Annotated in this window: 102 protein-coding genes and 1 pseudogene (2 of these 103 cut by a window edge); 38 read left to right on the forward strand and 65 right to left on the reverse strand. The window is 65.0% G+C overall.

Going from position 1 to position 115343, the window contains the following annotated elements:
- Positions 1-63: the 3' portion of an AAA family ATPase gene (locus tag OKW43_RS23525; protein WP_429450176.1), read on the forward strand. 519 nt of this gene lie to the left of the window's left edge; 63 of the gene's 582 nt are visible here — the last part of the coding sequence; its start codon lies off the left edge, out of view; the stop codon is at positions 61-63.
- Between the two features lie 114 nt (positions 64-177).
- On the opposite strand, the gene OKW43_RS23530 is transcribed toward OKW43_RS23525, so the two are convergent.
- Together OKW43_RS23530 and OKW43_RS23535 are read right to left on the reverse strand one after the other, a co-directional pair.
- Positions 178-1275 carry a saccharopine dehydrogenase C-terminal domain-containing protein gene (locus OKW43_RS23530; RefSeq protein WP_429450178.1) on the reverse strand — a complete coding sequence of 366 codons (1098 nt, stop codon included), beginning with the start codon at positions 1273-1275 and terminating at the stop codon, positions 178-180.
- 266 nt (positions 1276-1541) lie between these two features.
- Positions 1542-2000: an Lrp/AsnC family transcriptional regulator gene (locus OKW43_RS23535; RefSeq protein WP_008922942.1), complete on the reverse strand. Its 459-nt coding sequence runs from the start codon at positions 1998-2000 to the stop codon at positions 1542-1544.
- A 338-nt stretch (positions 2001-2338) separates the two neighbouring features.
- Between OKW43_RS23535 and OKW43_RS23540 the strand changes: the two genes are divergently transcribed.
- Positions 2339-2860, forward strand: a complete 522-nt coding sequence (locus OKW43_RS23540) for a Spy/CpxP family protein refolding chaperone (protein WP_429450180.1) — start codon at positions 2339-2341, stop codon at positions 2858-2860.
- 262 nt (positions 2861-3122) lie between these two features.
- Positions 3123-3560, forward strand: coding sequence for a PGDYG domain-containing protein (locus tag OKW43_RS23545; protein ID WP_187636409.1), 438 nt, complete (start codon positions 3123-3125; stop codon positions 3558-3560).
- A 41-nt stretch (positions 3561-3601) separates the two neighbouring features.
- Here the strand turns inward: OKW43_RS23545 and OKW43_RS23550 are convergent, their stop codons facing one another.
- The 8 genes from OKW43_RS23550 to OKW43_RS23585 form a co-directional block, all read right to left on the reverse strand.
- The gene (locus OKW43_RS23550; protein WP_187636408.1) at positions 3602-3967 is read right to left on the reverse strand and encodes a DUF3022 domain-containing protein; all 366 of its coding nucleotides are present in this window, start codon (positions 3965-3967) and stop codon (positions 3602-3604) included.
- Positions 3968-4079: 112 nt separating this feature from the next.
- Positions 4080-4979 carry a YhfC family intramembrane metalloprotease gene (locus OKW43_RS23555; protein ID WP_429450182.1) on the reverse strand — a complete coding sequence of 300 codons (900 nt, stop codon included), beginning with the start codon at positions 4977-4979 and terminating at the stop codon, positions 4080-4082.
- A gap of 84 nt (positions 4980-5063) precedes the next feature.
- Complete coding sequence (locus OKW43_RS23560; protein WP_429450184.1) at positions 5064-6152, reverse strand: LacI family DNA-binding transcriptional regulator; 1089 nt, start codon at positions 6150-6152, stop codon at positions 5064-5066.
- Between the two features lie 65 nt (positions 6153-6217).
- A complete protein-coding gene (locus OKW43_RS23565; protein ID WP_429450186.1) occupies positions 6218-7183 on the reverse strand; it encodes a 2-hydroxyacid dehydrogenase in 966 nt (321 codons plus the stop codon).
- Positions 7183-8472: an MFS transporter gene (locus OKW43_RS23570; protein WP_429450188.1), complete on the reverse strand. Its 1290-nt coding sequence runs from the start codon at positions 8470-8472 to the stop codon at positions 7183-7185. The genes OKW43_RS23565 and OKW43_RS23570 overlap by 1 nt, the downstream gene beginning before the upstream one ends.
- Positions 8473-8594: 122 nt before the next feature.
- Positions 8595-9578, reverse strand: a complete 984-nt coding sequence (locus OKW43_RS23575) for a sugar kinase (protein ID WP_429450190.1) — start codon at positions 9576-9578, stop codon at positions 8595-8597.
- Positions 9579-9634: 56 nt separating this feature from the next.
- Positions 9635-10411, reverse strand: coding sequence for a sugar phosphate isomerase/epimerase family protein (locus OKW43_RS23580; RefSeq protein WP_429450192.1), 777 nt, complete (start codon positions 10409-10411; stop codon positions 9635-9637).
- 183 nt (positions 10412-10594) lie between these two features.
- Complete coding sequence (locus tag OKW43_RS23585) at positions 10595-11488, reverse strand: LysR family transcriptional regulator (protein WP_187636401.1); 894 nt, start codon at positions 11486-11488, stop codon at positions 10595-10597.
- A 110-nt stretch (positions 11489-11598) separates the two neighbouring features.
- Here OKW43_RS23585 and OKW43_RS23590 point away from each other — a divergent pair, with 110 nt between their 5' ends.
- From OKW43_RS23590 to OKW43_RS23615, 6 genes are all read left to right on the forward strand, one after another.
- Positions 11599-12678, forward strand: coding sequence for a YeiH family protein (locus OKW43_RS23590; RefSeq protein WP_429450194.1), 1080 nt, complete (start codon positions 11599-11601; stop codon positions 12676-12678).
- A 202-nt stretch (positions 12679-12880) separates the two neighbouring features.
- Positions 12881-13618: a glutathione S-transferase gene (locus tag OKW43_RS23595; RefSeq protein ID WP_429450196.1), complete on the forward strand. Its 738-nt coding sequence runs from the start codon at positions 12881-12883 to the stop codon at positions 13616-13618.
- Between the two features lie 112 nt (positions 13619-13730).
- A complete protein-coding gene (locus OKW43_RS23600; protein ID WP_187636398.1) occupies positions 13731-15464 on the forward strand; it encodes a ClcB-like voltage-gated chloride channel protein in 1734 nt (577 codons plus the stop codon).
- Positions 15465-15620: 156 nt separating this feature from the next.
- On the forward strand, positions 15621-16958 hold the full coding sequence (locus OKW43_RS23605) for a C45 family autoproteolytic acyltransferase/hydolase (RefSeq protein ID WP_187636397.1): 1338 nt from the start codon (positions 15621-15623) through the stop codon (positions 16956-16958).
- A 218-nt stretch (positions 16959-17176) separates the two neighbouring features.
- Complete coding sequence (locus tag OKW43_RS23610; RefSeq protein WP_187636396.1) at positions 17177-17431, forward strand: hypothetical protein; 255 nt, start codon at positions 17177-17179, stop codon at positions 17429-17431.
- Between the two features lie 148 nt (positions 17432-17579).
- Positions 17580-17810 (forward strand): DUF2795 domain-containing protein, encoded by a 231-nt coding sequence (locus tag OKW43_RS23615; protein ID WP_429450199.1) that lies wholly within the window; start codon positions 17580-17582, stop codon positions 17808-17810.
- Positions 17811-17855: 45 nt separating this feature from the next.
- On the opposite strand, the gene OKW43_RS23620 is transcribed toward OKW43_RS23615, so the two are convergent.
- The gene (locus OKW43_RS23620; protein ID WP_429450201.1) at positions 17856-18923 is read right to left on the reverse strand and encodes a LysR family transcriptional regulator; all 1068 of its coding nucleotides are present in this window, start codon (positions 18921-18923) and stop codon (positions 17856-17858) included.
- A 271-nt stretch (positions 18924-19194) separates the two neighbouring features.
- On the opposite strand from OKW43_RS23620, the gene OKW43_RS23625 reads away from it, so the two are divergent.
- Entirely contained in the window at positions 19195-19407 is a 213-nt protein-coding gene (locus OKW43_RS23625; RefSeq protein ID WP_187636393.1) for a hypothetical protein, read from the forward strand.
- A gap of 86 nt (positions 19408-19493) precedes the next feature.
- Here OKW43_RS23625 and OKW43_RS23630 read toward each other — a convergent pair whose 3' ends face one another.
- Complete coding sequence (locus tag OKW43_RS23630) at positions 19494-20111, reverse strand: TetR/AcrR family transcriptional regulator (protein WP_429450203.1); 618 nt, start codon at positions 20109-20111, stop codon at positions 19494-19496.
- A 218-nt stretch (positions 20112-20329) separates the two neighbouring features.
- Here OKW43_RS23630 and OKW43_RS23635 point away from each other — a divergent pair, with 218 nt between their 5' ends.
- The 3 genes from OKW43_RS23635 to OKW43_RS23645 are packed head-to-tail and all read left to right on the forward strand — an operon-like array spanning position 20330 to position 26183.
- The gene (locus OKW43_RS23635) at positions 20330-21478 is read left to right on the forward strand and encodes an efflux RND transporter periplasmic adaptor subunit (RefSeq protein ID WP_429450205.1); all 1149 of its coding nucleotides are present in this window, start codon (positions 20330-20332) and stop codon (positions 21476-21478) included.
- A complete protein-coding gene (locus OKW43_RS23640; RefSeq protein WP_429450207.1) occupies positions 21475-24603 on the forward strand; it encodes an efflux RND transporter permease subunit in 3129 nt (1042 codons plus the stop codon). The genes OKW43_RS23635 and OKW43_RS23640 overlap by 4 nt, the downstream gene beginning before the upstream one ends.
- Before the next feature lie 14 nt (positions 24604-24617).
- Positions 24618-26183: an efflux transporter outer membrane subunit gene (locus OKW43_RS23645; RefSeq protein WP_187636389.1), complete on the forward strand. Its 1566-nt coding sequence runs from the start codon at positions 24618-24620 to the stop codon at positions 26181-26183.
- A gap of 432 nt (positions 26184-26615) precedes the next feature.
- Here the strand turns inward: OKW43_RS23645 and OKW43_RS23650 are convergent, their stop codons facing one another.
- Positions 26616-29117 carry a penicillin-binding protein 1A gene (locus tag OKW43_RS23650; RefSeq protein WP_429450209.1) on the reverse strand — a complete coding sequence of 834 codons (2502 nt, stop codon included), beginning with the start codon at positions 29115-29117 and terminating at the stop codon, positions 26616-26618.
- 554 nt (positions 29118-29671) lie between these two features.
- Between OKW43_RS23650 and OKW43_RS23655 the strand changes: the two genes are divergently transcribed.
- From OKW43_RS23655 to OKW43_RS23670, 4 genes are all read left to right on the forward strand, one after another.
- Positions 29672-30325: a hypothetical protein gene (locus tag OKW43_RS23655; RefSeq protein ID WP_429450211.1), complete on the forward strand. Its 654-nt coding sequence runs from the start codon at positions 29672-29674 to the stop codon at positions 30323-30325.
- 458 nt (positions 30326-30783) lie between these two features.
- On the forward strand, positions 30784-31464 hold the full coding sequence (locus tag OKW43_RS23660) for a PspA/IM30 family protein (protein WP_429450213.1): 681 nt from the start codon (positions 30784-30786) through the stop codon (positions 31462-31464).
- A gap of 164 nt (positions 31465-31628) precedes the next feature.
- Positions 31629-32813, forward strand: coding sequence for a tetratricopeptide repeat protein (locus tag OKW43_RS23665; protein WP_429450215.1), 1185 nt, complete (start codon positions 31629-31631; stop codon positions 32811-32813).
- A gap of 189 nt (positions 32814-33002) precedes the next feature.
- Entirely contained in the window at positions 33003-34508 is a 1506-nt protein-coding gene (locus OKW43_RS23670; protein ID WP_429450217.1) for a flavin-containing monooxygenase, read from the forward strand.
- Positions 34509-34695: 187 nt separating this feature from the next.
- Here OKW43_RS23670 and OKW43_RS23675 read toward each other — a convergent pair whose 3' ends face one another.
- The 4 genes from OKW43_RS23675 to OKW43_RS23690 all read right to left on the reverse strand — a co-directional run bounded on the left by OKW43_RS23675 (position 34696) and on the right by OKW43_RS23690 (position 38797).
- The gene (locus tag OKW43_RS23675; protein ID WP_429450219.1) at positions 34696-35514 is read right to left on the reverse strand and encodes an ABC transporter permease subunit; all 819 of its coding nucleotides are present in this window, start codon (positions 35512-35514) and stop codon (positions 34696-34698) included.
- Positions 35514-36443 (reverse strand): ABC transporter permease subunit, encoded by a 930-nt coding sequence (locus OKW43_RS23680; RefSeq protein ID WP_429450221.1) that lies wholly within the window; start codon positions 36441-36443, stop codon positions 35514-35516. The genes OKW43_RS23675 and OKW43_RS23680 overlap by 1 nt, the downstream gene beginning before the upstream one ends.
- Positions 36440-37609 carry an ABC transporter ATP-binding protein gene (locus OKW43_RS23685; protein ID WP_187636381.1) on the reverse strand — a complete coding sequence of 390 codons (1170 nt, stop codon included), beginning with the start codon at positions 37607-37609 and terminating at the stop codon, positions 36440-36442. The genes OKW43_RS23680 and OKW43_RS23685 overlap by 4 nt, the downstream gene beginning before the upstream one ends.
- 87 nt (positions 37610-37696) lie before the next feature.
- Complete coding sequence (locus OKW43_RS23690) at positions 37697-38797, reverse strand: polyamine ABC transporter substrate-binding protein (RefSeq protein WP_429450223.1); 1101 nt, start codon at positions 38795-38797, stop codon at positions 37697-37699.
- Positions 38798-39330: 533 nt separating this feature from the next.
- On the opposite strand from OKW43_RS23690, the gene OKW43_RS23695 reads away from it, so the two are divergent.
- Positions 39331-40632: an Nramp family divalent metal transporter gene (locus OKW43_RS23695; RefSeq protein ID WP_187636379.1), complete on the forward strand. Its 1302-nt coding sequence runs from the start codon at positions 39331-39333 to the stop codon at positions 40630-40632.
- A 122-nt stretch (positions 40633-40754) separates the two neighbouring features.
- A complete protein-coding gene (locus OKW43_RS23700; RefSeq protein ID WP_187636378.1) occupies positions 40755-40958 on the forward strand; it encodes a DUF1289 domain-containing protein in 204 nt (67 codons plus the stop codon).
- A gap of 107 nt (positions 40959-41065) precedes the next feature.
- On the opposite strand, the gene OKW43_RS23705 is transcribed toward OKW43_RS23700, so the two are convergent.
- Positions 41066-42658, reverse strand: coding sequence for an ABC-F family ATPase (locus tag OKW43_RS23705; protein ID WP_429450226.1), 1593 nt, complete (start codon positions 42656-42658; stop codon positions 41066-41068).
- Between the two features lie 423 nt (positions 42659-43081).
- On the opposite strand from OKW43_RS23705, the gene OKW43_RS23710 reads away from it, so the two are divergent.
- Entirely contained in the window at positions 43082-43291 is a 210-nt protein-coding gene (locus OKW43_RS23710) for a dodecin (protein ID WP_187632957.1), read from the forward strand.
- Positions 43292-43396: 105 nt separating this feature from the next.
- Here OKW43_RS23710 and OKW43_RS23715 read toward each other — a convergent pair whose 3' ends face one another.
- From OKW43_RS23715 to OKW43_RS23730, 4 genes are all read right to left on the reverse strand, one after another.
- On the reverse strand, positions 43397-44491 hold the full coding sequence (locus OKW43_RS23715; protein ID WP_429450228.1) for a BMP family ABC transporter substrate-binding protein: 1095 nt from the start codon (positions 44489-44491) through the stop codon (positions 43397-43399).
- Positions 44492-44556: 65 nt separating this feature from the next.
- Positions 44557-45486, reverse strand: coding sequence for an ABC transporter permease (locus OKW43_RS23720; protein ID WP_429450230.1), 930 nt, complete (start codon positions 45484-45486; stop codon positions 44557-44559).
- A 39-nt stretch (positions 45487-45525) separates the two neighbouring features.
- Entirely contained in the window at positions 45526-46632 is a 1107-nt protein-coding gene (locus tag OKW43_RS23725; RefSeq protein WP_187632960.1) for an ABC transporter permease, read from the reverse strand.
- A 90-nt stretch (positions 46633-46722) separates the two neighbouring features.
- On the reverse strand, positions 46723-48321 hold the full coding sequence (locus tag OKW43_RS23730) for an ABC transporter ATP-binding protein (protein ID WP_429450232.1): 1599 nt from the start codon (positions 48319-48321) through the stop codon (positions 46723-46725).
- 271 nt (positions 48322-48592) lie between these two features.
- Here OKW43_RS23730 and OKW43_RS23735 point away from each other — a divergent pair, with 271 nt between their 5' ends.
- A complete protein-coding gene (locus tag OKW43_RS23735) occupies positions 48593-49525 on the forward strand; it encodes a LysR substrate-binding domain-containing protein (protein WP_429450234.1) in 933 nt (310 codons plus the stop codon).
- 94 nt (positions 49526-49619) lie between these two features.
- On the opposite strand, the gene OKW43_RS23740 is transcribed toward OKW43_RS23735, so the two are convergent.
- On the reverse strand, positions 49620-50969 hold the full coding sequence (locus OKW43_RS23740; protein WP_429451769.1) for an 8-oxoguanine deaminase: 1350 nt from the start codon (positions 50967-50969) through the stop codon (positions 49620-49622).
- Positions 50970-51433: 464 nt separating this feature from the next.
- Here OKW43_RS23740 and uraH point away from each other — a divergent pair, with 464 nt between their 5' ends.
- From uraH to OKW43_RS23760, 4 genes are all read left to right on the forward strand, one after another.
- Positions 51434-51787, forward strand: coding sequence for a hydroxyisourate hydrolase (gene uraH, locus OKW43_RS23745; RefSeq protein WP_429450236.1), 354 nt, complete (start codon positions 51434-51436; stop codon positions 51785-51787).
- A gap of 181 nt (positions 51788-51968) precedes the next feature.
- Positions 51969-53162 carry a urate hydroxylase PuuD gene (locus tag OKW43_RS23750; RefSeq protein ID WP_429450238.1) on the forward strand — a complete coding sequence of 398 codons (1194 nt, stop codon included), beginning with the start codon at positions 51969-51971 and terminating at the stop codon, positions 53160-53162.
- Positions 53163-53430: 268 nt separating this feature from the next.
- A complete protein-coding gene (locus OKW43_RS23755; RefSeq protein ID WP_187618420.1) occupies positions 53431-53697 on the forward strand; it encodes a helix-turn-helix domain-containing protein in 267 nt (88 codons plus the stop codon).
- The gene (locus tag OKW43_RS23760; RefSeq protein ID WP_429450240.1) at positions 53694-55040 is read left to right on the forward strand and encodes a type II toxin-antitoxin system HipA family toxin; all 1347 of its coding nucleotides are present in this window, start codon (positions 53694-53696) and stop codon (positions 55038-55040) included. Before OKW43_RS23755 ends, OKW43_RS23760 begins: the two co-directional genes overlap by 4 nt.
- 96 nt (positions 55041-55136) lie before the next feature.
- Here the strand turns inward: OKW43_RS23760 and OKW43_RS23765 are convergent, their stop codons facing one another.
- From OKW43_RS23765 to OKW43_RS23820, 12 genes are all read right to left on the reverse strand, one after another.
- Positions 55137-55649, reverse strand: a complete 513-nt coding sequence (locus tag OKW43_RS23765) for an ureidoglycolate lyase (protein WP_429450242.1) — start codon at positions 55647-55649, stop codon at positions 55137-55139.
- Entirely contained in the window at positions 55646-56656 is a 1011-nt protein-coding gene (gene alc / locus OKW43_RS23770; RefSeq protein ID WP_429450244.1) for an allantoicase, read from the reverse strand. Before alc ends, OKW43_RS23765 begins: the two co-directional genes overlap by 4 nt.
- 67 nt (positions 56657-56723) lie before the next feature.
- Positions 56724-57245, reverse strand: coding sequence for a 2-oxo-4-hydroxy-4-carboxy-5-ureidoimidazoline decarboxylase (gene uraD / locus OKW43_RS23775; RefSeq protein WP_187632968.1), 522 nt, complete (start codon positions 57243-57245; stop codon positions 56724-56726).
- Positions 57242-58192, reverse strand: a complete 951-nt coding sequence (gene puuE / locus OKW43_RS23780; protein WP_429450247.1) for an allantoinase PuuE — start codon at positions 58190-58192, stop codon at positions 57242-57244. Before puuE ends, uraD begins: the two co-directional genes overlap by 4 nt.
- Before the next feature lie 194 nt (positions 58193-58386).
- Positions 58387-59169, reverse strand: coding sequence for an aspartate/glutamate racemase family protein (locus OKW43_RS23785; protein WP_429450249.1), 783 nt, complete (start codon positions 59167-59169; stop codon positions 58387-58389).
- A 48-nt stretch (positions 59170-59217) separates the two neighbouring features.
- Positions 59218-60699, reverse strand: coding sequence for an NCS1 family nucleobase:cation symporter-1 (locus tag OKW43_RS23790; protein WP_429450251.1), 1482 nt, complete (start codon positions 60697-60699; stop codon positions 59218-59220).
- A 370-nt stretch (positions 60700-61069) separates the two neighbouring features.
- Positions 61070-61783 (reverse strand): GntR family transcriptional regulator, encoded by a 714-nt coding sequence (locus OKW43_RS23795; protein WP_429450253.1) that lies wholly within the window; start codon positions 61781-61783, stop codon positions 61070-61072.
- Between the two features lie 317 nt (positions 61784-62100).
- Complete coding sequence (ldcA, locus tag OKW43_RS23800; protein WP_429450255.1) at positions 62101-63027, reverse strand: muramoyltetrapeptide carboxypeptidase; 927 nt, start codon at positions 63025-63027, stop codon at positions 62101-62103.
- A gap of 26 nt (positions 63028-63053) precedes the next feature.
- Positions 63054-63602 carry a tRNA adenosine(34) deaminase TadA gene (gene tadA / locus OKW43_RS23805; RefSeq protein WP_376776323.1) on the reverse strand — a complete coding sequence of 183 codons (549 nt, stop codon included), beginning with the start codon at positions 63600-63602 and terminating at the stop codon, positions 63054-63056.
- A gap of 182 nt (positions 63603-63784) precedes the next feature.
- Positions 63785-64186, reverse strand: coding sequence for a DnaJ family domain-containing protein (locus OKW43_RS23810; protein WP_187632975.1), 402 nt, complete (start codon positions 64184-64186; stop codon positions 63785-63787).
- Between the two features lie 192 nt (positions 64187-64378).
- Complete coding sequence (locus tag OKW43_RS23815; RefSeq protein ID WP_187632976.1) at positions 64379-64990, reverse strand: 2'-5' RNA ligase family protein; 612 nt, start codon at positions 64988-64990, stop codon at positions 64379-64381.
- 119 nt (positions 64991-65109) lie between these two features.
- Positions 65110-66012 (reverse strand): LysR family transcriptional regulator, encoded by a 903-nt coding sequence (locus OKW43_RS23820; RefSeq protein ID WP_187632977.1) that lies wholly within the window; start codon positions 66010-66012, stop codon positions 65110-65112.
- Between the two features lie 164 nt (positions 66013-66176).
- On the opposite strand from OKW43_RS23820, the pseudogene OKW43_RS23825 reads away from it, so the two are divergent.
- Both OKW43_RS23825 and OKW43_RS23830 read left to right on the forward strand, forming a co-directional pair.
- Positions 66177-66398 (forward strand): annotated as a pseudogene (locus tag OKW43_RS23825) (MFS transporter); the annotation flags it as partial.
- A 145-nt stretch (positions 66399-66543) separates the two neighbouring features.
- The gene (locus OKW43_RS23830; protein ID WP_281393942.1) at positions 66544-67419 is read left to right on the forward strand and encodes an MFS transporter; all 876 of its coding nucleotides are present in this window, start codon (positions 66544-66546) and stop codon (positions 67417-67419) included.
- A gap of 102 nt (positions 67420-67521) precedes the next feature.
- On the opposite strand, the gene OKW43_RS23835 is transcribed toward OKW43_RS23830, so the two are convergent.
- Positions 67522-67698 (reverse strand): hypothetical protein, encoded by a 177-nt coding sequence (locus OKW43_RS23835; RefSeq protein ID WP_246529953.1) that lies wholly within the window; start codon positions 67696-67698, stop codon positions 67522-67524.
- 31 nt (positions 67699-67729) lie between these two features.
- Between OKW43_RS23835 and OKW43_RS23840 the strand changes: the two genes are divergently transcribed.
- The gene (locus tag OKW43_RS23840; protein WP_429450259.1) at positions 67730-68098 is read left to right on the forward strand and encodes an amidohydrolase family protein; all 369 of its coding nucleotides are present in this window, start codon (positions 67730-67732) and stop codon (positions 68096-68098) included.
- A gap of 194 nt (positions 68099-68292) precedes the next feature.
- On the opposite strand, the gene guaA is transcribed toward OKW43_RS23840, so the two are convergent.
- From guaA to guaB, 3 genes are all read right to left on the reverse strand, one after another.
- Positions 68293-69876, reverse strand: a complete 1584-nt coding sequence (guaA, locus tag OKW43_RS23845) for a glutamine-hydrolyzing GMP synthase (protein ID WP_429450261.1) — start codon at positions 69874-69876, stop codon at positions 68293-68295.
- 215 nt (positions 69877-70091) lie between these two features.
- Positions 70092-70823, reverse strand: coding sequence for a hypothetical protein (locus OKW43_RS23850; protein ID WP_187632979.1), 732 nt, complete (start codon positions 70821-70823; stop codon positions 70092-70094).
- 6 nt (positions 70824-70829) lie between these two features.
- Positions 70830-72290 (reverse strand): IMP dehydrogenase, encoded by a 1461-nt coding sequence (guaB, locus tag OKW43_RS23855; RefSeq protein ID WP_429450263.1) that lies wholly within the window; start codon positions 72288-72290, stop codon positions 70830-70832.
- A 305-nt stretch (positions 72291-72595) separates the two neighbouring features.
- Here guaB and OKW43_RS23860 point away from each other — a divergent pair, with 305 nt between their 5' ends.
- Positions 72596-73582 (forward strand): DMT family transporter, encoded by a 987-nt coding sequence (locus tag OKW43_RS23860; protein ID WP_187633208.1) that lies wholly within the window; start codon positions 72596-72598, stop codon positions 73580-73582.
- Between the two features lie 63 nt (positions 73583-73645).
- Here the strand turns inward: OKW43_RS23860 and OKW43_RS23865 are convergent, their stop codons facing one another.
- On the reverse strand, positions 73646-73978 hold the full coding sequence (locus OKW43_RS23865) for an RnfH family protein (protein ID WP_187632981.1): 333 nt from the start codon (positions 73976-73978) through the stop codon (positions 73646-73648).
- A complete protein-coding gene (locus tag OKW43_RS23870) occupies positions 73975-74412 on the reverse strand; it encodes a type II toxin-antitoxin system RatA family toxin (RefSeq protein WP_429450265.1) in 438 nt (145 codons plus the stop codon). Before OKW43_RS23870 ends, OKW43_RS23865 begins: the two co-directional genes overlap by 4 nt.
- Positions 74413-74512: 100 nt before the next feature.
- On the opposite strand from OKW43_RS23870, the gene smpB reads away from it, so the two are divergent.
- Positions 74513-74959, forward strand: a complete 447-nt coding sequence (smpB, locus tag OKW43_RS23875) for an SsrA-binding protein SmpB (RefSeq protein ID WP_013089686.1) — start codon at positions 74513-74515, stop codon at positions 74957-74959.
- A gap of 112 nt (positions 74960-75071) precedes the next feature.
- Here the strand turns inward: smpB and OKW43_RS23880 are convergent, their stop codons facing one another.
- The 3 genes from OKW43_RS23880 to ppsA form a co-directional block, all read right to left on the reverse strand.
- Positions 75072-76019 carry an SPFH domain-containing protein gene (locus OKW43_RS23880; protein ID WP_429450267.1) on the reverse strand — a complete coding sequence of 316 codons (948 nt, stop codon included), beginning with the start codon at positions 76017-76019 and terminating at the stop codon, positions 75072-75074.
- A 146-nt stretch (positions 76020-76165) separates the two neighbouring features.
- Positions 76166-76621: an NfeD family protein gene (locus tag OKW43_RS23885; RefSeq protein WP_429450269.1), complete on the reverse strand. Its 456-nt coding sequence runs from the start codon at positions 76619-76621 to the stop codon at positions 76166-76168.
- Between the two features lie 117 nt (positions 76622-76738).
- Positions 76739-79141 (reverse strand): phosphoenolpyruvate synthase, encoded by a 2403-nt coding sequence (ppsA, locus tag OKW43_RS23890; protein WP_187632984.1) that lies wholly within the window; start codon positions 79139-79141, stop codon positions 76739-76741.
- Positions 79142-79653: 512 nt separating this feature from the next.
- Between ppsA and ppsR the strand changes: the two genes are divergently transcribed.
- The gene (gene ppsR / locus OKW43_RS23895) at positions 79654-80469 is read left to right on the forward strand and encodes a posphoenolpyruvate synthetase regulatory kinase/phosphorylase PpsR (protein ID WP_187633209.1); all 816 of its coding nucleotides are present in this window, start codon (positions 79654-79656) and stop codon (positions 80467-80469) included.
- 58 nt (positions 80470-80527) lie between these two features.
- Here the strand turns inward: ppsR and OKW43_RS23900 are convergent, their stop codons facing one another.
- The 16 genes from OKW43_RS23900 to rpsB form a co-directional block, all read right to left on the reverse strand.
- Complete coding sequence (locus OKW43_RS23900) at positions 80528-81316, reverse strand: TrmH family RNA methyltransferase (RefSeq protein WP_429450272.1); 789 nt, start codon at positions 81314-81316, stop codon at positions 80528-80530.
- A 91-nt stretch (positions 81317-81407) separates the two neighbouring features.
- Positions 81408-82154: a ribonuclease HII gene (gene rnhB / locus OKW43_RS23905; RefSeq protein WP_187632986.1), complete on the reverse strand. Its 747-nt coding sequence runs from the start codon at positions 82152-82154 to the stop codon at positions 81408-81410.
- Positions 82151-83320: a lipid-A-disaccharide synthase gene (gene lpxB, locus OKW43_RS23910; protein WP_187632987.1), complete on the reverse strand. Its 1170-nt coding sequence runs from the start codon at positions 83318-83320 to the stop codon at positions 82151-82153. Before lpxB ends, rnhB begins: the two co-directional genes overlap by 4 nt.
- A 3-nt stretch (positions 83321-83323) precedes the next feature.
- A complete protein-coding gene (lpxA, locus tag OKW43_RS23915) occupies positions 83324-84112 on the reverse strand; it encodes an acyl-ACP--UDP-N-acetylglucosamine O-acyltransferase (protein ID WP_429450274.1) in 789 nt (262 codons plus the stop codon).
- Positions 84113-84212: 100 nt separating this feature from the next.
- Positions 84213-84677 (reverse strand): 3-hydroxyacyl-ACP dehydratase FabZ, encoded by a 465-nt coding sequence (gene fabZ / locus OKW43_RS23920; protein WP_187632989.1) that lies wholly within the window; start codon positions 84675-84677, stop codon positions 84213-84215.
- Positions 84678-84862: 185 nt separating this feature from the next.
- Positions 84863-85978 (reverse strand): UDP-3-O-(3-hydroxymyristoyl)glucosamine N-acyltransferase, encoded by a 1116-nt coding sequence (gene lpxD, locus OKW43_RS23925; RefSeq protein ID WP_429450276.1) that lies wholly within the window; start codon positions 85976-85978, stop codon positions 84863-84865.
- Positions 85979-86042: 64 nt separating this feature from the next.
- Positions 86043-86564, reverse strand: coding sequence for an OmpH family outer membrane protein (locus OKW43_RS23930; protein WP_026225318.1), 522 nt, complete (start codon positions 86562-86564; stop codon positions 86043-86045).
- A 73-nt stretch (positions 86565-86637) separates the two neighbouring features.
- A complete protein-coding gene (gene bamA, locus OKW43_RS23935) occupies positions 86638-88950 on the reverse strand; it encodes an outer membrane protein assembly factor BamA (RefSeq protein WP_187632991.1) in 2313 nt (770 codons plus the stop codon).
- 68 nt (positions 88951-89018) lie between these two features.
- Entirely contained in the window at positions 89019-90413 is a 1395-nt protein-coding gene (gene rseP / locus OKW43_RS23940; protein ID WP_187632992.1) for an RIP metalloprotease RseP, read from the reverse strand.
- Between the two features lie 7 nt (positions 90414-90420).
- On the reverse strand, positions 90421-91626 hold the full coding sequence (locus OKW43_RS23945; RefSeq protein ID WP_429450279.1) for a 1-deoxy-D-xylulose-5-phosphate reductoisomerase: 1206 nt from the start codon (positions 91624-91626) through the stop codon (positions 90421-90423).
- Between the two features lie 10 nt (positions 91627-91636).
- Positions 91637-92458: a phosphatidate cytidylyltransferase gene (locus OKW43_RS23950; RefSeq protein WP_187632994.1), complete on the reverse strand. Its 822-nt coding sequence runs from the start codon at positions 92456-92458 to the stop codon at positions 91637-91639.
- Positions 92452-93234: a polyprenyl diphosphate synthase gene (gene uppS, locus OKW43_RS23955; RefSeq protein WP_187632995.1), complete on the reverse strand. Its 783-nt coding sequence runs from the start codon at positions 93232-93234 to the stop codon at positions 92452-92454. Before uppS ends, OKW43_RS23950 begins: the two co-directional genes overlap by 7 nt.
- 62 nt (positions 93235-93296) lie before the next feature.
- Complete coding sequence (gene frr / locus OKW43_RS23960; protein WP_187632996.1) at positions 93297-93857, reverse strand: ribosome recycling factor; 561 nt, start codon at positions 93855-93857, stop codon at positions 93297-93299.
- 97 nt (positions 93858-93954) lie between these two features.
- Positions 93955-94668 (reverse strand): UMP kinase, encoded by a 714-nt coding sequence (gene pyrH / locus OKW43_RS23965; protein ID WP_149668280.1) that lies wholly within the window; start codon positions 94666-94668, stop codon positions 93955-93957.
- A gap of 221 nt (positions 94669-94889) precedes the next feature.
- Entirely contained in the window at positions 94890-95771 is an 882-nt protein-coding gene (gene tsf, locus OKW43_RS23970; protein ID WP_187632997.1) for a translation elongation factor Ts, read from the reverse strand.
- A gap of 218 nt (positions 95772-95989) precedes the next feature.
- Positions 95990-96742 (reverse strand): 30S ribosomal protein S2, encoded by a 753-nt coding sequence (rpsB, locus tag OKW43_RS23975; RefSeq protein ID WP_187632998.1) that lies wholly within the window; start codon positions 96740-96742, stop codon positions 95990-95992.
- Between the two features lie 547 nt (positions 96743-97289).
- Here rpsB and map point away from each other — a divergent pair.
- From map to OKW43_RS23990, 3 genes are read left to right on the forward strand one after another with little or no spacing between them, the layout of a single operon-like run.
- The gene (map, locus tag OKW43_RS23980) at positions 97290-98099 is read left to right on the forward strand and encodes a type I methionyl aminopeptidase (RefSeq protein WP_429450283.1); all 810 of its coding nucleotides are present in this window, start codon (positions 97290-97292) and stop codon (positions 98097-98099) included.
- Positions 98100-98128: 29 nt separating this feature from the next.
- Entirely contained in the window at positions 98129-100708 is a 2580-nt protein-coding gene (locus tag OKW43_RS23985; protein ID WP_429450285.1) for a [protein-PII] uridylyltransferase, read from the forward strand.
- 6 nt (positions 100709-100714) lie between these two features.
- On the forward strand, positions 100715-102745 hold the full coding sequence (locus OKW43_RS23990) for a pseudouridine synthase (RefSeq protein ID WP_429450287.1): 2031 nt from the start codon (positions 100715-100717) through the stop codon (positions 102743-102745).
- Between the two features lie 121 nt (positions 102746-102866).
- On the opposite strand, the gene def is transcribed toward OKW43_RS23990, so the two are convergent.
- From def to OKW43_RS24015, 5 genes are all read right to left on the reverse strand, one after another.
- The gene (gene def, locus OKW43_RS23995) at positions 102867-103400 is read right to left on the reverse strand and encodes a peptide deformylase (protein WP_429450289.1); all 534 of its coding nucleotides are present in this window, start codon (positions 103398-103400) and stop codon (positions 102867-102869) included.
- Complete coding sequence (ligA, locus tag OKW43_RS24000) at positions 103400-105463, reverse strand: NAD-dependent DNA ligase LigA (protein WP_429450291.1); 2064 nt, start codon at positions 105461-105463, stop codon at positions 103400-103402. The genes def and ligA overlap by 1 nt, the downstream gene beginning before the upstream one ends.
- A 166-nt stretch (positions 105464-105629) precedes the next feature.
- A complete protein-coding gene (locus OKW43_RS24005) occupies positions 105630-106943 on the reverse strand; it encodes a cell division protein ZipA C-terminal FtsZ-binding domain-containing protein (RefSeq protein ID WP_187633004.1) in 1314 nt (437 codons plus the stop codon).
- Between the two features lie 113 nt (positions 106944-107056).
- Positions 107057-110575 carry a chromosome segregation protein SMC gene (gene smc / locus OKW43_RS24010; protein WP_429450293.1) on the reverse strand — a complete coding sequence of 1173 codons (3519 nt, stop codon included), beginning with the start codon at positions 110573-110575 and terminating at the stop codon, positions 107057-107059.
- A 182-nt stretch (positions 110576-110757) separates the two neighbouring features.
- Positions 110758-111795 carry a DMT family transporter gene (locus OKW43_RS24015; RefSeq protein WP_187633006.1) on the reverse strand — a complete coding sequence of 346 codons (1038 nt, stop codon included), beginning with the start codon at positions 111793-111795 and terminating at the stop codon, positions 110758-110760.
- A 325-nt stretch (positions 111796-112120) separates the two neighbouring features.
- Between OKW43_RS24015 and dapC the strand changes: the two genes are divergently transcribed.
- From dapC to dapE, 4 genes are all read left to right on the forward strand, one after another.
- The gene (gene dapC / locus OKW43_RS24020) at positions 112121-113341 is read left to right on the forward strand and encodes a succinyldiaminopimelate transaminase (protein WP_429450295.1); all 1221 of its coding nucleotides are present in this window, start codon (positions 112121-112123) and stop codon (positions 113339-113341) included.
- Between the two features lie 73 nt (positions 113342-113414).
- A complete protein-coding gene (gene dapD, locus OKW43_RS24025; protein WP_429450297.1) occupies positions 113415-114242 on the forward strand; it encodes a 2,3,4,5-tetrahydropyridine-2,6-dicarboxylate N-succinyltransferase in 828 nt (275 codons plus the stop codon).
- Positions 114242-114607, forward strand: coding sequence for an ArsC family reductase (locus tag OKW43_RS24030; RefSeq protein ID WP_429450299.1), 366 nt, complete (start codon positions 114242-114244; stop codon positions 114605-114607). The genes dapD and OKW43_RS24030 overlap by 1 nt, the downstream gene beginning before the upstream one ends.
- Positions 114608-114748: 141 nt before the next feature.
- Positions 114749-115343 carry the 5' portion of a succinyl-diaminopimelate desuccinylase gene (gene dapE, locus OKW43_RS24035; RefSeq protein ID WP_187633010.1) on the forward strand. 545 nt of this gene lie beyond the right edge of the window, so the window shows 595 of its 1140 coding nt (coding positions 1-595); it begins with the start codon at positions 114749-114751; its stop codon lies off the right edge, out of view.

Here is a 115343-nt window from a genome sequence, read left to right on the forward strand (position 1 = left end):
GACAATACCGCGCCGGAGTCGGCGGACTACGAAGCGCTCGTTGCGCGGATCATGGCTGGCTGACGGCCGCCGTCACCCGCAAAGCGCAGCGCAGGCCCGGTGATGGGCTGAATAACGAAAAATCCCCGTCCGTCATCGACGTATGGGGATTTTTATTTGTCGCGAGCTATTGCAGCATCAAACCGTCGCCATCGCCTCCAGCGACTGCCCTTCGTACAGCTTGCCGAAGCGGTTCGACAGAAAATCGCCTAGCGACACCTGCTCCTGCCGCACGAAGCCTTTTTGCGGCAGCTTGCGCTCGCGGAACAGATCGAGCACCGCGCACATCGCGCCGGCGGTCGTGATCTGGATCGCGCTCATCGGCACGCCGCAGACGGTCTTCGCGAAGATCTTGCGCGTGAACACCTCCTGCACGAGCTGACCGTCGCGCATGCCGCTCACGGTGATGAACACCAGCACGACGTCCTGCGCGGTCGACGGCACCGAGCGGCGCATGATGGCTTTCAGCGTATCGCGGTCGCTCGACAGACGCAGGTCCTCCAGCAGGAACTGCATCAGGTTGCGATGACCTGGATAGCGCACCGACTTGTAGTCGAGCGATTCGACGCGTCCCGACAGCGTTTCGCACAGCGTGCCCAGGCCGCCCGACGTGTTGAACGCTTCGTACTCGGTGCCGTCGAGCGAGAAATGCTCGAGGCCTTCGAGCGGCTGCACCCACTGCGTGCGGCCGTCGCGGATCGCTTCGCACGGCTGGCAGTATTCGTTGATCAGACCGTCGACGCTCCACGTCAGGTTGTATTTCAGCGCATTGGTCGGAAACTCGGGCAGCGCGCCGACGCGCATCTTCACATCGCGGATTTCCGTGAAGCGGTTCGCGAGCTCATGCGCGGCAATGCCGATGAAACCCGGTGCGAGACCGCACTGCGGCATGAACGCGTGATCGGCATCCTCGGCAATCGCTCGGATCGCGTGCGTCGCGCGCACGTCCTCGGTCAGGTCGAAGTAATGGACACCCGCGCCCTTCGCGGCCGATGCGACGTTGACCGCGAGGTAGTACGGCAGCGCGTTGATCAGCACGTCGAAGCCCTGGATCGCGGCGCGCAGCACGGCGGCGTCGGCGGAATCGATGCGGCACGTCGGAATGCCCTGGGCCGCGAGCTTGTCGAGCGCGTGCTGATCGCGGTCGAACGCGACGACTTCGTAGTCGCCCGTCTCGCGCAGCATATGGGCAATGGTGTGACCGATCAGACCTGCGCCAACGATAGCTACTTTCATCTGCTTCTCCTTGTTATCCATGTGTCTTCGAGCTTGGAAAGGGCGCCGCGCGTTGCGCGCGGCGCCTGCGGACCGAATCCTTGAATGACAGTGTAGGAAGAAGCAAAAACAGTTCATACGCGCAAAATGCTGCGGTATGACCATCAGGTTCGACGTTCTGACGAACGCGTAAAACGATTCGTCGAAATGTCGTAGAAAAAGGCGCTAACAACGGGCTCGCGAAGGATTCGCGAAGCGCTCGCGAAAAGGTCACGCCGCGCGCTGGCTCAAACCGTGCCGCGGTCGATCTTGCGCGCGAGAATGATCGACGTCGTGGTCCGCTCGACGCCTTCGAGGCCGCCGATCTGATCGAGCAGATCGTTGAGCCGCTCCGGTGAATCGGCGCGCAGCCATGCCACGTAGTCGAACTCGCCGCTCACCGCGCACAGCAGCTGCACTTCGGGCATTTTGCCGAGGCGCTTCTGCACGGCCGGCCCGTGCTTCGGCGCGATGATGATGCCGACGTACGCGACGATGCTCGAATCGAGCACGTCCTGACCAAGCCGCACGCTGTAGCCGGCGATCACGTTGCTGCGCTCGAGCCGCGCAATGCGCGCGATCACGGTCGTGCGCGCGACGCCGAGCTGCCGCGCAAGGTTCGCGACGCTCTCGCGCGCGTTGGCTTGAAGCAGTGCAACGAGGTTGCGGTCGAGGTCGTCGAGCTGGTCGAGGCGCGGAGGTCTCATCGAAAGGGCGAGGAAGTTGGTGTGGAATGTCGCGGATTATCGCGCGTCTGCACGCGGCGGCACCATGTCACGCTATCCGGTCACAGATGCACGGCAGATTGTGGGGCGGCCTCGGCGCAGTGTGTCGGCGCGACTGCCGCTCAGGCGCGAGCCGTTTCGCGTTCGTTTCGGTTGTAAGCGTTTGTCGCACACACACCGTATGCCAGGGTTAACGTGTTACTAATAGCGGCGACGGGCGACTGCGGCAGCCGCTTGGCGGACGCCGCATTCGCCGCTGGCGCGGGTAAGACGCTCGCCGCGCGCCGTGTCTCAATAACGAACAGACATCAGGAGTTTCGATGAAAAAAGCACTGGTTATGCTGGCTACGGCCGTTTCGATGGGCGGCGCGTTCGCCCAAACCGCCGCGCCGGCCGCGGCGCCGGACACCACAGCATCGGCCTCCGCGGCCAAGGCCGGCCACGAACGCAACGTCGAAGACCGCATCGCTTATCTGCACTCGCAACTGAAGATCACGCCCGCGCAGGAAACGCAATGGAAGGCGTTCGCCGACGTCATGCGCAGCAACGGCGAAACGATGGGCCAGCTGTTCGAGCAGCGCAAGTCAGCCACCAACGTGAGCGCGCTCGACGACATGAAACAGTACGCAACGATCGCGCAGGCGCATGCGGACGGCATGAAGAAGCTCGTCGATGCGTTCGATCCGCTGTATAGCAGCCTGTCGCCGGAGCAAAAGAAGCTCGCGGACGCGACGTTTCACCGGGGCGGCCCCGAAGGTGGCCGCCATCACGGCCATCACGGCAAGGGCACGAGCGGCAAGCCCGCGGCCGAAGCCGCGAGCGACGCGACCGTGAAGCCGTAATCAAAGGGCGCCCGCGGCGGGGGTTGCCGCGTTGCGGGCGCGGATCCGTTCGGACGCATTTGACTTGAGCCATTCCCGTTGCGCCCGAAAAGCGGCTTGCTCACCTCCCCTCCGCCTTTCAGAATGCCCCGCCCGGCCCATGCATCTGGCATGATTCGGTGCGCGACGTCCGGGCCGGCCATCCGTCCCAGCGACCGACACACGACCGCCGCAAAGCGGCAAATCTCACCGCAACACCTACTCCTAATCTCCCGCCCGCTTCATGACCGAACTCAGAAATCTCGATCTGCGTGACGATCCGCACGCCCAACGCGTCGTCAAGGACGAAACGGTCAGCGTCGAATTCGCCGCCGCCGAAGGCCAGTTGATGAGCCTCGAAGGCCCGAACCGCTATGTGCGCGGCGACGCGCTGATCACCGGCTCGACCGGCGACCGCTGGGTCGTGTCGCGCGAGCGCTTCGACGCGAAGTACCTGCCCGCCGATACCGCGCTCGCGCACGGCCAGGCCGGCGCCTATCGCAACCGCCCGGCGGTCGTGCTTGCCCGTCGGATGGACGAGGCCTTCTCGCTCGCGCGCTCGGCCAGCGGCGGCGACGTGCTGCACGGCGCGGCCGGCGACTGGGTCATGCAATATGCGCCCGGCGACTACGGTGTCGTGCAGGCCGCGCGTTTCGCGAAGGTCTATCGGCTCGCGGACTGAGACAAGTTCATCCGCGCTTTCATCCGCGCTTCATCCGCGCTTCACGCGAACTCGTCGCCGAGATCCACCGTGACTTCGCGCGGAACCGCCTCTCGGTTCGCGTACATTTCTTCGAGGGAGCCGAGGCTCGCTTCGACGTACGCGCGCAATACCGCGAAGCTGCGGCCGCGCAGCCGCGCCGGCATCGCGCGATAACGCGCGAGCGCCGCCGGCGCGATCGCGACCGTCATCACGATACGGCGCGCGGTCGAACCGAAGCGCATCGCTACCCAGTGGATCGTCAGCGTGGGCGCGCCGTCGTCGGCCGCACGCTCGATGAACTGCGTCTGCTCGGGAAACAGATCGCTGATGACGCGCGCGAGCTCGTCGAACTCGGGATGCGCGCAGTCGTATTGGTAAGCTTCCATGAAGGCTGCCGGGAAAAGAGGATACTGAAACGTAGGCGCATTTTAGAGAAACGCCGAGGGGATAGCGAGGCGCGTGGCGCCGGCCACCCGGGCGCCGATTCGCTTCATTCGCTCACACCACGACCGGCCGCCGGTAACTCCGTATCAGCAAACCCGCGACGAACAGCGCCGCCACCGCATAGATCGTATCGACCGCCGCGAGCGGCAGCAGCCGCGCCTGCGACATCGCCGCGGGCACGTCGATCAGCGCGTGCACCACGATTGCGAGCGGCAGGATGACGCGCGAGCCGGCCCGCACGCCACGCCACATCAGCACCGACAGACCGATCTGAAACACCAGCGCCGCGATGCGTTCAAGCGCGAAAATCCCGGCCAGTTGCGGCGACAGGCTCGCGAGAATCAGATGCACGCGCATCACCGCTTCGGCCGGCAGATTGCCGAGATAGTCGCCGAGCCGGCCGCGGTTTTCGAGGACCGCGAACACGAGCCACTGGCACTGCACGAGCACGCCAACCATCCACGCTTCCGCTCCGCCGTGGCCGAGGCCGTAGCTGAGCGCGACGCCATCGTCAGCGCGCAATGCGGCGGTCCGCGGGTCGGCAGTCGTGCTGGCGGGGGTGCTGGTGCCCGCGCTTGCTTCGACGCCGACGTTCGCGTCGAGGTTCGCCATTCGGCGCGCGACCGGCCGCGCCGCCGCGCGCTTCACGAGCAGCCGCATGCCGAAGAACCGCCCCACTTCCTCGCAAACGCCCGCGGCCAGCGCACCGTAGACGACGAACGCAATCGGCTGCGCAAGGAACGCCGCGGTCGCGTCGTTGCCGCGCAGCAGATAGTCGTTCAGCGCACGCTCGATCACCATCGCGAACAGCGCGAACACCGCGACGCCGGCGATCGCGTCGCGCGGTCTGAGCCCGAGCGGCCGGCGCAACTGCCGGTAAATCAGAAACGGTAAAGCGGCGATGACGAGCGTGGCGAGCGCGAGGCTCGCGAGGGTAAGCGGTGGCACGACCATGTGTATCCTTGCGGGGTTCGTTGCAATCCCCGGCGCGCAACCGCTGCGCGCCGCAGCCCCGAATGATCGCAGATTGATCGGAACTCAGCGCGCGGTCGACGCGCGCACGATCAGCTCACCGGGCAGCAGGCAATCGCGCGCGCCCATCTGCGCGCCTTCGATGCGCTCGTGCAGGAATTCGACCGCGCGATAGCCGATGTCGTAGGTCGGCTGACGGATCGTCGTGATGCCGGCGAGCTCGGCCCAATCCGGATCGTCGATAGAAAGCAGCGCGACGCGGCTCTGCCAGTGCGCGCCGAAACGCGCGTTCAGATGCAGCGCGACACACAACGCGACCGGTGCGTTGGCCGCGAACAGCGCGACGCGTGCGGTGGCGCCGGCGGGCTGGGCAGCGTCGCCGACCAGCGAGTCGATCGCACGATCCAGCGCCGCGAGGCCGCGCTCGAGCGCGGCCGCATCGGCGAGATCGAGCACCAGCGTGTGACCGCGTGCGCGGCCATCGTCGCGCATCGCGCGATCGAACGCTGCGACGCGCAGTTGCCGCGAGCTGACCTGCTCGAATGGCTGCACGATGAACCAGATATGCTCGAAGCCCCGTTCGAGCAAATGCCGCGTGCCGAGCCCGGCGGCCGCGCCATTGTCGAGACCGACCATGTCGGCGACCAGCCCCTCGACGCGCCGATCGACCAGCACCGCCGGAATCCCGCCGTCGCCGACCGGCCGCAACGTCTCTTCACGCACGCCGAGCGCGTTGACGATCACGCCTTCCACGCGATACGTGGTCAGCAGTTGCAGATAACGCCGCTCCATCTCGACCTCGTTCGCCGCGTGGCAGATCAGCGGCATCAGACCGAGCGCGTGACACGCGGCCTCGACGCCTTGCAGCACTTCGACGGAGTACGGATTGGTCAGGTCGGCGACCAGCATGCCGATCAGCCGGTTGCGGCCGCGCTTCAGGCCGCGCGCCATCTGGTTCGGCTGATAGTCGAGCCGCGCGATCGCGGCTTCGATGCGCGCTCGCAGCTCGGGCGACAGCGCGCTGATCTCACCGTTGAGATACCGCGAGATGCTGGTCTTGCCGGTGCCGGCTTCGCGCGCGACATCGGTGATGGTCGCGCGGCGCGTCGCCGCGCGCGGACTTCCGGGTGGCGGGCTGGGCGGGGTCGTGCTCATTTCGTGCTCATTCGCTGATCGCTCGTGTCGGACCGCGGGCGGACGCTGACGCGCCGCCCCGCGATTCATCTGGCCAGTACGTCACGATTGACGATGTTCGTCGTCAACGTGCCATCGAGCGCGGCGACCAGGTTCTGCGCCGCGTTGAGCGCCATCGCATGACGGGTTTCGTGCGTCGCCGAGCCGATATGCGGCAGCGCGACCACGTTCGGCATGGAAAGCAACGGCGAGTCCGCCGGCAACGGTTCGGTGTCGAACACGTCGAGGCCCGCGCCGTGAATCGTGCCGTTGCGCAGCGCCTCGATCAGCGCCGGTTCGTCGACGGTCGCGCCGCGCGACGCGTTGATCAGGATCGCGCTCTTCTTCATCGCGCGCAATTCGGCCGCGCCGATCAGATGCCGCGTCTCTCGCGTGAGCGGCACCTGCAGACAGACGAAGTCGGACTGCGCGAGCAATTCGGCCAGCTCGACGCGCCGCGCGCCATACGCCTGCTCCGCTTGGTGGTTCGCGCTGCGGTTCGTATACAACACCTTCATGTTGAAGCCGAGCGCCGCGCGTCGCGCGACCGCGCCGCCGATCCGCCCCAGGCCGACGATGCCGATCGTCTTGCCCTGCACGTCGAGGCCGAACTGCGCGGGCCCGATGCTGGTGCGCCACTGCCCCGCCCTGACCCAATCGGCCAGCTCGACGACGCGCCGCGCGCACGCGAGGATCAGCGAGAACACGGTATCGGCGGTCGATTCGGTCAGCACGTCCGGCGTGTGCGCGAGCACGATGCCGCGACGCGTGAGGTCGTCGACGTCGAACTGGTCGTAGCCGACCGAGATCGTCGACAGCGCCTTCAGCCGGTTCGCGCCTTCGAGCATCGCCGGCGTGATCTGCGCGCTCGCGCCGATGCCGCCTTCGGCATCGCGCAGCGCGGCGACGAACGCATCATGCTGCGACGGATCGACCTGCACGACCTGCGCATGCTGTTGCAGATAGGCGAGCACATCCTCGGGCAGCGACTTCCAGGCGACGATCTTCTTCATCAGCTAATTTTCCTTGCGACGGTGGCACGAGCGGGGCCGCGTTTTTCGACGCTGGCCGGCTTGACGGCAAGCGTCAGGATCACCGCGGCGACGAGCGTCACGCTCATGAATGCGTACGATGCCGCGGGCGATCCGGTCGCGCCGTTCAGATAGCCGACCACGTACGAGCCGACGAACGAACCGAGCGCGCCCATGCTGTTGATCAGCGCCATCGCGCCGCCCGCGACGTTCTTCGGCAGCAGCTCCGGTACGATCGCGAAGAACGGTCCATACGGCGCGTACATCGCGGCGCCCGCGATCACGAGCAGCGCATACGATACCCAGAAATGCGCGGAGCCGAGCCCGTACGACGCCGCGAACGCAATCGCACCGATCAGCAGGAACGGCCACACGAACGCCTTGCGGCGGTTGAGTTTATCCGATGCCCACGAAGCTGCAAGCATCGCGATCGTCGCGGCCAGATACGGCAGCGCCGACAGCCAGCCGGTTTCCACCATGCCGAACGACGAGCCGTTCTTCAGGATCGACGGCAGCCACAGCACGAAACCGTACACGCCGATGCTCCAGCAGAAATACTGCGCGCACAGCTTGATCACCGCGGGCGTGCGAAACGCCTCGCTGTAATTGCGCACCGGCTTGATCGCCGCCTGCTCGGCGCGCAGCGTCTGCGCGAGCGCGTCCTTTTCCTGCTGCGACAGCCACGACACCTGCTCGGGCTTGTCCTTCACGAGGAACCACCAGCAGATCGCCCAGATGATCGCGGGCGCGCCCTCGGCGATGAACATCTGCCGCCAGCCGAACGAATGCACGAGATAGCCCGACACGACCGACATCCACAGCACCGTGACCGGGTTGCCGAGAATCAGGAAGGTGTTCGCGCGCGAACGCTCGCTCTTCGTGAACCAGTTGCTGATGAAGATCAGCATCGCCGGCATCACCGCGGCTTCGACGACGCCGAGCAGGAAGCGGATCGCCATCAGCGACGGAATGTTGCTGACCATGCCGGTCAGCGCGGCACAGCCGCCCCACAGAACGAGGCTCCAGAACACGAGCTTCTTCACGCTGCGGCGCTCGGCGTAGATCGCGCCCGGAATCTGGAAGAAGAAATAGCCGAGGAAGAACAGCGCGCCGATCAGCGACGCGAGCCCCTTGCTGATGCCGAGATCCTGGTTGATGCCGGCCGCCGACGCGAAGCCGAAATTCGCGCGATCCAGATACGCGAGGCTGTAGGTGATGAACACGATCGGCATGATCGTCCACCAGCGGCGAATCGCAAGCGATGAGGTCATGGAAGTCTCCTTGGACGGCGTCGTCCCGAATCAATGATGAAAAAATCTGGGCGCGCTGACGGCGCTCTCGTTGTCGTCGATGCTGGGTGTTTATGCTCGTCGTCGATGCGCTCCGATACGCGTCAGGCCGCGCTTGCGACGCCCGGCACCTCGGCGAGTTCGAGCGCGTCGAGTTCGGCGCGGCTCGGCAAACCTTCGGAATCGCCGATTACCTGGATCGCGAGCGCGCCGATGCGGTTGCCACGCGCGACCGCCTGCGCGAGCGTGCGGCCTTCGAGCAGCGCGCTGATCACGCCGACCGCGAAACCATCGCCCGCGCCGACCGTATCGACGACGTTCGCGACCGGCCGGCCGGCGATCGTCGCGGCATCGGTCGCGGTGCGGTAATACGCGCCCTGCGCGCCGAGCTTGACGATCACGCCGCGCGCGCCGCGCTCGAGGTAGAACTTCGCGATGTCCTCCGGCTGCGTGTAGCCGGTCAGAAGCTCGCCCTCGGCGATGCCTGGCAGCACCCAGTCGGCGAGCGCGGCGAGCGCGTTCAAGCCTTCGACCATCGCCGCGCGCGACGGCCACAGCGTCGGACGCAGGTTCGGGTCGAACGAGATCGTCCTGCCTGACCCCCGCATTTCGCGCGCCAGGTGGAACGCGAGTTCGCGCGAACTGGCCGAGATCGCCGGCGCGACGCCGGTCAGATGCAGATGACGCGCGCTCAGCACGTAATCGGCGACGTAGTCGTCGAGCGACAGATGGCTCGCCGCCGAGCCCTTGCGAAAATATTCGACCGCCGGGTCGCTGCCGTCGTCGTTCTTCGACTTCAGCTGGAAGCCGGTCGGGTAGCGCGCGTCGGTGCTCACGCAGCGCTGGTCGATGCCCTCTTTCGTCAGCGTGTCGCGCACGTACCGGCCGAACGAATCGTCACCGACGCGGCTCATCCAGCCCACCCTGAAGCCCAGTCGGGACAAGCCGATAGCGACGTTCAGGTCCGCGCCGGCAATGCGCTTCGTGAAGTGCCCGACGCCCGCGAGTGGGCCGGTTTCGGCGGCGACGAACATCGCCATCGCCTCGCCGTAGGTGATCACATCGAGGACGGGATACGGGTGGATCATGCTGGGCTCCTGGCGGTGCTGGTGATGCGGGTGATTCGTGTTGCCGCGTTGCGCGTCTACACGCGGGCGAGCCAGTTCACATAACGCGCGGCATCCGCGTCGATCCGGCTCGCGTCGAACGGAAACTCGATGCCGCGCGGCACATCGCGCGGCAGACGGTCGAGGACCGCGCGGAATGGCGCGTCATCGTCGGCCGGTGCGGTCGCGAAGCGCCGCGCGCCCTCTCCCGCCGTGGTCTTGCAATGGATGTACTCGACATGGGGCGCGAGCTGCGGGGCAATCTGCAGCGGCGCGACGTCGAGCCACGCCCAGTTGCCGGTATCGAAAGTCATGCCGAGCACGCCCGCGTGGCCTTCGCGCGCGAGCGCGTCGAACAGCCCGACGAACTGCGCGGGCGAGCCGCCCTGCGCCAGTTGCCCGTTTTCGACGACGACTCGTGGATGCGCGCCGCTCGCGACGTGCGCGGCGATGGCCGCGCCGTCAGCGTCGCCCGCGAAGCCACCGAGTTGCAGCTTGACGAAGCGCGCGCCGAGCGTGGCCGCCTGGTCGAGCTCGACCCGCAGTGCGTCGGTATCGAGCTGGCCGTGCGCCGCGTACAACGATGCCGGCGTCGAAAACACCGACCACAGGCCTAGATCGGCCAACGCCGCGCCGAGCGCGCGCAGCCGTTGCGGGTGCGCGTCCGCGGCACTCGCGAACAGTTCGCGGCGCACTTCGAACCCGGCCGCGCCGGCCCGCTTTGCCGCCCGTGCCCATTTCAGATGACCGTCGGCGCGCACCGCATTCATGCCGAACGCGCTGGCGACGATCACGATCTCTACTGCTTCAGTCATGCCGAATGCGCTCGATCTCATGTTTGGAACCGGTTCCAAAAGCATTTTGAAAAAAAGCGCCGAGGCGCTGTGACGTGCGAATAGTGCGCGGGACAGCCACCGCGCACCATAGAGGAAATCCCCAGGCGCGGTAGGCATGCGGCGAGCGTGACCCGGAACTCGTTTGGCACGACCGCGCGCCATTCAGCCGCGCTGATCCGCGACGCACATCGCCAGAAACCGCTCGACCAGCCGAGACGGTGCGCTCGCGTGCGGCACCAGAATCGACAGCCGCCGCGTCAGCGGCTGCGGGCTCAGCGACATCAGCCGCAGCGCACCGTTCTCGTGCCGCATCGACATCGCCGACACGAATCCGACGCCCATGCCGGCCCGGACTGCCTCCTTCACCCCTTCGACCCCGGCGATTTCGAGTGCGACACGCATCGGCACGCCCGCGCGCGCGAACTCGCGCTCGACCGTCTGTCGCACGCCCGAGCCTTCCTCGCGCAGCACCAGCGGGTATGCGCCGAACGCGGCCAGCTCGATGCGCCCGCCGCTGTCCGCCTGCGCGAGCGGATGCGAGCGCGGCATGATCGCGACGATCTCGTCTTCGCGCCACGCATGCACGACCGTGTCCGGCGGCAGATCGGCGCCGGGCGGCCCCTCGATCATCGCGATATCGACCGAGCCGAGCGCGCCGACGATCTCGGCCGTGTTGCCGTTGGCGGTATGCACGGTCACGTCCGGGTAGCGGCGATGGAATTCGGCGATCAGGTACGGCAGCAGGTAGCTGGCCGGCGTCGTGCTCGCGCCGATCCGCAAGGTGCCCTGTTCGAGACCGCGCAGCGCGTCACGATAGGCATGGGCCTGCCGCCAGGTGTCGCGCAGCCGCGCCGCATAGCTGGCGAGCTGCTCGCCGGCCGGGGTCAGGCGCACGCCGCGGCCATCGCGCTGATACAGCGGCTCGCCGAACTCGTCCTGCAGCTGCCTGAGCTGGCCGGACACCGCCGGCTGCGACAGATGCAGCGCCACCGCCGCCCGGCTGATATTGCGATGTTCAGCGACGGCGGCGAACGTTATAAGTTGATCCGGGGTCATCTCGATTAAATATCAGTTGAACCGATACTTGACATTCTAAATGATGATTTTTCATATCGATATATCTAATTTAGGATTAGCCCCGTTGCTCCCCCATCAGGCATCCGATCATGTCCACGCCCACCGTTCCGCTCCCCACCGCCTCCGCCGCGCTGTCCACCCGCGGCCAGCTCAACGGCGTGCTGTTCGTCGCGCTGTTCGCGGCCGCCGTCACGCGCATCGCGGCGATTCCGGCGGTTGCCGGTCTCGGCCTGAGTCCACTGATCGTCGGCATCGTCGCAGGTGCGATCTACGGCAACGCACTGCGCGACGGCATGCCGGCCAGTTGGGCGGCCGGCGTCAACTTCTCGGCGCGCAAGCTGCTGCGTATCGCGGTCGCGTTTTTCGGCCTGCGCGTGAGCCTGCAGGAAATCGCGCAGGTCGGCCTGCCGGGTCTCGCGGAGTCGGTGCTGATCGTCGTCAGCACGCTCGTGATCGGCACCTGGGCCGGCATGAAAATCATGAAGCTCGATCGCGACACCGCGCTGCTGACGGCGGCCGGCAGCGCGATCTGCGGCGCCGCGGCGGTGCTCGCGTTCGAATCGACGCTGCAATCGAAGCCGCACAAGAGCGCGATGGCGGTTGGCAGCGTCGTGCTGTTCGGCACGCTGTCGATGTTCCTGTACCCGGTGCTGTTCAAGGCCGGCTGGCTGCACCTCGATACGCTCGGCGCCGGCCTGTTCTTCGGCGGCACGATCCACGAGGTTGCGCAGGTGGTCGGCGCGGCGAGCAACGTGAGCCCGGAAGCGACGCACATCGCGACGATCGTCAAGATGACCCGCGTGATGCTCCTCGTGCCGGTACTGCTGGTGGTCGGCCTGTGGGTCAACCGCGCTGCTCGTGGCGCGAAGGATGCCAGCACGGACGGCGCCGCCCCGCGCAAGCTTGCGATTCCCTGGTTCGCACTCGGCTTTCTCGCCTGCGTCGTGATCAACTCGCTGCACGTACTGCCGGAAAGCGCCACCTCGACGCTGAACCTCGTCGACACCTTCGCGCTGACGATGGCAATGACCGCGCTCGGCATCGAAACGCGGGTCTCGCAGATTCGCGAAGCGGGTCCGCGCGCGCTGAGCACTGGCCTGATTCTGTATGTGTGGCTGATCGCCGGCGGACTGGGCATCACATGGACCGTCCAGCACCTGTTCCACTGAGCCGTCGCCGGCTTCCCCGCCTTTCCCGACACCCCGCCGCGCGCGGGGTTTTGCGCTTTCTGGCGCACCATCCGGGCCGATCACACGGCATACTCGTTGCTGCGAATTTTGCTCCCGCAACCCGCCCGTGCGCGACGTCCGATGGCAGCGCTGACACCGCCTTCGCGCGACGCGTCCGGACCACCGGAATGAGGATCGATCGATGAGCCTGGAACTGTACTACTGGGATGGCCTGCAAGGGCGTGGCGAATTCGTGCGGCTCGCGCTGGAGGAAGCCGGCGTCGACTACGTCGAAGTCGCGCGCGGCAAACGCTCGAAGGGCCAAGGCACCGAAGCGATGATGGCGGTGATGCAAAGCCCCGACGAACCGTATCCGCCGTTCGCGCCGCCGTTTCTGAAAGACGGCGATCTGGTGATCTCGCAGACCGCCAACATCCTGTTCTATCTCGGCCCGCGGCTCAATCTCGCGCCGACGGTGGACAGTCTGCGCTATGTCGCGAACGGCCTGCAGCTGACGATCGCCGACGTCGTCACCGAAGCGCACGACACCCACCATCCGCTCGCGAGCGGCCTCTACTACGAGGAGCAGAAAGACGCGGCGAAGGCGCGCGCGCACGATTTCATCGACCATCGGATTCCGAAGTTCATGTCGTACTTCGAGCGCGTGCTCGCGCAGAATCCGGCCGGCGGCAACTTCATGGTCGGCGACACGCTGAGTTACGTCGATCTGTCGATGTTCCAGCTGATCGACGGTCTGCTGTACGCGTTTCCGCGCGCGCTGAAGCGCTTCGGCGAGCACTATCCGCGGCTCGCCGCGCTGCACGACATGGTGATCGCAAGACCGAACATCGCCGCGTATCTGGACTCGGACCGGCGCATCGGCCATAACGAAAGTTGCATCTTCCGGCACTATCCTGAACTCGACCGGGCGGCGACTTGATCCGCGCCGCCCGCCCCCGCCCGCTCGCCGCCGCGCGCCCGCCATTCGAGGCGGGCGCGCTGCTGTTGTGCCGCGCTTTTTTCAACCTTCGCTCACGCCCCGTACCGTCGACGTGCTTTCCTTCCTGCTGAAGCTGCGCACCCGCGCCCAACGTCTTTTCCGCCTCTCCGAAGCCCACACGATGCTGGTCTGGTCGGTTGTGGTCGGCATAGCCGGCGCATTCGCGACCATCGCGTTTCGCAACTGCATCCAACTGCTGCAACTGGCGATGACCGGCCAATCCGGCAGCTTCGTCGAACTGGCGCGCAGCCTGCCGTGGACCACGCGCATCTGGGTGCCGGCGGCGGGCGGTCTGGTCGCCGGCATTTTTCTGCTGATCGCGCGACGTCACGCCGACACCAGCACGCACACCGACTACATGGAAGCCGTCGCGATCGGCGATGGCGTCGTGCCGGTGCGCCTCAGCCTGTGGCGCAGCGTGTCGTCGCTGTTTACGATCGCGAGCGGCGGTTCGATCGGCCGCGAAGGTCCGATGGTGCAGCTCGCGGCGCTCGCCGCGTCGCTGGTCGGCCGCTGGGTCCACTTCGATCCGCCACGACTGCGCCTGCTCGTCGCGTGCGGCGCGGCCGCCGGTATCACCTCCGCGTACAGCGCGCCGATCGCGGGCGCGTTTTTCGTCACCGAGATCGTGCTCGGCTCGATCGCGATGGAAAGCTTCGGGCCGGTGCTGGTCGCGGCGGTCGTCGCGAACATCACGATGCGCGAGTTCGCCGGCTACAAGCCGCCCTACGAGATGCCGGAGTTTCCGACCGTGACCGGCGCCGAGGTGCTGCTGTTCGTCGCGCTCGGCGCGCTGTGCGGCGCGGCCGCGCCGCAGTTCCTGCGGCTGCTCGATGCGTCGAAGGCGGCCTTTCGCAAGCTGCCGGTGGCGCTGCCTCTGCGGCTCGCGCTCGGCGGTCTCGTGGTCGGCATCATTTCGGTCGGGGAGCCCGAGGTGTGGGGCAACGGCTACAGCGTCGTGAACTCGATCCTGCATTCGCCGTGGACGTGGTCCGCGCTGCTGCTCGTGCTCGTCTGCAAGCTCGCGGCGACCGCGGCGACGGCCGGCTCCGGCGCGGTGGGCGGCGTGTTCACGCCGACGCTGTTCGTCGGCGCGGCGGTCGGCTCGCTGTTCGGCCAGGCCATGCACGCGTTGTGGCCGCATGCGACGTCGGCCGCTTACGCGTATGCGATGGTCGGCATGGGCGCGTTTCTCGCGGGCGCGACCCAGGCGCCGCTGATGGCGATCCTGATGATCTTCGAGATGACGTTGAGCTATCAGGTCGTGCTGCCGCTGATGCTGTCGTGCGTGGTCGCGTATTTCATCGCGCGCGCGATCGGCAAGACCTCGATGTACGAGATCACGCTGCGCCGCAATCGCGAGGAGCAGGAGCGCTCGCGATTGCGCGCGACGCAGATGCGCGAGCTGATCCGCCCCGCGCAAACCGTCGTGCCGCCGAACGCGACCGTGCACGACATGACCCGCGTGTTCCTCGAATATCCGGTCAAGTATCTGTACGTCGCGAACGACTCCGGCGCGTTTCTCGGCGTGGTCGCGCTGAAGGACATCACGTCCGATCTGCTCGAGGGCCGCGACACGTCGATGAAGACCGCCGCCGATTATCTGCAGCCGCATTTCGACGTGCTGACGCCGGACATGTCGCTCGCCGTCGCGTTGCAGCACTTCCTGGCGTTTCAGGGCGAGCGGTTGCCCGTGATCGAAAGCACCGCGCATCCGAAGCTCGCCGGCGTCGTCTACAAGACCTCGCTGCTGGATGCGTACTTCCGCATGAATCCATCGCCCTAGCGCCTTCGCCAAAGCTCCGCGGCTACCCGCTTCGCGGCGCGATGCAAAGCGCCGCAGATTCTCTACAATGAACAGACCGCCGGCCCCTGTTGCGGCCGGCACGCGTGAGCCCAGCATGGGTGCAGCGACAGCGCCCGCCGTATCGTCGGAGCGAAGATGAGCGAACCGTCCCCCGAGGCCGTACGCCGCGATCAAGCCGGCTGGATTTTCGTGCATATCGAAGGCGAGCCGTACGATCGCGGCGAACAGCACGGCCAGTTGCTCGCCGACGAAATCAGAAACGCGATCCGCACCGCGCGCTATCTTGCCAAATGGGACACCGGCGAGGAGTTCGACACCTTCCTCAACGCCGCAACGAGCCAGTTCGCGAGCAAGCTCGACACCGAATTCGCCGACGAAATCCAGGGGATCGCCGACGGCGCGAAGCTGCCGTTCGCCGAAGTGCTCGCGTGGAACGGCTACATGGATCTGCTGCAAAGCTGGTGGCCGACACACGCGGCGCAGCAGCGGCCGCAGTTGGGCGCGAAACTGTGGCGCGGCCGGCGCGGTCACCACTGCAGTGCGTTCATCGCGACCGGCAACGCGACGCGCGACGGCCGCATCGTGATGGCGCACAACTCGTGGGACCGCTACGCCGCCGGCGACGCGTTCAACGTCGTATTCGACATCGTGCCCGATCGCGGCAACCGCATCCTGATGCAGGGCTTGCCGGGCTGCATTTCGAGCCTGACCGACTTCTGGGTCACGGCGGCCGGCCTGATGGTCACCGAAACGACGATCTCGAACTTCGCGGGCTACAACGCGGCGGGCGCGCCGGAATTCTATCGCTCGAGGCGCGCGTCGCAATATGCGGACAGCATCAAGGAATGGTGCGACATGTTCTCGCTCGCGAACAACGGCGGCTACGCGAACAGCTGGCTGCTCGGCGACACGAAGACCGGCGAGATCGCGCGCTACGAACTCGGGCTGCACTATTCAGGCTTCGAGAGCACGAAAGACGGTTTCTACAGCGGCTACAACACCGCGACGGATCTGAAGATCCGCAATCAGGAATGCATCGGCGAAGGCGAGGACTATACCGACGTGCGCAAGAACGGCGCGCGGCGTCTGCGCTTCATGCAGCTCGAGGACATGCATCGCGGCAGCATCGACGTCGAACTCGCGAAGCAGATGATCGCCGATCATCACGACGTCTATCTCGATCGCAACGACAATCCCTGCTCGCGCACGATCTGCGGGCATCTGGAGCTCGACGACGCGCGCTTCGGCGGCACCGATCACGGTCCGTTCAATCCGTGGGGCGCGAACGACGGCAAGGTGGTCGATAGCGAAATGGCGCGCGAGATGGCGTTCACCGCGCGCTGGGGTCATCCGTGCGGCCGGCCGTTCGACGCGCAGTCGTTCATGAAGCGGCATCCGCAGTGGAACTGGCTGAACGGCTACATGCGCGACCGGCCGTCGTGGCCGTGGACGCGCTTCGACGTGCTGCGCTAGCGCAGGGCCTGGACGCGCGAGCCCGTTCGGGCGATCATGGAATCTGCAAGACGGTGGTGTCGCAAATATGCGCGCGTTGCAGTATTTGCCATCTAAGATGGTAAGGGGCTTGGGCCGCGCAGCACCACGCCGTCCCTGGCTTGCACTGTCCTATCGACGCGGGACGGCACAGGGTTTGCTCGATTGTCAGCGCCGCATGAGCTTTAGGAGGTCGGGCGATGAAAACCTCGACACTGTTAATCATGGTGACGCTGTCAGCCTCGTGCTTTGCCGCGCCGGTCCATACCGCGTCGGACAGCACGGATTCCATCACGCTTGCCCAACGCGCGAACGCCGCGCCGGTCGCGCCGCCGGCTCCGGACGTCACGAGCACCGACGCGAGTCGTCCACAGCAATGGGAGCATATTGCGTTGCCGAAGTCCCGACATCTGGAACGCAGCCTGACCGGGCAGAACGAGCATCTGACCACCTGAGGGCGGCCGCAACGGCGGGCGATGGGTGGCGATGCGCGCGGAACTGCGAGAGACCGCGAGAAGCTCGTCGCGGCGAGGCGCTGGCTTTGCGCGGCGGCAATTGCACCCTGACGACCAACACCAACACCAGCACGACAGGAGCATGCGCATGACGGCCTCGGACATCCCCGGCGAATCGATCGATCTGCAGATTGCCGATCTTCTCGCTGAAGTCGAATTCCCGACCAACAAGGATGCGCTCGTCGACGCCGCGCGCGAAGCCGGCGCGAGCAACGAGGTGCTGGCGATGCTCGACGGCATGCCAGAGCAGGATTATGTCGACATCGAGTCGGTTACGCGCTTGATCGGCGGCAATTATGGCCCGGGCCTGGGGATCTGAACCCAGGGATCCAAACCCGCATTCACACCCGCCTCACTTCACTCATCAGAACTGCGACGACACCGCCATCCGCGTGCGCGGAGCCCGCGTCACACGGCGCGTCGTGTCGCCACTTTCGAGCGCGTGGTCGGTCATCTCGCGCGCAGTCGGATCGTCGGACCCGCTCGCCTCCACCGTCGCCCGCAACTGCGCTGCGCTACGGGAATCCCGCGCCGACGCGCTTTCCGGCTGGAAATGCTCGACCAGATGGTCGATGAAGGTCCGCACCTTCGCCGGCAGATGCAGCCGGCTCGGATACGCAATCGTGATTTCGATGGGCGGCAGAGTGTACCCGTCGAGCAGACGCACGAGCCGCCCCGCCGTCAGATCCCGCCCGATCAGATAGCTCGGCAGAATCGCCACGCCCATGCCCAGCAGCGTGAACTGCCGAAGCATCTCGGCATTGTTCGCCGCGATCGCGTTGGTCGGCCGCACCCGCACTTCGCGATCCAGACCCTTGAACACGCGCTCCTCGCCGCCGCCCTGCTCGGCCGGCCGGCTCAGGCACGAATGCCTGAGCAGATCCTCGGGGCGCGTCGGCGTGCCGTGTTGCGCCAGATAGGCGGGCGTCGCGCAGACCGTCATGTAGCCGGTCGTCAGCCGTCGGGTCACGATGCTCGCGCTGCGCATGTGCCGCGCAACCAGAATGCCGACGTCGAAGCCCTCTTCGACCAGATCGACGTGACGGTCGGCGAGCGTGACGTCGGGCACCACGTCCGGATAGCGCGCCGCGTACGACTGCACGACCGGCGCGAGACTGTGCAGTCCGAACACGACCGGCGCGACGATACGCAGCGTGCCGACAGGCTCATGATTGCGCGCCACCACCATCTGCTCGACGCCTTCGAGATCGACGAGGATGTGGCGCACGCGCTCCAGATAGGTCGCGCCGGATTCGGTCAGCGACAGACGGCGCGTCGTGCGGTTCAGCAGTCGCGTGCCGAGCCGCGCTTCGAGATCCGCGACGTGCCGCGTGACGACCGCGGTGGACAGATCCAGCGCGCCCGCCGCGCCGACGAAACTGCCGAGGTCCGCGACCTTGACGAACACGCGCATCGACTGCAGTTGATTCATGGGACGACTCCTGCGTCGGTAAAGCCGGGCCGGCGCAACTGTTGCCGCCGGTGTCGACCCGCGCCGCATGGACGAGCGCGGGTTTGCCCGACCCAACCGATTCTAGCGATCGGACATGTCCCAACCCTGACCCAGACATGACATTCCGGTCAGATTCGATGCAGTGTGCTAATCGCGCCACTATTGCGGCGTCTACTGTCGGTTCTAGCTAGGTATAAACCCTAGTCAGCAGGTAAAATGGCGGCCAAAGGAAATCACCGCACCATCCGCCATGCCACATCGTTTTCATCTGCTCGAAAAAATCGCGTTTTCGCTGGTTTGCTGGTCGGCCGCCGCGAGTTCGGCGTATATCGGTTACGAGCGCTGCCCCGATATCAAGGTAGCCCTGCACGCCGGGGAAAAGATCCTCAGCGCCAGCGGCCAATACGCGTTCGCGTGCGCGGCGCCCGCCGCCGACGCTTGTGCGAAATTGCCGATCGACTGATTGTTCCGGTTGTCGCCGGATCTGACGCGCGATCCGCCCGGCTCGCGCGTTCGCGCATCTGCGCGCCCAAGGCTTAACGCCTGACCTCACGCATCGCGCCCGAACACCACGCGCGAGAAAAAACCCGCCAGCACCATTTCGGCCATCTCCGCCGGCACGTTCTGCGGATCGATCGTGTAGAAGAACTGCACGCCGTCGCACAGGCCAATCAGGCCGATCGCGAGCTGCTCGGGCGGCATCGACATCGGCGTGCCGACGCGCTCCGAGAACTCGCGCACATAGGCGCCCAATTGCTCGAGCTTCTCGTGCATGAATGCGTTGAAGCGCAGCCGGAAGCGCCCGTCACGCACCGCGAGCAGCTTCGCCTCGACCCACAGCAGAAAGCACTTGTTCTCGCGATGCAGCGAGCTGTAGTAGCGCAGCACGCGCGCCTCCATCTCCTCGCGCGACGCCGCGCTCTCGAAGATCGCATGCAGGTCCGCCTGCATCGCTTCGTGATCGCGCCGCAACAGCTCCAGAAACAGCTCGCTCTTGCTGCGGAAGTTCGAATAGAACGCGCCGCGCGTGTAGCCGGCCGCGGCCGCGATGTCCTCGACGCTCGCCGCGACGAAGCCCTTCTTCATGAAAATGACCTGCGCGGCATCGAGCAGACGCTCGCGCGTCTGGTCCTTGCTCTGCTCTCTCGTGAGTCTTTGACGTTTCATGGGCGCAAGTCTAGCACCGAAGAGAATTCAAATTCACCCTCACATTCAAATACAGGAGTGTATTAGAATGCATCTCGTCATTCCAAGCCACACCTGTATGCCAATTGCATGACTCGGCGTGCGGGTCTTCGCGGGCGGGCCGCGCGGCTTGCCGAGTTCGTTCGCTGTCTCCAGTTGGGGTAATTGTGAAGCGTCCCGGTTCTCTCGCATCGTCAGCGATGCGCCAGCAGTCTCCTCCATCCTGTCACCGCGGCTTCTCCCGGCAGACCTGCGCGCTGGCGCTGGCAGGCGTGCTCGCGCTCGCGGCCTGCTCGAAGCAGGAAGCCGCGGCGCCCGCGCCGCGCCCGGTGGTCGCGCTCGCCGTCCATGCGGACGGGCACGCGCTGCAGGCGGCGTCGCTGCCCGGCGAAGTGCAGGCGCGCTATTCGACGCCGCTGTCGTTCCGCGTCGCCGGCAAGATCATCGAGCGCCGGGTGCGGCTCGGCGACACGGTGAAGAGCGGTGAAGTCGTCGCGTTGCTCGACCCGGCCGATGCGCAGAAAAACGTCGCCGGCACCGAGGCGCAGCTCGACGCCGCGCAGCACAACCTCGTCTATGCGCAGCAGCAGCTCGAGCGCGACAAGGCGCAGGCCAAAGAAAACCTGATCGCGCCGGCACAGCTCGAACAGACCACCAACGCCTACGCATCCGCGCTCGCGCAGCGCGATCAGGCGCAGCAGCAGGCGGCACTCGCGAAGAACCAGCTGCAATACACGACGCTCGTCGCCGGTCATGCTGGCGTCATCACGGCTGAACAGGCGGACACGGGCCAGAACGTGTCGGCGGGTCAGGCCGTCTACAACCTCGCGTGGAGCGGCGACGTCGACGTGCTGTGCGACGCGCCCGAAAGCGCGCTTGCCGCCTTCGCCGTCGGCCAGAACGCAAGCGTCACGCTCGCCGCGCTGCCTGGCCGCAGGCTCAGCGCGCGCGTGCGCGAGCTGTCGCCGGCCGCCGATCCGCAAAGCCGCACCTGGCGCGCGCGTCTGACGCTGCTCGATGCCGGTGTCGACGTGCGCCTCGGCATGACCGCCGACGTCACGCCGGCCGTGCCGCTCGCCGTGGCGGCCGCGCAGTATGGCGTGTTCACGCTGCCGGTCACCGCGCTCTTTCACGAGGGACGCGAGCCGGCCGTGTGGGTCGTGCGCGCCGCGGACAACACGCTCGAACTGCGTCGCGTGAGCGTCACGCGCTACTACGAGCGCACGTTCGTCGTCAGCGACGGCCTGAAAGATGGCGAAAGCGTCGTGCTGCAAGGCGTGCACACCGTGAGCGCCGGCCAGAAAGTCCGCGCGATCGCACCGCTGCATCCCGAGGACTTCGCTTCATGAGCACGTCGCACGAAGAAGGACGCTTCAATCTGTCAGCGTGGGCGCTGCGTCATCAGGCGCTGGTCGTGTTCCTGATCGCGCTCGCCACCGCGTTCGGCATCCTCGCGTACACGCGCCTCGCGCAGTCGGAAGACCCGCCCTTCACGTTTCGCGTGATGGTGATCCGCACGTTCTGGCCAGGCGCCACAGCGCGCCAGGTGCAGGAGCAGCTGACCGATCGCATCGGCCGCAAGCTGCAGGAGACGCCTTATATAGACTTCGTTCGCAGCTACTCGCGTCCCGGGGAATCGCTGATCTTCTTCACGATGAAGGACTCGGCGCCGGTGCGCCAGGTGCCCGAGACGTGGTACCAGGTGCGCAAGAAAGTCGGCGACATTGCGGCGACCCTGCCGCCGGGCATCCAGGGCCCGTTCTTCAACGACGAATTCGGCGACGTCTACACCAACATCTATACGCTCGAAGGCGACGGCTTTTCCGCCGCGCAACTGCACGACTACGCGGACCAGCTACGCTCGGTGCTGCTGCGCGTGCCGGGCGTCGGCAAGGTCGATTATTTCGGTGACCCGGATCAGCACGTCTACATCGAGATCGCGAACACGCAGTTGACGCGTCTCGGCATCTCGCCACAACAGCTTGGCCAGGCGATCAACGCGCAGAACACGATCGCGCCCGCGGGTACGCTGACCACCACCGACGACCGCGTGTTCGTGCGCCCGAGCGGCCAGTTCAACGACGTCAATGCGCTCGCCGACATGCTGATCCGCATCAACAACCGCACCATTCGTCTCGGCGACATCGCGACGATCCGGCGCGGCTACGACGACCCGGTCGTCACGCAGATGCGCTTCGGCGGCAAGCCCGTGCTCGGCATCGGCGTGACGATGCAGCCGGGCGGCGACGTGATCCGGCTGGGCCGCGCGCTCGATCAGCAGATGACCCAATTTCGCGCCGCGCTGCCCGCCGGTTTGAAGCTCGTCGAAGTATCGAGCATGCCGCACGCGGTCGCGCGCTCGGTCAACGACTTTCTCGAAGCGGTCGCCGAAGCGGTCGGGATCGTGCTGGTCGTCAGCCTCGTGTCGCTCGGCGTGCGCACCGGCATGGTTGTCGTGATCTCGATTCCGGTCGTGCTCGCGGTCACTGCGCTGTGCATGTACCTGTTCGATATCGGCCTGCACAAGGTATCGCTCGGCACACTCGTGCTCGCGCTCGGCCTGCTCGTCGACGATGCGATCATCGCGGTGGAGATGATGTCGGTGAAGCTCGAGCAAGGCTGGAACCGCGCGCGCGCCGCGGCCTTCGCATACACCAGCACCGCGTTTCCGATGCTGACGGGCACGCTCGTCACCGTGGCGGGCTTCCTGCCGATCGCGCTCGCGAAATCGAGCACCGGCGAGTACACGCGCTCGATCTTCGAGGTGTCGGCGATCGCGCTGATCGCGTCGTGGCTCGCGGCGGTCGTGCTGATCCCGCTGCTCGGCTATCACATGCTGCCGGAGCGCAAGCGTCACGCGCACGAGCCCGACGACCACGAACACGACATCTACGACACGCGCTTCTATACGCGGTTGCGCGGCTGGATCGGCTGGTGCATCGAGCGGCGTTTCGTCGTGCTCGCGATCACCGTGCTGCTGTTCGTGCTCGCGATGGCCGGCTTCTCGCTCGTGCCGCAGCAGTTCTTCCCGAGCTCGGACCGGCCGGAGCTGCTGGTCGATGTGCGGCTGCCCGAAGGCGCGTCGTTCGATGCCACGTTGCGCCAGGCCGAACGCCTCGAAAAAGCGCTTCACGGGCGCCCCGAGATCGATCACACGGTCAGCTTCGTCGGCACCGGCGCACCACGTTTCTATCTGCCGCTCGATCAGCAATTGCAGCAACCGAACTTCGCGCAGTTCGTGATCACCGCGAAGTCCGTCAAGGATCGCGAGAAGCTCGCGCAATGGCTCGAACCGGAATTGCTGAACAACTTCCCGGCGATCCGCACGCGCCTGTCACGCCTCGAAAACGGGCCACCGGTCGGCTATCCGGTGCAGTTCCGCGTGAGCGGCGACGACATCGCGACTGTGCGCTCGATCGCCGAGCGCGTCGCCGTGACGATGCGCGCCAATCGCGGCACGCGCAACGTGCAGTTCGACTGGGATGAGCCCGCCGAGCGCTCGGTGCGCTTCGAGATCGACCAGAAACGCGCGCGCGAGCTCGGCGTCACTTCCGAAGACGTCTCCAGCTTCCTGGCGATGACGCTGTCCGGCTATACGGTCACGCAGTATCGCGAGCGCGACAAGCTGATCAGCGTCGATCTGCGCGCGCCGCGCGCCGAACGTGTGGATCCGTCGCAGTTGACCGCGCTCGCGATGCCGACATCGAACGGCCCGGTACCGCTCGGTACGCTCGGGCATCTGCGCAACGACCTCGAATACGGCGTGATCTGGGAACGCGACCGTCAGCCGACTATCACCGTGCAGTCCGACGTTTCGGCCGGCGCCCAAGGCATCGACGTCACGCACGCGGTGGATCGCGCGCTCGCGCCGATCCGCGCGACGCTGCCGGTCGGCTACCGGATCGAGATCGGCGGCTCCGTCGAGGAAAGCGGCAAAGGTCAAACCTCGATCAACGCGCAGATTCCCATCATGGTGATCGCGGTGCTCACGCTGCTGATGATCCAGTTGCAAAGCTTCGCGCGCGTGCTGATGGTCGTACTGACCGCGCCGCTCGGCCTGATCGGCGTCGTGCTTACGTTGCTGCTGTTCGGCCAGCCGTTCGGCTTCGTCGCGATGCTCGGCGTGATCGCGATGTTCGGCATCATCATGCGCAATTCGGTGATTCTCGTCGATCAGATCGAGCAGGACATCGCGTCGGGGCACAAACGCTTCGATGCGATCGTCGGCGCGACCGTGCGGCGGTTCCGGCCGATCACGCTGACCGCCGCGGCCGCCGTGCTCGCGCTGATCCCGCTGTTGCGCTCGAACTTCTTCGGGCCGATGGCGACCGCGCTGATGGGCGGCATCACGAGTGCGACGATCCTCACGCTGTTCTATCTGCCCGCGTTGTACGCCGCGTCGTTCCGTGTGCGCACCGACGAGCGCGAGCCGCACGCGCCGCCCGGTGCCGGCGCCACGCACACGGGTAACTGAGCATGAGCACGAGCATGATTATTCCCGCCCTATCCCGCCACCGCCGCGCGGGCTTCGATGCGCTGGCCCGTACCGCGATTGCCACGAGCATCGCGAGCCTCACCTGCATGCTCGGCGCCTGCTCGTTCGGACCGAACGGCGATGCGCCCGCGATGCCGCAGCCCGCGCACTACGGCGCCGAAGCGATGCCGACGCAAACCGTGCCCGCGCAGGGCGTCACGCAGCAGTTCGTGACCGGCGCGCAGCCGGTGCCTGAATGGTGGAAGCTGTACCGTTCGGATGCGCTGAACACGCTCGTTGACGAAGGCCTGCGCAACAGTCCGACGCTCGCCGCGACCGACCGCAGTCTCGCCGCCGCGCGCGAGCAACTGCGCGCGCAGGTGGGCAGCTCGTTGCTGCCGACCATCGACGCCGGCGGCCAGGCCACCCGCAATCGCGCGCTCGCGATTCCCGAGATTGGACCGAACACGTTTCTGTACAACGTGTTCGTCGGTCAGTTGCAGGCGCACTATACGTTCGATCTGTTCGGCGCCGCGCGTCTGGCGAACGCGGCACTCTCCGCCCGCGTGAACGTGCAGGTCTACCAGCTCGAGGCAGCGCGGCGCGCGCTCGCCGCGAACATCGTCACGGCGACGATTACGAGCGCCGCGCTGCATGCTCAGATCGATACGACCGAGCGGCTCGTGAGCCTCGCCAACGATCAGGCGCGCGATACCGAACGACGCTTCGCGCTCGGCGCGGTGTCGCATGCCGATCTGCTGAACGCGCAGCAAAGCGCGGCGAGCGTGTCGGCGAGTCTGCCGGCGCTGAAGCAGCAGTGGCTCACTACGCGTCACGCGCTCGCGGTGCTGCTCGGCCGCACACCCGATGCCGCGCCGGACGACATCGATCTCGCGCAGCTGCATGTGCCCGAGCAGGTGCCGGTCGTCGTGCCGTCGGAGCTGCTGCGCACGCGGCCTGACATCGAGGCGGCCGATGCCGCGCTGAAGGCCGCGGCGACCGATGTCGGCGTCGCGACCGCGCAGATGTTTCCGAGCCTGTCGCTGTCGGCATCGATGGGACAAGGCGGCTTTAGCTGGCCGGTTGCGATGTCAGGTGCTGGGGCCATCTGGAGCATCGGCGCTTCTTTGTCGCAACCGCTGTTTCATGGCGGCGCGCTCGTCGCGCAGCGCCGCGCGGCGCAGCACACGTACGAGGCGAGCGTGTCGCAATACAAGCAGACCGTGCTGGCCGCGTTCCAGAACGTCGCCGATACGCTCGCCTCGCTCGAGCACGACGCGCAGTCGCTCGATGCCGCGAACATCGCCGCGCGTTCGGCACAAGGCGTGTTCAACGAGACATCGGCGCGCTATCGGCTCGGCGCGCTGCCCGTCGCGGCGACGCGTTCGAGCGAGCAGCAATGGCGCAACGCGCAGCTCGATGAGATCCGCTATATGAGCGCGCGGCTGACGGATACGGCCGCGTTGTTTCAGGCGATGGGGAATCCGCCGGTTGATCAGGCTGGTGCGTCATCGACCGCGGCGACTTCAGCTTCTGCGCCTGCATCGGTTGAAGCGGCGAACACGGCGGCATCCAACTAAACGAGGGATTCCGTACGGAACGCTGCGCACTTATCCCCAGTTCGTGTTGATGAGCCTGTTGAAAACTGCCTGAAAAGCGGGCTAACGCATTGAACGTATTACGATTTGTTTGTACGGTGCGAAATCAGCCAGAGTGTTGGGCGCGATCAATGGGTTGGGAATTCGATCGTGTTGCTCGTCAGGCTAAACGATGGCCGTACCCTTGCTGTGCCCGAAGACGATTCAGCCTGGCATGATCTGACGATGAAGTTATCGGAGCATCTTGCCGGTGCAAAGCCTTACGAGGCGTGGGCACTTCTGTCCGCTTTTTCCGACGAGGTGCCTCGCGTCGAGGTATTTCACCGTTGATATGACGGTATGCGGCGAGAGCGGGCGGGCACCCGAATCGCTTTGAAAAGGATGGGCCCACCCCGCACACCTGCGCTCCCGACATCAAGGCTTGTTCGACTCGAACAGATCCATGATCTGCTTCTTCTCAGTCGTGGTCACGCTCGGCGGCGGCACCACTGGCGGCGTCATGCCCGCCGGCCCGACGCCACCCACCGCATCGCTCGAGCCGGCCATCGGATTGCCCGAATCGAGACCGATGCTCGCGACGAAGCCTTGCCCCGGCAACATGTCGGTAAAGAACAGCTCGCCGTTCATCACCGTCACATCGTCGGGCTGCTGCGGCTCGGCCTGCGGCACGCCGCGCAGCGCGCGCTGCATGTACTCGACCCAGATCGGCAGCGCGAGCTGCGCACCGAATTCGCGGCTGCCGAGACTCTTCGGCTGGTCGTAGCCCATCCACGCGACCGCCACCAGCGACTGCTGATAGCCGGCGAACCAGCCGTCCTTCGCGTCGTTGGTCGTACCGGTCTTGCCCTGCAGATCCGAGCGCTTCAGCACGTTGGTGCCCGCGCCCGTACCCGCGGTCGCGACCGAATGCAACAGGCTGTTCATGACATACGCGTTGCGCGGTTCGAGCGTGCGCGGCGCGTCGCGCCCAGCGACGAGAGGCTGCGCGCGCGAAATCGCCACGCCGCGCGCGTCGTTCACTTCGCTGATCAGATAGGGATTGATGCGGTAGCCGCCGTTCGCGAATACCGAGTACGCGCCCGCCGACTGCAACGGCGTGACGAGGCCCGCGCCGAGCGCCATGGGCAGATACGGCGGGGTCTTGTCGGCATCGAAGCCGAAACGCTGCGTGACGAAGTCCTGCGCGTATTTGGTGCCGATGAACGACAGGATCCGGATCGACACGAGGTTCTTCGACTTCTGCAACGCGACGCGCATCGACATCGGACCATCAGGCTGGTCGTCGTCCTTCGGCTCCCACGCGTCGCCGCCGGGCGTGCTCGGCGGGAAAAACAGCGGCGCGTCGTTGATGATCGTCGCCGGTGCCAGCCCCTTGTTCAGCGCCGCCGAGTAGATGAACGGCTTGAAGCTCGAACCCGGCTGGCGCCAGGCTTGCGTCACATGGTTGAACTTGTTCTTGTTGAAGTCGAAACCGCCGATCAGCGCGCGGATCGCACCGTCCTGCGGCGTCAGCGACACGAGCGCACCCTCGACCTGCGGCAACTGCGTGATCTGCCAGTTGCCCTTGTCGTCGGCGACGAGGCGCACGATCGAACCCGGCTTGATGCGCAGCGTCGCGTTCGCGCGCGGGCTCAGCGCGGCGGCGACGAAGCGCAGGCCATCGCCCGACACCGTTACCTGGGTGCCGTCGACCAGTTGTGCGACCACCTGCTTCGCGCTCGCGGCCGTCACCACGCCGGCGATGATCTCACCGTTGTCCGGGTGATCGGTCAGCGCGTCGTCGATCGTCTGATCGCGGTCGTCGCCCGCATCGGGCAACTGCACGAAGCCTTCCGGTCCGCGATAGCCGTGGCGCCGCTCGTAGTCCATCACGCCCTTGCGCACCGCGCGATACGCGGCGTCCTGATCGGCGGAATCGATCGTCGTCGTGACGTTCAGGCCGCGCGTATAGGTTTCGTCCTTGTACTGCGCGTACATCATCTGCCGCACCATTTCGGCGACGTACTCGGCGTGCACGCTGTACTCGTTGCCCGGATTCTTCGTCTGAATCTCTTCCTTCAAGGCCTGGTCGTACTGCTGCCGCGTGATGTAGTTCAGCTCGAGCATGCGTCGCAGGATGTACTCCTGACGGATCTTCGCGCGCTTCGGATTGACGACCGGGTTATACGCGGACGGCGCCTTCGGCAGACCCGCGAGCATCGCGGCCTGCGCCAGCGTGATGTCCTTCAGGTCCTTGCCGAAGTACACGCGCGCGGCCGCTGCGAAGCCGTACGCGCGCTCGCCCAGATAGATCTGGTTCATGTACAGCTCGAGGATCTGGTCTTTCGTCAGCGTGCGCTCGATCTTGTACGCGAGCAGCATTTCGTAGATCTTGCGCGTGTAGGTCTTCTCGCTGGACAGGAAGAAATTGCGCGCGACCTGCATCGTGATCGTGCTCGCGCCCTGCGACGCGCCGCCGTGCGCCAGGTCGGCGAAGCCGGCGCGCAGGATGCCGACGAAGTCGACGCCACCGTGTTCGTAGAAGCGGTAGTCCTCGATCGCGAGCACCGCTTTTTTCATCTGGTCGGGGATGTCCTGGAAGCGCACCAGGCTGCGGCGCTCCTCGCCGAATTCGCCGATCAGCACGTGATCCGCGGTATAGACGCGCAGCGGCACTTTCGGGCGATAGTCGGTGAGCGCGTCGAGCGACGGCAACTGCGGCCCCATCACGACCAGCGCATAGCCGACGATCAGCGCGCCGACCACGACGACGGTCGCGATCAGGCCGAAGAACCACAGAACGAGCGACGCGCCGATCGACCGACGGCCGCGCTCGGGCTCGCGCGAAGCGGCGTTGCGTCCAGGCGTGCGTTGGTTGGAGTCCCGGTCTTCACCGGCCGGAGAGTTCGAGGAATGCGGTCGTTTGATAATTGGCATGACTGGAGTAATGGGCCCGCAACTGCGCGCCTGTCTGCACGCGCTCGCGGCGCGCGCTGGGTCGTGTTCGACATGCTGGCCGGGACACACGCCGCCCTGCGGACCTTGCCCCCGGCCGGCCGCACGGCACGCCTCGGACCATGTCCGGCGCAATGTAACAGCGCATTTTAAAGAAATCGGCAGCGGTCCAACGCAGATTTTTTGTAAGAATTCCCTTCGTCGGCGGCCTTTTGCTGGTAAGGGTCTGTAATTTCGCGCAGCGCGTGCCAGCGTGCGCTCGACGCGCGGCTTGTGCGGGGTTATCAACATTTTCTGTTGAAAGGGCTGTGGACAAACCGCCCGCAAACACTACAACTCATTGATGTCACGGGATTTTCGCACCGCGCTTGTTCCGTGGCGGCGCAACTCGTCATATGATGAACCCCGCGCGCGTCTCTCGATGCGCGCGACGGGGACCCAACGGCGGGCTCCAACGCAAATCCGATGACGGGCTCCGACACCGTATCCGGAGGCACGCGCCGACCCGCCCATGCCAACAAGACTGCGAGTCGATCATGTCCAAGCCCAGCGAGCGCATCGTCGTATTCGTCACGACCGCGCAGAAACGTGCGATCACCGCGACCGCGGAGGATCTGGGCATCAGCGTGAGTGAACTGATGCGGCGCGCGGTGCTGAGCTTCGGCGCGACCAGCGAACAGGTCAAGGCCGCGAGCATCGTCGACCGGCTGCGCGCGCCGCGCGCGCCCGACGCGCTGAATGCAGCGCTGCAGCGCGTCGCGCGTGGTACACGCCATGCACGTGCCGCATTGCCGGCGTCGCTGCCAGCGCATCAGACGGATGGTGCGGGTGCCTCTGGCGACACTGCCGCGGCAAACGCGGCGGCAAACGCGGCGGCCAACACCGCAACCGACCCTGCTGACTCCCCCGCGCCGCTGCTTCCCGCCGGCGTCGCCGCCGCGCTCGCCGCCGAGCAGGACGAACAGGCGGCGGCCACCGCCGAAGCCGTCGCGCGGCTGACGGCAGCGCGAGCCGCCGACAACGCGGAAAACGCCGAAACGGACGCAATCGACGATGCAGCGTCGAAACGGCTGTCCGGCACGTCGGCGCGTCTGCGCAACTCACTCAAGCGCCCCCGCATCGACGACGACGCCCCCGACGACGACGAACCGGACAGCGACCCGCGCGCCGAAGGCGGCCGCTTCGCGTGACGAAAAGCGTGACGGAAAATTACCGCACGTGAGCCGCGATCACCGCCTTTGAGCAAGCCGGCACTCGTGCGCAACGCGCCGCCGGTTGCATATCGTTACATCAGTGACACCCGTATGAATGCCGTTCGATAACGCCCGCCCACAGGCGCAAACAGCGGCTTTTCCAGTATCGCGCGAGCCTTCGGGCGGCCGCATCGTTTAAGCCATCTTTAAGACAGCCGATGGTGTAATATCCGCCGTCAAGTCCATGCCCATCGCGGCTCTCCAACATCCAGGCAAGCATCAACCGGCATTGCGCCCCAACAAAAACGGGCTGCACTATTGCAATTGGCAAGTGCGCCCCGAACTCCGGTCCGAACGCTGCGCAGCATCAGGCGCGGCGGCGTAAAGTAGCAGTAGTTCAAGGCACTCAGGCGCGCACGCATCGTCGGCGCCGCCCACATTCTCTGGAGGTTTTCATGTCGCTTTTTGACAGCATTTCGCGCACGCTCAAAGGTCTTCTGAACGATGCGGCCGACTCCGTGCAGGACCCGTCGCGCGACTCGCGCCAGATCGTGCGCGAACTCGACGACAGCATCGGCCGGGCCGAGAACTCGCTGATCGAGATTCAGGCGCAGGTCGCCACTCAGCAAAGCAAGCGCGATGTTGCCGCGGACAAGGCGAAGAAGTATGAAGACGGTGCCCGCCGCGCGCTGCAGTCCGGCGACGAAGCGCTCGCGCGCGAAGCGCTCGGCGCGCAGGCCACCGCCGAAGCCGAACGCGATGCGCTGACGAAAGAACTGACTTCGCTGGAACCGTCGGTCGCGCAACTGAAGAGCCAGATCGACGACATGCGCACGCGCCGGAACGACCTGAACGCGCGCTCGAATATCCTGCAGGCCAAGCAGCAGATCGCGCAGGCGAAAGATACCGCGGCCACCGCACTCGGCGGCATCGGCGGCAAGAACCTGTCCGAGGATTTCCAGAAGCTCGAAGACAAGGTCGCGCTGTCGAACGCGCGTTCCGACGCACGTCTGAACTCCGCCGACGAGAAAAGCGGCAAGGCGCTCGACGACAAGCTCGCGGATCTGAACCGCGGCCCGTCCGTCGACGATCGGCTCGAAGCGCTGAAAAAGCAACTCAATACGCCGGCGCAGTAAATGCCGGATGCGTGTACCTGCTCGCAGCAAGTACGCACAGCAATGGCAGCAGCAGTAGTAGCACATGCCGGTGCGCTCGCTTCTGAACGCACCGGCATACCGGCCGCCACAGGTAGCCACCGCAATCGACTGATGGAGACGGGCGCGCCGCGCCCGGTCTGCAAATGAAAAAACTTTTCGCAACCGCCTTCGCTTCGCTGCTGCTCGTGTCGGCCGCGGCGTTCGCGGTGCCGACCGTTCAGCAAATCGAATCGGCGATGTCGCAGGGCAACTGGCAGCAGGCCGACGCCGGCCTCACCGAGGTGTTGCAAGCGCATCCGAACAACGCTCACGCGCACTATCTGTACGCCCAGGTGCTCGATCGCGAAGGCCGTTCGGCCGAGGCGCTCGCGCAGGTCCAACAGGCGAAGACGCTGGATCCGCAAATCCGTTTCGCCGACCCGAGCCGTTTCGCGCAAACCGAAGCGCGCCTGCGCCGCGACGCGGAACGCGCGGGCGGCAACGTCACCCGTCACGCCGCGAATCCGTTCGCGCAGCAGAATGCGCCTGCTGTGCAGCAACAGTCGGCGATGATGTCGCAAGCGCAACAACGGCATGGTCCGGGGGTGGGTATGTGGATCGGTATCATTGTTCTGATCGCGGTGATCGCGCTCGTGTTGCGCTGGACCTTGAGACGCGCGCGCAGCCAGGAAGACACGCGCGCCGACGACGATCGACGCGCGCAATTGAAGCGCGCAACCGACATGCTCAACACGGTGCGTTCGATCAAGCTCGACGTGAAGCTGTCCATCGCGCCGGGTCACGAGTTGCTCGAAAAAGACGTCGAAGCGACCGAAGAGCAGTTGCGCGGCGCCGTCGAAACGCTGTCGAACGGCAAGAATCCGCTGCCGCCCTATGCACTCGACGAATTCGAGCAGCGCATCGCGAGTCTGCGCGCGCGCGCCGACGGCCGGCCCGATCCGACTTCCGCGTCCGTGGGCACCGCTCAGCAATCGCCGTACGCGCAGGAAGCCCAGCGCTTCGGCAGTCCGCAGCCGCCTTATCCGCAACAGGGTCCATATCAGCAGCAGCCGCAGGTCATCGTGCAGCAAGGCGGTGGCATGGGTGGCGGCATGGGCGGTCTGCTGACCGGCGTGCTGCTTGGCGAAGCGCTCAGTCATGGACGTGAGCGCGTCGTCGAACGCGACGTGATTGTCGACCCCGACGAACTGCGCCGGCGCGGCAACGACGCAGGAAACGGCGGCAGCCTCGACTTCGGTCAGGGTTCGAACGACTGGAACGATGACGGCAGCGGCGGCGGCATCGACATGGGCAGCAACGACGATTCCGGCGGTTGGACCGATACCTGATCGATCCTGATCGATCCGCGTCGAATCAACAACAGGCTCCTGCGCGGAGCCTGTTTTTTGCCTGCCGGTTTTGCGCACCGCCTTCGTTCAAGTCACACCCGCGCCGACTCCGCCTGGCTGCCCTCGTGCTGCGCGAGCCCACTGCACCGTAGCCGCAGCTGCAATCGTTTCACCCGCCGCTTTCGCCCCATGCCGGAGACCGCCTTGACATCTGCCCCTTCCGCTTCATCCGCCGCGCCGCGCATTGCGATCGTCGGCAGTGGCTTTGCCGGCATCGGCATGGCGATTCGTCTGCAGCAGTCGGGCATCACGTCGTTTACGGTCTACGAGGCTGCGAGCGGCATCGGCGGCACGTGGCGCGACAATACCTACCCCGGCGCGGCCTGCGACGTCCCCTCGCATCTGTATTCGTTTTCGTTCGAGGCGAATCCGGCGTGGTCGCGCGCGTTCAGCAGCCAAGCCGAAATTCTCGCGTATCTGCAGCACTGCGCGCGCAAGTACGGCATCGAGCGCTACGTGCGCTGCAATACAAAAGTGAGCGCCGCGCGTTTCGACGAAGCGCGCCAGATCTGGCTCGTCGAGCTCGACACGAACGGCGCTCGCGAAACCATCGAGGCCGACGTGCTGATCGCCGCGAACGGTCCGCTGTCGCGTCCCGCGCTGCCGCGTATCGCCGGCATCGAACGTTTCGAAGGCAAGCTGTTCCATTCGGCGCGCTGGGATCACGCATATCCGCTCGACGCCAAACGCGTCGCGGTTATCGGCACCGGCGCGAGCGCGATCCAGTTCGTGCCGAAAATCCAGCCGCGCGTCGCGCACCTGGATCTGTTCCAGCGCACCGCGCCGTGGGTGATGCCGAAGCGCAACAAGCCGATCGGCCCGCGCGCGCAATGGCTGTTCCGCACGCTGCCGTTCACGCAGCGCCTGGTTCGCAGCGCGATCTATTGGCAGCTCGAATCGCGCGGAATCGCGTTCGTCGTCAATCCCGAACTGATGAAGATGCCGATGAAGTTCGGCCTCAGCTATCTCGAGCGACGCGTCAAGGACCCGGCGCTGCGCGCGAAGCTCACGCCGAACCACCGGCTCGGCTGCAAGCGCTTGCTGCTGTCGAGCGACTATTACCCGGCCGTCTGTCAGCCGAACGTCGAGGTCGTGACGAGCGGCATTCGCGAGATCGTCGCGGATGGCATCTTGACCGAGGACGGCGTGCATCACCGCGCGGACGCGATCATCTGCGGCACCGGCTTCCAGGTCAACGACGTGCCCGCGCCGTTCGAAGTGACCGGCCTCGGCGGCACCGACCTCAGCACGCTATGGCTGCGCGATGGCCCCGAGGCCTATCTCGGCACGAGCATCGCGAACTTCCCGAACTTCTTCATGATCGTCGGGCCGAACACGGGGCTCGGCCATAACTCGATGATCTACATGATCGAGTCGCAACTGCGGTACATCGGCGATTGCCTGCGCGTGCTGCGCCGGCGGAACGCACGCACGATGACCTTGCGCGCCGACGTGCAGCGCGATTTCAACGCGCGTCTGCAGCGGGAGATGCAGCACGCGGTGTGGACGAGCGGCTGCCATAGCTGGTATCAGACGCAGAGCGGCAAAGTCACCGCGATCTGGCCCGGCTTCACGTTCAGCTTTCGCAAGCGTACGCGGCGTGTGCGGCCGCAGGATTACCGCTTCGCGCGTTGAAGCTCGTGGGCCGGCACTGTCATCACCCGCCGCCGCTCAGCAACTGCAACAGCTCCCACAGAAACTTCACGATGATCACGATCAGTTCCCACAGCCGATAAAGCGGCTCCCAGTCCAGCACACGCAGAAGGGACTCGATCATCGCTATCGTCGGAAGAAGTGAGGGGCGGTTCGATCACGCAACCTCTCAAACCGCCATCACGGCCCGCTTGCGCTCCGCGCGCTGCATGAAGAAGTTCGCGGCGACGACGCCGACCGTGACGACCGCGATAAACAGCGTCGCGAGCGCGTTCATCTCTGGGTTCAGGCCAAGGCGAACGCGCGAGAATACGACGAGCGGCAAGGTCGTCGAGCCGGGACCCGACAGGAACGCGGACAGCACGACGTCGTCGATCGACAGCGTGAACGACAGCAGCCAGCCCGACACCAGCGCCTGCGAAATCAGCGGCAGCGTGACGGAAAAGAACACCCGCAGCGGTGTCGCGCCGAGGTCGAGCGCGGCTTCCTCGAGCGACGGATGCAGCTCCCGCACGCGCGACTGCACGATGATCGCGACGTATGAAATGCACAGCATCACGTGACCGATCCAGATCGTGAAGATGCCGCGTTCGGCTGCCCAGCCGATCCAGCGCGCCATTTCGATGAACAGCAGCAGCAGCGAGATGCCCTGAATCACTTCAGGGATCACCAGCGGCGCGTTGATCATGCCGGTGTACAGCGTGAAGCCGCGAAAGCGCCCCATGCGCGCGAGCACGAAGCCGGCCCATGTACCGATGATCACCGACGCGAATGCCGTGAGCAGGCCGATACGCAACGACAGCCACGCCGACGTAATCAGCTCGCCGTCCTGCAACAGCGCCGCGTACCAGCGCGTCGAGAAGCGCGTCCACACCGTCACCAGTTGCGATTCGTTGAACGAATAGACGACGAGGCTGACGATCGGGATATACAGAAACAGAAAGCCGATACCGAGGGCGATCAACTGCAGCATGCGATTCGGCTTCATTAGCGGCCCTCCTCCAATGCCTTCGCCTGCGCATGCTGGAACAGCGCCATCGGCACCAGCAGCAGCAACACCATCGCGCAGGTGACGGCGGACGCCATCGGCCAGTCGGCATTGTCGAAGAACTCGTTCCACATCACGCGGCCGATCATCAGCGTGTTCGCGCCGCCGAGCAGCTCAGGAATCACATACTCGCCGACCGCCGGAATGAACACCAGCAGACAGCCCGCGACGATGCCGTTCTTCGACAGCGGCAGCGTGATCTGCCAGAACGCCTTCCACGGCTTCGCGCCGAGGTCATAGGCGGCTTCCAGTAAGGTCAGGTCCATTTTCACGAGATGCGCGTAAAGCGGCATCACGAGAAACGGCAGGTACGAATAGACCATGCCGATATAGACCGCCGTGTTCGTGTGATACAGCTCGATCGGCGAATGGATCAGGCCGACCGACATCAGAAAATTATTCAGCAGCCCGTTGTTCTTCAGAATGCCGATCCATGCATATACGCGGATCAGGAACGAGGTCCAGAATGGCAGCATCACAGCCATCATCAGAAGATTGCGGGTGGCCGGATTCGAGCGCGCGATGTAGTACGCCATCGGATAGCCGATCAGCAGACACAGCACCGTCGAAATCGCCGCGACCACGACTGAATTCACATAGGTCGCGAAGTACAGGCTGTCGGTCAGCAGAAACACGTAGTGCGACAGATCCAGCGTGATGTGCAGTGCGCCTTCCGCGAAGTTGACGAGCTGCGTGTACGGCGGAATGCCGAGCTGCGAATCGGCAAAGCTGATCTTCACGACCAGCAGGAATGGCACCAGGAAAAACAGCAGCAGCCAGACGAACGGCCCCGCCACCACCGCGGTACGGCCAGTGAGCTGCAGACGCCGCACGGGCCATGCGAAAAACGACGCAAGCGCCTCTTTCATGACGTCAGCACCACGCCGGCCGATGCGCTCCAGCGCACGTAGACTTCGTCACCCCAGGACGGCGGATCGATTTCGGTGAGCGCGAGGCTCGTCACGTTCGCGATCACGGTCTTGCCGCCGTCGAGCTTCACGTGATACAGCGAATAGCCGCCCATGTACGCGATATTCGTGACGACGCCCTTGCCCCAGTTGTACGCGCCCTCTGGCGGCTTGCGCGTGAGCGCGATGCGTTCGGGCCGCACCGAGATCGTCACCGGCATGCCGAGCGGACCGGTGATGCCGTGATTGACGTGCAAATGGCACGTCAGATCCGGCGTTTCGATGAACACGTGATCGGGTTCGTCCTCGACGGTATGGCCTTCGAACAGATTGGTCGAGCCGATGAATTCCGCCGAGAAACGGCTGTTCGGATACTCGTAGACTTCATGCGGCGTGCCGAGCTGCACGATCTGGCCTTCGCTCATCACGGCGAGACGGTTGGCCATCGTCATCGCTTCTTCCTGATCGTGCGTGACCATCATGCAGGTGACGCCGACCTGGTCGAGAATGTTGACGAGCTCGATCTGCGTGCGCTGGCGGATCTGCTTGTCGAGCGCCGACATGGGCTCGTCGAGCAGCAGCAGCTTCGGCCGCTTGACGAGCGAGCGCGCGAGCGCGACGCGCTGCTGCTGCCCGCCCGATAGCTGATGCGGCTTGCGCTTCGCGAAGCGGCCCATCTGCACGAGTTCGAGCGCGTTGTGCAGGCGATCTTTCAGCTCGGCCTTGGGCACACCTTCCTGCTTCAGGCCGAACGCCACGTTCGCCTCGACCGTCATGTGCGGAAAGAGCGCGTACGACTGGAACATCATGTTGACCGGCCGGCGATACGGCGGCAGTTGCGCGAGATCTTCGCCATCGATCAGGATCTTTCCCGACGTCACGGTTTCGAGCCCGGCCATCATGCGCAGCAACGTCGACTTGCCGCAGCCAGAGCTGCCTAGCAGCGCGAATAGCTCGCCCTTCTTCACCGTCAGGCTGACCCCTTTGACCGCGACGGTTTCGCCGAACTTCTTCACGACGTCGACGATCTGGATGAACCCGTCCGCTGCGTCGCCCGTAACGGCGTCCGGGCCCGTCGACGGCACGGCCGTCCCGGCCAGCGCGCCCGACTGCTCACTGCTGATCATAATGCTGCTTCACTCCGGCGTTTGACGAACAAAGCCCCCGGTGAACACCGAGGGCTTCATATGCTGCTTATCTGTTTGTTGCCGCGCCTAGCGGCCGGACTTGAACTCGGTCCACAGCCGTGTTTGCAGCCGCTGGATTTCCTGCGGCAGCGGCTTCAAAAGGAACAGCGTCTTGATGGTTTCCGGCGACGGGTACACGGCCGGATCGTTCGCGACGTCCTTGTCCACGTACTTGCGCGCTTCCGTATTGACGCTCGGGTAGTACACGGCATTGGTGATCGCGGCGTGCACCTGCGGCGTCTCGATGTAGTTGATCCACTCGAGCGCGGCTTCCTTGTGCTTCGCATCCTTCGGAATCGCCATCACGTCGAACCACACCGGCGCGCCGCCCTTCGGCACGAAGTACTCGATCCTGTAAGGCTTCTTCGCCTCGATCGCGCGATGCTTGGCGATCACGACGTCGCCCGACCAGCCGTACGCGAAGCAGATGTCGCCGCCGACGAGGTCGTTGATGTAGCCCGACGAGTTGAACTGCGTGATGTACGGGCGGATCTTTTTCAGCATCGCGAGCGCGGCGCGGTAGTCGGCCGGGTTCGTGCTCATCGGGTCCTTACCTATGTAGTGCAGCGCGGCTGCGAACATCTGGTCCGGCGCGTCGAGCACCGATACGCCGCAGGTCTTCAGCTTCGAGATATTTTCCGGCTTGAAAAGGATGTCCCAGCTATCGAGCGGCGCGTGCTTGCCGAGGATCTGCTGGACCTTCGTCACGTTGTAACCGAGGCCGGTCGTGCCGTACGCCCAGGGCACCACGTACTTGTTGCCCGGATCGGCGCCGGCGACGAGCGCCATCAGCGACGGGTCGAGGTACTTCAGGTTCGGCAGCTTCGATTTGTCGAGCGGCTCGAAGATGCCCGCGGCGATCTGCTTGCCCGCGTAGTTGCTGGTCGGCACGACGATGTCGTAGCCCGAATTGCCGGTGAGCAGCTTCGCCTGCAGCGTGTCGTCGCTGTCGTAGTTGTCGTACTTGACCTGAACGCCGGTCTGCTTCGTGAAGTTCGGAATCGTGTCCTTCGCGATGTAGTCGGACCAGTTATATACGTTGAGCTGCGTATCCTTCGCAGCGGCCGTCAACCACGGCGCCGCGCACAAGATCAGCGCCGCCATATGCCCCACTATCCGCTTGTTCATCCCGTTCTCCGATTCTTTCGTCACTCAAGCCGCGCCCTCGCGCGCACGGCCCCCTGAAAACCCCGAAAACTACCACCAAATATTGCCCGCTCCAAAATAAACCCGGAGTTGTCGCGCAAACGGTACAGGCTCTGGCCGCACCACTGCAAAATGGGCGCAATTTTAACGGGTTATCGACGCGTGTCTATCAAAAAATACGCGTGCCGCGGCCGCGCTTGATCGGCGCTGGGCACAGGCTGCGGGGTTTCGTCGAGTCCTTGTTATCTGGTTGTCAGGTCGGCGTCGTCGCGCACCTGGGCGGTGCGTCGCCGTGGCCCGCGCGGGTGCCCGGCGGCCGTTGCCGGTGACGAGCTGCGTCGGCGTGATCTGCACCTTTCATTGGCCGCGGCGGCGCCACGACGGCTCGAATGCTCCTATCATGACCTCTTGATGCGAATTGCGCGACGTCGTCGCGCGACGGCCGGCCAGCCGCGGCGCGCGTGCAATGGCCATATGATTTGCAGCAGAATGGGTTTCCCAGAAACGCTGGCACGATGAACACCAATCCTTTCGCGATGCGTCCCAACCGCCGCCGGCGTTTGCCGGGCGAGCCGACGCGTCCGGCGCACTGGTTTTCGTACCTCGGCGCCGGCGCGCTGATCGCGGTCGGCTATATCGATCCCGGCAACTGGGCGACCGCGCTCGGCGCCGGCGCAGGCTACGGCTACCGCCTGCTCGGCATCGTGCTGCTGTCGAGCCTGATGGGAATGCTGATGCAATGGCTGTCGTCGCGTCTGGGCGTCGTGACCGGGCGCGATCTCGCGCAGCTGTGCCGCGAGCGCAATGGCCGGCGCGCGACGCTGTTCCTGTGGCTCACGAGCGAAGTCGCGATCATCGCCTGCGATGTCGCCGAGGTGCTCGGCAGCGCGGTCGCGCTGCAACTGCTGCTCGGCGTGTCGCTGACGGTCGGCGTGTTGATGTCGGCGGTGTGCACCTTCGCGCTGCTCGCGCTCCAGCAGAAAGGCGGCCGCAGGCTGGAGGCGGTGATCGCCGCGCTGATCGGCCTGGTCGGCCTGTGCTTCGTCGTACAGCTCGCGCTCGCGCGGCCCGACTGGCACGCGGCGCTCGCCGGCACCGCGCCGAGCCTGGAGCTGATCAGAAGCGCGGGCATGCTGTGGCTCGCGGCCGGCATCGTCGGCGCGACGGTCATGCCGCACAACCTGTATCTGCATTCGGCGCTCGTCAAGCATCACGCGCCCGACAGCAGCGACGGAGAGATCAAGGCCGCGCTGCATGTCGTCAATCTCGATACCTTCGGCTCGCTTGCGTTCGCGTTTGTGATCAACGCGGCGCTGCTGATCGTCGCGGCCGCCGTGTTCTATGCGAGCGGCCATCGGGACGTGACCGATCTGGCCGATGCGCATCGGCTAATCGCGCCGCTCGTCGGCAGCCACTGGGCCGGCATCCTGTTCGCGACGGCGCTGCTCGCCTGTGGACTCAGCGCGACCGTCACCGGCACGTTGGCCGGTCAGACGGTGATGGAGGGCTTCCTGCGGGTGCGGTTGCCGCGCTGGAAACGCGCGCTGCTCACGCGTGCGCTCGCGATCGGGCCGGCCTTGCTCGCTGTCGGAACGTTCGGCCAGCATGGCTCGAATCAGTTGCTGGTCGCGAGCCAGGTTGTGCTGAGCCTGCAATTGCCGCTCGCGGTCGTGCCGCTGATCCGCTGTGCGTCCGATGCGACGCTGATGCGCGGCTGGCGCGTGCGCGGCGTGCCGCTCGCGCTGTCGTGGCTGTCGGCGGCGTTCATCATCGCGCTCAATGGTGCGCTGTTGTGGCAACTGGCGACGGCGGTGTGATGGCGGACGCAAAGCTCAGCGCGATTGGCAGGAACTTCGCACGACGCTGAGCGCCGCGTGCAAGGCACGCGCCGCCATCGGTTAACATAGCGGGACTTTGCCTCCCCGCCTCAAGGTTTCCGATGACTTCGAATCTCCACGATCTTCCCGACAGCCCGTGCATCGGCGTCTGCTCCACGCTTTTCGACGAGGTCTGCAAAGGCTGCGGCCGCACCGCCGGCGAGGTGTCGAACTGGGTGTTCCTCAGCGACGAGGAAAAGCGCGCGATCTGGGCCCGGATCGAACGGGAAGGCACGGCGATGCGGTTTCAGAACGACAAGGTGTGAGGCTGTTCGTCGCGCGCATCGCGGGTTGACGCTGCCATGAAAAAGCCCGCTTCGACGAAGCGGGCTTTTTTGCTGCGACGCGATTCGATCAGCGCGAATCGAAACGCTTATTGAACGCCCTGACTGGTCAGGAAGTCCTCATAGTTGCCGCCGAAGTCGTTCAGCGTGCCATTGGTCTTCACTTCGATGATCCGGTTCGCGAGGCCGCTGACGAACTCGCGGTCGTGCGACACGAAAATCAGCGTGCCTTCGAACTTATCCAGCGCGATCTGCAGCGACTCGATCGATTCCATGTCCATGTGGTTGGTCGGCTCGTCCATCAGCAGCACGTTGTGGCGGCCGAGCATCAGCTTGCCCCAGATCATGCGGCCCTTCTCGCCGCCCGACAGCACCTTGACCGACTTGCGGATGTCGTCCGCATTGAACAGCAGGCGGCCGAGCGTGCCGCGCACCATCTGCTCGTCGTCGCCTTCCTTGCGGTACTGGTCGATCCAGTCCATCAGCGTGACGTCGCTCGGAAACTCTTCGTACGTGTCCTGCGGCATGTAGCCGATGTTCGCGTTTTCCGCCCACTTCACCGTGCCGTGATCGAGTTGCAGATTGCCGAGCAGCGAGCGCAGCAGCGTGGTCTTGCCCGCGCCGTTCTCGCCGATGATCGCGATGCGCTCGCCCGGCTGCACGCTGATGCTGAAGTTATTGAAGATCGAGCGCTCGTATTTCTTCGAGATGCTGTCGGCGACCACCGCGATGTTGTGCAGCTTCTTCTCGAACTCGAAGCGGATGAACGGGTTCTGCCGCGACGACGGCTTGAATTCCTCGATCTTGATCTTGTCGATCATCTTCAGACGGCTGGTGGCCTGGCGCGCCTTCGACTTGTTCGCCGAGAAGCGGCGCACGAAGTCCTGCAGATCGGCCACGCGCTCTTTCGCCTTTGCGTTGGCGGCCTGCTGACGCTCGCGCGCCTGTGTGCTGGCGAGCATGTAGTCGTCGTAATTGCCCGGGTAGACCTTCAGCGTGCCATAGTCCATGTCGGCCATGTGCGTGCAGACCTGATTCAGGAAGTGCCGGTCGTGCGAGATGATGATCATCGTCGAGTTGTACTGATTGAGAACATCTTCCAGCCAACGGATCGAGTTGATGTCGAGGTTGTTGGTCGGCTCATCCAGCAGCAGCACGTCCGGCTTCGAGAACAGCGCCTGCGCGAGCAGCACGCGCAACTTCCAGCCAGGCGCCACGTTGCTCATCGGGCCGTTGTGGTCTTCGATCGCAATGCCGATGCCGAGCAGCAGCTCGCCCGCGCGCGCTTCGGCCGTGTAGCCGTCGAACTCGGCGAACTTCGCTTCGAGCTCGGCCGCGTGCATGTAGTCGTCGTCGGTCGCGTCGGGGTTCGCGTAGATCGCGTCGCGCTCGGTCATCGCGGCCCACATCTCGGCGTGGCCCATCATCACGACGTCGAGCACGCGCACGTCTTCGTACGCGAACTGGTCCTGGCGCAGCTTGCCCAGGCGCACGTTCGGCTCGAGCATCACGTTGCCCGAGCTCGGTTCCAGGTCGGAACCCAGAATCTTCATGAAGGTGGATTTGCCGCAGCCGTTCGCACCGATCAGGCCATAGCGGTTCCCTCCCCCGAATTTGACCGAAATGTTCTCGAAGAGCGGCTTCGGCCCGAATTGCATGGTGATGTTGGCAGTAGACAGCACGGCGCGTCCCTTTGAATGTGATATCGGCGAAAAACCCAATATTTTAGCAGGTTTAAAGATTTCAACCGGACAGTTGGTCCGGCTTGGCCCGCGTCACCCGTTCGAGCCGCCGCGCGCCCGGCCTGCTCGCCGAAATCGGACCGGGGCCGCAAAAAACCAGTTTCCACGTTCAAACCTCGTCGGCTATCAGATTGAATGGATTATGTTGCGAGCAAATGATAACGGCCGCCCCACCCGCCGACGTCGCGCGATACCGGGCATGCGACGTGCGGCGTCAGTGGTTCGGCGTCCGCATATCGTGCGTCGCGCGAGTGCGACGCACGCGGCCGCCGAGTGGCGCGAACCGTTGCCTATACTTTCTGAAAGCGCGTTTCAGAACAACGTTTTACCGACCCGCGGCACACAACACCAAGGAGGACGTCCATGTCAGACCACGTTTACAAGAAGATCGAATTGACCGGCTCTTCGACGAAATCGATCGACGATGCAATCACCACCGCGATTGGCAAAGCGTCGAAAACGCTGCGCAATCTGCACTGGTTTGAAGTCACGGAAACGCGCGGCCTGATCGAGGACGGCAAGGTCGCGTACTGGCAAGTGACGCTGAAGGTCGGCCTGCGACTGGAGGACTGAACGGCGGAGCGCGCAACACGCGACAGCCGCCACGCGAAAGCCGCAAACAAAAAAGCTGCGTCCAACCCCGGTTGGACGCAGCTTTTCCACAATGGACCGGCCGATTTACTTCGGCAGCGACCCGTCGACACCCTCGACGTACCAGTTCAGGCGCTGCAACTCTGCATCGGTCAAGGTCTTGCCTTCAGGCACCTTCACCGTGCCCGCTTGATCCTTGATCGGGCCCGTGAACACGTCGCGCTTGCCGGTCGCGAGTTCGTCGCGCTTCGCCGCGACCTGCTTCTGCCCATCGGCCGGAATCACCGACGTGTTCAGGTCCTCGAGGTTGACAGCCTTCTGCGGAATGCCCCACCACACCGGATCGTTCTTCCACTTGCCGTCGAGCACCTGCTGGATCACCGCGTTGTAGTACACACCCCAGTGCGCGACCACCGAGCCGAGATGCGCATCCGGACCGAACTTCTTCATGTCCGAATCCCAGCCGAACGCGTGCACGTGCTTCTCCGACGCGGTCGCGAGCGTCGCGCTCGAATCGGTGTTCTGCAGCAGCACGTCGGCGCCCTGGCCGATCAGCGTTTCGGCGGCCTGCTTTTCCTTGCCCGGATCGAACCAGCTGTTGATCCAGATCACCTTCGTATGCACCTTCGGATTCACCGAGCGCGCGCCGAGCGTGAACGCGTTGATGTTGCGCACCACCTCGGGAATCGGCACCGACGCGACGAAGCCGAGCGTGTTGCTCTTCGTCACGTAGCCCGCGGCGACGCCGGCCAGATACGCGCCCTGGTACATCCGCACGTCGTAGGTGCCGAAGTTCGGCGCCTTCTTGTAGCCCGTCGCGTGCAGGAACACGGTGTCGGGAAAGTCCTTCGCGACCTTCAGCTGGAAATCCTGGAAGCCGAAGCTCGTGCCGAAGATGATCTTGTTGCCCTTGTTCGCGAGATCGCGGAACACGCGCTCGGAGTCGGCCGATTCCGGCACGTTCTCGACGCGCGTGATCTTGATCCTGTTGCCGAACTTCGCTTCGGCTTCCCTCGATCCCTGATCGTGCGCGAAGGTCCAGCCGGCATCGCCCGGATTGCCGAGATAGACGAACGCGACGCCCGGCACGTCGGCGGCCTGCGCGGTTTGCGCGAGCGGCGCTGCGAGTGCGAGCGACGCCGCGCCCCACGCGAAAGCGGTCAGCAGATTTCTTCTCTTCATGTTTTTCCCCCTGTCGTGATGAGCGAATAGTAGTGAGCGGATCGTTAAAAAAGCCTGCGCCGCCGTCAGCCCGCCAGGAAAAACGGCTTGCCGAGCGACGCGGGCGCATTGAGGCGAATCGTGTTCGGATTGCGCGAGATCAGCGCGAGCACGACGATCGTTGCGACGTACGGCAGCATCGCGAGGAACTGCGTCGGCACCGGCACGCCGATTGCCTGCGCGTAGAACTGCAGCCCCGTGACCGCGCCGAACAGCAGCGAGCCGATCAGCAGCCGCCCAGGGCGCCACGTCGCGAACACGACGAGCGCAAGCGCAATCCAGCCGCGGCCCGACGTCAGGTTCTCCTGCCACAGGTGCAGATTGACGATCGAATAGTAGCCGCCCGCGAGCCCCGCCATGCCGCCGCCGAACGCGACCGCCCCATAGCGCACGCCGACCACCGGAAAGCCGACCGAGTGCGCGACCTGCGGCGACTCGCCGACCGAGCGCAGCACCAGCCCCGCGCGCGTGCGATACAGGAACCAGCCGATCGCGGCGAACATCAGGAACGCGAGGTAATCGAGCGGCGTGAGGGTAAAGAGCGCCGGGCCGAGCACCGGGATCTTCGATAGCCCCGGAATCGTCCACGTTTCGATCGTCGCGCGCACCGCGGCCGACGTGTACGGCTTGCCGACGTACGCGGACAGCCCGATGCCAAAGATCGTCAGCGACAGGCCGGTCGCGACCTGGTTGGCGAGCATCGTCAGCGTGAGGAACGCGAACAGCAGCGACATCGCGAGACCGGCGCCGATCGCGGCGAGCACGCCGAGCCACGGGCTGCCGGTGATCGACGTGACCGCGTAGCCGCTGACCGCGCCCATCAGCATCATCCCTTCGACGCCAAGGTTGAGCACGCCCGATTTTTCGGCGACGAGTTCGCCGGCGCCCGCAAACATCAGCGGGATCGACGCGGTGATCGCGCTCGACGTGAGCGCACTGGCTTGCTGGATATCCATATCGAGTCTGAGAGCGGATTGGCGAGCTTATTGGCAAACTTAACGAGCCACTGCGGCGGCCGGGCGGCGCCGCACGCGGTAGTTCACGAACAGGTCGGCGCCGAGCAGACAGAACAGCAGCAGCCCCTGGAAGACGCCCGACAGCGCCTGCGGCAGTTGCATCGAGGTCTGCACCGCTTCGCCGCCCAGATACAGCAGCGCCATCAGCAGACTCGCGAGCACGATGCCAAGCGGATGCAGCCGCCCGACGAACACGACGATGATCGCGGTGAAGCCGTAGCCCGGCGACCACGTCGCCTGCAACTGGCCGATCGGCCCGGCGATCTCGCCCATGCCGGCGAGGCCCGCGAGGCCGCCGCTGATCAGCAGCGACGTCCAGATGGTTTTCTTGTCGGAGAAACCGGCATAGCGCGCGGCAAGCGGCGCGAGTCCGCCGACGTTCATCCGGTAGCCCGCGAAGCTCTTGCGCATGAACAGCCAGACGAGCGGAATCGCGATCAGCGTGACGAACACGGACGCGTTCAGGCGCGTGCCACGCAGAAATTTCCAGTGCCAGTCGCCATACAGCACCGGATACAGCGCGTCGCCGCTGAACATCTCCGACAGCGGGAAGTTCATGCCCTGCGGATCGCGCCACGGGCCGCTCACGAGGTAGATCAGCAGTTGCGTCGCGACGTACGTGAGCATCAGGCTCACGAGAATCTCGTTGGTATTGAAGCGGCTCTTCAGGAACGCGGGAATCGCGGCCCACGCCATGCCGCCGAGGATGCCGGCCGCCATCATCGTCGGCAGGATCCACCAGCCGCTCGCCTGATCGAAATAGATCGCGACGCCGCTCGCCGCGATGCCGCCGAGCAGCATCTGCCCTTCGGCGCCGATGTTCCACACGTTCGCGCGATAGCCGATCGCGAGACCGAGGCCGATCAGGCACAGCGGCGACGCCTTCAGCAGCAGCTCGGACCAGCCGTTGATGCTCGACAGCGGCTCGATGAAAAACCCGTGCATCGCCTGCAACGGGTCGCGGCCGACGAGGCCGAAGATCAGAAAGCCGATCGCGAGTGTCAGCAACGCGGCGACGAGCGGCACGGCGAGCTGCATCGTGCGCGACGGCGTCGTGCGGGCTTCGAGTCGATAGGGAAGCATCATGGGTAGCGTGGGTTGGTTCGGGTTCTGTTCTTCAGGGTCGGCATTCGCGCGCGTGGTTTGCGTATTGGCGTGGTCGCCAGACGCTTCGCCTCATGCATGCGCCGGCTGGTCCGCCGCGGGCGCCGCGCCCTCGCGGTCGCCGAACAGCCCCGCCATCCAGCGGCCGATTTCCTCGGCGTTGGTCGCACCGGTCGCGCGCACCGGCGACAGCCGCCCGCCGGCGAGCACCGCGATGCGATCGCAGATATCGAATAGCTCTTCCAGCTCCTCCGAGATCACCAGGATCGCGACACCGCGCGCGGACAGATCGAGCAGTTGCTGACGGATGAACGCGGCCGCGCCGACATCGACGCCCCACGTCGGCTGCGCGACGACCAGCACCTTCGGCGCCTGCAGGATTTCGCGGCCCATGATGTATTTCTGCAGATTGCCGCCCGACAGACTTTGCGCGAGCGCGTCGGGGCCGCCGCAGCGCACGTCGAACGCGTCGATGCAACGCTTCGCGAACGCGCGCATCGCGTCCGTCCTGATCCAGCCCGACTTGACCATGCGCTGCCGATGCGCGGTCAACAGCGCGTTGTCGGCGAGGCTCATCGCCGGCACCGCGCCCCGGCCGAGCCGCTCCTCGGGCACGAAGCCGAAGCCGAGCGCGCGACGCCCGCCTGCGCCGAGGCGCGCGGCCGGTTTGCCGCAGATCGTGATCGCGTCGGCCGCAAGGCTGCGTTTTTCAGCGCGTTTTTCTCCCGACAGCGCCGCGAGCAGTTCAGCCTGGCCGTTGCCCGACACACCGGCAATGCCGAAGATTTCTCCCGCATGCACGCTGAACGACACGTCGCGCAACGAGGTGCCGAACGGATCGTCGCTCGCGACCGACAACTGCTTCACGTCGAGCAGCACCGCGCCCGGCTTGTGCTCGCGCCGCGTGTAGTCGGGCAGCGAATGACCGACCATCAACTGCGCGAGCGACGCATGGGTTTCGTTCCTCGGCGTCACCTGGCCGGTCACGCGACCACCGCGCATCACGGTGGCGGTGTCGCACAACGCCTGGATTTCGTCGAGCTTGTGGCTGATGTAGAGGATGCTGCAGCCTTCGGCCGCGAGCCGGCGCAGCGTCGTGAAGAGCTTGCGGACCGCCTGCGGCGTCAGCACCGAGGTCGGTTCGTCCATGATCAGCAGACGCGGATTCTGCAGCAGGCAGCGCACGATTTCGACGCGCTGCCGCTCGCCGACGGTCAGGCTGTGCACATGCCGCTGCGGGTCGATGTCGAGCCCGTAGTCGGCCGACACCTCGCGAATGCGTTTGGCCAACGTCTTCAGATCGAACGGTTCGTCGAGCGCGAGCGCGATGTTTTCGCCGACCGTCAGCGTCTCGAACAGCGAGAAGTGCTGGAACACCATGCCGATGCCGAGCTTGCGCGCGGCGGCCGGGCTCGCGATGTCGACCGTCTCGCCTTCCCAACGGATCTCGCCGGCGTCGGGTCGCACCGCGCCGTAGATGATCTTCATCAGCGTGCTTTTGCCCGCGCCGTTCTCGCCGAGCACCGCGTGGATTTCGCCGGGCGCGACGACCAGCGTGACGCCGTCGTTGGCGCGCACGGCTGGGTACTGCTTCGTGATGCCCGTCAGCGCGAGCCGGGGCACCGCCTGGCCGATGCGTTGCGCGCCGTCGCTATGTGAAGTGTCGCTCATGAAGTTCCGTAGTGCGTTCTTGACGCTAGCTGCCGCCTGCTTGCCGCCGGGTTGCCGACTATCGGTCCGCGCTGCCGCCGGACGATCCGTCACCACAACCGGATGACGATACCTAATTCGCCCCGCTCAGTCGAGTTGCCAAAATTCCCGCAAACCCGCGCCACTACAAGCTCTGCGGGTATGCCACTCTTGACGTCGTTTTTCGTTCATATTAAAACGCATATACCCCAACACCCGTTCGATCAGCCTGCACATATATTTCGGAGAGTCCATGAGCCAGCAACGCGAGGCGATCGACACGTACCTGCTGCGCGTGTTGCACACGTTACTGATGGAGCGCAGCGTCACCCGCGCCGCCGTCAAACTGAACCAGTCCCAACCCGCGATCAGCGCGGCGCTGCGCCGTCTGCGCGACATCACCGGCGACCCGCTGCTGGTGCGCGGCAAGTCCGGCATGGTGCCGACCGAGTACGGCCTGCGCCTGCTCGAACCGGTGCAGAACGCGCTGCGCGAGATCGAGCGCATCAAGTTCCAGCAGCACACCTTCGATCCGGCCACGTCGATCCGCTGCTACCGGATCGGCTGTCCCGACTATCTGAATGTACTGTTCGTGCCGACGGTCGTCGAACGTTTCCGCCAGGCCGCGCCGAACGCGACGCTCGAATTCCATTCGCTCGGTCCCGCATTCGACTACGAACTCGCGCTCGAGGACGGCAAGCTCGACATCGTGGTCGGCAACTGGCCGGAACCGCCCGAGCAGTTGCATCTGTCGAACCTGTTCGTCGATCAGATCGTCTGCCTGATGAGCAACGCGCATCCGTTCGCCAAACGCGGCGGGCTCACGCTCGACCAGTACCTGAACGCGCCGCATCTGGCGCCGACACCCTATTCGGTCGGCCAGCGCGGTGCCATCGACGTGCATCTCGCGCGCGAGCGACTCAAGCGCCACGTGGTCGTCACGCTGCCCTACTTCAATCTGGCGCCGTATGTGCTGATCAAGTCCGACCTGATCTTCACGACGACGCGCCTGTTTGCCGACTACTACGCGAAGTTTCTGCCGCTCACCGTGATGCCCGCGCCGCTCGACTTCCCGCCGATGCAGTACTACCAGCTTTGGCACGAGCGCGTGCATTACTCCGACGAAGTGCGCTGGCTGCGCGGTCTGGTCGGCGAGGCGACCCGGACGTTGATCGACAAGCCCTGACGGCACGCGGCGCCGAACGCACTGGCGGCGCCGCTCACACGCATCAAGGACTCGCGGCATCCGCGCAGCGCGGCGCCAATGTCGCCCGTTCCGCTCAGGCCGCCGCCTGATAGAGCTGCCGCGCGAGCCGGTTATGCCGTTCGATCACCGGCCCGAGTTCGAGCGTCGCCAACTGCCCCTCCTTCACGATCACCTTGCCGTCGATCACGCTATAGCTGACTTGCGACGGCGCGCAGAATACCAGAGCCGCCACCGGATCGTGCAGTGCGCCGGCAAAGTGCGGCTGACGCAGATCGAATGCGACGAAATCCGCGGCCATGCCGGGTGCGAGCGCGCCGATGTCGTCGCGATTGAGCACGCGCGCACCACCCAGCGTCGCGATTTCGAGCGCCTCGCGCGCGGTCATCGCATCGGGCCCGAAACCGACGCGCTGCAGCAACAGCGCCTGGCGCACTTCGGCGATCATCTGCGCGCCATCATTCGACGCCGAGCCGTCGACACCGAGCCCAACCGGCACGCCCGCCAGCCGCATGCGCTTGACCGGCGCGATGCCCGACGCGAGCCGCATGTTCGAACACGGACAATGCGCGACGCCGGTGCCGGTGCGCGCGAACAGCGCGATGCCCGCGTCGTCGAGTTGCACGCAGTGCGCATGCCATACGTCGCGGCCGACCCAGCCGAGATCGTGCGCATACTCGGCCGGCGTCATGCCGAATTTCTCGCGGCTGTACTCGACGTCGTTGACGTTCTCCGCCAGGTGCGTGTGCAGCGACACGCCGTACTGGCGAGCGAGCACCGCCGATTCGCGCATCAGGTCGCGGCTCACCGAGAACGGCGAGCACGGTGCCACGACGACGCGCAGCATGGAGTAGCGCCCATCGTCGTGATACGTCTCGATCAGACGCTGGGTGTCCTTCAGGATGTCCACTTCGTGCTCGACCACCGAATCGGGCGGCAGGCCGCCGTCTTTGCGTCCCACGCTCATGCTGCCGCGCGCCGCGTGAAAGCGCATGCCGATGCGGCGCGCCGCGGCGATGCTGTCGTCGAGACGGCTGCCGTTCGGATAGATATACAGATGGTCGCTCGACGTCGTGCAGCCCGACAGCAGCAGCTCGGCCATCGCGGTCAGCGTCGACACTTCGATCATCTCGGGCGTGAGGTTGGCCCACACCTTGTACAGATTCGTCAGCCAACCGAACAACTCGGCGTTCTGCGCGGCGGGAATCGCACGCGTGAGGCTCTGGTACATATGGTGATGCGTGTTGACGAGGCCCGGAATCACGAGGTGGCCGCGCAGGTCGAGCACTTCATCGGCCGTTTGCGGCAGTTGCGCCGTCGGTCCGACCGCGACGATCCGGTCGTCCTCGATATAAAGGCCCGCGTCGCGCAGTTCACGCCGTTCGCCATCCATCGTAACCAGTACGTCCGCGTGCTTCACGAGCATCGTTTTGCCGGTGTGTCTCAGTGCTTCATTCATCGTCATTCGTCTGTCCGCCTGATTGCCTGCCTGCAAAGCCGTTCGAACGCGATGCGGCGGCACGCCCACCGTGCCGCCGCGTTCCGGCCGCGTCGCATAGCGCTTACCTTCGGTAGCCAAAATCCGGCTGGCAACCCGCGCGGCTGCAATACCCGGCTTCACACTGCCAATATAGTGGCGCTTTTTTGGCGCCGGTACGATCGGCCGATGCGCCGGCGCGCCTTTCGACTGGCTGTCCATCATCATGCGCGAACTATTATCTTTCTTATCGCTCGCGCGCTGAACGGCGCATCCTTTCTACAATGGCTGCCACGGCGCTCGCTTCAATTCGCCGACGGGTATGTAGCCACTGACGTGGAGCCTCGATCCGCCGCAAACGTAGTGGATCGGGCCGCCGCCGACACCTCGCATTCACACAAGGACAATTGCGAATGGGCAAGCTCACTACCCACGTGCTCGACACCGCGAACGGCCGTCCCGGCGCAGGCATCAAGGTCGAACTCTTTGCGCTCGCGGGCGACACGCGCCGCGCGCTCAAAACCACTGTCACCAATCACGACGGCCGCTGCGACGAGCCGCTGCTCGAAGGCGACGCTCTCGTCTCGGGCGAGTACGAACTCGTGTTCGGCGCGGGCGACTACTTCGCGTCGCTCGGCACGAAGGTACCCGAACCGCGCTTCGTCGATCGCGTCGTGCTGCGCTTCGGCGTCGCCGACGCCAACGCGCATTATCACGTGCCGCTGCTGGTGTCGCCGTTTTCGTACAGCACGTATCGGGGCAGCTAGCCCGCGTCGATGCGAGCCGCATCCGAACTGACACGAACCCGCACCAACAGGCACCAACAGGCACAAGCGCCCCGCGATACCCATAACAACCCGCGCTGCGTCTTTTACCCCGCAGTCGGCGCAATGACCGACGACGTCGACCGTCATCGCGCGCACAACGAATCAGAAGTGGAGGAGTTTCATGGAAGGCTTTATCACCGACTGGTTGAATCTCGCGATTCGCTGGTTCCACGTCGTCGTCGCCATTGCCTGGATCGGCGAATCGTTCTATTTCGTCGCGCTCGACAACAGCCTGAAACCGCCGACCGATCCGAACCAGCGTCGCCGCGGCGTGTTCGGCGAACTGTGGCACGTGCACGGCGGCGGCTTCTACAACATGCAGAAGTACACGGTCGCGCCGCCCGAAATGCCCGACGACCTGCACTGGTCGAAATGGCCGTCGTACACGACCTGGCTGTCGGGCTTTGGTCTGTTCACCGTGCTGTATCTGTTCTCGCCGAGCACCTACCTGATCGATAAGAACGTGCTCGACATGGGGCCGGTGGTCGCGGTCGCATCGGCGATCGGCTTCCTCGCGGCCGGCTGGATCGTCTACGACTCGCTGTGCCGCATTCTCGGCACGCGCGACAAACTGCTCGGCATCTGCGTCGGCGTTTATGTGCTGATCGCGGCATATCTCGCCTGTCATGTCTTCGCGGGTCGCGCGGCGTATCTGATCATGGGCGCGATGCTCGCGACCATCATGTCGGCCAACGTGTTCTTCGTGATCATTCCGGGTCAACGCAAGATGGTCGACGCGATGCTGAAGGGCGACACGCCGAACCCGATCTACGGCAAGCGCGGCAAGCAGCGCTCGGTGCACAACACGTATTTCACCCTGCCTGTGGTGTTCGCGATGCTGTCGAACCACTACGCGATGACCTACACGCATCCGTACAACTGGGCGGTGCTCGTCGTCATCATGCTGGCCGGCGCGCTGATCCGTCAGTTCTTCGTGATGCGCCATCGCGGCCAGGTGCTGTGGTACCTGCCGCTCGTCGGCGTCGCGCTGATGTGCACGGCGCTCGTGTGGACCATGCCGCGTCCGGTGGTGCCGCAGGCGCAGGCCGCCAACGCGCCGACGCTGAAGGTTGCCGACATCGCGCCGGTGCTGCAGCAGCGCTGCGTGGCCTGCCACTCCGCGCATCCGACGATGATGGGCAGCGCACCCGCCGGCGTGCTGATGGATACGCCCGACGAAATCTCGCAGAACGCGCAGCGCATTTACCAGCAGGCGGTCACGTTGAAGGCGATGCCGCTCGGCAACGTCACCCACATGACCGACGACGAGCGGATGAAGATCGCCGCGTGGTTCGAAGGCGGTGCGGCGAAGTAAGGATGTCCGTCCGGATCACGGAGCCGGTGCCGAGGTAGAGGCTGGAGTGCGAAGCGGGCTTGTCGCGAGAGCGGCAAGCCCGTTGTTGTTTGGAAGGTGACGTGCGCGGTCAGCGAGATCAATAATCGAATTTGTCGCCCTTGGGCTACAAAAATCGCCAAGGCTGCGTAAAATGTAGCCCTAGAGGTACAAATACAAATAACCTTGCTGTATCTCTTGGGCTACAATGAATGTCAAATGCGCTGAATTTGACGCCCTGAGGCTACAAATGACCAACCTCGCCGATGTCTCGGACATGCTGAAAGCCGTGCGACGCGACAGCAAACTATCGCAGGAAGAACTTGGGCGCCGCGCGGGCGTGGCCCGTACGACCGTCGCGCGGATGGAAACGCTCGCCAGGAACGATATGAGCGTGTCCGTGCTCGTGCGCCTGCTCGAGGCTGCCGGTTACGACCTCAAGTTCGTCGCGCATGGACATGGGCGCACGCTGGAAGACATCCTCGCTGAACAGCGCAGCCCGGACGCGCAGCCATGAAGCTCGACGTTCAGGTGCTCGGCAAGAACGTTGCCACGCTGTTTCGCGAGCGCGACGACTATGTCCTCAAATATCGCGGCGATGCGAGCGCGGCCGACTTCGTCAGCCTGACGATGCCGGTGCGCGAAGAGCTTTGGCGCTGGCCACGCGATCTGCATCCGTTTTTCCGGCAGAACCTGCCCGAAGGCTATCTGCTGAATCTGATCCGCGAGCAATTCGGGCCCTTGCTCGACGGAACCGATCTGTCACTGCTCGCCGTCGTGGGCTCGATGGGGATCGGCCGGGTCACCGTGACGCCCGAAGGCGTGGCGCCGGGAACTGAACTCCAGGCGCTCGACGTCCAGCACATCCTGCACGGCGACAACACCGCCGAACATTTCGCGCAACTCGTACGTGAATACGCGCGAGCGGCCATTTCGGGCGTCGTGCCGAAGTTCATCGCGCCGGAGGCGCAGTCTGCCGCATCGACACCGTTGCAGCTCGGTAAGCCGACGATTCGAACGAGCCGTCACATCGTCAAAGGTTCGGACGACAACACGCCCTTTCTCGGTTTCAACGAGTTCCATTCGATGCGGGTGCTGGAGCGGCTGGGGGTGGCGCCCGTTGCGCGCACGCGGATGTCGGACGATGGCAGGGCTCTCGTCGTCGAGCGCTTCGATGTCGACGCGCAGGGACTGCCGGCGTATGGCGTCGAAGACTTGTGCGGTCTGCTCGGATTGCCGCCGCACGAAAAATACAATTCGACGAGCGAGAAAATGCTCAACGCGGCAAGAGCGTATCTGCTCGATCGCGACACCATGCGGATGCAACTCCAGCAGCTCGGCTGGCATTTGCTGACGAACTACGTCGTGCGCAATGCGGACTGCCACACCAAGAACGTCGCACTGTTCTATACCTCGGTCGACGATGTCGCGTTCGCGCCCGTCTACGATGTCGTGACGACCCAGGCTTATCCGCGCTTCGCAGCCAATCCGCCAGGGCTGCCTGTTGATGGCCGCAAAACCTGGTCAGCGGGTAAAACGCTGGAACGATTTTTCAACACGCGCATGGGCATCGCCCCGCGGCAATATTCGCAGATGGTTGAAGCGTTGTGCGACTCGGCTGTCGACGTCGGCCACGAGTTGATCGAAGCAGCGCGCAACGAACCGCAGTGGCGTGCGCTCGCCAAGCAGATGCTGCATGCCTGGGACGACGGCATGACATCGCTGCGCTCGCCGAAGAAAAGCCTGCAATTCAGGGGGCTCAAGCCGGCCATCGAAGCAGCGGGATTTTCGGCGCCGGAGCCGCCTGAACGGTCAAGGGAAGTCATTGGGCATTCGCCGCTGCTTGGCAGGCGCAAGTGATCGCCGTCCCATGCAAAAAAGCCCGCGACGTAGCCCAGGTCGCGGGCCTGTTCCTCGAACCACAACACTACCAGCCAACCGGCAGCTGCATCGACATCAAACCGCCACCGCGCTCAACGCATCTTCCGTGAGCCACAGCGACTCCGTCAGATCCTGCTCGTTCAGATTGAGCCCCTCCCCGCCACGATCGACGACGATAAAGTCGCTCGTCTCGCCCAACGCGATCAGCGGATGGTGCCACACGCCTTTCGCGTAGTTGACGCCCTGCCAGCCACTCGTGACGAAAGCGCGGATCTTCGTCGCGTCGAGCTTGCCCGCGGGCGCGACGACGACCAGATACGGCTTGTCGTTTAGCGGCACGAACGCCTGGCTGCCAAGCGGATGACGCTCGAGCATCTTCACTTCGAACGGCAGCGTGCGCGGCTGGCCACGAAACAGGTTGACGAGCGTGTGGCCGTGCTGGTCAGTCACGTCGACTTTCGCGAGGTCGTGATAGCGGATCGTCGTGCCGAGGTTGATCGGAATCTGCTTCGCGCCTTCGAGTTCGATCACGTCGCCGAATGCGGCGAACGCTTCCTTCGTCAGCGGTTCGATCGCGAGTGTTTTCATTCGAGCGTGCCCCACAGGCGCAGACGCGACACGCCGCCGTCTGGATAGATGTTGAAGCGCACATGCGTGACGGGCCCGAGCGCCGCGATCTGGCTGTCGAAGAAATGCTGCTTGTCCATCTGCAGTTGCTGCTCGCCGAGCAGCACCGGCCAGAACATCGCCTGCGTGACGAGCGAGCTGTCGGTGCCGCCCTTCACGTACGCGGCCTGGATCGAGCAGCGATCCGGATAGTTGCCCTTGAAGTGCGCGGTGTCGACTTCGATCTTGCGGATCACGCCCGACTGCGCGAGCGCGATGATCGCCCAGTCGTTGCCCGGTTCGCGACGACGGCGCGTTTCCCAGCCGTCGCCCATGTTGACGCCACGGCCCGGCATCAGCAGCGTCGAGGCTGCGCCGAAATGCTGGTTGTTCGCGCCGACCAGATACGCGCCGTTTTCCATCGCCGCGAGATCGAACTGCTCGGTGCGGCTCGCGCCCGCCCAGTCCACCTGCGGCTGACCGTACACACGCAGACGCGCGATACCGCCGTCCGGATAGAGGTTCACGCGCAGATGCGTGTACGGGCTCGCGTCGCCGACTTCGACGTAGAGGTGGCTATTGCCCTGCAAGGTCGTCGACGGCACGATCTCGGTCCATTGCGTCGACTGGTTCGGCTCGCCATCGACGACCCGCGCCGCTTCCACCGACGCCGCCGGCGGGAAGTTGCCGGTGAAGTGGCTCGTGTCGAGGTCGAGTCCCTTGATCACGCCGGGCCGCGCGAGCTTGACGATGCACCAGTCGTAGCCGGTCGTGCGCTTGCGACGCGTCTCCCAGCCGTCCATCCACTTGCCGTTGTCGTCGTACTTGCCCGGAATGAAGACGGCCGGTTCCGGATTCAGCATGCGGTCCTTCGGCGCGAAGAATTCGTCGCTGGCCTCGAGCGCCTGCGCGCCCAGACGCGGGTCCGCCAGGTTCACGTAACGGCGCGTGAATTCGGGTGCGTTGGGGTCGAGAATCGGAAGTGCCATCTTTGTCGTCCTTGATATCGGTTGGTGCGGAAAAAACGTTACGGCTCGCTGCGTGACGCGATGCGCTTCACGCGCCGATCAGGTCGTCGAGCCGCAAACGTGCAATGCGATAGATCTGATCGAGGCTCGCGCGCATTTCGTCCGCGCGGCTGTTGTTCACGCGCGACTCGAAGTTCGCGATGATGCCGTGGCGGTCGTAGCCGCGCACGGCGAGAATGAACGGAAAACCGAATTTCTCGCGGTACGCGTGATTGAGCGCTTGCAGCTTGTCGAACTCTTGCTGCGTGCATTGTGCAAGGCCCGCAGCGCTTTGCTCGCGCGTCGATTCGGCGGTCAGCTCGCCGCGCACCGCGGCCTTGCCGGCCAGCTCCGGGTGTGCGTTGATCAGCGCGAGCTGCTTGTCGTCGCCCGACGTTTCGACGATCCGCGACATTCTGCGATGCAACTCGTCGATGCTCGCGAACGGCCGCTCCTGTGCCGCAATCTCGGCGACCCACGGCGAATGCTCGAAGATGCCCGACAGCGCCGCGACGAACGCGTCGGTCGAGATGCTGTTGAGTTGGTCCAGGGTGTATTGCATCGCCTTCATGCCGCAGCCTCGCGGCTGTCTTGCTGGTAAGGATGCGTTTCGTGCCAGTGCCGCGCGATATCGACGCGCCGCGACACCCACACGCGATCGTACTGTTCGATGTGATCGAGAAAGCGCTGCAGCGCCCGAAAACGCCCGGGCCGCCCGAGCAGCCGGCAATGCATGCCGATCGACAGCATTTTCGGGACTTCGTCGCCCTCTTCGTACAGCACGTCGAATGCGTCGCGCAGGTAGGTGAAGAAGTGGTCCGCGGTGTTGAAGCCTTGCGGAGTGGCGAAGCGCATGTCGTTGGTGTCGAGCGTGTACGGCACGATCAGTTGCGGCACGGACTTGCCGCCCGCCACCTCGACGTCCATCCAGAACGGCAGGTCGTCGCCGTAATAATCGGAGTCATACAGGAAGCCGCCGTATTCGGCGACCAGCCGATGGGTGTTCGGACTATCGCGACCGGTGTACCAGCCGAGCGGCCGCACGCCTGTCACACGCTCGATCGCCTCCATGCCGAGCTGCATGTGCTCCGCTTCCTGCTCCGGCGACATGTCCTGATAGTGAATCCAGCGATAGCCGTGGCACGCGATCTCATGTCCCAGTTCGACGAACGCCCGCGCCACCTCCGGATGCCGCTCGATTGCCATGCCGACGCCGAAGACCGTCAGCGGCAGATCGCGCCTTTCGAATTCGCGCAAGATGCGCCACACGCCCGCGCGCGAGCCGTATTCGTAGATCGACTCCATGCTCATGTGCCGCGCCGGATACGCCGCCGCGCCCACGATCTCCGACAGGAACTGCTCGGAAGCGGGGTCGCCGTGCAGCACACAGTTTTCGCCGCCCTCTTCGTAATTGAGGACGAATTGCACCGCGACGCGCGCTCGCCCCGGCCAGTTCGCGTGCACCGGGTGGCGGCCGTAGCCGATCAGATCGCGTGGGTAGTTCGGGTCGAGTGGCATGGTTTGACGGATGCGTAGTGACGGGACCGGGAATGCGCGTGAACGCGGTTTGAAACCCCTCGGCAACGGTGCGGGGTTCACACGTGTAGCCACGCAACAGGCAGCTTCAGCGACTGCCGAAACCGCAGCGCCGAGTTGACCCAGTGTAGCGAAAACACCCCGGTGCGCCCATACAGCCGGGCAGATAGTGCGTGTTACAGCGAGTGTATGTGCGAGTCCGCCGACTCGGCGTTTACCCGCGGCGGACCAGGGCTGAACGACGCGAGCGCGCCGTCGTAGCGCTTCGCGAGCGGCCGCGCGTAGTCGCCGCGCTTGGCCGTCGCGAGACGCAGCGCGACCAGTGCCTCGGTCCATTTGACGGCCGCCGTCACGCCTTCGATCACCGGTGCGCCGAGCGCGTCCTCGATCTCCGCGCATAGCTCGGCCATGCCCGCGCAACCAAGCACGATCGCGTCCGAGCCGTCCTCAGCGAGCGCGCGCCGGCACTCGTCGAGGATGACGCGGCGCGCCGCCGAGCCCGGCTTGTCGAGATCGAGCACGGCGACGTCGGTCGCACGCACGTTGCGGCAAAAGCGCTTCATGCCGTAGCGCTCGGCCAGATGCCAGGCCATGCCGCAGGTGCGCGCGAGCGTCGTCACGACCGAAAAACCCGGCGCGAGCACGCTCGCCGCGTGCATCGCCGCCTCGGCGATGCCGATGACCGGGCCACGCGCGAGCTCGCGGGCCGCATACAGACCGGGGTCGCCGAAGCATGCGATCACGTAGCCGTCGCAGCCTTCCCGCTCGCCGGCTATGACTTCGGCGAGCAGACCGGGCGTGGCGAGCGCTTCGTCGTAATAGCCTTCGATCGACGGCGGGCCCATCGTCGGATTGACGGCGATCACTTCGGTGCTTGGCCCGGCGACGTCGCGCGCGCAGCGCCCCATCGCCTCGGTCATGCGGCGCGTCGTGTTCGGATTGATCAGTCTGATACGCATGGCGACTCCTGTTCGACTCGTTATTGCAGCGGCGAAAGCCCGTGAAACTCAGCGTGCGAGCATCCGGTAAAACAGCGCGCCGAGTCCCGCGCCGATGAACCACGAGAAATTCGCGCAGCCGTCGAGCCCCGGCACCATCACGCAGATCACCGCGATCAGCGCGGCTGGCAACAGCGCCGCCACCGCGCGATAGTTGACGCCGTTGCGATACCAGTACGAACCGCTCGGCGCGACCGTGTACAGATCGTCGCGCACGATCTTCTGGCGTTTGACGAGATAGAAATCGACGATCAGGACGCCGTACAAAGGCCCGATGAAGCTGCCGAGCACGTCGAGCGTGTAGTGGATCACGGCCGGATTGTTGAACAGGTTCCACGGCGTGATGAACACCGACGCGACCGCCGCCAGCATGCCGCCCGCGCGCCAGCTGATCAGGCGCGGCGCGACGTTCGAGAAGTCGAAGGCCGGCGACACGAAGTTCGCGACGATGTTGATGCCGATCGTCGCGATCGTGAAGGTCAGCGCGCCGAGAATCACCGCCATCGGATAGTCGATGCGGCCCACCGTCTCGACCGGGTCCGTGATCAGTTCGCCGAACACCGGCAGCGTGGCCGCGGTCGTGATCACCGTGACGAGCGAGAACGCGAGGAAGTTGACCGGCAGGCCCCAGAAGTTGCCGCGCTTGACGCTGCGAAAGCTCCTGCCGTAGCGCGAGAAGTCACCGAAATTGAGCATCGGCCCGGAGAAGTACGACACCACCAGCGAGATCGCCGTGATCATCACCGGCAACACTTCCATGCCGTGATATTTGACGCCGCCGAGATTGATGCCGATGTTGCGCCAACCCGCGCGATACACCATATAGCCGGCGAGAATGAACATCACGACGTACACGGCCGGGCCGGCGAAGTCGATGAACTTCTTGATGGTCTCCATGCCGTGCCAGAACACCAGCGCCTGCAGTACCCACAGCAGCATGAAGCCCGCCCAGCCGAGCGTCGACAGACCGAGCAGGCCATGCCGATGCACGTCCGCATACGGCAGCAGTTGCGGCACGAACTTCAGCACGACGATCACGAGCGCGCTCGACGCGAGATAGGTCTGGATGCCGTACCACGCGACCGCGATCAGGCCACGGATCACCGCGGGAACATTCGCGCCGAGCACACCGAAGGTCGCGCGGCACGCGACCGGATACGGCACGCCGTTCAGCTGGCTCGGCTTTGCGATCAGGTTGCACAGCACGTTCACGAGCGTGATGCCGATCAGCAGCGACACCAGCACCTGCCAGCTCGTCAGGCCGAGCGCGAACAGACTCCCCGCGAATACATAGCCGCCGACGCTATGCACGTCCGACATCCAGAACGCAAAGATGTTGTACGCGCTCCAGTTCTGCGCGCGCAGCGGCGCGAGGTCCTTGTTATAGAGCCGCTCGCTGTAGCCGGCCGGCATCGACGGATCGGTTTGAGCCGTGCCGTCCGGATAGTTGGCGATGGGGTGACTGTCTGGCGCTGCACTGAACTGAGCCATGATTCCTCCTTTGGATAGGGACCGTCGATAGAGCATCGACGGACACTGCATCGGTCATGCCAGTTGCTCGCTTCTCTCGCCCTGCGCGGGTCGAAGAAGTCGGCGCCGTGGTCTCGGACCGTGCCGCGCGTGTCTCCGTACTGACGTACTTGTGGTTGTCGCATCGCCAGCCGCCGCGGATTTCCGGCGATGCGTCGCTACCCGGAGTCCGTCGTCTCGCGACGGACGTGCGTGTTCAGACCAGCGGCGCTCACGCGAGGCCGCCTGGCCGTGCATCTATCGGTTCAGTTCAATTCAGTGCGGCGCGCACCACGAACGGGCGCTCGCCTGCTGCTTGCCTCAGCCTAGGGGTGGAGTCGGCTTCGGCTCTTTACGTGGATGGTTCTTTCGGCGCGAGCGCGCCGAATACTTCATGCAGATCCGCTGCCCCGCGCGCGGGGCGTTCCAGCATCTTCAGCTCGACGCTTTGCAGATGGCGCGACATCAGCGCGGCCGCCTGCTTCGCATCGCCGGCGTCGAGCGCGGCGAGAATCGCTTCGTGGTCCTCGAACGAGCACGGGCTGCGTCCGAGCGACTCGTACAGCGCGGAAATCAGCGTGGAACGCGCGACCAGTCCGTTCAGGCAATCGCACAACACCGAGTTGCCGGTGAGGTTCGCGAGCTCCGTATGAAACTCGCCCGACAAGCGGATCCATGCCGGAAAATCCCGGGTTTCGAACGCCTTGCGTTCCCGGCCGATCCTGCCGCCGATGTGCTTCAGGCGCCGCATGCCGTGTCCACTACAGATCTTTTCGACGACGGCCAGCTCGATGATGCGACGCATTTCGAATACCTCATGCACCTCTTGCAACGACGGGCTCGCGACGAACGCGCCGCGATTCGGCTCGAGATCGACGAGACGCTCACCGGCCAGCTGCGACAGCGCTTGCCGGATCGGGCCGCGCTTTACACCGAATACTTCGCATAGCTGAGCTTCGGTGAGCTTCGCGCCGGGTGCCAGCCGATGCTCGAGGATCGCCGCGCGGATGCGCTCGGCGATCGCTTCGGGCTTCGAACTGTTCGCGACGGATTCGGTGTCGGACATGATGTGCGTCTCGGTATGTTGGTCATCATAGGACGGACACAAATATTGTCAACAATTTTCGCGCCGATTTTCGGCAGTTTCTGTGCTGCGGCGCGGCAGAATCAGCCTGAGAGTCATGCTACGCCGCTGTCTGGCGGGAATCTTAACCGGACTTGACGAAGTCATGCTAATTGCTGGTGGCCAGTTTTTTGTCAACAAAAACTGAAAACATCGGCGGCGGGCGTGGGAGATGGCGATCGTCGCAAGATCGACAGTTAGTTGCGTCACTGTCACGAAAAAAGCGGGCGATCCGTCTGCCTCTGGCCGCCCACCCGGCTTCAGCCGAGGCTCGGATAACCCGACGCGGTCAGCCTGAAACCATACGCGTCCGCGACCAGATGCGCGTCCGCGCCGACCGGCAGCGTCAGCATGTTGTGAACGTGCCCGAACTGCAGCCCCGTCACGACCGGAATGGCGATCAGCGAGCGCACCTGCTCGATCATCGCGTGCAGGTCGTAGCCGTTGTCGTAGTCGTAAGGCTTGCCGCCCGAGAAATCACCGAGCACGAGCGCCTTCTGCTGCGCGAGGATGCCGGCCAGATGCAGCTGATAGATCATCCGCTCGATTCGGAACGGCTGCTCGTTGACGTCCTCGACGAACAGGATGCCGCCCTGCACCTGCGGCATGTACGGCGTGCCGACCAGCGACGCCACCACCGCCAGGTTGCCGCCCCACAGCGTGCCCGTTACGTCGACGCTCTGCGCTTGCGGCGTGTTGCTCGCGACGGTGATGGTTGGCTGCGTCAGCGCCGACCAGAAATGCTGCATCGTGAATTCGCTGAGCTCCTCGGCGCCGAAATCGCTGATCAGCATCGGGCCGCCGAAGGTCTTCACGCTGGCGCGCGCGAGCAGCGCCAATTGGATCGCGGTGAAGTCGCTGTGACCGACCAGCGCGACCGGCTGATCGGCGAGCCGCCGCCGCAGCCCTTCGTAGTCGAGACCATGCAGGATCCGCACGGCGCCGTAGCCGCCGCGCACGACCAGCACGACATCGGGCAGCTCGCGAGATGGATCGGCGAGCCGGTTCAGATCGGCCGCGCGCTCGCCGTCGGTGCCGGCGAAGCGCTGGTAGCGACGCTTCGCGGCCTCCTCGCCGTGGACGCGATGCCCCTGCGCACGCAGCCGATGCAACGCGCGATGCAGCGCCTCCGGATCATGCGGATAGCCGGACGGCGCAATCAGTTCGATGGTGCGATGAGCGGTCATGGCGAGACCCGTTGGGCGTGGTTGTTTTAGAGCGGTGTGGTGGTGGGGGGCGGTTCGCTGTCAGCGGATGTGGCGGTGTTATCGACAGTGCCAGTGGTCGTTTCAGCCGCCACGCCGCGCGCTGCCGCGCGCGCTTCGCGACTCGCGCGGCGCCGTTCGGCGAAAAACGACCTGAGCGCCGCGCTGCATTCGGCTTCGAGGACGCCGCCGCTGACCGTCGTGTGATGGTTCAGCTGAGGATTCGCGAACGCATCGACGACGCTGCCGCACGCGCCGGTTTTCGGATCGCGCGCGCCGAACACGACACGTGCGATGCGCGCGTGCATGATCGCGCCGGCGCACATCAGGCATGGCTCCAGCGTCACATAGAGTTCGCAGCCCGGCAGACGGTAGTTTTCGAGCGATTGCGCGGCGGCGCGCAGTGCGACCATTTCGGCATGCGCGGATGGATCGTGCGCGCCGATCGGATGATTGAAGCCCGTGGCGATGACTTCGTCGCCGCGCACGAGTACCGCGCCGACCGGCACTTCGCCGGCTGCGCGTCCTTGTTCGGCGACGGCCTGAGCGAGCGCCATGAAGTGGAGGTCGCGTTCGGAAATGGTAGAGGGTCCGGGATTTTCGGAAGGAACTGCGGGACCGGCCGAAGGGTGATCCGCCGCCAGCGGGCAGACCGCGCCGATGCCTGCACTGCCGGACTTCTCGTCGTCGCCGGCCTGCGCCAGAAAGCCGATTGAAGTGGCACGCACGAGCGGCTCGTTCACTGCGAACCTGCGCCGGTCACATCGACATTGCCGACGCGCTCCGACAGACGTTCGGCGATGCGGCGGCAATATTCGCGCGGCAGCACCATCGGGCCGCCGCGCAGCGATTCGAGCGCCATGTCGAGCGCCAGCATGTGCGCCTGGAGACGGCAACGGGTCGCCTGATCGCTCACGGCATTCAGCTCCGTTTGCAGGTCGCGCAACGCGCGAAGCTGCTCGACGGCGGGCGGCACGAAGCCCGCGTTTTTCAGAATCCGGTTGGCAACGCGCACTTCTTCCGGCACCAGCGCATCGTCGTCGAGGCGCAGCGGCGCGCCTGCACCCGGCAAGTCGTCGAACTCTCCGCGCGCGGCGGCGGCGGCAATACGCTGTTCGACAAGCGCATCAAGCAATTTCATCTGCAATCCACTACGTTGCGGCCCGAGCATTCTATCAGGAGCGCCGCGGCGCTCAGCGCTCACCTGGCGGCATGAAACCACCGATTTGCCGGCCAGGCAGCATTTGACGGTGCTTCGGCGTGGACTTAGAGTAGGTCACAAGTCGTACCACGCGCGCGTTGACACCGGCGTGGCCGACGCGCTCCATGCCCTTCAGCTCTGCCCCACCAACGGCCACCGCGCGAGAACGATATGTCTGGTTCGTCCCAGCAGGCTGTGCATCAGTGCGAACTCGCGCACATTCCAGCACGCCGGCTCGGCCGCACGGCGCTCGATCCACGGCATCCCGTAGGCCAGCGTCAGGTGCGGCGTAAAACGTTCGTCAGGCTCGATGCCGTCGTCTCGGAGCCGCACTTCGAGCGCATCATGAAGCGCCTGCAGTCCGCGTACGCCGTGTTCGCCGACCAGCACCGCCGGCCCGACCCGCGGCCTTTTCGCGAAGCTGGCGACCGCGTCGAATTCGACCGTAAACGGCGCCATGCTGACCGCCGCGGCCGCCCGTTTCGCCGCCTCGACCACATCGGCCGGCAAGCCGCCCGCGAAATTGCCGAGATGCCTCAGCGTCACGTGCAAGCGGTTCGCCGCAATCGGCTTGCTGCGCACGCCGTTGCGCCCGCCGCTGCGGACGCATGCGTGCTCACACAGCTGCTGCGCGAACTTGGCGATACCAGCCGCGGTGTTGGCATCCGGATAGACCGCGAAGAAGAGCCCGTCGGTGGGCGTTGGCGGCGCCTCGAGCCCGGGCAACCACAGTTGTTCAGGCATCGCGCCTCGTTCCCTCGCTGATTTTTCTGCCTATCTGCACACCGCCGCACAGGCGGCCCATTGCAGCCATGATACTGTACGTTCATACAGTACGACAGGCCGCGCGTCACGACAGCGCGCTACAGGTCGGCCGGCTTGCCGATGCGTTTGTACCAGAGTTCGATAAACGACTCGGCCGCCGGCGACAGCGAATGCTCGGCGCGCCGGATCAGGTTCACGTCGCGCGTGATCAGCGGCGCCTCGAGCCTGCGCGCGACCAGATCGCGATGCGGAAAGGAGCCGAGAAGCATGCCCGGAAAAATCGCGATGCCGAGACCGGCCTGCACCATCGAAAGCCCGGTCGTCATGTAGGACACCTCGTACTCCACCGCCTTGCGCATGCCGAGCGTGAACAGTGTTTCGTCGATCAGCTTGCGGATGCCGCTCGTCGCCCTAGTGCCGATCCACGGATACTGCAGCGCATCTTTCCAGCTCACGCGCCGCTTTTTCGCCAGCACCGAATCCTTGCGGCAGATCGCGCACAGATTGTCGCGCGCGAGACATTGCAGCGTGATGCCGTCGGGCCGGTCGCTGATCGTGCCGATGCCGAACTCGACGTCGCCCGTCAGCGTCGACGCGGTCAGGCGATCGGGCGCGGCGTCGTCGACCGAGACCTCGATGTTCGGGTACAGCGCGCGATATTCGGCGAGTAGCTTCGGCACGATCGCCGCCGCGATCGACGGCGTCGCCGCAAAGCGCAGGTGACCGCGCTCGCGTCCGGCCAGTTCCTTAACGCTCGACTGGATCGACTCGAGATCGCGCAGCATCCGCTCGACGGTCGGCAGGATTTCATGCGCTGCCGCGGTCGGCCGCAGTGAGCGCGACGTACGGTCGAACAGACGCAGGCCGAGCGCCTCCTCCATTTGCCGGATCAATACGCTGACCGCAGGCTGTGTGACGAACATCTCGTCGGCCGCGCGCGTCAGCACGCCGAAGCGGCAGACGAGCGCGAACGCGCGCAATTGCTTGATGGTTGGGGTCATGAAAGCCGAATCATAAAGTCACTTTATGGGGCCATTGATTTTGTTCGATTGTTTTCATTCGGACAGTACCCTACATTGCCTTCCTACGCAGCGCGCAGCCGTTCAAAAAACGACAGGAGACAGTCGTGACAGCAATCGATTCGCGCAAACGCTGGGTCGGCGCAATGGCGTCGACGCTCGGCAATGTGCTCGAGTGGTACGACTTCGTGGTGTTCGGGTTTCTGTCGATCACCATCGCGAAGCAGTTCTTCCCCAGCGACAGCGAGTATGCCGCGCTGATGCTCACCACCGCGACGTTCGGCGCGGGCTTCGTCGTGCGGCCGCTCGGCGGAATTCTGCTGGGCATGTACGCGGATCGCAAAGGTCGCAAGGCCGGCCTCACGCTCGTCATCGCGATGATGACGGTCGCCGCCGCGATGATCGCGCTCACCCCCGGCTTCCAGCAGATCGGCCTGATCGCGCCGGCGATCGTGCTGTGCGCGTCTGCTGCAAGGCATTTCGGCCGGCGGCGAATTCGCCACCGCGACCGCGATGTTGATCGAATACGCGCCCAAAGCGCGCCGCAATCTGTATGGCAGCTGGCAGATGTTCGCGCAGGCGTTGGGCGCGTTGCTCGCGGTCGCCATGGGCAGCGCGCTCACGCATCTGTTCACGCATGAGGCGCTGCAGTCGTGGGCATGGCGAATTCCGTTCCTGACGGGTCTGCTGATCGGCCCGGTCGGCTTCTATATCCGCCGCAATCTGCCCGAAACCGAGGCGTTCCAGAAGCTGGGCCCGCGCGTAAAGGTGCGGTTCTCGCAGGTCGTCACGCACTATCCGCGCGAATTGTTCGTCGCGACTGCGCTGTCCGCCGCGCTCAACGTGATGGCCTACGTGATCATCACGTATCTGCCGATTTACGCGGTGCAAAACCTGTATATGCCCGTGACGCTGCCATTTTCCGTGCTGCTCGCGAGCGTGCTGCTGCGCGTGGTGACGATCCCGCTGTTCGGTCATCTGGCGGATCACATCGGCGGCGAACGCATGATTCGCGTCGCACTCGCGCTGTTTCTCGTCGTGCTATACCCCGCTTACCACTGGATCGTCAACGCGCCGTCGTTCGCGTCGATCATGACGGTCGAGCTCGGCTTCGCGCTGCCGATCAGCGCCTCGAACGCGCCGATTCCGACCGCGCTCGCCGGCCTGTTCCCGACCGAAGTCCGCTCGACCGGCCTCGCGATCTCGTACAACATCGGCGCGGCTGTCTTCGGCGGCTTCTCGCCGATGGTGCTCACGTGGCTGCTGCACGTGAGCGGCAACAACATGATGCCCGCGCATTTCTGCGCGGTGTTCTTCGCGCTGGGCCTGATCGGCGCGTTCATGCTGAAGCATCGCACGGCGCCGATGAACGAATTCGCCGCGCAGTAGCCCGCTCCGTTTTCACCTCACCCGCACCGCGATTCGCATCGATACGGAGATCGAATCGATCGGCCAACACTGAAGGCGCACGCCACGCCTTCATTCGACGACTCATTCTTTCGGAGATCCCGCATGCCTGTTATTGATGTTCATACGCACGTCTTCACGCCCAAATGGCTCGAGTTGCTGCGGCAGCGCGGCGATGCGTACAACATCCAGACGCGCCCCGACGGCCAGCAGGAAGTGTTTCGCGGCAACACGCCGGTCGTGATTCCGCAAAAAGGCCACTTCGATTTCGACATGCGTATCCGCCAGATGGATGATCTTCGAAGGCTTCTTCGATCAGTATCCGAATCTGAAGATCATCGCGTCGCATGCGGGCGGCGCGTTGCCTTATCTCGCCGGCCGCTTCGAAAAAGGCAACGAGGTCGAGATCCCGCAGCGTCGCAAGATGAAGCGCAAGCCGATCGACTATCTGCGCCATATCTACTACGACTGCATCACGTATAGCCCGGCGTCGCTCGAGTTTCTGGTGTCGGTGGTCGGCGCGGATCGCGTGATGTTCGGCACGGACTGGCCGCATCAGGTGTACGACATTCGCGGCGCGTTCGCCAACACCGCCCGTTTGCCGAAGGAGCAATGCGATGCGATCAGCGGCAACAACGCGCTGCGGGTCTTCGGATTTTGACCTGGTGGCGGTGCGAGGACGTGATGCGCCGGGATACACTGGTATCCCTGTCCTCGCCACGACACATCGCCGACGACAGCGCCATTCCGACGCTGGGAAAGTGTTCGAGTCCGACGACTTTGCTTACGACCTGGCGTGAGCCAGGTCGTAAGCCAGAAATTCGGTACTGCCGGAGCGACTCGGGAGCAGTTAAATTACTCCCACTCGATTGTCGCAGGCGGCTTCCCCGAAATGTCATAGACGACCCGGTTGATCCCGCGTACTTCGTTGATGATCCGGTTCGACACATGCCCGAGCAGTTCATGCGGCAGATGCGCCCAATGCGCGGTCATGAAGTCGAGCGTCTGCACCGCGCGCAGCGCGACGACGTACTCGTAGGTGCGCCCGTCGCCCATCACGCCGACGCTCTTCACCGGCAGGAACACCGCGAACGCCTGGCTCGTCAGGTCGTACCAGGATTTGCCGGTTTCCTTGTCGATCGTGTTGCGCAGCGTCTCGATGAAAATCGCGTCCGCGCGGCGCAGCAGGTCCGCGAAATCGCGCTTCACTTCGCCGAGGATCCGCACGCCCAAACCCGGACCCGGGAACGGATGGCGATACACCATCGAGTGCGGCAGACCGAGCTTCACGCCAAGCTCGCGAACTTCGTCCTTGAACAGCTCGCGCAGCGGCTCGAGCAGCTTCAGGTTCAGCGTCTCCGGCAGACCACCCACGTTGTGGTGGCTCTTGATGGTTTGCGCGGCCTTCTTGCCCTTGCCCGCCGATTCGATCACGTCCGGATAGATCGTGCCTTGTGCAAGCCACTTCGCGTCGGTCAGCTTGCCGGCTTCCGCCTGAAACACCTCGACGAATTCCGCGCCGATGATCTTGCGCTTCGCTTCCGGATCGGTCACGCCAGCGAGCTTGCCCAGGAATGCTTCGCTAGCGTCGACGTGAATCACTTTCACGCCAAGGTGATCGGCGAACAGCGCCATCACCTGCTCGGCTTCGTTCAGGCGCAGCAGGCCATGATCGACGAACACGCAGGTCAGCTGATCGCCGATCGCGCGATGCAGCAGCGCCGCCGCCACCGACGAATCCACGCCGCCCGACAGGCCCAGAATGACGTGCTCGTTGCCGACCCGCTCGCGAATCTTCGCGACCGCTTCGTCGATGTAGTGGCCCATTTCCCAATCGGCCTTCGCGCCGCAGATCTGCAGCACGAAGCGCTCGAGCATCGCGCGGCCCTGTACCGTATGTGTGACTTCAGGATGCCATTGCAGGCCGTAGAAGCGGCGCTGTTCGTCGGCCATCGCGGCGATCGGGCACGATTCCGTCGATGCCATCAGCGCGAAGCCCGGCGGCATTTCCAGCACCTTGTCGCCGTGGCTCATCCACACCTTCAGCATGCCGTGTCCTTCGGACGTGGTGAAGTCGCTGATGCCTTCGAGCAGGCTCGTATGGTTGCGCGCGCGCACCTCGGCGTAGCCGAATTCGCGCAGATGACCGATGTCGACCTTGCCGCCGAGCTGCTGCGCCATCGCCTGCATGCCATAGCAGATGCCGAGCACCGGCACGCCGAGTTCGAACACGGCTTGCGGCACGCGCGGCGCGTCTTCCTCGGTGACCGAACTCGGGCCGCCCGACAGAATCACGCCCTTCGGCGCAAAGTCGCGGATGAACGACGCGTCGACGTCGTACGGATGGATTTCCGAATACACGTTGGCTTCGCGAACGCGACGGGCAATCAGTTGGGTGACTTGTGAACCGAAGTCGAGAATCAGGATCTTGTCATGCATGGCTGCGGACGGAATCAGAAGTGAGCGGATACGGAATGCCGCGCACGAGGCGCGGCGTCGAATTCAAAGCGGTCCACACGGCGACGGTCTCGGCGCGGCGCGAACAGCAAACCTCAGGATGAAACACAAGGGCGCGGCCGACCGCGGAGCTTGCCGCCTGCGATGCGCGAGAACGAAGCCCGGTAGCTTCGACAAACGGCGTGGCGCGCGGCGCGTCAGCCATGAAACGGCGGGCGGGGTGCGCCGGGCACGTCGTTGCTGGTGTCGCGCGCGGCGCGTTCGGACTCGCTCGGGCCCGGCTCGCTCGCGGCCGGATGAAGCGGCGTGGTGGCGGCAACGGAAGCCGCGGCAGCCGGATTATGCGGCCGCGTGGCCGGCACGACGGGCTCTGGCACCGGCTCGGCGTGATAGACCGGAAAGCCCGCCGTGACACGTGGCTCGCGCGCGTTGTCGCGTTCGAGCTCACGCTGCCGTGCGGCATCCCTTTCAGCTTCTTTCGCAGCCCGCTTATCGGCCTTGCTCGACGAGGACTTGACCACGATCCCCTTCTCGCGCCGCCGCACCGCACCCGACAGTCGCACGCCGCCGAGCCCGATCACCACCAGCACGACACCGGCCAACACCGCCACCATCTGCCCGAAGCCGGTCAGCGACGGCGTATGCAGCCCCAGCAGCCAGACCAGCATCAGCACGCCGGCGAGCCAGTGCACATGACCGACGACCTTCGCGACCGTCGAAGTCATCGCCCCGTCGAACGACGCGTGCACCGCGAGCCAGGCGAGCCCGATCAGCGCGACGCCGAACGCCTGGCCGACTAGCATCGGCTCCGTTGGCACCAGTTGCAACGCGTCGTACAGCGAAGTCCACGGCGTCAGCACGAACAGCAGGCCGAACGCCAGCAGCAACAACGCATCGAGGATCAGTACAACGCGCAGCAGTGGCTTCATGGGCGTTTAGTCCACGTGGTAGTTAGGAGCTTCCTTGGTGATTTGCACGTCATGCACGTGCGACTCGCGCAGGCCCGCACCGGTGATCTGCACGAACTCGGCCTTCTCGTTCATTTCGGCGATGGTGCGGCAGCCGCAGTAGCCCATGCTCGCGCGCACGCCGCCGATCAGCTGGAACAGGATCGCGTTGACCGAGCCTTTGTACGCGACGCGACCTTCGATGCCTTCCGGCACGAGCTTGTCGATGTTCGCCGAGTTGTCCTGGAAGTAGCGGTCCGCCGCGCCGTCCTTCATCGCGCCGACCGAGCCCATGCCGCGGTACGACTTGTACTGGCGGCCCTGGTACAGGAACACTTCGCCCGGCGACTCTTCGGTACCGGCGAACATGCTGCCCATCATCACGGCGCTCGCACCGGCCGCGAGCGCCTTGCTGACGTCGCCCGAGAAGCGCACGCCGCCGTCGGCGATGACCGGCACGCCGGTGCCCTTCAGCGCTTCGGATACGTTGGAGATCGCGGTGACCTGCGGCACGCCGACGCCCGCGACGATCCGCGTGGTGCAGATCGAGCCTGGGCCGATACCGACCTTGACGCCGTCCGCGCCATATTCGACGAGCGCCCTGGCAGCCGCGGCGGTCGCGATGTTGCCGCCGATCACCTCGACGTGCGGAAAATTCTGCTTGACCCACTGGACGCGCTCGAGCACGCCCTTGCTGTGGCCATGCGCGGTATCGACGACGATCACGTCGACGCCCGCCTGCACGAGCAGCTCGACGCGCTCTTCGTTGTCCGCCCCGACGCCGACCGCCGCGCCCGCGCGCAGCTTGCCGTGCTCGTCCTTGCACGCGTCCGGGTGCTCGGTCTGCTTGGTGATGTCCTTGACGGTCATCAGGCCGCGCAGTTCGAACGCGTCGTTGACGACCAGCACGCGCTCGAGGCGGTGGCTGTGCATCAGCGCCTTCGCTTCGGCGAGCGGCGTGCCTTCCTTGACGGTGACGAGGCGCTCGCGCGGCGTCATGATGTTGCGCACCGGCTCGTCCAGACGCTCTTCGAAGCGCAGGTCGCGGTTCGTCACGATGCCGACGAGCTGGGAGCCCTCGAGCACCGGGAAGCCGGAAATGCCATGCTGGTGCGACAGCGCGATCACGTCGCGCACTTTCATTTGCGGCGGCACCGTGATCGGATCGCGCACGACGCCCGACTCGAAACGCTTGACCTTCGCGACTTCGCGCGCCTGCTCGGCCGGCGTGAGGTTCTTGTGGATGATGCCGACACCGCCCATTTGCGCCATGGCGATTGCCAGACGTGCTTCGGTGACCGTATCCATCGCGGCGGACACGAGCGGCATGTTGACGGAAATGTTGCGGGTCAGCCGGGTCTTGAGGCTGGTGTCGCGCGGCAGAACATCGGAGAAGGCCGGGACGAGGAGCACGTCATCGAACGTGAGTGCTGTTGGGATCAGACGCATGGCAAATCCTATAGGCGCAAAAGCGAATTATACGCGATACCACCCCGGTTTTCACTGTGCGAACAGCAGCTTAGCGAATTTCAGACGATTTTTTACCGATCCGGCAGGCGCCGATTTCGCTTGCCCGTTCGCGTCTCGTTCGATCGGTTTTCGTTTGCGCGTTCGGCGGCGAAATCGGGGAAGAGCCGGCGGCCATCCGCGGCGCTGCCCCTGATGGATCGGCCCGAATGCAGGATCGAACAAGACGCCCCGCGCGCAAAGCCGCTACTCTCCCGACCATTCCAGTTTTCCAGCAGGGGCAGTCGATGCAGCGCGGTGTCGTATACGGGGTCATGGCCGGAGCCTTGTGGGGCATGGTGTTTCTGGTGCCGCGGGTGCTGCCCGACTTCTCCCCGCTGCTGCTCGTCGCCGGCCGCTACTCGATGTACGGCGTCGTGTCGCTCGCCGCGGCGCTGCCGATCGCGGGCTCGCTCGCCAAACGGCTGACCCGCGAGGATCTGATCGCGCTCGTGAAGCTCGCGCTCGCCGGCAATATCGTCTATTACCTGCTGCTGACGGCCGCCGTGCACCTGATCGGGATCGCGCCGGCCTCGCTGATCGTCGGCGTGCTGCCGGTCACGGTGACGCTGGCGGGCCGGCGCGATCACGGCGCGGTACCGCTCGCGCGCCTCGCATGGCCACTGGCGACGGTGATGGCGGGCATCGTCTGCATCAATATCGATGTGTTGACGGTGGCCGGCGCGACGCCGGTGAGCGTCGCGACGCGCCTGCTCGGCATGGCCTGCGCGGTCGGCGCGCTGATCTGCTGGACCTGGTTCGCGGTCGAGAACGCCCGCTACCTGCAGCGTCAGAGGCATTTCAGCGGCAACGAGTGGTCGGTGCTATGGGGCGTCGTGACGGGCGCGCTCGGCGGCGCGTTGTGGCTCGTGGTCGCGGTACTGCCGTCGGGCGGCCCGCTGGGCGAACTGGCCGACGCGCGCTGGCACACGTTCTGGCTGCTGAACCTGGTGCTCGCGATCGGCGCGTCGTGGCTCGGCAACGGCCTGTGGAATGCCGCGGCAAAACGGCTGCCGCTCACGCTGTCCGGCCAGATGATCGTGTTCGAGACGCTGTTCGCGCTGCTCTACGCGTTCATTTATGACGAGCGCCTGCCGCGACCGCTCGAACTGGCGGCGATCCTGCTGCTGGTCGCGGGGGTCTGGTGGTCGGTGCGCCGGCATTCGGACGACGATTCGTCGGGCGCGGCGCGCATTGAGCGGATGGAGGATAAGGCGCGGACGTCGACGCCTTGATGTGAGTGACGAGTTCGGAAACTGGCGGCGAGCGCAGAGCAAAACCGCAACCGCAATCCTCGCCTACCGCGAATCCTTGTTGAGCCAGCGCCGCCCCTCGATCGACCCCGCCTTGCGCGTCTTTTCGACGCGGCGTTGGCGCGACACTTTCGGATCAACCAGCAGCGGGCGGTAAATCTCGACGCGATCATGGTCGGCCAGCACCGCATCGAGCGGCTTGAGCTTGCCGAACACGCCCACCTTCTGCGTGTTCAGATCGATCGACGGAAAACGCCGCAGAATCCCGCTCGCGTCGATCGCCTGTTGCAGCGTCGCGCCCGCGGGCAACTCGACCGGAATCAGCGCCTGCTCACCGGCGAGCGCATAGCAGACCTCAACCGATAGCCGCGCGCTCATGCCTGACCATAGCGCTGATTGGCGCGCTTCACAAAGGATTCGACGAAGGTATTGGCGATGTGATTGAACACTGGCCCGATGATCTTCTCGAGCAGGATGCTGGTGAACTCGTAGTGCAGCGCGAATTCGATCTTGCACGCATCGGCGCGCAGCGGCGTGAAGCGCCAGAACCCGGTGAACTTGCGAAACGGACCGTCGGCGAATTCCATGTCGATGCGCGTGGGCCGCTCCATCGAGTTACGCGTGGCGAAATGCTGCCTGATGCCCTTGAAGTTGATATCGATCTTCGCCTCCATGCTGGTGTCGTCCCGATGACGAATTTCGATGCCCCCGCACCATGGCAGGAAGTTGGGGTAGTCGTCGACGTCGGTGACGAGATCGAACATCTGCTCCGCCGAATGGCGAATCAACACGGTTTTCTGGACATCTGCCATAAATTGAACAGCGCGTGGCAAGGGTGGACGAGCGCCGCGGGCTTTCCTTGCCCCGCTTTGCTAAAATGGTGATTTTAAACGAGTTGGGCACTTTCCATTCATGAGCATTATCGACAACAGAAAAGCCTTCTACGACTATTCGGTCGAGGAACGCTATGAGGCAGGACTCGTGCTCGAAGGATGGGAGGTCAAGGCGTTGCGCGCAGGGCGCGGCCAGATCAAGGAAGGCTACGTGGTGATCCGCAACGGCGAGCTGTTCCTGATCGGCACGCACATCAGCCCGCTGCCCGAAGCGTCGACGCACATCCATCCCGACCCGGTGCGCACGCGCAAGTTGCTGCTGCATAGCGAGGAAATCAGCAAGCTGATCGGCAAGGTCGAGCAGCGCGGCTACACGCTGGTGCCGCTGAATTTTCACTACAAGAACGGTCGCGTCAAATGCGAGATCGGCCTCGCTAAGGGCAAGAAGATGCACGACAAGCGCGAGACCGAGAAGAAGCGCGACTGGGAACGCGAGAAGGCGCGCTTGATGCGCTCGCCGACCTAAGCGCGATTCGTTTCCGGCTCACGCAACAATGGCCCGCACATCGATGTGCGGGCCATTTGCTTTTACGTCGCGCTCTCATTGCGCATTCATTGCGCGCTCATTGCTCAATTCGTCAACGCAAGTCACTGCGCGGCGGCTCCGCTGCCGCCTTGCCCTTGTTCACGATGGTCAGCGCCGACGCTATCATCGAACTCATGTTCGACATGTCGCCCGGCACGATCAGTGTCGTGCCCTGCTTCGCCAGGTTCGAGAACGCGTTCACGTACTGTTCGGCCACCTTCAGATTCACCGCGTCCATGCCGCCGTTCAGCTGGATCGCCGCCGCGATTTTCTGGATCGCTTGCGCGTTCGCCTCGGCCACGGCCAGAATCGCCGCGGCCTGCCCTTGTGCCTGGTTGATCGCCGCCTGACGCTCGCCCTCCGACTTCTGGATCGCCGCCTCGCGGCCGCCCGACGCGATATTGATCTGCTCCTGCTTGCGCCCTTCCGATGCTGCGATCAGCGCGCGCTTCTCGCGCTCGGCGGTGATCTGCGCCTGCATCGCGTGAAGGATCTCCTTTGGCGGCGTCAGGTCCTTGATCTCGTAGCGCAGCACTTTGACGCCCCAGTTCGCGGCCGCTTCGTCGAGCGCCGACACGATGCTGTGATTGATGAAATCGCGCTCTTCGAAGGTCCGGTCGAGTTCCAGTTTGCCGATGACCGAGCGCAGCGTGGTCTGCGACAGCTGCGTGATCGCGAACACGAAGTTGCTCGATCCATACGACGCCTTCATCGGATCGGTGACCTGAAAGTACAGCACGCCGTCGACCTGAAGCTGCGTGTTGTCGCGCGTGATACAGACCTGGCTCGGCACCTCGAGCGGAATTTCCTTCAGCACATGCTTGTATGCGACCCGGTCGACGAACGGAAACGCGAAGCTCAGACCCGGCGTCAGTGTCGCGTGATAGCGGCCGAAGCGCTCGAGCACCCACGCATGCTGCTGCGGCACGATCTTGATGGTCTGCGACGCGAGCACGATCACGACGATCAACAGCACTGCCCCGACGATGGTTGAATCCATTTTGCTACCCTCCGATTCTGATTCGAATAGTTGTGCGCAGGTTGGTCGGGCCTGCGTTTTCCGCTTAGGCGCTGGTGCTTTGCTTTGTGAAAGATGTCGATGAGCGCGTGTGGCGAACGCCGCACCGAACGGCCGCGCGCAGATCGTCAGGTCGCGCTCGCGCGCGCCTTCGGTTGCCGGCTCGCGACGACAACGAGGCAACTGCCGCGCAATTCCCTGATCTCGTAGACCTGCGCGTCTTCCGGTTCGCCCGCGGCCAGCTCGACGTCCCATGCCGCGCCACGATAGGTCGCGCGTGCTTTGCGCCCCTGCCAGGCCGGCACGTTCAGCGTCTGCCCGATATCCAGATTGACGTCCGGATTGCGCGACGCCTGCTCGCGCTTGCGGCGGCCAAAGCGCGAGCGTCTGAGCATCACGACTGCCGCGAGCGCGACCAGCGCCGCCACCACGAACTGCAGATCGGTCCCAGCGCCGGCGATCCGTGCAAGCGCGGCCGCAATCAAGCCGAACGCGATCATCAACAGATAGAAGGTGCCGCTCATCAACTCCAGCACGACAAGCACACCCGCTCCGATCCACCAGAACAGTCCACCAGGCGCCACGTCGACCTCCACAAAGCAAAACACCCCGGATCTACCGGGGTGTTTATAGCACGAAGCGGGCGTGCCTTTGACGCATGCCGAATGCCGCGGGCGAAGCGGCATGCGGCAGCTCACGAGTTACTGCTTCGACTTCGCCAACTGTTGCCACGTATCGATGATCGTGTCCGGGTTCAGCGAAATCGACTTGATGCCTTGGTCCGTCAGCCATTGCGCGAAGTCCGGATGATCAGACGGCCCCTGGCCGCAGATACCGACGTACTTGTCCAGACGCAGACAGGTTTCGATCGCGCGCTTGAGCAGGAACTTGACCGCTGGATCACGCTCGTCGAAATCGACCGCGAGCAGTTCCATGCCCGAGTCGCGGTCGAGGCCGAGCGTGAGCTGCGTCAGGTCGTTCGAGCCGATCGAGAATCCGTCGAAATACTGCAGGAACTCTTCCGCGAGGATCGCGTTCGTCGGCACTTCGCACATCATGATCAGACGCAGGCCCTTCTCGCCGCGCTTCAGGCCGAACTTGCCGAGCAATTCGACCACGCGCGCCGCCTGCTTCAGCGTACGCACGAACGGCACCATGATCTCGACGTTGTCCAGGCCCATCTCTTCGCGCACCTTCTTCAGCGCGACGCATTCCATCTGGAACGCCTCGGCGAAGTCTTCCGCGATATAGCGCGACGCGCCGCGGAAGCCCAGCATCGGGTTTTCCTCGTCCGGCTCGTAGCGCGAACCGCCGATCAGCTTCTTGTACTCATTCGACTTGAAGTCCGACATCCGCACGATGACGGGCTTCGGATAAAACGCGGCCGCGATCGTCGCGATGCCTTCAGTCAGCTTGTCGACGTAGAACGCGCGCGGCGACGCGTGACCGCGCGCGACGCTTTCGACCGCCTTCTTCAGGTCCTGATCGACGTTCGGGTACTCGAGGATCGCCTTCGGGTGCACGCCGATGTTGTTGTTGATGATGAACTCGAGACGCGCGAGACCGACACCCGCGTTCGGCAGTTGCGAGAAGTCGAACGCGAGTTGCGGATTGCCGACGTTCATCATGATCTTCACCGGAATCGGCGGCAGTTCGCCGCGCTGCACTTCGGTGATTTCGGTTTCGAGCAGGCCGTCGTAGATCTTGCCTTCGTCGCCTTCAGCGCACGACACGGTGACGAGCGCGCCGTCCTTCAGCATGTCGGTCGCGTCGCCGCAGCCGACCACGGCCGGTACGCCCAGCTCGCGCGCGATGATCGCCGCGTGGCAGGTGCGGCCGCCACGGTTCGTGACGATCGCCGACGCACGCTTCATGACCGGCTCCCAGTTCGGGTCGGTCATGTCCGCGACGAGCACGTCGCCCGGCTGCACACGGTCCATCTCCGACGGATCGTGGATCACCCGCACCGGACCCGCGCCGATCTTCTGACCGATCGCGCGGCCCGTTGCCAGCACGTTCGACTGACCCTTCAGCTTGAAGCGCTGCTCGGCCTTGCCGCCGCCCTGGCTCTTCACGGTCTCGGGACGCGCCTGCAGGATGAAGATCTTGCCGTCGCGGCCGTCCTTGCCCCACTCGATGTCCATCGGACGCTGGTAGTGCTTCTCGATGATGACCGCGTACTTCGCAAGCTCGATCACGTCTTCGTCGGTGATCGAGAAGCGGTTGCGCTGCTCGTGCGCGACGTCGATGGTCTTCACGCGGCCCGGCTCGCCCGGCTTCGTGAACTCCATCTTGATCAGCTTCGAGCCGATCGAGCGGCGGATGATCGGGTACTTGCCCTGCGCGAGCGTGGTCTTGAAGACGTAGAACTCGTCCGGATTCACCGCGCCCTGCACGACGGTCTCGCCGAGGCCATAGCTCGACGTGATGAAGACAGCATCCTTGAAACCGGATTCGGTATCGAGCGTGAACATCACGCCCGCGGCGCCGACATCGGAGCGCACCATGCGCTGCACGCCCGCGGACAACGCGACTTCAGCATGCGTGAAGCCCTTGTGGACGCGATAGGAGATCGCGCGGTCGTTGTACAGCGACGCGAACACGTGCTTCATGCGATCGAGCACGTCGTCGATGCCGACCACGTTCAGGTAGCTTTCCTGCTGACCGGCGAACGATGCGTCCGGCAAGTCTTCCGCGGTCGCGGATGAACGCACGGCAAACGACAGCTCTTCGGGCGAGCTCTTTTGCAGCGTGTCGAACCCCGCGCGAATGTCAGCCTCGAGCTGCGGCTGCAGCGGCGCGTCGACGATCCATTGACGGATCTCCTTGCCCGCTTCGGCGAGCGCCTTCACGTCGTCGACGTCGAGCGTCTCGAGACGTTTGGCGATGCGTTCGGTCAGATCGTTGTGCTGCAGGAAGTCACGGAACGCGAGCGCGGTGGTCGCGAAGCCGGTCGGCACGCGCACGCCGGCTTCGGCGAGCTGGCTGATCATCTCGCCCAGCGACGCGTTCTTGCCGCCGACGATTTCCACGTCGGTCATCCGCAACTGCTCGAACGGAACTACATACGCCTTGTCCTTTGCGACGGTAACTGCGTTAGTCATACAAGCCCCTAAGTGTGAAAGAAATTCACGGCTGTGCAAGTGGGCTTGAACACGGGCAGCCCGTAGGAAGCTCGACCCCGTGTCTTGCGCAACCTGTTAGATAAGCAATCGTCTGGACAGCGGAGATGCGTTGCATGGCGCGCCGGCCGTGGAGCACGAGGCGGACGCGCCAAAGAACGCGGTTGAACGGACTTACCGCTCGATCTGTTGCGTTCAACGCATGTTGCCATTAGGTAGCGTGACGTTGAACGACCGTTCGCGGCAAGTTAGCGGCCAATCGCCTGCAATTGCTTATCCAACAGGTTGCCGCTATTCTACCGTGCCGACTCCTGAAATGTGGCAGTCGGTCGAGAAATGCGCCTCGAATCGCGCCCCGACCGAGCCAGCGGGCTTTTTGCGAGACCGCCCGCGCGGACGCCAGCGTGACGCCCGCCGCCGCGCGGTTTGATTCGAGCGCGTTGTCGCGCTCGCGCTTTCCGGCTCATTTGCCTTTCACGTTCACAGCCCCACTGATGCCGCCCACCGTATTCATCGTCTCAGACGGTACCGGGATTACTGCCGAAACCTTCGCGCATTCGATCCTCTCCCAGTTCGACCAGAAATTCCGCCTGGTCCGCGTGCCTTTCGTCGACTCGACCGAGAAGGCCTATGCGACGCTCGAAAAGATCAACGAAGCGGTCGTGCAGGACGGCCGTCGTCCGATCGTATTCACCACGCTGGTCGATAGCTCGTCGAATCAGATCGTCAAGGATTCGAACGCGCTCGTACTCGACATGTTCCAGACCTTCGTCGAGCCGCTCGAGCAGGAACTGGAACTGAAGTCGAGCCACGCGATGGGCCGCGGCCACCAGAACGCTGACACCGAGGAGTACAAGAACCGGATCGAGGCGATCAATTTCTCGCTCGCGCACGACGACGGCCAATCGAACCGCAATCTCGCAGACGCCGACGTGATTCTCGTCGGCGTGTCGCGCAGCGGCAAGACGCCGACGAGCCTTTATCTGGCGATGCAGTACGGCGTGAAAGCGGCGAACTATCCACTGATTCCCGAAGATTTCGAACGCGGCAAGCTGCCGACGCCGCTGCTCGAGCATCGGCAGAAGATGTTCGGGTTGTCGATCGATCCGCAGCGGTTGTCGGAAATCCGCAACGAGCGGCGGCCGGGCAGCAAGTATGCGGCGCTGGAAAACTGCCGCTACGAGATCAACGAAGCGGAAGCGATGATGCGGCGCGAGGGGATCAAGTGGCTATCGTCGACGCACAAGTCGATCGAGGAGATCGCGACCACGATCCTGCAGGAGATCAAACTGGATCGGTCGTCGTATTGACGGTCAGCCGGGCAAGCATAGCGTTGCCTGATCGAGGACCCGGCGACGCCAGCCGCGTCTAGTTTTGGCACCCGCGCTGCTGCCGGCATTGCTCGAACACGCAGACCGCCGCCGCGGCCGCCACGTTCAGCGACTCCATCCCGCCCGGCTGCGGGATCGTCACGCGCAACGACACGGCATCGCGCCACGCCTGCGACACGCCCGCCCCTTCGTTGCCGAACACCCACGCGAGCGACTTGTTCAGGTCGCTGTCATAGATCGCTTCGGCGCCGTGCGAATCGGTGATCACGATCGGCACCGCGAGGCGCTCGATCAGCGCATCCGTTTCGACATCCTCATGAATCTGCAACAGGAAATGCGCTCCCATCCCCGAGCGCAGCACCTTCGACGACCACGCGTATGCGGTGCCCGGCGCGCAGAACACGTGCCCGATACCCGCGGCCGCCGCGCTGCGCAGAATCGAGCCGACGTTGCCCGCGTCCTGCACGCCGTCGAGCACTAGACAGTTTTGCTCGACGCGTTCGGGCAACGGCGCATCGAGCTTGTCGACGAGCAGCACAATCCCGACCCCATGCACGACATTCGACAACTGCCCGAACAGCGCATCCGGCAGCGTCACGAGCCGATGCTCGTCGATGCGCGACACGATTGCCCGCGCTTCGTCGTGACGCAGCGCACCGTCGGTGACGACGCATAGCTCCGGCTGACCGGCGACGTCGAGATACGCACTCGCGAGATGGAAGCCCTCGAGTAGCGCATGGCCGCTGCGGCGCTGTTGATGCGTTGAGCCGGCCAGTGCCTTCAGGCGCTTGTAGAGCGGATTGTCCCGCGAGGTGATGGCTTTCACAGGCAGCGAAGGCGGTGAGAAGGGAAAAGGAATCAGCGGCAATCAACGGCACGCGAGCGCGGAGCGCGCCTGAGCCGCGCTTACGGGTCGCTCACGCGAGGCCGGCTTCGCCGAACGCATCGTCGTCGAGCAGCGCGTCGGCCACGATGACGGCGTCTGCCGCCGGTAACGGCACGCCTGTGCCGAACCGCAGATGCGCTTCGCGCACCGGCCCAAACGACCGCCGATGATGCTCGCACGGCCCATGCTCGCGCAGCGCCGCGAGATGCTGCGGCGTGCCGTAACCGGCGTGCGCGTCGAAGCCGTACATCGGATACGTCTGGTGCAGTTCGACCAGCATGCGGTCGCGCGCGACCTTTGCAAGAATCGACGCCGCCGAAATACTTTTCACCAACGCGTCGCCGCCGATCACCGCCTCGCTGCGGATGCTGAGCGTCGGGCAACGGTTGCCGTCGACCTTCACGAGCGTCGGCACGACCGACAGGCCCTCGACCGCGCGCTTCATCGCGAGCATGGTGGCGTGCAGGATGTTCAGCGAATCGATTTCCTCGACCGTCGCCGACGCGATGCAGTACGCGAGCGCACGCTCGACGATCTTGTCGTACAGCGCTTCACGCTTGAGTGCGCTCAGCACTTTGGAATCGTCGAGGCCGCGGATCATCGGTTTGGCCGGATTGAAAATCACCGCCGCCGCGACGACCGGACCGGCCAGCGGCCCGCGCCCGGCTTCGTCGACGCCGCAGACGATGTCGTCGACGCTCTCGAAGTTCAGGCCGCCCTGCGCAACCACCCGAACGGCGGCCGCGGTCTTGCGCAGAGACGCGCGCGCGGCGGTCATGGCCGCCCCGCCCGCTGCTCGACGACGCTCGCCACGACTTCGGCCGCCCGCTGCGCGGTGTTCTGCTTCAGCACGTGATGCATCTCCGTGAAGATTTCCGTCAGCGTGCGCCGGTTCGCTTCGTCGCGCAACTGTTTCAGCGTCGCCTCGGCGAGCGCCTGCGGCGTCGCGAAGTGCTGCAGGATCTCCGGCACCACGAAACGCCCGGCCAGGATGTTCGGCAGGCCAACGTACGGCAGATACCCCTGGCGACGCATGATCTGGCCGGTCAGCCAGGGCACCTTGTACGAAATCACCATCGGCTTTTTCAGCAGCGCGGCTTCGAGCGTGACGGTGCCGCTCTTCACGAGGATCGCGTCGGCGGCGGTCATCGCGAGTTGCGACTGGCCTTCGGTGATGGTCAGCGCGAGACCCGGATGCGCATCGACGAGCGGCTGCAGCAACGTGCGCAACGCGCGCGTCGCGGCCGGCATCACGAAGCGCACGCCGGGCTCCTGGTGCTGCATCATCTCCATCGCGGCGAAGAACGTCGGGCCGATCAGCTCGATCTCGGAACGCCGGCTGCCCGGCAGCACCGCGATCACCGGTCCGCTTTCCGCGAGACCGAGCGCGCGGCGCGCGCCGGGTGTGTCGGGTTCGAACGGGATCTGGTCGGCCAGCGGATGCCCGACGTACGACGCCGCGACACCCGCCTTTTCGAGCAGCGCGGTTTCGAACGGGAACACGCACAGCATGTGGTCAACCGCCTTGGCGATCTTCTTGATGCGCCCGCCGCGCCACGCCCAGATGGACGGGCAAACGAAGTGTACGGTTGGAATGCCGGCGTCGCGCAAAGCGTGCTCGAGCCCGAAATTGAAATCGGGTGCGTCGACGCCGACGAACACCGACGGCGGCTCGGCGAGCAGCTGACGCTTCAGCTCGTTGCGGATGCCGAGGATTTCAGGAATGTGCCGCAGCGCTTCGACATAGCCGCGCACCGTCAGCTTTTCCATCGGCCAGTGGGCGTCGAAGCCCGCGGCGATCATGCGCGGACCGCCGATGCCATAGTATTGCGTGGCGGCCGGCAACCGGCTGGCGAGACCGTCGAGCAGCGATGCGGCGAGCAAGTCCCCGGACGGCTCGCCGGCCACCATCGCGACACGCAGCGGATTCAGTGGCAACGTCATCGGTCAGCGGATGATGCCGCGCTGCGACGCTTCGACGAACGCGAGCAGCGTCTGCACCGGCGCGTCGCCGTCACCGCCGGCCGAACCCAGTTCCTTCAATTGCACCTTCGCTTCTTCGAGCGACAGGCCGTTCTTGTACAGCACGCGATACGCGGTGCGCAGCACCGAGATCGCGTCGGCCGAGAAGCCGCGGCGGCGCAGCCCTTCGACGTTGATGCCGTGCGGCTCGGCCTTGTTGCCCGCGGCGATCACGTAGGGCGGCACGTCCTGCACGAGCGCCGACGCGCCGCCGAGCATCGAATGCGCACCGATGCGCACGAACTGATGCACGCCCGACATGCCGCCGATGATCGCGTAGTCGCCGATCGTCACATGGCCGGCCATCTGCGCGTTGCTCGACAGGACCACGTTGCTGCCGACGTGGCAGTCGTGACCGATGTGCACGTAGGCCATGATCCAGTTGTCGTCGCCGAGCGTGGTGACGCCCGCGTCCTGCACCGTGCCGGTGTGGATCGTCGTGAACTCGCGGATCGTGTTGCGGTTGCCGATCACGAGCCGGGTCGGCTCGTCCCGGTACTTCATGTCCTGCGGACGGCCGCCGACCGATGCGTAATGGCCGATGCGGTTGTCTTCACCGAGCGTGGTATAGCCTTCGATCACGCTGTGCGAGCCGACCGTGCTGCGCGCACCGATCGTCACGTGTGCGCCGATCACGGCATAGGGCCCGACTTCGACGGCTTCGTCGAGCTGCGCGCCCGCTTCGATGATCGCAGTGGGATGGATCCTGCTCATGCGTCCTCGCTTCTCATTCTGTTGCGTTGTCTGGATGGACTTGCCGCCGGGCCCACCGCGCGCGTGCCGTGCCGCGCCGCGACCTGCCCGGACGCCGGCTTTACGCGTCTTTGTCCGTGTGGCGCACCGCGCACATCAGATCGGCTTCCGCCGCGACAACACCATCCACTTCGGCGCGCGCCTTGAACTTCCAGATGCCACGCATGTGACGCTCGAACGTGCAGTTCAGCATCAACTGATCGCCCGGCTCCACCACGCGCTTGAAGCGCGCGTTGTCGATGCCGACGAACAGATACAGCGTGTTCGACGGATCGCTCGGCTCTTCCGAGAACGTCAGCAGCGCCGCGGTCTGCGCGAGCGCTTCGAGGATCAGCACGCCTGGCATCACCGGCCGCGTCGGGAAATGCCCCTGGAAATACGGCTCATTGATCGACACGTTCTTCAACGCTTTGATGCTCTTGTGCGGTTCGAGTTCGAGCACCCGGTCGACCAGCAGGATCGGATAACGATGCGGCAGCAGCGTGAGAATCTTATGAATGTCGAGATTGATTTTTTCGGTGCTCATGGTGTTTCTGCTCACGCATTGACTGCGCGATGATGACTGCGGATGCTGGTGCAGGTGGGTTGAAAACGCGCGCGACCGGCGCCTCTGATGACCGGTGGCCGTGCCACCCGGTCACGGCCACCGGCTTTGCTTCATGATGCTCGCCCGCTATTTTACGCGGTGCCTGTGGGCCGCCGGGATAACTGTCAGCTCTTGTTGCCTGCGGGTTGACCTGCGGCGCCGTCAGTGGCATTGGTGCCGGCCTTGTCGGCCGTGACGTTCTCCAGGGCCTTGATGCGATCGCGAAGCTTGTCGATATTGCGCAGCAGCGCGGCGCTTTTGTTCCAGTCCGCGTGGTTCACGGCCGGGAACGCACTCGTGTACATGCCTGGCTTCAGCAGCGACTTCGACACGCCCGACTTCGCGGTGACGATCACGTGATCGGCAAGCGTCACGTGTCCGGCGATGCCGACCGCGCCGCCGATCATGCAATGACGGCCGATCGTCGTGCTGCCCGCGATACCCGCGCAGCCCGCGATCACCGTGTACGCGCCGACCTTGCAGTTATGGCCGATCTGTACGAGATTGTCGATCTTCACGCACTCCTCGATGATCGTGTCGGCCATCGCGCCGCGGTCGATCGTGGTGTTCGCGCCGATTTCGACGTCGCTCGCGATCGACACACCGCCGACCTGCGGAATCTTGACCCAGCGGCCGGTGCGTGCGTCGCCCTCGCCGACGAAATCGGGCGCAAAGCCGAAGCCGTCCGAGCCGATCACCGCGCCGGCGTGCACGATCACGCGCTCGCCCAGCTTGCAGCCGTGGTACACGATCACGTTCGGATACAGATGCGAGTTCGCACCGACGCGCGTGCCGTGGCCGATTACGACGTTGGCGTCCAGCCGCGCGTGCTCGCCGATCACCGCGCCCGCTTCCACGGTGACGCGCGGGCCGATCACCGCGCTCGCGGCGACCTGCGCGGAAGGATCGATGGTCGCGCTTGGATGCACGCCTGGCAACGCCTTCGGCGAGGCGAGGTCGATGAAGGTTTGCGCGATGCGCGCAAAGTAAGCGTAGGGATTCGGCGTGACGATGAAGTTTCGAGCTTCGCGCGAGGCGAGCTTCGCGAGGTCGCCGGCATTGATCAGCACCGCGCCGGCGCGGGTCGTTTCGACCTGCGACAGATACTTCGGATTGGCGAGGAACGCCAACTGGTCCGGGCCTGCCTGGTCGAGCGGCGCAAGACTGCTCACGCGCTGCGCCCCGTTACCGACTACCTCACCGCCGAACCGCTGGACGATGTCCTCGAGCGAAAATGCCATGCCTATCCTGTCTCTAGCCTGTTCAATCATTGCGAGGGCGCGCGCCGGGCGACCATGCGCGCCCTTAATTGCCCGATGCCGCCAGCGCCTTCAGCACCTGGTCGGTGATATCGATGCGCGGACTCACGTACACCGCTTCCTGCACGATCAGATCGTAGTGTTGCGTTTCGGCGATCTGCTTGATGACCTTGTTGGCGCGATCGAGCACCGCCGCGAGTTCCTCGTTGCGCCGCTGGTTCAGGTCTTCGCGGAACTCACGCTGCTTGCGCTGGAAGTCCGAGTCGAGCTGCGACAGGTCGCGCTGCTTCTGCGCGCGATCGGTCGCCGACATTGTCGCGCCATTCTTGTCGAGTGCATCGGACATCGACTTGAGCTTTTGCGCCATGTCGGCAAGATCCTTGTCCCGCTTCGCGAATTCGGCCTCGAGCTTCAGCTGCGCGGCTTTCGCCGCCGCCGATTCGCGCAGGATGCGGTCGGAATTCACCGCGGCGATCCTCGCCTCCTGCGCGTGCGCCATGCCGACCCCGAGGGTCATTGCCAGCGCCAATGCGCACGCTACACGTTTCGAAAACATACCGGTTAGCAAAGTCATCCTCTCGATACTGTAGTTTGGCCGGGCCGGCCGCCGCAGCCGGCCGTCGGGAGCACCCGCCGCCAGATCAGAACGCCGTCCCGATCTGGAACTGGAACTTCTGGTACTGGTCGCCAGTGTGCTTCGTGAGCGGGAAGCCAAGGCTCAGCTTGAGCGGGCCGATCGGCGAGATCCACGCGAGACCCACACCGTAGCCGTAACGCAGGCCGTTCGCGCCAGTCGACGTCGCTGCCGTGCTCGCGTCCGCCCAGACATTACCAGCGTCCAGGAACGTGAACACACGCAGCGTACGGTCATAGCCGGTGCCTGGCAGCGGGAACGTCAACTCGATATTGCCCACCAGCAGCTTCGAGCCGCCGATCGGGTCGCCGGTCGTTTTGTCGCGCGGACCCAGTGAACTCGGCTCATAACCGCGGACCGAACCGATACCGCCCGCGTAGTAGTTCTTGAAGATAGGATAAGGCTTGCCGCCAAGGCCGTTACCATAGCCGCCCTGGAAGTTGAAGCCCAGCACGAAGCCGCGCGCAAACGAGTAATAGTACTGCGCGTTGATGTCGGCCTTGTAGTACTGGGTGCCGCCGATCGGCGTCCCATATTCTGCGTTCGCCTGCGCGAAGTAGCCGCGGCTAGGCACGAGCGCGCTATCGCGCGCGTCACGCGACCAGCCAACCGTAAGCGGCACGTTGTTCGAAACCCGGCCGAAGTCAGTCACGTATTGCTTATATGAAGCCGGCGTGTTTGCATCGACGTCCAGTTGGTTCTGTTCGAAGCCCGCGCCGAAGTACACCGTGTCGACTTCGGAGAACGGAATGCCGAACTTCAGGTCACCGCCCATCGTGACGATCTTGAAGCTCGAATCGGTCGAGTAGTACAGCGGCTGGTACGTGCGGTAGTAGACGTCGGTGATCCGCTTGATGCCGTCCACCGTGAAGTACGGGTCGACCTGCGTGACCGTCAGCGTACGGTACGTCTTCGCGGTATTGATGTTCACCGAGAGGCTCGTGCCGGAGCCGAATACGTTGTCCTGCGAGATACCCGCCGACAGCACCACCTTGTCCGTCGATGAGAAGCCCGCGCCAAGCGTGATCGCGCCGGTCGGCTTTTCGGCGACCTTCACGTCGATGTCGACCTGGTCGGGCGTGCCTTCGACCGGCACCGTGGTCACGTCAACATCGGTGAAGTAGCCGAGACGGTTGATACGGTCCTTCGACAGCGCGAGGCGGTTCGAATCGAACCACGAGCTTTCGAGCTGGCGCATTTCGCGGCGCACCACTTCGTCGCGCGTACGCGTGTTGCCGACCACGTTGATGCGGCGCACGTACACCCGGCGGCTCGGATCGACCTGCAGCGTCAGGTCGACCGTATGGTTGTTCTGGTCGATCTGCGGTTGCGCGTTGACGGTCGCGAACGCATAACCGTACTCGCCGAGCTTGTCGACGATCGCCTTCGTGGTGGCCTGCAGCTTTTCGGCCGAGAAGCGGTCGCCCGGCTTGATCTTGACCAGCTTCTTCAGCTCCGCTTCGCGGTCGAGCAGATTGCCGGCAAGGCGGATGTTCGAAATCGTGTACGGCTGGCCTTCATGCAGCGTGACCGTCAGGTACATGTCCTTCTTGTCCGGCGAAATCGACACCTGGGTCGATTCGATGCTGAACTCAAGGTAGCCGCGGTTCAGGTAGTACGAGCGGACGTTCTCGAGGTCGCCAGTGAGCTTGTCTTTCGCGTACAGGTCGTTCTTCGTGTACCACGAGAACCAGTTCGGCGTGGACAGCTGCATTTCGTCGCGCAGCGTACCGGTGCTGAACGTCTTGTTGCCGATGAAATTGATCTGGCGGATCTTCGCGCTCGGACCTTCGGCCACCGAGAACAGGATGCCGACGCGGTTGCGGTCGATCGGCGTGATCGTCGTGGTGACCTCGGCCGCGTAGTAGCCGCGCGTCAGATACTGGCGTTTCAGTTCCTGCTCGGCCTTTTCGACGAGCGCCTTGTCGTAGTAACGGCCTTGCGACAGCCCGACCGCGCGCAGCGCCTTGATCAGGTTGTCCTTGTCGAACTCGTGGATGCCGGCGAAGTCGATCGTGCCGATGGCCGGACGCTCCTGCACCTGCACGATGACCACGCTGCCTTCGGTCGCGATCTTGACGTCGTTGAAGAAGCCCGTCGCGTACAGCGCGCGAATCGCTTCGGACGCCTTGTCGTCGGAAAAGGTATCGCCTTGCTTGATGGGCAGGTACGCGAACACGGTGCCCGGTTCGACGCGTTGCAATCCCTCAATGCGAATGTCTTGCACCACGAAGGGCGTCGTTGCGTGAGCAACCAGCCCATGCGCGGCGAACGCCGCGGCTATAACCGTCTTTGGACCAAAGCGATGAGGTTTGAACAACGTGCTTCCCCAGTGTGTATAGCTGCATCAGGCCTGGCGGGCCGCCCTCGTGAACGCCGCCGGACACTTTAAAAATGGATTAAACGAGCAAGATCGTTGAACAGCGCAATCGCCGACAACGCGACGATGCAGGCAAGACCCGCCCTCTGAAAAACGAGTTGCCAGCGATCGGAGACAACTTTACCGGTCACAGCTTCAACCAAATAATATAACAGATGACCCCCGTCCAATACCGGAATCGGTAGCAGGTTCAGCACGCCGAGGCTAATGCTGACAAGGGCCAGGAACGACAGAAACGCGGAAGGACCCAGACGTGCGCTCTTTCCCGCGTAGTCGGCAATCGTCACCGGTCCGGACAGGTTCTTCAGCGATGCCTCGCCGACGATCATCCGGCCGAACATCCGCACCGAGTACACGGCGAGGTCCCACGTGCGGCGTGCGCCGAGGCGCAGGCTTTCGAGCGGTCCGTAGCGCACGTCGATCGAAGGCACCTGGGTCGCCAGTTCCGCGCCGATGCGGCCGATCTGCTGCCCGCTCGCCGCATCGCGCTGCAGTTGCGGCACGATCGTGATGTCTTCGAGCGCGCCCGCCGCATGACCGCCGCGGCCGCCGCGCTCCACCCGCAGCGTGACCGGCACGCCGGCGTGCGATTTGACATAAGCGATGAAGGCCGCGGCATTATCGGTCGGCGTGCCGTTGATCGCGCGCAGTCGGTCACCCGCGACGAGGCCCGCCTTCTGCGCGGCGCTGCCCGCCTGCACGCCCGCCACCGTCAGCTTGCCGCCGCCCGGCTCGAAGCCCAGGCGCGACATCAGATCGTCGTCGACGTCCTTCTCACCGATGCCGCGCAGGTCCATCGGGAAATCGGAGGTGCCGTGCACGTCCTTTGCACTGAGCACGATGCGCTGCTGATCGAACACGGCGCCCAGCAGCTTCCAGCGCAGATCCGACCACGACCGCACCGGCTCGGTCTCGTCGCTATGGCCGGTGCGCACACCGACGATCGACTCGCCGCCCTCGAAGCCCGCCAGCGCGGCCGGCGTGTTCGGTGCGGGCGTCGCGATCACGGCAGCCGGTTCGGTCACGCCAGTCGCGAACACGAGCGCGAACAGCACGATCGCAAGCAGGAAATTGGCGACCGGACCGGCCGCGACGATCGCAAAGCGCCGCCACACCGACTGGCGGTTGAACGCGCGCGGCAGATCCGCGTCGGGAATCGAACCGGGGCCGGTCTCGCGCTCGTCGAGCATCTTCACGTAGCCGCCGAGCGGCAGCGCGGCAATCGTCCACTCGGTGCCCGTCTTCGGACTGACCCACTGAACGAGCGGCTTGCCGAAGCCGATCGAAAAACGCAGCACCTTCACGCCGCACAGACGCGCGACGCTGTAATGCCCGTACTCGTGGACCACCACGAGTACGCCAATCGCAACCGCGAAAGCGAGCAGTTCGATCAGCAGGTTCATAAGCGCCTCACTGGACGGCGCGTTCCGTGCGACGGGCGCCGTCGGGCAGACGCGCGATCAACTCGGTCGCGGCGCGGCGCGCGGCGGCGTCCGCTTCGATGACGTCGTCGAGCGCGTGAGCGCTGCGGTTCGGCAACGCGCCCAGCACCGAGTCGACCACCTCGGCAATCGCCATGAAGCCGATGCGGCGCGCGAGAAACGCCTCCACCGCGATTTCGTTCGCGGCGTTCAGCGCCGCGCTCGCGATGCCGCCTTCGGCCAGCGCCGTCATGGCGAGCGCGAGGCACGGGAAGCGCGCGTAGTCGGGTTTTTCGAACGACAGCGACGCAATCTCCGCGAGATCGAGTTGCGCGACGCCCGAATCGACGCGATCCGGAAACGCGAGCGCGTGTGCGATCGGCGTGCGCATGTCGGGATTGCCGAGTTGCGCGAGCACCGAGCCGTCCGCGTACGACACCAGCGAATGGATCACGCTTTGCGGATGGATCAGCACGTCGATGCGTTCGCCGGGCAGGTTGAACAGCCAGTGCGCCTCGATGACTTCGAGGCCCTTGTTCATCATCGTGGCCGAGTCGACCGAGATCTTGCGGCCCATCACCCAGTTCGGATGCTTGCAGGCTTCGTCAGGCGTCACGTCGACGAGCGTGGCCGGCTCGCGCGTGCGGAACGGGCCGCCCGACGCGGTCAGGATGATCTTCGCAACGCCGCCATGCAGCGATGCTTCGCGCGGCAGGCATTGGAAAATCGCGTTGTGTTCGCTGTCGACCGGCAGCAGCACCGCGCCGTTGTCCCGCACCGCGTCCATGAAGACCGCGCCGGACATCACCAGCGCTTCCTTGTTCGCGAGCAGAATGCGTTTGCCGGAGCGCGCCGCGGCGAGGCTCGGCGCGAGACCGGCCGCGCCGACGATCGCCGCGACCACCGTGTCGCAATCCTCGCTCTTCGCGACGTCGACGAGCGCCTGAGGCCCGTACGTGACCTCGGTCTTGCTGCCCGCTTCGCGCAGCTTCGCGGCGACCTTCGCGGCCGTGTTGGCGTCGCCGACCACCGCGACTTCGGGCGCGAAGCGCAGGCATTGCGCGATCAGCTTGTCGCCGTTGCGATGCGCGCTCAGCGCGTAAATCGAAAACCGCTCGGGATGGCGCGCGACCACGTCGAGCGTACTGTCTCCAATCGAGCCCGTGGAACCGAGCAATGTCAGACGTTTTTGCATATCTCTTTCTCTAGCCGAGCAACAGCATGGCGAGCGGCAGCACCGGCAACAACGCGTCGATGCGATCGAGCACGCCGCCGTGCCCCGGCAACAGGCCGCTCGAGTCTTTGACGCCGGCCTGGCGTTTCATCATCGATTCGAACAGATCGCCGACCACGCTGAAAACCACCAGCAGGGTCAGCGCGAGCAACGTGCGCAGCGCGCCCAGTTGCGCCAGCAGCGCAGAATACAGGGTCGGCTCGAACGCGTGCAAAAAGATCGCCGTCGCCGCGACGATTATGACCAGCAGCCAGCCGCCGATCGCACCCTCCCAGGTTTTACCCGGACTGATGGCGGGTGCCAGCTTGTGCTTGCCAAACGCCTTCCCGGAGAAGTATGCGCCGATATCGGCGAGCCATACCAATAGCAGCAGCGACAGCACGAACGGCACACCCTGCACGCGCGCGGCGACGAGAGCATGCCAGCACGCGATGAAGCCGACGATGCCAGCAAGAAACAGAAAGGCGCGCCACGCGCCCTGCGCGAGCACGGGCTTACGCAGCAGCACGAACGGCCCCGCGATCACCCAAAAAATTGCCGCAGCCTGGTAGAACCGCCGCGCATGCTCGGCGCCGATGCCCACGCGCGTGCTGGTGACGAGCCCCAGTGCCGCGACGAGCGCGTACAGTACCGGCCCCGCGCCGCCGACCTTCAGCAGACGCGCCCATTCCCACGCGGCGAACACGACGATGAAAGCGATCAGCGCGCCGAACGCGCCGACCGGCGCGAACAGCGTGACAGGCAGAAACACTGCCAGCAGCACGATCGCCGTGATGACACGGGTCTTTAGCATGGAAGCGAATCGGCGTTCTGCGATTGCGGCTCGAGCTGAGCGCTGGTGCGTCCGAAGCGGCGTTCCCGCTCGGCGTACGAAGCGATGGCGTGACCGAGCGCGTCGGCGTCGAAATCTGGCCAGAACGTGTCGGTGAAATAGAACTCGGTGTAGGCGAGCTGCCACAACAGGAAGTTGCTGACTCGGCGCTCGCCGCCGGTGCGGATGAACAGGTCCGGCTCCGGCGCGTAAGCCATCGACAGATGTTCGGCGAACGCGTCCTCGTTGACCTCGACCGGCTTGCCCGTCGCCGCCGCTTGCTCGACGAGCTTGCGGGTGGCCTGCATGATGTCCCAGCGGCCGCCGTAGTTCGCTGCGATGGTCAGCGTGAGACGAGTATTGCGCGCGGTCTTGGTTTCCGCGCGCTTGATCAGATCGCGGATCTTGTCATCGAAACGCTCGAGATCGCCGACCACGCGCAAACGGATACCGTTCGCATGCAACTTGCCGATCTCGCGCTCGAGCGCGGTGACGAAGAGGCGCATCAGAAACGACACCTCCTCGTTCGGACGGCGCCAGTTCTCCGAGCTGAACGCGAACAGCGTCAGATATTCGACGCCCCGCCGCGCGCACGCCTCGACGGCCGCCCGCACCGCGTCGACGCCGCGCGTATGGCCTGCGACGCGCGGCAGACGCCGCTGAGTGGCCCAACGGCCGTTGCCATCCATGATGATCGCGATATGTCGCGGCACCGCGGCGACTTCAGGTACGCGCACGGTTGAGCTGGTATAGGTCATGGCCGTCGGGACAGTAATGCCAATAAAGAAGTGGAAATCTGGAAGTGCTGAGCCGAACGGCGTCAGACCGTCATGATCTCGGCTTCTTTCGTCGTGACGAGCTTGTCGATTTCGGCGACAAACTTGTCCGTCAGCTTCTGGACGTCGTCGCCGGCACGACGCTCGTCGTCTTCCGAGATTTCCTTGTCCTTGACGAGCTTCTTCAGTTGCTCATTGGCATCGCGGCGCAGGTTGCGCACAGCCACCTTGGCCGTTTCGGCTTCGCTGCGCACGACCTTGGTCAGTTCGCGGCGACGCTCTTCGGTCAGCGCGGGCATCGGTACGCGGATCACGTCGCCGTGCGTGGCCGGGTTCAGACCGAGGTCCGACTCGCGGATCGCCTTTTCGACGACCTGGACCATCTTCTTTTCCCACGGCTGCACGCCGATCGTGCGTGCGTCGATGAGCGTCAGGTTCGCGACCTGCGAAATCGGCACCGGCGAGCCGTAGTAGTCGCACTGGATATGATCGAGCAGGCCCGTGTGCGCACGGCCCGTGCGGATCTTCGACAGGTCGTTCTTGAACGCGTCGATGGAGCGCTGCATCTTTTGTTCAGCGCCCTTCCTGATATCAGCCAAAGACATTTTTAAACCTCCGAACCTTCAAAACGGTGCGAGCCGCCCGGCACGCGCGATGCGGCGGCCCGGGCTCGCGTCAAAGCCCATGTAATGTAAACGAAGTTTACACGTGGACGAGGGTGCCCTCGTCCTCACCTTGCACGATTCGCTTGAGCGCACCGGGTTTGACGATCGAAAACACACGGATCGGCAGCTTCTGGTCGCGGCACAGCGCGAAAGCCGTCGCGTCCATCACCTGCAGATTGCGGCCGATCGCCTCGTCGAAGCTGATCGTGGTGTAACGGGTCGCGCTCGAGTCCTTCTTCGGGTCGGCGGAATAGACGCCGTCCACCTTTGTCGCCTTCAGCACCACTTCGGCGCCGATTTCCGAGCCGCGCAAGGCAGCAGCCGTGTCGGTCGTGAAGAACGGGTTGCCGGTGCCGGCCGCGAAAATTACGACCTTGCCTTCCTCGAGCTGGCGGATCGCGCGGGGCCGGATGTACGGCTCGACGACCTGGTCCATGCGCAGCGCCGATTGCACGCGCGCTTCGATGCCGGCGTGGCGCATCGCATCCTGCAGCGCCAGCGCGTTCATCATCGTGGCGAGCATACCCATGTAGTCGGCCGTTGCGCGGTCCATACCCGCCGCGCCACCCGCGACGCCGCGAAAAATATTGCCGCCGCCGATCACCACGGCCAGTTGCGTTCCGAGACGGACCACTTCGGCCACGTCCGCCACCATTCGTTCGATGGTCGCGCGATTGATGCCGAAGGCATCGTCGCCCATCAGAGCTTCACCGGAGAGTTTGAGCAGGACGCGTTTATAGGCAGTGGGCATAGGGGTATCCAGATCGCGCAGAACAGGGCAACAACAAGGGACTAATGTAGGGGTGAAATGCTGATTCGGGCAAGCGCCGCCAAATTGACGAACCCCGGGGTTCGCCAGCGACGGCCGCGCAGCGAGGGTCAACCCGTGCGCGGCCTTGCGGTGCTGCCGAGCGCGGCGAGGTCATGCCTCGCCGCGGGTGCAACGGTACGGCGGTAAAGCTTGGGTGACGCTTATTGTTGCTTTGCAGCAGCGACTTGCGCGGCCACTTCCGCAGCGAAGTCGTCCTGCTTCTTCTCGATGCCTTCGCCGACCACGAACAGTGCGAACCTCTGCACGCTCGAGTTGGCCGCCTTCAGCATCTGCTCGATCGTCTGCTTGTCGTTCTTCACGAACGTCTGGTTCAGCAGCGACACTTCCTTCAGGTACTTCTGCACGCTGCCGTCGACCATCTTGGCGACGATTTCAGCCGGCTTGCCCGATTCGGCGGCCTTCTGTTCAGCGATGCTGCGTTCCTTGGCGATCAGGTCCGCCGGCACCTCGTCCGACGACAGCGAAACCGGCTTCATTGCGGCGATGTGCATCGCCACGTCCTTGCCGACCTGCTCGTCCGCGCCGGCGTACTCGACCAGCACGCCGATGCGCGTGCCGTGCAGGTACGCTGCCAGCTTGTTGGCGGTATCGAAGCGCACAAAGCGGCGGATCGACAGGTTCTCGCCAATCTTGCCGACCAGTGCGAGACGCACTGCGTCGACGGTCTGGCCGTCGAGCGGCAGTGCCGACAGCGCGGCGACGTCAGCCGGGTTTTGCGTCGCGACGAGTTCGGCGATCTTCTTCGAGAACGCGAGGAAGTCGTCGTTCTTCGAGACGAAGTCGGTTTCGCAGTTCAGTTCGACGAGCGAACCAGCGTTGCCGCCGATGAACGATGCGACGACACCTTCAGCCGTCACGCGCGATGCCGCCTTGCTCGCCTTGTTGCCGAGCTTCACGCGCAGCAGTTCTTCAGCGCGCGCCAGATCGCCGTCGGCTTCCGTCAGCGCCTTCTTGCATTCCATCATCGGCGCGTCGGTCTTCGCGCGCAGTTCTGCAACCATGCTTGCGGTAATTGCCGCCATCATTTGCTCCTTGGGTTCTGTCTGTCACACGCCGCCCGCACTTCGATGCCAGCGGCAGGAATTCGTTTCAGCGTTTTCGCGTATTTTTTGCGAGCGACGCGCATCGCGTCGCCTCAAGCACTCTGCCAGATGCCTGTTACAACACCTGCTACAGACGTCGCGGCTTAAAAAAAGGGGGCCTGTAGAAAGCCCCCTTTTATGCCGGACACTGGGCAGCCTTACGCTTCCGGGTTGACCTCGACGAACTCGTCGCCGTCGCCACCACGTGCAGCCTGGACCACTTCGTTGACCGTGTTGGCACGGCCCTCGAGGATCGCGTCTGCCACGCCAGCCGCGTACAGGGCGACAGCCTTGCTGGCGTCGTCGTTACCCGGGATCACGTAGTCCACACCTTCCGGCGAGTGGTTCGTATCGACCACGGCGATGATCGGAATGCCGAGCTTGTTCGCTTCGGTAACAGCAATCTTGTGGTAGCCGACGTCAACCACGAAGATAGCGTCCGGAATGCCGCCCATGTCCTTCACGCCGCCGATCGACTTCTGCAGCTTGGCCATTTCGCGCTCGAACAGCAACGCTTCCTTCTTGCTCATGCGCTCGGTTTCACCGGCTTCCAGCGCCGCTTCCATGTCCTTCAGGCGCTTGATCGACACCTTCAGCGTCTTGAAGTTAGTCAGCATACCGCCGAGCCAGCGCGCGTTGACGAACGGCATACCAGCGCGCTGCGCTTCCTGAGCGATCGTGTCGCGCGATTGACGCTTCGTACCGACGAACAGGATCGTGCCGCGGTTCGATGCCAGCTGACGCGCGTACTTCAGCGCGTCGTTGTACATCGGCAGCGTCTTTTCGAGGTTGATGATGTGAATCTTGTTGCGATGACCGAAAATGAAAGGGGCCATCTTCGGGTTCCAGAAGCGGGTCTGGTGACCGAAGTGGACGCCTGCTTCCAGCATTTGACGCATCGTAACTGCCATGAAATTCTCCACGAGGGTTGGGTCTTAAACCGGCTGCCGTATCGACCGCGCCCGCCTCTAATTCGGCTGGTACGCGGCGACACCCTGGGTGCGCCGGCTTGCGAATTGGTTGCCTGACACTACTTTTCTCTCACTCGCGACACCAGCAACCGGAGTGCCGCGAGAAACCGTTCCGCCCAGCTACCGTGCGCAAATTTGCGAATGCGCGACCAAAAGCGAACTAGGACCGACTTAGCCAAAGAGTATAGCACGCGACCACGGGCCGACTCAACCGGCCCTACCGCCGCCGGGCGATGCCCATTGGGCACGGAACCGAAGCCGGGCTTGGCGTCCCTTTGGAGCGTCAATGAGCAGATCCTGGTCGTTTTTTGCCCGTTGCCGCCCGATCCAGCGCGACGACCCGGCCCCCACTGCTGTAAAATGGCTCGATTCCGCCACGCGCGAGGGATCGTTAAGGATCGACCGGCATTCCGTGCCCGGGAGACGCCCTCCGCCAGGCCACCGCAACACCCAGCAAGCCTTATCCAGCAAGGCTTCCGAGGAAACCATGGCTCTCACCATCAAGAACGAAGACGATATCGCGAAGATGCGCGTCGCCTGCCGGCTTGCGAGCGAAGTGCTCGACTACATCACACCGTTCGTCAAGGCCGGCGTCACCACTGGCGAGCTCGACCGACTGTGCCACGAATACATGCTGAAGGACCAGGGCACGGTTCCCGCGCCGCTGAATTACCAGCCGCCCGGCTATCCGCCCTATCCGAAAGCCACCTGCATTTCGGTCAACGACGTGATCTGCCACGGCATTCCGGGCGACAAGGCGCTCAAGAACGGCGACGCGCTGAACATCGACGTCACCGTCATCAAGGACGGCTACTTCGGCGACACGAGCCGCATGTTCATCGTCGGCGAAGGGTCGATCATGGCGAAGCGCCTCGTGCAGGCCACCTTCGAGTGCATGTGGCTCGGCATCGACCAGGTCCGCCCCGGCGCGCATCTCGGCGACATCGGCTATGCGATCCAGAAGCACGCCGAAGGCCTCGGCTACAGCGTGGTGCGCGAATATTGCGGCCACGGCATCGGCACCGTGTTCCACGAAGACCCGCAGATCCTGCACTACGGCCGCCCCGGCACCGGGCTCGAACTGCAGACCGGCATGATCTTCACGATCGAGCCGATGATCAACGCCGGCCGCCGCGACATCCGCACGATGCCCGATCAGTGGACCGTCAAGACCAGGGACCGCAGTCTGTCCGCGCAGTGGGAGCACACCGTGCTCGTCACCGAGACCGGCTATGACGTGCTAACCGTGTCGGCCGGTACGCCCGCGCGTCCGCCCGTGGTCGCGGCCACCGCCTGACCGATTCCGACCTGATCTTCCGCCCGCCAATGAGTAGCGTTCCAGCCGTCGCCCCCTCCCATGCCTCGTCGCTCAAGGCGGACTACAAAGTGGCCAAAGCCCAGTTGCTGGAACGCTTCCGAACGGCCAGCAACGTCGACGCGTTGATGGCTGCTCTCGCGCGCGCCACCGACCATTCGTTGCGCGCCGCCTGGGACACCTGCGAGCTGCCCGACGAGCTCGCGCTCGTCGCGGTCGGCGGCTATGGGCGCGGCGAGCTCGCGCCGCATTCCGACATCGACATCCTGGTGCTGCTGCCCGACGCGCGGCTCGAGCATCTGGAGGCGCGCATCGAGCGCTTCATCAGCCTCGCGTGGGATCTCGGGCTGGAGCTTGGCAGCAGCGTGCGCAGCGTGTCGCAATGCATCGAAGAAGCGGCCAACGACGTCACGGTGCGTACGTCGCTGCTGGAAGCGCGCCGCATCACGGGCAGCGCCGCGCTGTTCGACGATTTCGCTCAACGCTATCGCGCGGCGCTCGATCCGAAGGCGTTCTTCCAGGCGAAGGTGCTCGAAATGCGCCAGCGTCATGCGAAGTTTCAGGACACACCCTATGCACTCGAGCCGAACATCAAGGAAAGCCCGGGCGGCCTGCGCGACCTGCAGCTGATCCTGTGGATCACCCAGGCGGCCGGCTTCGGCAGCAGTTGGCGCGAACTTGAAGCGCGCGGGCTCATCACCGAGCGCGAGGCGCGCGAGCTGCGGCACAACGAGGGCTTCCTGAAGTCGTTGCGCGCGCGGCTGCACATGATCGCCGGGCGCCGCCAGGACATCCTGGTGTTCGACCTGCAGACGCCGGTCGCGGAAAGCTTCGGCTACAAGCCGACCGCGACCAAGCGCGCGAGCGAGCAGTTGATGCGCCGCTACTATTGGGCCGCGAAAGCGGTCACGCAGCTCGCGACGATCCTGATCCAGAACATCGAGGCGCAGCTGTTTCCGAGCACGAGCGGCATCACGCGCGTGCTGTCGGATCGCTTCGTCGAAAAACAGGGCATGCTTGAAATCGCGTCCGACGACGTATTCCAGCGCGAGCCGAACGCGATCCTCGAAGCGTTCCTGCTCTACGAGCGCACACCCGGTGTGAAGGGATTGTCGGCGCGCACGCTGCGCGCAATCTACAATGCCCGCGACATGATGGACCAGCACTGGCGGCGCGATCCGGAAAACCGCCGGCTCTTCATGGAAATCCTGAAGCAGCCGGCCGGCATCACGCACGCGTTCCGCCTGATGAACCAGACGAGCGTGCTCGGGCGTTATCTGCTGAATTTCCGGCGCATCGTCGGGCAGATGCAGCACGACCTTTACCACGTGTACACGGTCGATCAGCACATCCTCATGGTGCTGCGCAATCTGCGCCGCTTCGCGGTCGCCGAACATGCGCACGAATACCCGTTTTGCAGCCAGTTGATCGTGAATTTCGACCGGCCGTGGGTGCTGTACGTGGCCGCGCTGTTTCATGACATCGCGAAGGGCCGCGGCGGCGATCATTCCACGCTGGGCATGGCCGACGCGCGGCGCTTCTGCCGGCAGCACGGCATCGAAGGCGAGGACGGCGAGCTGGTCGTGTGGCTCGTGCAGCAGCATCTGACGATGAGCCAGGTCGCGCAGAAGCAGGACACGAGCGACCCCGAAGTCATCAAGCGCTTTGCCGAGCTGGTCGGCACCGAGCGCCGTCTGACCGCGCTCTATCTGCTGACGGTCGCCGACATCCGCGGCACCAGCCCGAAGGTCTGGAACACCTGGAAAGGCAAGCTGCTCGAAGACCTCTACCGCACCACGCTCGCCGTGCTAGGCGGTGCTCAGCCGGACGAGCATTCGGAACTGAAGTCGCGCAAGGAAGAAGCGCTCGCGCTGCTGCGTCTGGAAACCGTGCCCGAAGGCGCGCAACGGGCGCTGTGGGACAAGCTCGACGTCGGCTACTTCCTGCGCCACGACGCGGCGGACATCGCGTGGCAGACGCGCGTGCTGTACCGCCACGTCGAAACTCCGACGCCGCTCGTTCGCGCGCGGCCTTCGCCGATCGGCGAGGCGCTGCAGGTGCTCGTCTACGTGAAGGACCAGCCCGATCTGTTCGCTGGCATCTGCGCGTATTTCGACCGCAACGGCCTGTCGGTGCTCGATGCGCGCGTCAGCACGACGCGCCACGGCTACGCTCTCGACAACTTCCTGGTCGCGCACACCGAAGAGGACGTGCACTATCGCGACATCGCCAATCTGGTCGAACAGCAACTGACCGCGCGTCTCGCGGGCCACGGCACCTTGCTGCCGGGACCGTCGAAGGGCCGGCTGTCGCGGCTCTCGCGTACCTTCCCCATTACGCCGCGCGTCGACCTGCGGGCCGACGAGCGCGGCCAATACTACATCCTGTCCGTGTCGGCGAACGACCGGCCAGGCCTTCTTTATTCGATCGCGCGCGTGCTGGCCGAGCATCGGGTTGGCGTCGCCTCGGCGCGGATCAATACGCTCGGCGAACGCGTCGAGGACGTGTTCCTGCTCGAAGGAAACAGCCTGTCGGACAACCGCCTGCAAATTCAGGTCGAGACCGAACTGCTGCGCGCGATCGCAGTGTGAGATTTCATGCGAACCAAATTAACAGCGAAACATCCGCGGCCGGCGTCGTCCGAACGCACCCCTGTCCGCCCCGGCAGCGCGTCGGCGCGTAAGCCGACCCGTCCAGCGCGGCCGAAGCCATTTGAGGCCGAGGCCGGCGCGACGCGCGAAGGCGCCGCATCGAAGGGTGGCGGCGCGAAGCGGCCGGCTGGTGCGAAGCCCGCTGGCTCGGGTGCGCGCTCGCCGCGTGCCGAAGGGTCGTTCGCGCGCGAACGGGGCGCGGCTCCCACGGGCGCGCCGCGCCGGTTCGAAGGTGCGGGTGAGCGAGGCGAGCGGGCTCCGCGTCATTTCGAAGGCAGTCCGGAGCGTGGCGAACGCGCACCTCGACGCGAATTCGGCGAGCGGGCCGAACGTGCTCCGCGTCGTTTCGAAGGCAGCGCGGAGCGTGGCGAACGCGCGCCTCGACGCGAGTTCGGCGAGCGGGCAGAACGTGCTCCGCGTCGTTTCGAAGGCAGCGCAGAGCGCGGCGAACACACACCTCGGCGCGAATTCGGCGAACGTGGCGAACGAGCACCGCGTCGTTTCGAAGGCAGCGCAGAGCGCGGCGAACGCGCACCTCGGCGCGAATTCGGCGAACGTGGCGAACGCGCACCTCGGCGCGAATTCGGCGAACGTAGCGATCGGGCTCCACGTCGTTTTGAAGGTAATGCAGAGCGCGGCGAGCGCGCTCCTCGCAGTTTTGGTGAGCGCGCACCGCGCCGCGACGACGGCGAACGCCGTCCGTTCAGCGGCCCGCGCGCAGGCGCAGGCAGGCCGCCTGAAGGCGGCGCCCGTGGCGATCGTCCGGTGCGCCGCGAGCGCGATAGCGCCGAGCGTCCGCGCTTCGGTAGCGATCGCGGTGAGCCGCAGGAGCGTCGCGGCGGCGATCGAGGCACGCGCAGCGACAGCGCCCCGCGCCGCTTCGAAGGCGAGCGCGGCGAGCGCAGCTTCGCGAAGCCGGTAAGCGGCGGCTACGGCGAACGTACCGAGCGTCCGGCGCGCGCCACGCGTGAGGACCGCGGTGAGCGCGGTGCAAGCGGCGAATGGACGCCCTCCCGTCGCGAGTCTGGCGAGCGCACCGAGCGTCGCGACCGTCCCGCGCGCAGCTTCGACAACACGTTGCCGGCCGCGAGCCGCCGCTTCGGCGACGACCGTCCAGCCCGCGCGGCCAAGCCGCGAACCTCAGCATCAAAAGCGTCCCAGCCCCTCGACACGACCGTCGACGCCGCCCGCCCGCCCCGCCGCGATCGCGAAGACGCGCCAGGCATGCTGCGTCTGTCGAAGCTGATGTCGAAGCTCGGCATTTGCTCGCGCCGCGAGGCCGACGAATGGATCGAGAAAGGCTGGGTCATGGTCGACGGCGAGCGCGTCGATACGCTCGGCGCCAAGGTGTTCCCGGATCAACGCATCGACATCGACCCGGCCGCCGAAGCCGCTCAGTCGAGCCAGGTGACCGTGATCATTCACAAGCCGGTCGGGCTCGTCTCGGGCCAGGCGGAGGACGACTATCAGCCGGCCATCACGCTCGTCACGCCGGAGAATCGCTGGGAAGGCGACCGTTCGGGCATCGGCTTCTCGTTGTCGCATCTGCGCCAGCTCGCGCCGGCCGGGCGTCTCGACATCGATTCGACCGGCCTGCTCGTGCTGACGCAAGACGGCCGCATCGCGAAGCAACTGATCGGCGGTCATTCGGAGGTCGACAAGGAGTATCTGGTGCGCGTCGCGTACGGCGAGCGCACCGTCGATGTCGAAAGCCACTTCCCGGCCGAAAAACTCGCGTTGCTGTGCCACGGCCTGTCGCTCGACGATGTCGCGCTGAAGCCCGCCCAGGTCAGCTGGCAGAACGGCGAGCAACTGCGTTTCGTGCTTCGCGAAGGCAAGAAGCGTCAGATTCGCCGCATGTGCGAACTGGTCGGTCTCGACGTGCTGGGCCTCAAGCGTGTGCGCGTCGGTCAGGTGATGCTCGGCGCGCTGCCGCCGGGACAGTGGCGCTATCTGTCGGCAGACGAGTCATTCTGAACTCCGTCCACCGAGCCTCCTTGCTGAAAGCAGGCGCATTGGTACAACCAGAAACCCACGCACTCAGGCGTGGGTTTTTTGTTGGCGGCAGCCGCGCTGCCGGTTCAGCGTCGAGGCCGCGTCAGTCGTCGCTATTCGGTTCGAGATCCGGGAACAGGACCTCGGTAAAGCCGAACCTCGAGAAATCGGTAATCCGCATCGGATACAGCTTGCCGATCAGATGATCGCATTCGTGCTGCACGACCCGCGCGTGAAAGCCCTCGGCGACCCGGTCGATCGGATTGCCGAACTGATCGAAGCCGTGATACCTGATCATCGAAAACCGGCTCACCACGCCGCGCAGCCCCGGCACCGACAGGCAGCCCTCCCAGCTCTCTTCCATGTCCTGCGAGACCGGCGTGACGGTCGGGTTGATCAGCACCGTTTCCGGCACCGGCGGCGCGTCCGGATAGCGCTCGTTCGAACCGAAGCCGAAAATCACCACCTGCAGGTCGACACCGATCTGCGGCGCGGCAAGACCCGCGCCGTTCGCGTCGTGCATGGTCTCGAACATGTCTTTCACGAGCCGGTGAAGTTCGGGCGTGTCGAAGTGGTCGACCGGCTCGGCGATTCGCAGCAGGCGCGGATCGCCCATCTTCAGAATGTCGTGAATCATCAGTGGCCCTCCAGGAGCTTGCGCATACCATCTTCGTCGAGCACGGGGATGCCGAGTTCCTCGGCCTTGGCGAGTTTGCTGCCCGCGTCGGCGCCGGCCACCACGTAACTGGTTTTCTTCGATACCGACCCTGCCACCTTGGCGCCGGCCGCCTCGAGCATTTCCTTCGCGTCCTCACGCGACAGATTCGGCAGCGTGCCGGTCAGCACGACCGACTGGCCGGCCAGCACGCCCTGCGGCGCCTTCGGCGCGGGCGGCACTTCGGGCCACGCAACTTTGCCCGGCGCGCGCAGTTGCTCGATCACCGTGCGGTTGTGGTCCTCGGCGAAGAACTGGTGAATCGATTCGGCGACGACCGGCCCCACGTCGTTCACTTCGAGCAGTTCTTCCAGCGACGCATCCATGATCGGATCGAGCGAGCCGAAGTGCTTCGCGAGATCCTTCGCGGTCGACTCGCCAACATGGCGAATCCCCAGCGCGTAGATGAAGCGCGCGAGCGACGTGTGTTTGGCTTTTTCGAGCGAGTCGAGCAGATTCTGCGCGGACTTGTCGGCGAAGCGGTCGAGTTCCGCGAGCGTCGCGAAGCCAAGATTGAACAGATCGGCCGGCGTGCGCACCAGATTCTGTTCGACCAGTTGATCGATGATCTTCTCGCCGAGGCCGTCGATATCGAGCGCGCGGCGCTGCGCGAAATGCCACAACGCCTGCTTGCGCTGCGCCGGACAGAAGAGCCCGCCCGTGCAGCGCGCGATCGCCTCGTCGGGCAGCCGCTCGATCGACGAGCCGCACACCGGGCACTGCGTCGGCATCACGAACTCGCGCGCATCGGCCGGACGACGGTCGAGCAGCGCGCTGACCACTTCCGGAATCACGTCGCCGGCGCGCCGCACGATCACCGTGTCGCCGATGCGGATGTCCTTGCGGCGCACTTCGTCCTCGTTGTGCAAGGTCGCGTTCGTGACCGTCGCGCCGCCGACGAACACCGGTTCCAGCCGCGCGACCGGCGTGATCGCGCCGGTGCGGCCGACCTGCACGTCGATCGCGACGAGCCTGGTCAGCGCTTCCTGCGCGGGGAATTTGTGCGCGAGCGCGAAGCGCGGCGCGCGCGACACGAAGCCGAGCGCATCCTGCTCGTCGCGCCGGTTGACCTTGTAGACCACGCCGTCGATGTCGTATGGCAGCTTGTCGCGCTTTTCGCCGACCGCGTGGAAAAATCCGAGCAGGCCTTCGGCGCCCCGCACGACCGCGCGCTCGCCATTGACCGGCAAGCCCATCTGTTTGTACCAGTCGAGCAGTTCGCTATGCGTGGCCGGCATCTCGATGCCTTCGAGCACGCCGATGCCATATGCGAAAAACGACAGCGGCCGCTGTGCCGTGATCTTCGAATCGAGTTGGCGCAAGCTGCCCGCCGCCGCGTTGCGCGGGTTCGCGAATTCGCGTTGCCCGGCGGCACGCTGACGTTCGTTCAGGCGCTCGAAATCGCGCTTGAACATCAACACTTCGCCGCGCACGTCGAGCACGCGGGGCACGCGCTTGCCCTTCAGCTTCAGTGGAATCGAGCGGATCGTGCGAACGTTTTCGGTGACGTTCTCGCCGGTCGTGCCGTCGCCGCGCGTGGATGCCTGCACGAACACGCCGTCGATGTAGCGCAGTGAGATCGCGAGGCCGTCGAATTTCAGCTCGGTCGCGTAATCGACCGGCAACGGCGGCTCGCTCGCATTGTTGCCGAGCGCGTCGCCGATACGCTTGTCGAAAGCGACGATGTCTTCGTCGGCGAAACCGTTGTTCAACGACAGCATCGGCAGATCGTGCACGACCGGCTCGAAACCGCTCGCGGCCTCGCCGCCGACGCGCTGCGTCGGCGAATCCGGCACGATCAGATCCGGATGCTCGGCCTCGATGCACTCCAGCTCCTTGAACAGCTTGTCGTACTCGGCGTCCGGCAGGTCCGGTTGATCTAGCACGTAGTACGCGTAGTTCGCGCGTTCGAGTTCCGCGCGCAACCACGCGGCCCGCTCAGCCGGAGCGTTGGTTGCGGAAGTAGGGACGGAGGATCGGGCCATGCTGTCGGAAGCTTCTCGAGATCAAAGACGGACATCGGATTATCGCAGGAAGCGTGCCCCTTTACATCGCTGAATGGGGGCGCGCCGTGCTGCAACGCAAGCCGCAAACGACGACGGCCGCACATCGTGCGGCCGTCGTCAAAACGCGTAGAACGCTGCAATTGGCTTACTGGCTGAACAGGCGCCGCGTTGCCGGAGAACCCGCCGGAATACCCGCCTGTTCGAGCTTCGCGTACAGCGTCATCAACTGTTTTTCGATCGCGAGCAGCGCGCTCTCCGGAAGCGGGCGGCGACCGTCGTCGACCACGCGTCCGCCGATGCGCTCGGCCAGCGACTTCGCGTAATCGCACATCAGACGGAACGGCAGGATGTCTTCGTCGGCGACCGGCACGTCGAGCACAAGCGTGATCATCTCGCCGCCTTTGTATGTGAGGTCGTCGCGCAAGAAGTTGGTGTCGCCGAACTGCAGCATGAACACTGGGCTTTGCCGCGCGTCGAGCTTGACGAAGCGCGTGCCGTCGCGCGACAGCAGCAGACCGTCCTGGGACGCGACCGCCTGCACGTAGTTGGCCGACCACGGCGCGCCGTCCGACAGCACGTTGATCGACAACTGCGCATCGCACTGGGCGGCAAAGCCGTCGAGCTCGCGCGCCATCGCGACGGTTTCGAGCATGTCGGGGAATTCCGGCGCCGCGTCGAGCGCGTCGGCGAACTGCTGCACGCCGGTCACGAATTCGGAAAATTCGAGTTCGTTGAGCGCACCGCTGCGGTTGGCGAGTTGAGCGGCGGCGCGCAGTTCTTCATAGCGCGTGCCGTTCTGCAGCAGCTCCCATGCGCCGCCGCCTTCGGGCTTGCCTTCGATATGCACCGGCTTGCTGCCCGCGCGACGCAAGCGCTGCGCGAGCGGCAGCACCTTGTCGCCGGCTACCGGGCCGTTCAGCCGGATCGGCACGATACAGTCGATGCGTCGATCGACGATCGCGGGCGGTGCAGAAGAAATCGTCGTAGCAGCCGGCAGGATCGGTTCGACGCGCTGCTGCTCGCCGGGCGCCCGTTGCGTCGCGAGCGCTTCGGCCGCGGGCCGCTCTGCGTCCGCGCCCGGCGCCGCCGCATGCTCGCCTTCGCTGCCGGCGATGGAATCCGCCGGCGGATAGCCGTTGGGCGACGTCATCTCGGCCTGGATATCGGCCGGTGTATCGAGCGGCGCTACGCCCGCGCCGAACGTCGGCTCGACGCGAGCGGCGCTCGGGTGCGCCGTCTCGGCGCTCGCGCCCGGCTCGCGCCGCGTGGTCGGCCGGGCCGGCGCGATGAACGGGCTCTGCTCCTGATGCTCGTCGCGCGCAAAGCTCTCGGCGGTGTCGGCTGGCATTGGCCGCGGCATCTTGCGGCGCACCTTCGCGCCCTGCCACGCGTTGTACACGACCACGCCCCCCACCACCACGGCACCCGCGCCGATCAAACCGAGTGTCAACTCGTCCATGCATGCTCCATCAGCAATTCTTCTATCCGCGCGAGCCTCTCGTCCGCTCCACGTACCGCGCGGCGCGCGATCAGGCCGCTGCGGTGGATGCGGATGCCCGCGAAGGCGTTAACTCAAACGATATTCTGGGCGAAACCCGCCGCCGTTTCCATGTCGACCGCGACGATCCGCGAAACACCCTGCTCCTGCATCGTCACGCCGATCAGCTGCTGCGCCATCTCCATCGCGATCTTGTTGTGCGAGATGAACAGGAACTGGGTTTTGTCCGACATCGCCCGTACCAGATTCGCAAAACGCTCGGTGTTGGCGTCGTCGAGCGGCGCGTCCACTTCGTCGAGCAGGCAGAACGGCGCGGGATTCAACTGGAACATCGCGAACACGAGTGCGGTCGCGGTCAGCGCTTTCTCACCGCCCGACAGCAGGTGAATCGTCGAATTCTTCTTGCCCGGCGGCTGCGCCATCACCTGCACGCCGGCGTCCAGGATTTCGTCGCCGGTCATGATCAGCTTCGCCTGGCCGCCACCAAACAGACGCGGGAACAGCTCGCCGAAATGACGGTTCACTTCGTCGAACGTGCTTTGCAGCAGCGTGCGCGTTTCGGCGTCGATCTTGCGGATCGCGTCTTCCAGCGTGTCGATCGCGCTCGTCAGATCGGCCGACTGCGAATCGAGGAAGCTCTTGCGCTCGGTCGCGGCCTTCAGCTCGTCGAGCGCGGCCATGTTCACCGGCCCGAGCGCGATGATGGCGTTGTTGATACGCGTGACTTCGCCTTGCAGGTACGACGGCTTCATGTCCGGCGTCAGCTTGGCTTGCAGCTCGGCTTCATCGACACCGGCCGCGCTCAACTGCTCGACGAACTGCTCGCCGTTGATGCGCGCGGCCTGCTCTTTCAACTGCAATTCATTGATGCGGTCGCGCAGCGGCTGCAGTGCGCGCTCGGCGGTGAGGCGCGTTTCGTCGGCCGAGCGCAGCTTCGCGGTCAGGTCGTCGAGCTCGACGCGCGCGGCGCGCAGCGCCTCTTCTTTCACGGCGCGGATGTCGAGCGCGTCCTGCAGACCGGTGTGCGCGGTCTGCTGGTTGATCGTTTCCAGTTCGGCGCGCGCGTCTTCGAGCGCGCCCGCGACGCGCTCGCTCTGCTCGTGCGCGACCTGGATGCTGCGCTTCAATTCGTCGATGCGGTTCGCCATGTTGCGCGCGGCGAAGCGCGCGTCGGTGGCGGCGCGATCGAGATCGCGCGCGCCGCCGCGGGCGGTCGTCAGTTCTTCGTCGAGCGATTCGAAGGCGAGCTGGTGGTCTTCGAAGCGCGCCTGCAGTTCGGCGAGTTCGCCGTCGTGACGCTCGAAGTTCGCTTCCGATTCGGCGCGCAGCGCCCGCTGTTCGTCGATCTGCGCGGCGATCTCTTCGAGTTCCTCGCGAATCTGCGTGCTGCGCTGCGTGTAACGTTCGTGCGCCTGGCTCAGCTTCAGCACATCCATCTGCAACGCGTGCACCCGCTGCGTCGCGCGTTCGGCCTGCTGGCGCATCTCGGCGAGCGCCTGCGCGGCGTGCGTGTGCGCGGCTTCGGCGCGGATCGCGGCGGCCTTCGCCTCGTCGGCGAGCAAGGCCTGCGCGCGCACCTGGCGGCCGAGGTTTTCGATTTCCTGCTGACGCGCGAGCATGCCTGCCTGCTCGGAATCGGCCGCATACAACTGCACGCCGACGCGCGTGACCACGTGCCCCGCCTTTACGACGAACGCGCCGCCCTCGGGCAGCTGCGCGCGCATCGAAAGCGCCTGCTGCAGATCGTCGGCGACGAACGCGAGGCCGAGCCAGTCGGTCAGCACCGCGCGGATGCCCGCGTCTTCGATGTGCACGAGCGACAGCAGCGAGCGCAGCGCGCCTGCCGCCGGGGCCGGCAGAGCGGCCGCGGGCGGCGCGTAGAACGCGAGCTTGGCCGGTGGCGCGTCGGTCGCGAACGCCTTGACCCAGTCGAGATTCGACACTTCGAGCGCGGCGAGGCGCTCACGCAGCACCGCTTCGAGCGCGGTTTCCCAACCAGCCTCGACATGCAGCTTCTTCCACAAACGCGGCAGGCTGCCCAGCTCGTGCTTGTCGAGCCACGGCTGGATCTTGCCTTCGGTCTGCACGTTTTCCTGCAACTGCTTGAGCGCGGCGAGGCGCGCGTCGAGCTGATGGATCTGCGCGCTTTCGGCCTGCACGCGCTCCTGCGCGACGCGGCGTTCGCCGTCGAGCCGCGGCAGCGCTTCCTGCGCATCGGTGAGGCGTCCCTGTGCGTCGTTAAGGATTGCCTCGTGCTCGGCGAGCTGCATGCGCAACGCCTCGAGCTGCGCTTCGTCGGGCGCGTCGAGGCCGCCCTCTTCCGATTTCAGCCGCTCATGGCGCTGCTGCAGTTGCTGCAACTGCTGATCGGCATTGCGCTGATGCGCGGCTTCGAGCTTCAGTGCCTGCTCGGTCTGCGCGATGCCGCCGCGTTCGGTGTTCAGCTCCGCCTGGGCGTCGCGCCAGCGCGCTTCCAGCGCGGGCAGCGCATCGTGCTTCGCGGCGGCGGCGTCTTCGGCGAGCACGGCTTTTTCTTCGGCGACCGCCAGTTGCTCTTCGACGTCGGCGATATCGTCCTGCGCCTTGTCGGCCTGCGACTGCCACTGCTCGCGCTGCGCCGTCAGCGCGGCGATCTGCGCCTGCACGCGGTTGCGCGATTCGACGATGAAGCGGATCTCGGCTTCCAGCCGGCTCACTTCGGCGTTCGCTTCGTACAGCGCGCCCTGCGCGCCCTGCATCGCGTCGCTCGCCGAATAGTGCGCGACGCGCAGCGTTTCGAGTTCCGCCTCGACTTCGCGCAGCTTCGCGGTTTGCGCTTCGAGGTCGATCTGCGCCTGTTCGATCGCGCGCTGCTGGCGCTGCTGCTCACCAGCCGCCTCGTTCTTTCGCAACAGCCACAACAGACGCTGCTTTTCCTCGCCGTCGCCTTGCAGCTCGCGATAACGCGTCGCGACGACCGCCTGCCCCTCCAGCTTCTCGAGATTCGCGCCGAGTTCGCGGACGATGTCCTCGACGCGCGTCAGGTTCTCGCGCGTGTCGTGCAAACGGTTCTCGGTCTCGCGGCGGCGTTCCTTGTACTTCGACACGCCGGCGGCTTCTTCGAGGAACACGCGCAGCTCTTCGGGCTTCGCCTCGATCAGCCGCGCAATCATGCCCTGCCCGATGATCGCGTACGCGCGCGGCCCGAGGCCGGTGCCGAGAAAGATGTCCTGGATGTCGCGGCGCCGCGCCGGTAGATTATTGATGTAGTAGCTCGACGTGCCGTCGCGCGTCAGCACGCGCTTGACCGCGATCTCCGCATACTGGCCCCACTGGCCGGCGGCGCGGCCGTCGGCGTTGTCGAACACGAGTTCGACGCTCGCGCGGCTACCGGGCTTGCGGGCGGTCGAGCCGTTGAAGATCACGTCCTGCATCGATTCGCCGCGCAATTCGGATGCGCGCGATTCGCCGAGCACCCAGCGCACGGCGTCGATGATGTTGGATTTGCCGCACCCGTTCGGTCCGACCACGCCAACCAACTGGCCGGGGACCTGGAAATGCGTGGGATCGACGAAGGATTTGAAACCAGCGAGTTTGATCGAGGTGAGACGCACGGCGATTTCGCTGTTTGGAAAGAGAGAGTGATAGGTGGCTCGCGAGGTTGCGCCAGTCGTTCACCGCCGCGGCGGGACGGCCCACGCAACCTCGCGAGCCTTCGCAATTTGCTCGCCGGCTGCGTGCGCTGATGCGTATTCGAGCCACACCAGGTGCGCATGCGCCGGCTAATGAGGGGCCATCATACCATCGCGCGTGGACGATTTTTACCGCCCTGATGGTGGTCGTCACCGTCGCCGTCACGGCCGTGCCCGCTGCCGTGTCCGCCCTCGCCGCCGTCGCGCTCGCCGGGCGGGTCCGGGTCCCCGATCGCGGGATCGGGGGGCACCGTCTTCGTGCGATGCACCCAGCTCGACAATGCCGACGCGAGCACGATGCACGCGCCTCCCGCCCATTCGCGCGGCCCCGGTATTTCGCCGGCGAACAGCCACGCCGACAGCGCCGTCACGACGAGTTCGAACAGCATGATGATCGACGCGCGATTGGCGGGCACGCGCGAGAGCCCGTACTGCACGAGCATGTTGTTCGACGCGAGCAGCAGACCGAGACCGAGCACGAGCAGAGCCGCGGTGCCCAGATGCGCGCCGACGGGCGGCGCGGGCATCGGCTCGAACAGCGACGCGAGCGCGCCCAACAGCGCCGCGCCGCCGAAGACCGCCGCGGTGCGCATTTCGGGCTTCATGTCCGGCAGCATGCGGCTCGTCTTCAGGATCAGTACATTGCTCATCGCGAAGCCCATGCCGCCGGCCAGACCGGCCCATTCGGCGGGATTACCGGGCACCGGGATGCCGAGCCGCGGCGACCACAGCATCGTCATCGCGCCCGCGAGCGACAGTGCGGCCAGCGCCGCGCCCGACCACGTGAGCCGTTCGTGCAGGATGAAATGCGCGAACAGCGCGGTCCAGGCGGGCGTCAGATAGAACAGCAGCAGCACGCGCATCACCTGACCGTGGATCGCGCCCCATACGAAACCGAGATTCGTGACGCCCGCGGCGAGCGCGAGCGCCGGCAGCAGCCAGTGCCAACGCACGGTCTTCACCGCGCGGCGCCGCACCAGCAGCACGAACAGGCAGCCGGTGCCGCTCGTGAGCGCGCTCGCGGCCGTGCCGGTCACGCCCAGCGCGGCGAGCATCCGCAGCGGATACCACACCATCCCCCAGACCGACGCGCCCAGCATGATGGCAAGTGTCGGCCAGCCGTTGCGAAGCCAGTTGGTCATCGGCCAAGGCTCCGGCGGGCGTCGTGGGCGGGTCGTATGAGGTTCCAGCCGGCCGTCTCCCGAAATGCTGCGTACATTGCTGCTCCTGCGTATTCTGTTGCGCGAACCGTGGGGGATTCGCGCCGTTCCCGCTGCGGCGCCTCAGTGCGCCGCCTGGCGGATTGTTGCCGCGCCGCGCCGCAAGCTCCGGCCTGGTCCGCGGGCGCGCCACGCTATAATCGTCCGCTCGCCGCCGCCCGCCGGCGCGCGTGCCCGGTTGTCGCCGGGTTGTCGCCCGGCTGTCCCGCCATTCGTCCGCGTCCATCCCGATCAGGCCATTTCGTCCGTGAATCCGCTACTCGACTCCCTTCAGCCCTATCCGTTCGAAAAGCTGCGCCTGCTTTTCAAGGACGTCACGCCGCCGGCCGGCCTCGCGCACATCAGCTTCGGCATCGGCGAGCCGAAACATCCAACCCCGCCGCTGATCCGCGAGGCCGTCATCGATTCGCTCGGCGGCCTCGCCGCGTATCCGGCCACGCTCGGCTCGGCGCCGCTGCGCGAGTCGATCGCGAAATGGGTCACGCAACGCTACGACCTGCCGCCGCTCGATCCGCTCACTGAAGTGCTGCCGGTGTCGGGCTCGCGCGAGGCGCTGTTCGCGCTTGCGCAGACGGTGCTCGATCCGCGCCGCGATGCCGACAGTGAGCCTGCGATCGTACTCTGTCCGAACCCGTTCTACCAAATCTACGAAGGCGCGGCGCTGCTCGGTGGCGCGCAGCCCTACTTCGTCAACAGCGACCCGGCGCGCAACTTCGCGTGCGACTACTCGGCGGTGCCCGCCGAGGTCTGGGCCCGCACCCAACTGCTGTACGTCTGCTCGCCGGGCAACCCGACTGGCGCCGTGCTGACGCTCGACGACTGGCGCGAGCTGTTCGCGCTGTCGGACCGCTACGGCTTCGTGATCGCATCGGATGAGTGCTACTCGGAAATCTACTTCGACGAATCGAAGCCGCCGCTCGGCGGCCTCGAAGCCGCGCACAAGCTCGGACGCGGCTTCGAGCGCCTCGTCATGCTGTCGAGCCTGTCGAAGCGCTCGAACGTGCCGGGCATGCGCTCGGGCTTCGTCGCCGGCGACGCCGCGATTCTCAAGGCGTTCCTGCTGTACCGCACGTACCACGGCGCGGCGCTCTCGACGGTGTTCCAAAGCGCGAGCGCGGTCGCGTGGAGCGACGAGACGCACGTGCGCGAAAACCGCGCGAAGTACCTGCGGAAATTCACGACCGTCACGCCGATGCTTGCCGACGTGCTCGACGTGCGCCTGCCCGACGCCGCGTTCTACCTGTGGGCCAACGTCGAGCGCACCGGCCTCACGGACACCGAGTTCGCCCAGCGCCTTTACGCCGACTATAATGTGACGGTTCTGCCGGGCTCGTTCCTCGCGCGCACCGCGCACGGCGTGAACCCCGGCCGCAATTTCGTGCGCCTCGCGCTCGTCGCCGACGTCGACGAATGCACGGCGGGCGCGCAGCGGATCGTCGAATTCTGCCGTTCGCTCAGCGTGAACTGAGTGCTGCCTGAGCCTCGCTCGAGCCGCACGGCATCCCCTTCTTCAGACTTCAACTCTTCAGAAAATCACGCATATGTCGCAACAACTTCAGAGCATCATCGATACCGCCTGGGACAACCGCGCCGAGTTGTCGCCGAAAGCCGCGCCGGCCGAAGTGCGCGAAGCCGTCGCCCACGCGATCGAGCAACTCGATAAGGGCGCGCTGCGCGTCGCCGAAAAGAAGGACGGCGAGTGGGTCGTCAACCAATGGCTGAAGAAGGCCGTGCTGCTGTCGTTCCGCCTCGAGGACAACGCGCCGATGCCGGCCGGCGGCTATAGCCAGTTCTACGACAAGGTGCCGTCGAAGTTCGCGAATTACACCGCTGAAGACTTCGCCGCCGGCGGCTTCCGCGTGGTGCCGCCCGCGATCGCGCGCCGCGGCTCGTTCATCGCGAAGAACGTCGTGCTGATGCCGTCGTACACGAACATCGGCGCGTACGTCGACGAAGGCACGATGGTCGACACGTGGGCGACCGTCGGCTCGTGCGCGCAGATCGGCAAGAACGTGCACCTGTCGGGCGGCGTCGGCATCGGCGGCGTGCTGGAGCCGCTGCAGGCGAACCCGGTCATCATCGAAGACAACTGCTTCATCGGCGCGCGCTCGGAAGTCGTCGAAGGCGTGATCGTCGAGGAAAACTCGGTGATCTCGATGGGCGTGTACCTCGGCCAGAGCACCAAGATCTACGACCGTGAAACCGGCGAAGTCACGTACGGCCGCATTCCGGCGGGCTCGGTCGTGGTAGCGGGCAACCTGCCGTCGAAGGACGGCACGCACAGCCTGTACTGCGCGGTCATCGTCAAGAAGGTCGACGCGAAGACGCGCGCGAAGGTCGGCCTGAACGAGTTGCTGCGAGGCGACTGATGGCGCGCGGCACCAAAACCGTCGTCTACGGCATTCCGAACTGCGATACCGTGAAGAAGGCGCGCGTGTGGCTCGAAGAGCACGGCGTCGAGTTCGAGTTTCACGACTTCAAGAAGGCCGGCGTGACCGTGCCGCTCGTGCAGGACTGGCTCAAGGACGTCCAGCTCGACGCGCTGCTGAACCGCCGCGGCACGACCTGGCGCGCGCTGTCCGACGACATGAAGGCGGCTGCGGAAACGCAGCCGGGCGCGATCGCGCTGATGATTCACAAGCCGTCGGTCATCAAGCGGCCGGTGCTCGTCGTGAACGGGCGCGTGAAGTCGCTCGGTTTTTCCGCGGACGAGTACGCGGCGCTGTTTGCCTGAGCGCAACGCCGAAGCGCCAGGCTCGAGCACAAGGTTGCAAAACGCGCGGCCTCGCGCCGCGTCGTTCAAAGGCTGTTGCCGGCTGCGGTGCGTCACCGCGAGCCGGCATTTTTTCATTTCAAAATGGCTTGTACTGAATCCATGCCCGGCACCCTCGCCCTTACCGAACAACTGATCGCGCGCGCGTCCGTGACGCCCGACGACCAGCATTGCCAGCGTCTCTTGATCGAGCGCCTGGCCGCGCTCGGCTTCGAGCACGAAACGATCGAATCCAACGGCGTGACCAACCTGTGGGCCGTCAAACGCGGCGTCGACGGCACGCGGGGCAAGCTGCTCGCGTTCGCCGGCCACACCGACGTGGTACCGACCGGCCCGCTCGAACAGTGGCAATCGGCGCCGTTCGAGCCGACCCGGCGCGACGGCAAGCTGTACGGCCGCGGCGCGGCGGACATGAAGGCGTCGATCGCCGGCTTCGTCGTCGCGAGCGAGGAGTTCGTGGCGGCGAACCCCGGGCACCGCGGCTCGATCGCGTTCCTGATCACGAGCGACGAGGAAGGCCCCGCGACCGACGGCACCGTCAAGGTCGTCGAAGCATTGCAGCAGCGCGGCGAGCGCATGGACTACTGCATCGTCGGCGAGCCGACCTCGAGCGAGCGTTTCGGCGACATGGTCAAGAACGGCCGGCGCGGCTCGATGTCGGGCAAGCTGATCGTCAACGGCGTGCAAGGCCATATCG

The organism is Paraburkholderia sp. WC7.3g (genome assembly GCF_050436345.1).
GTDB lineage: Bacteria > Pseudomonadota > Gammaproteobacteria > Burkholderiales > Burkholderiaceae > Paraburkholderia > Paraburkholderia podalyriae.

Coding starts and splice junctions, on each gene's coding strand:
- OKW43_RS23530 (WP_429450178.1), bottom strand. CDS start 1,275: ATGAAAGTAGCTATCGTTGGCGCAGGTCTGATCGGTCACACCATTGCC.
- OKW43_RS23535 (WP_008922942.1), bottom strand. CDS start 2,000: ATGAGACCTCCGCGCCTCGACCAGCTCGACGACCTCGACCGCAACCTC.
- OKW43_RS23540 (WP_429450180.1), top strand. CDS start 2,339: ATGAAAAAAGCACTGGTTATGCTGGCTACGGCCGTTTCGATGGGCGGC.
- OKW43_RS23545 (WP_187636409.1), top strand. CDS start 3,123: ATGACCGAACTCAGAAATCTCGATCTGCGTGACGATCCGCACGCCCAA.
- OKW43_RS23550 (WP_187636408.1), bottom strand. CDS start 3,967: ATGGAAGCTTACCAATACGACTGCGCGCATCCCGAGTTCGACGAGCTC.
- OKW43_RS23555 (WP_429450182.1), bottom strand. CDS start 4,979: ATGGTCGTGCCACCGCTTACCCTCGCGAGCCTCGCGCTCGCCACGCTC.
- OKW43_RS23560 (WP_429450184.1), bottom strand. CDS start 6,152: ATGAGCACGACCCCGCCCAGCCCGCCACCCGGAAGTCCGCGCGCGGCG.
- OKW43_RS23565 (WP_429450186.1), bottom strand. CDS start 7,183: ATGAAGAAGATCGTCGCCTGGAAGTCGCTGCCCGAGGATGTGCTCGCC.
- OKW43_RS23570 (WP_429450188.1), bottom strand. CDS start 8,472: ATGACCTCATCGCTTGCGATTCGCCGCTGGTGGACGATCATGCCGATC.
- OKW43_RS23575 (WP_429450190.1), bottom strand. CDS start 9,578: ATGATCCACCCGTATCCCGTCCTCGATGTGATCACCTACGGCGAGGCG.
- OKW43_RS23580 (WP_429450192.1), bottom strand. CDS start 10,411: ATGACTGAAGCAGTAGAGATCGTGATCGTCGCCAGCGCGTTCGGCATG.
- OKW43_RS23585 (WP_187636401.1), bottom strand. CDS start 11,488: ATGACCCCGGATCAACTTATAACGTTCGCCGCCGTCGCTGAACATCGC.
- OKW43_RS23590 (WP_429450194.1), top strand. CDS start 11,599: ATGTCCACGCCCACCGTTCCGCTCCCCACCGCCTCCGCCGCGCTGTCC.
- OKW43_RS23595 (WP_429450196.1), top strand. CDS start 12,881: ATGAGCCTGGAACTGTACTACTGGGATGGCCTGCAAGGGCGTGGCGAA.
- OKW43_RS23605 (WP_187636397.1), top strand. CDS start 15,621: ATGAGCGAACCGTCCCCCGAGGCCGTACGCCGCGATCAAGCCGGCTGG.
- OKW43_RS23610 (WP_187636396.1), top strand. CDS start 17,177: ATGAAAACCTCGACACTGTTAATCATGGTGACGCTGTCAGCCTCGTGC.
- OKW43_RS23615 (WP_429450199.1), top strand. CDS start 17,580: ATGACGGCCTCGGACATCCCCGGCGAATCGATCGATCTGCAGATTGCC.
- OKW43_RS23620 (WP_429450201.1), bottom strand. CDS start 18,923: ATGAATCAACTGCAGTCGATGCGCGTGTTCGTCAAGGTCGCGGACCTC.
- OKW43_RS23625 (WP_187636393.1), top strand. CDS start 19,195: ATGCCACATCGTTTTCATCTGCTCGAAAAAATCGCGTTTTCGCTGGTT.
- OKW43_RS23630 (WP_429450203.1), bottom strand. CDS start 20,111: ATGAAACGTCAAAGACTCACGAGAGAGCAGAGCAAGGACCAGACGCGC.
- OKW43_RS23635 (WP_429450205.1), top strand. CDS start 20,330: ATGCGCCAGCAGTCTCCTCCATCCTGTCACCGCGGCTTCTCCCGGCAG.
- OKW43_RS23640 (WP_429450207.1), top strand. CDS start 21,475: ATGAGCACGTCGCACGAAGAAGGACGCTTCAATCTGTCAGCGTGGGCG.
- OKW43_RS23645 (WP_187636389.1), top strand. CDS start 24,618: ATGATTATTCCCGCCCTATCCCGCCACCGCCGCGCGGGCTTCGATGCG.
- OKW43_RS23650 (WP_429450209.1), bottom strand. CDS start 29,117: ATGCCAATTATCAAACGACCGCATTCCTCGAACTCTCCGGCCGGTGAA.
- OKW43_RS23655 (WP_429450211.1), top strand. CDS start 29,672: ATGTCCAAGCCCAGCGAGCGCATCGTCGTATTCGTCACGACCGCGCAG.
- OKW43_RS23660 (WP_429450213.1), top strand. CDS start 30,784: ATGTCGCTTTTTGACAGCATTTCGCGCACGCTCAAAGGTCTTCTGAAC.
- OKW43_RS23665 (WP_429450215.1), top strand. CDS start 31,629: ATGAAAAAACTTTTCGCAACCGCCTTCGCTTCGCTGCTGCTCGTGTCG.
- OKW43_RS23670 (WP_429450217.1), top strand. CDS start 33,003: ATGCCGGAGACCGCCTTGACATCTGCCCCTTCCGCTTCATCCGCCGCG.
- OKW43_RS23675 (WP_429450219.1), bottom strand. CDS start 35,514: ATGAAGCCGAATCGCATGCTGCAGTTGATCGCCCTCGGTATCGGCTTT.
- OKW43_RS23680 (WP_429450221.1), bottom strand. CDS start 36,443: ATGAAAGAGGCGCTTGCGTCGTTTTTCGCATGGCCCGTGCGGCGTCTG.
- OKW43_RS23685 (WP_187636381.1), bottom strand. CDS start 37,609: ATGATCAGCAGTGAGCAGTCGGGCGCGCTGGCCGGGACGGCCGTGCCG.
- OKW43_RS23690 (WP_429450223.1), bottom strand. CDS start 38,797: ATGAACAAGCGGATAGTGGGGCATATGGCGGCGCTGATCTTGTGCGCG.
- OKW43_RS23695 (WP_187636379.1), top strand. CDS start 39,331: ATGAACACCAATCCTTTCGCGATGCGTCCCAACCGCCGCCGGCGTTTG.
- OKW43_RS23700 (WP_187636378.1), top strand. CDS start 40,755: ATGACTTCGAATCTCCACGATCTTCCCGACAGCCCGTGCATCGGCGTC.
- OKW43_RS23710 (WP_187632957.1), top strand. CDS start 43,082: ATGTCAGACCACGTTTACAAGAAGATCGAATTGACCGGCTCTTCGACG.
- OKW43_RS23715 (WP_429450228.1), bottom strand. CDS start 44,491: ATGAAGAGAAGAAATCTGCTGACCGCTTTCGCGTGGGGCGCGGCGTCG.
- OKW43_RS23720 (WP_429450230.1), bottom strand. CDS start 45,486: ATGGATATCCAGCAAGCCAGTGCGCTCACGTCGAGCGCGATCACCGCG.
- OKW43_RS23725 (WP_187632960.1), bottom strand. CDS start 46,632: ATGATGCTTCCCTATCGACTCGAAGCCCGCACGACGCCGTCGCGCACG.
- OKW43_RS23730 (WP_429450232.1), bottom strand. CDS start 48,321: ATGAGCGACACTTCACATAGCGACGGCGCGCAACGCATCGGCCAGGCG.
- OKW43_RS23735 (WP_429450234.1), top strand. CDS start 48,593: ATGAGCCAGCAACGCGAGGCGATCGACACGTACCTGCTGCGCGTGTTG.
- OKW43_RS23740 (WP_429451769.1), bottom strand. CDS start 50,969: ATGCTCGTGAAGCACGCGGACGTACTGGTTACGATGGATGGCGAACGG.
- uraH (WP_429450236.1), top strand. CDS start 51,434: ATGGGCAAGCTCACTACCCACGTGCTCGACACCGCGAACGGCCGTCCC.
- OKW43_RS23750 (WP_429450238.1), top strand. CDS start 51,969: ATGGAAGGCTTTATCACCGACTGGTTGAATCTCGCGATTCGCTGGTTC.
- OKW43_RS23755 (WP_187618420.1), top strand. CDS start 53,431: ATGACCAACCTCGCCGATGTCTCGGACATGCTGAAAGCCGTGCGACGC.
- OKW43_RS23760 (WP_429450240.1), top strand. CDS start 53,694: ATGAAGCTCGACGTTCAGGTGCTCGGCAAGAACGTTGCCACGCTGTTT.
- OKW43_RS23765 (WP_429450242.1), bottom strand. CDS start 55,649: ATGAAAACACTCGCGATCGAACCGCTGACGAAGGAAGCGTTCGCCGCA.
- alc (WP_429450244.1), bottom strand. CDS start 56,656: ATGGCACTTCCGATTCTCGACCCCAACGCACCCGAATTCACGCGCCGT.
- uraD (WP_187632968.1), bottom strand. CDS start 57,245: ATGAAGGCGATGCAATACACCCTGGACCAACTCAACAGCATCTCGACC.
- puuE (WP_429450247.1), bottom strand. CDS start 58,192: ATGCCACTCGACCCGAACTACCCACGCGATCTGATCGGCTACGGCCGC.
- OKW43_RS23785 (WP_429450249.1), bottom strand. CDS start 59,169: ATGCGTATCAGACTGATCAATCCGAACACGACGCGCCGCATGACCGAG.
- OKW43_RS23790 (WP_429450251.1), bottom strand. CDS start 60,699: ATGGCTCAGTTCAGTGCAGCGCCAGACAGTCACCCCATCGCCAACTAT.
- OKW43_RS23795 (WP_429450253.1), bottom strand. CDS start 61,783: ATGTCCGACACCGAATCCGTCGCGAACAGTTCGAAGCCCGAAGCGATC.
- ldcA (WP_429450255.1), bottom strand. CDS start 63,027: ATGACCGCTCATCGCACCATCGAACTGATTGCGCCGTCCGGCTATCCG.
- tadA (WP_376776323.1), bottom strand. CDS start 63,602: ATGGCGCTCGCTCAGGCCGTCGCCGAACAAGGACGCGCAGCCGGCGAA.
- OKW43_RS23810 (WP_187632975.1), bottom strand. CDS start 64,186: ATGAAATTGCTTGATGCGCTTGTCGAACAGCGTATTGCCGCCGCCGCC.
- OKW43_RS23815 (WP_187632976.1), bottom strand. CDS start 64,990: ATGCCTGAACAACTGTGGTTGCCCGGGCTCGAGGCGCCGCCAACGCCC.
- OKW43_RS23820 (WP_187632977.1), bottom strand. CDS start 66,012: ATGACCCCAACCATCAAGCAATTGCGCGCGTTCGCGCTCGTCTGCCGC.
- OKW43_RS23830 (WP_281393942.1), top strand. CDS start 66,544: ATGTTGATCGAATACGCGCCCAAAGCGCGCCGCAATCTGTATGGCAGC.
- OKW43_RS23840 (WP_429450259.1), top strand. CDS start 67,730: ATGATCTTCGAAGGCTTCTTCGATCAGTATCCGAATCTGAAGATCATC.
- guaA (WP_429450261.1), bottom strand. CDS start 69,876: ATGCATGACAAGATCCTGATTCTCGACTTCGGTTCACAAGTCACCCAA.
- OKW43_RS23850 (WP_187632979.1), bottom strand. CDS start 70,823: ATGAAGCCACTGCTGCGCGTTGTACTGATCCTCGATGCGTTGTTGCTG.
- guaB (WP_429450263.1), bottom strand. CDS start 72,290: ATGCGTCTGATCCCAACAGCACTCACGTTCGATGACGTGCTCCTCGTC.
- OKW43_RS23860 (WP_187633208.1), top strand. CDS start 72,596: ATGCAGCGCGGTGTCGTATACGGGGTCATGGCCGGAGCCTTGTGGGGC.
- OKW43_RS23865 (WP_187632981.1), bottom strand. CDS start 73,978: ATGAGCGCGCGGCTATCGGTTGAGGTCTGCTATGCGCTCGCCGGTGAG.
- OKW43_RS23870 (WP_429450265.1), bottom strand. CDS start 74,412: ATGGCAGATGTCCAGAAAACCGTGTTGATTCGCCATTCGGCGGAGCAG.
- smpB (WP_013089686.1), top strand. CDS start 74,513: ATGAGCATTATCGACAACAGAAAAGCCTTCTACGACTATTCGGTCGAG.
- OKW43_RS23880 (WP_429450267.1), bottom strand. CDS start 76,019: ATGGATTCAACCATCGTCGGGGCAGTGCTGTTGATCGTCGTGATCGTG.
- ppsA (WP_187632984.1), bottom strand. CDS start 79,141: ATGACTAACGCAGTTACCGTCGCAAAGGACAAGGCGTATGTAGTTCCG.
- ppsR (WP_187633209.1), top strand. CDS start 79,654: ATGCCGCCCACCGTATTCATCGTCTCAGACGGTACCGGGATTACTGCC.
- rnhB (WP_187632986.1), bottom strand. CDS start 82,154: ATGACCGCCGCGCGCGCGTCTCTGCGCAAGACCGCGGCCGCCGTTCGG.
- lpxB (WP_187632987.1), bottom strand. CDS start 83,320: ATGACGTTGCCACTGAATCCGCTGCGTGTCGCGATGGTGGCCGGCGAG.
- lpxA (WP_429450274.1), bottom strand. CDS start 84,112: ATGAGCAGGATCCATCCCACTGCGATCATCGAAGCGGGCGCGCAGCTC.
- fabZ (WP_187632989.1), bottom strand. CDS start 84,677: ATGAGCACCGAAAAAATCAATCTCGACATTCATAAGATTCTCACGCTG.
- lpxD (WP_429450276.1), bottom strand. CDS start 85,978: ATGGCATTTTCGCTCGAGGACATCGTCCAGCGGTTCGGCGGTGAGGTA.
- rseP (WP_187632992.1), bottom strand. CDS start 90,413: ATGAACCTGCTGATCGAACTGCTCGCTTTCGCGGTTGCGATTGGCGTA.
- OKW43_RS23945 (WP_429450279.1), bottom strand. CDS start 91,626: ATGCAAAAACGTCTGACATTGCTCGGTTCCACGGGCTCGATTGGAGAC.
- OKW43_RS23950 (WP_187632994.1), bottom strand. CDS start 92,458: ATGCTAAAGACCCGTGTCATCACGGCGATCGTGCTGCTGGCAGTGTTT.
- uppS (WP_187632995.1), bottom strand. CDS start 93,234: ATGACCTATACCAGCTCAACCGTGCGCGTACCTGAAGTCGCCGCGGTG.
- frr (WP_187632996.1), bottom strand. CDS start 93,857: ATGTCTTTGGCTGATATCAGGAAGGGCGCTGAACAAAAGATGCAGCGC.
- pyrH (WP_149668280.1), bottom strand. CDS start 94,668: ATGCCCACTGCCTATAAACGCGTCCTGCTCAAACTCTCCGGTGAAGCT.
- tsf (WP_187632997.1), bottom strand. CDS start 95,771: ATGGCGGCAATTACCGCAAGCATGGTTGCAGAACTGCGCGCGAAGACC.
- rpsB (WP_187632998.1), bottom strand. CDS start 96,742: ATGGCAGTTACGATGCGTCAAATGCTGGAAGCAGGCGTCCACTTCGGT.
- map (WP_429450283.1), top strand. CDS start 97,290: ATGGCTCTCACCATCAAGAACGAAGACGATATCGCGAAGATGCGCGTC.
- OKW43_RS23985 (WP_429450285.1), top strand. CDS start 98,129: ATGAGTAGCGTTCCAGCCGTCGCCCCCTCCCATGCCTCGTCGCTCAAG.
- OKW43_RS23990 (WP_429450287.1), top strand. CDS start 100,715: ATGCGAACCAAATTAACAGCGAAACATCCGCGGCCGGCGTCGTCCGAA.
- def (WP_429450289.1), bottom strand. CDS start 103,400: ATGATTCACGACATTCTGAAGATGGGCGATCCGCGCCTGCTGCGAATC.
- ligA (WP_429450291.1), bottom strand. CDS start 105,463: ATGGCCCGATCCTCCGTCCCTACTTCCGCAACCAACGCTCCGGCTGAG.
- OKW43_RS24005 (WP_187633004.1), bottom strand. CDS start 106,943: ATGGACGAGTTGACACTCGGTTTGATCGGCGCGGGTGCCGTGGTGGTG.
- OKW43_RS24015 (WP_187633006.1), bottom strand. CDS start 111,795: ATGACCAACTGGCTTCGCAACGGCTGGCCGACACTTGCCATCATGCTG.
- dapD (WP_429450297.1), top strand. CDS start 113,415: ATGTCGCAACAACTTCAGAGCATCATCGATACCGCCTGGGACAACCGC.
- OKW43_RS24030 (WP_429450299.1), top strand. CDS start 114,242: ATGGCGCGCGGCACCAAAACCGTCGTCTACGGCATTCCGAACTGCGAT.